The organism is Phycisphaerales bacterium (assembly GCA_040221175.1).
Lineage (GTDB): Bacteria > Planctomycetota > Phycisphaerae > Phycisphaerales > UBA1924 > JAHCJI01.
Genome location: JAVJVK010000004.1, coordinates 284,668 through 400,010 on the forward strand (window position 1 = coordinate 284,668; position 115,343 = coordinate 400,010).

At 67.0% G+C, this 115,343-nt stretch carries 95 protein-coding genes, 2 tRNA genes and 1 pseudogene (2 of these 98 only partly in view); 37 read left to right on the forward strand and 61 right to left on the reverse strand.

What is annotated here, in order from left to right; all coding sequences use genetic code 11:
• The 3 genes in view from RIE32_03415 to RIE32_03425 are tightly spaced (at most 59 nt apart) and all read right to left on the reverse strand, a layout consistent with a single transcriptional unit that may run on beyond the window.
• Positions 1-348, reverse strand: the 5' portion of a protein-coding gene (locus RIE32_03415; GenBank protein MEQ9095293.1) for a SpoIIE family protein phosphatase. 921 nt of this gene lie to the left of the window's left edge; 348 of the gene's 1,269 nt are visible here — the first part of the coding sequence; the start codon lies at positions 346-348; the stop codon falls past the left edge of the window.
• Positions 349-407: 59 nt separating this feature from the next.
• Entirely contained in the window at positions 408-911 is a 504-nt protein-coding gene (locus RIE32_03420) for a DUF192 domain-containing protein (GenBank protein ID MEQ9095294.1), read from the reverse strand.
• Complete coding sequence (locus tag RIE32_03425; protein ID MEQ9095295.1) at positions 890-1,840, reverse strand: glutamate--tRNA ligase family protein; 951 nt, start codon at positions 1,838-1,840, stop codon at positions 890-892. The genes RIE32_03420 and RIE32_03425 overlap by 22 nt, the downstream gene beginning before the upstream one ends.
• Before the next feature lie 130 nt (positions 1,841-1,970).
• On the opposite strand from RIE32_03425, the gene RIE32_03430 reads away from it, so the two are divergent.
• A complete protein-coding gene (locus RIE32_03430; GenBank protein ID MEQ9095296.1) occupies positions 1,971-2,273 on the forward strand; it encodes a 4a-hydroxytetrahydrobiopterin dehydratase in 303 nt (100 codons plus the stop codon).
• A gap of 16 nt (positions 2,274-2,289) precedes the next feature.
• On the opposite strand, the gene RIE32_03435 is transcribed toward RIE32_03430, so the two are convergent.
• The 8 genes from RIE32_03435 to RIE32_03470 all read right to left on the reverse strand — a co-directional run bounded on the left by RIE32_03435 (position 2,290) and on the right by RIE32_03470 (position 12,408).
• Entirely contained in the window at positions 2,290-2,640 is a 351-nt protein-coding gene (locus RIE32_03435) for a 2Fe-2S iron-sulfur cluster-binding protein (GenBank protein MEQ9095297.1), read from the reverse strand.
• A gap of 125 nt (positions 2,641-2,765) precedes the next feature.
• Complete coding sequence (locus tag RIE32_03440) at positions 2,766-3,881, reverse strand: putative sugar nucleotidyl transferase (protein MEQ9095298.1); 1,116 nt, start codon at positions 3,879-3,881, stop codon at positions 2,766-2,768.
• A 28-nt stretch (positions 3,882-3,909) separates the two neighbouring features.
• A complete protein-coding gene (locus tag RIE32_03445) occupies positions 3,910-4,470 on the reverse strand; it encodes a hypothetical protein (protein ID MEQ9095299.1) in 561 nt (186 codons plus the stop codon).
• Positions 4,467-5,330, reverse strand: a complete 864-nt coding sequence (locus tag RIE32_03450; GenBank protein MEQ9095300.1) for a rod shape-determining protein MreC — start codon at positions 5,328-5,330, stop codon at positions 4,467-4,469. The genes RIE32_03445 and RIE32_03450 overlap by 4 nt, the downstream gene beginning before the upstream one ends.
• 79 nt (positions 5,331-5,409) lie before the next feature.
• Positions 5,410-6,471 (reverse strand): rod shape-determining protein, encoded by a 1,062-nt coding sequence (locus RIE32_03455; protein MEQ9095301.1) that lies wholly within the window; start codon positions 6,469-6,471, stop codon positions 5,410-5,412.
• A gap of 367 nt (positions 6,472-6,838) precedes the next feature.
• Positions 6,839-7,669: a DUF4198 domain-containing protein gene (locus RIE32_03460; protein MEQ9095302.1), complete on the reverse strand. Its 831-nt coding sequence runs from the start codon at positions 7,667-7,669 to the stop codon at positions 6,839-6,841.
• Between the two features lie 74 nt (positions 7,670-7,743).
• Positions 7,744-9,354, reverse strand: a complete 1,611-nt coding sequence (locus RIE32_03465; protein MEQ9095303.1) for a DUF4331 domain-containing protein — start codon at positions 9,352-9,354, stop codon at positions 7,744-7,746.
• 216 nt (positions 9,355-9,570) lie between these two features.
• Positions 9,571-12,408 carry a sodium/proton-translocating pyrophosphatase gene (locus tag RIE32_03470; protein MEQ9095304.1) on the reverse strand — a complete coding sequence of 946 codons (2,838 nt, stop codon included), beginning with the start codon at positions 12,406-12,408 and terminating at the stop codon, positions 9,571-9,573.
• Positions 12,409-12,564: 156 nt separating this feature from the next.
• Here RIE32_03470 and RIE32_03475 point away from each other — a divergent pair, with 156 nt between their 5' ends.
• Entirely contained in the window at positions 12,565-12,858 is a 294-nt protein-coding gene (locus RIE32_03475) for a DUF1427 family protein (protein MEQ9095305.1), read from the forward strand.
• A gap of 15 nt (positions 12,859-12,873) precedes the next feature.
• On the opposite strand, the gene RIE32_03480 is transcribed toward RIE32_03475, so the two are convergent.
• Positions 12,874-12,948 (reverse strand) — tRNA-Glu (locus tag RIE32_03480).
• Positions 12,949-13,422: 474 nt separating this feature from the next.
• Between RIE32_03480 and RIE32_03485 the strand changes: the two genes are divergently transcribed.
• Positions 13,423-14,721, forward strand: a complete 1,299-nt coding sequence (locus RIE32_03485) for an FG-GAP-like repeat-containing protein (protein ID MEQ9095306.1) — start codon at positions 13,423-13,425, stop codon at positions 14,719-14,721.
• Between the two features lie 8 nt (positions 14,722-14,729).
• Here RIE32_03485 and RIE32_03490 read toward each other — a convergent pair whose 3' ends face one another.
• Both RIE32_03490 and rpsT read right to left on the reverse strand, forming a co-directional pair.
• Complete coding sequence (locus RIE32_03490) at positions 14,730-15,581, reverse strand: CPBP family glutamic-type intramembrane protease (protein MEQ9095307.1); 852 nt, start codon at positions 15,579-15,581, stop codon at positions 14,730-14,732.
• Between the two features lie 96 nt (positions 15,582-15,677).
• Entirely contained in the window at positions 15,678-15,950 is a 273-nt protein-coding gene (rpsT, locus tag RIE32_03495; GenBank protein MEQ9095308.1) for a 30S ribosomal protein S20, read from the reverse strand.
• Positions 15,951-16,235: 285 nt separating this feature from the next.
• On the opposite strand from rpsT, the gene RIE32_03500 reads away from it, so the two are divergent.
• Together RIE32_03500 and RIE32_03505 are read left to right on the forward strand one after the other, a co-directional pair.
• A tRNA-Arg gene (locus RIE32_03500) sits at positions 16,236-16,309 on the forward strand.
• 110 nt (positions 16,310-16,419) lie between these two features.
• Positions 16,420-19,110 (forward strand): phosphoenolpyruvate carboxylase, encoded by a 2,691-nt coding sequence (locus tag RIE32_03505; protein MEQ9095309.1) that lies wholly within the window; start codon positions 16,420-16,422, stop codon positions 19,108-19,110.
• Positions 19,111-19,119: 9 nt separating this feature from the next.
• Here the strand turns inward: RIE32_03505 and RIE32_03510 are convergent, their stop codons facing one another.
• Positions 19,120-20,346: a hypothetical protein gene (locus RIE32_03510; GenBank protein MEQ9095310.1), complete on the reverse strand. Its 1,227-nt coding sequence runs from the start codon at positions 20,344-20,346 to the stop codon at positions 19,120-19,122.
• A gap of 190 nt (positions 20,347-20,536) precedes the next feature.
• Here RIE32_03510 and RIE32_03515 point away from each other — a divergent pair, with 190 nt between their 5' ends.
• The gene (locus RIE32_03515; GenBank protein ID MEQ9095311.1) at positions 20,537-20,710 is read left to right on the forward strand and encodes a hypothetical protein; all 174 of its coding nucleotides are present in this window, start codon (positions 20,537-20,539) and stop codon (positions 20,708-20,710) included.
• Here RIE32_03515 and RIE32_03520 read toward each other — a convergent pair.
• The 4 genes from RIE32_03520 to RIE32_03535 all read right to left on the reverse strand — a co-directional run bounded on the left by RIE32_03520 (position 20,707) and on the right by RIE32_03535 (position 26,996).
• A complete protein-coding gene (locus RIE32_03520; protein ID MEQ9095312.1) occupies positions 20,707-22,521 on the reverse strand; it encodes a CvpA family protein in 1,815 nt (604 codons plus the stop codon). The two genes, RIE32_03515 and RIE32_03520, sit on opposite strands and share 4 nt — an antisense overlap.
• Positions 22,522-22,547: 26 nt before the next feature.
• Positions 22,548-24,284, reverse strand: a complete 1,737-nt coding sequence (locus RIE32_03525; protein ID MEQ9095313.1) for an ATPase, T2SS/T4P/T4SS family — start codon at positions 24,282-24,284, stop codon at positions 22,548-22,550.
• 85 nt (positions 24,285-24,369) lie between these two features.
• On the reverse strand, positions 24,370-25,554 hold the full coding sequence (locus RIE32_03530) for a PilT/PilU family type 4a pilus ATPase (GenBank protein ID MEQ9095314.1): 1,185 nt from the start codon (positions 25,552-25,554) through the stop codon (positions 24,370-24,372).
• Between the two features lie 371 nt (positions 25,555-25,925).
• Positions 25,926-26,996 (reverse strand): sigma-70 family RNA polymerase sigma factor, encoded by a 1,071-nt coding sequence (locus RIE32_03535; GenBank protein ID MEQ9095315.1) that lies wholly within the window; start codon positions 26,994-26,996, stop codon positions 25,926-25,928.
• A gap of 626 nt (positions 26,997-27,622) precedes the next feature.
• Between RIE32_03535 and RIE32_03540 the strand changes: the two genes are divergently transcribed.
• Positions 27,623-27,799, forward strand: coding sequence for a hypothetical protein (locus RIE32_03540; GenBank protein ID MEQ9095316.1), 177 nt, complete (start codon positions 27,623-27,625; stop codon positions 27,797-27,799).
• On the opposite strand, the gene RIE32_03545 is transcribed toward RIE32_03540, so the two are convergent.
• Both RIE32_03545 and RIE32_03550 read right to left on the reverse strand, forming a co-directional pair.
• Entirely contained in the window at positions 27,778-28,389 is a 612-nt protein-coding gene (locus RIE32_03545; GenBank protein MEQ9095317.1) for a superoxide dismutase, read from the reverse strand. The two genes, RIE32_03540 and RIE32_03545, sit on opposite strands and share 22 nt — an antisense overlap.
• Positions 28,390-28,604: 215 nt before the next feature.
• Entirely contained in the window at positions 28,605-29,333 is a 729-nt protein-coding gene (locus tag RIE32_03550) for an EF-hand domain-containing protein (protein ID MEQ9095318.1), read from the reverse strand.
• 203 nt (positions 29,334-29,536) lie between these two features.
• Here RIE32_03550 and RIE32_03555 point away from each other — a divergent pair, with 203 nt between their 5' ends.
• Genes RIE32_03555 through RIE32_03570 form a run of 4 tightly spaced genes read left to right on the forward strand, consistent with a single transcriptional unit; the run spans position 29,537 to position 34,570 of the window.
• Positions 29,537-30,850: an efflux RND transporter periplasmic adaptor subunit gene (locus RIE32_03555; protein ID MEQ9095319.1), complete on the forward strand. Its 1,314-nt coding sequence runs from the start codon at positions 29,537-29,539 to the stop codon at positions 30,848-30,850.
• A complete protein-coding gene (locus tag RIE32_03560; protein MEQ9095320.1) occupies positions 30,828-31,631 on the forward strand; it encodes an ABC transporter ATP-binding protein in 804 nt (267 codons plus the stop codon). The genes RIE32_03555 and RIE32_03560 overlap by 23 nt, the downstream gene beginning before the upstream one ends.
• Positions 31,628-32,869 (forward strand): ABC transporter permease, encoded by a 1,242-nt coding sequence (locus tag RIE32_03565; protein MEQ9095321.1) that lies wholly within the window; start codon positions 31,628-31,630, stop codon positions 32,867-32,869. The genes RIE32_03560 and RIE32_03565 overlap by 4 nt, the downstream gene beginning before the upstream one ends.
• Before the next feature lie 24 nt (positions 32,870-32,893).
• Positions 32,894-34,570: a TolC family protein gene (locus tag RIE32_03570; protein MEQ9095322.1), complete on the forward strand. Its 1,677-nt coding sequence runs from the start codon at positions 32,894-32,896 to the stop codon at positions 34,568-34,570.
• Here RIE32_03570 and RIE32_03575 read toward each other — a convergent pair.
• The 4 genes from RIE32_03575 to RIE32_03590 all read right to left on the reverse strand — a co-directional run bounded on the left by RIE32_03575 (position 34,567) and on the right by RIE32_03590 (position 38,806).
• On the reverse strand, positions 34,567-34,869 hold the full coding sequence (locus RIE32_03575) for a DUF1294 domain-containing protein (protein ID MEQ9095323.1): 303 nt from the start codon (positions 34,867-34,869) through the stop codon (positions 34,567-34,569). The two genes, RIE32_03570 and RIE32_03575, sit on opposite strands and share 4 nt — an antisense overlap.
• Positions 34,870-36,426 carry a CRTAC1 family protein gene (locus RIE32_03580; protein MEQ9095324.1) on the reverse strand — a complete coding sequence of 519 codons (1,557 nt, stop codon included), beginning with the start codon at positions 36,424-36,426 and terminating at the stop codon, positions 34,870-34,872.
• 100 nt (positions 36,427-36,526) lie between these two features.
• The gene (locus RIE32_03585; protein ID MEQ9095325.1) at positions 36,527-37,681 is read right to left on the reverse strand and encodes a cobalamin-dependent protein; all 1,155 of its coding nucleotides are present in this window, start codon (positions 37,679-37,681) and stop codon (positions 36,527-36,529) included.
• A gap of 210 nt (positions 37,682-37,891) precedes the next feature.
• Entirely contained in the window at positions 37,892-38,806 is a 915-nt protein-coding gene (locus RIE32_03590) for a hypothetical protein (GenBank protein ID MEQ9095326.1), read from the reverse strand.
• Between the two features lie 330 nt (positions 38,807-39,136).
• Between RIE32_03590 and RIE32_03595 the strand changes: the two genes are divergently transcribed.
• On the forward strand, positions 39,137-39,892 hold the full coding sequence (locus RIE32_03595) for a sigma-70 family RNA polymerase sigma factor (protein MEQ9095327.1): 756 nt from the start codon (positions 39,137-39,139) through the stop codon (positions 39,890-39,892).
• Positions 39,893-39,927: 35 nt separating this feature from the next.
• The gene (locus RIE32_03600) at positions 39,928-42,195 is read left to right on the forward strand and encodes a hypothetical protein (protein MEQ9095328.1); all 2,268 of its coding nucleotides are present in this window, start codon (positions 39,928-39,930) and stop codon (positions 42,193-42,195) included.
• A 6-nt stretch (positions 42,196-42,201) separates the two neighbouring features.
• Here RIE32_03600 and RIE32_03605 read toward each other — a convergent pair whose 3' ends face one another.
• The gene (locus RIE32_03605; GenBank protein MEQ9095329.1) at positions 42,202-43,029 is read right to left on the reverse strand and encodes a VTT domain-containing protein; all 828 of its coding nucleotides are present in this window, start codon (positions 43,027-43,029) and stop codon (positions 42,202-42,204) included.
• 131 nt (positions 43,030-43,160) lie between these two features.
• On the opposite strand from RIE32_03605, the gene RIE32_03610 reads away from it, so the two are divergent.
• The 3 genes from RIE32_03610 (at position 43,161) to RIE32_03620 (ending at position 46,997) form a co-directional block, all read left to right on the forward strand.
• The gene (locus RIE32_03610) at positions 43,161-44,087 is read left to right on the forward strand and encodes an MBL fold metallo-hydrolase (protein ID MEQ9095330.1); all 927 of its coding nucleotides are present in this window, start codon (positions 43,161-43,163) and stop codon (positions 44,085-44,087) included.
• Between the two features lie 213 nt (positions 44,088-44,300).
• On the forward strand, positions 44,301-45,659 hold the full coding sequence (gene dnaA, locus RIE32_03615; protein ID MEQ9095331.1) for a chromosomal replication initiator protein DnaA: 1,359 nt from the start codon (positions 44,301-44,303) through the stop codon (positions 45,657-45,659).
• Between the two features lie 204 nt (positions 45,660-45,863).
• Positions 45,864-46,997, forward strand: coding sequence for a hypothetical protein (locus tag RIE32_03620; GenBank protein MEQ9095332.1), 1,134 nt, complete (start codon positions 45,864-45,866; stop codon positions 46,995-46,997).
• A 143-nt stretch (positions 46,998-47,140) separates the two neighbouring features.
• Here RIE32_03620 and RIE32_03625 read toward each other — a convergent pair whose 3' ends face one another.
• The gene (locus RIE32_03625) at positions 47,141-47,773 is read right to left on the reverse strand and encodes an ATP-dependent Clp protease proteolytic subunit (protein ID MEQ9095333.1); all 633 of its coding nucleotides are present in this window, start codon (positions 47,771-47,773) and stop codon (positions 47,141-47,143) included.
• Between the two features lie 69 nt (positions 47,774-47,842).
• Positions 47,843-48,427 (reverse strand): ATP-dependent Clp protease proteolytic subunit, encoded by a 585-nt coding sequence (locus tag RIE32_03630; GenBank protein MEQ9095334.1) that lies wholly within the window; start codon positions 48,425-48,427, stop codon positions 47,843-47,845.
• Between the two features lie 408 nt (positions 48,428-48,835).
• On the opposite strand from RIE32_03630, the gene RIE32_03635 reads away from it, so the two are divergent.
• From RIE32_03635 to RIE32_03650, 4 genes are all read left to right on the forward strand, one after another.
• Positions 48,836-49,612, forward strand: coding sequence for a metallophosphoesterase family protein (locus RIE32_03635; GenBank protein MEQ9095335.1), 777 nt, complete (start codon positions 48,836-48,838; stop codon positions 49,610-49,612).
• 7 nt (positions 49,613-49,619) lie between these two features.
• The gene (gene yidC, locus RIE32_03640) at positions 49,620-51,956 is read left to right on the forward strand and encodes a membrane protein insertase YidC (GenBank protein ID MEQ9095336.1); all 2,337 of its coding nucleotides are present in this window, start codon (positions 49,620-49,622) and stop codon (positions 51,954-51,956) included.
• Between the two features lie 16 nt (positions 51,957-51,972).
• Entirely contained in the window at positions 51,973-53,322 is a 1,350-nt protein-coding gene (locus tag RIE32_03645; protein MEQ9095337.1) for a GTPase, read from the forward strand.
• A gap of 182 nt (positions 53,323-53,504) precedes the next feature.
• Positions 53,505-53,990: a hypothetical protein gene (locus RIE32_03650; protein ID MEQ9095338.1), complete on the forward strand. Its 486-nt coding sequence runs from the start codon at positions 53,505-53,507 to the stop codon at positions 53,988-53,990.
• Here the strand turns inward: RIE32_03650 and aroC are convergent, their stop codons facing one another.
• Together aroC and RIE32_03660 are read right to left on the reverse strand one after the other, a co-directional pair.
• Positions 53,991-55,184, reverse strand: a complete 1,194-nt coding sequence (aroC, locus tag RIE32_03655; protein MEQ9095339.1) for a chorismate synthase — start codon at positions 55,182-55,184, stop codon at positions 53,991-53,993. It lies immediately after the preceding gene.
• Positions 55,185-55,202: 18 nt separating this feature from the next.
• Complete coding sequence (locus tag RIE32_03660; GenBank protein ID MEQ9095340.1) at positions 55,203-57,476, reverse strand: fused MFS/spermidine synthase; 2,274 nt, start codon at positions 57,474-57,476, stop codon at positions 55,203-55,205.
• Between the two features lie 220 nt (positions 57,477-57,696).
• Here RIE32_03660 and RIE32_03665 point away from each other — a divergent pair, with 220 nt between their 5' ends.
• The 3 genes from RIE32_03665 to RIE32_03675 all read left to right on the forward strand — a co-directional run bounded on the left by RIE32_03665 (position 57,697) and on the right by RIE32_03675 (position 60,210).
• Positions 57,697-58,731, forward strand: coding sequence for a hypothetical protein (locus tag RIE32_03665; GenBank protein MEQ9095341.1), 1,035 nt, complete (start codon positions 57,697-57,699; stop codon positions 58,729-58,731).
• A 111-nt stretch (positions 58,732-58,842) separates the two neighbouring features.
• Positions 58,843-59,508 carry an RNA polymerase sigma factor gene (locus RIE32_03670; protein MEQ9095342.1) on the forward strand — a complete coding sequence of 222 codons (666 nt, stop codon included), beginning with the start codon at positions 58,843-58,845 and terminating at the stop codon, positions 59,506-59,508.
• Positions 59,509-59,607: 99 nt separating this feature from the next.
• Positions 59,608-60,210: a hypothetical protein gene (locus RIE32_03675; GenBank protein ID MEQ9095343.1), complete on the forward strand. Its 603-nt coding sequence runs from the start codon at positions 59,608-59,610 to the stop codon at positions 60,208-60,210.
• Positions 60,211-60,252: 42 nt separating this feature from the next.
• Here the strand turns inward: RIE32_03675 and RIE32_03680 are convergent, their stop codons facing one another.
• From RIE32_03680 to RIE32_03705, 6 genes are all read right to left on the reverse strand, one after another.
• Positions 60,253-61,287: a dihydroorotate dehydrogenase gene (locus tag RIE32_03680; protein ID MEQ9095344.1), complete on the reverse strand. Its 1,035-nt coding sequence runs from the start codon at positions 61,285-61,287 to the stop codon at positions 60,253-60,255.
• A 55-nt stretch (positions 61,288-61,342) separates the two neighbouring features.
• Positions 61,343-62,152, reverse strand: coding sequence for a hypothetical protein (locus RIE32_03685; protein ID MEQ9095345.1), 810 nt, complete (start codon positions 62,150-62,152; stop codon positions 61,343-61,345).
• A 137-nt stretch (positions 62,153-62,289) separates the two neighbouring features.
• The gene (locus RIE32_03690; protein MEQ9095346.1) at positions 62,290-63,387 is read right to left on the reverse strand and encodes an NAD-dependent epimerase/dehydratase family protein; all 1,098 of its coding nucleotides are present in this window, start codon (positions 63,385-63,387) and stop codon (positions 62,290-62,292) included.
• Between the two features lie 54 nt (positions 63,388-63,441).
• Complete coding sequence (locus RIE32_03695) at positions 63,442-64,086, reverse strand: hypothetical protein (protein MEQ9095347.1); 645 nt, start codon at positions 64,084-64,086, stop codon at positions 63,442-63,444.
• 153 nt (positions 64,087-64,239) lie between these two features.
• Positions 64,240-65,679 carry a GC-type dockerin domain-anchored protein gene (locus RIE32_03700; GenBank protein ID MEQ9095348.1) on the reverse strand — a complete coding sequence of 480 codons (1,440 nt, stop codon included), beginning with the start codon at positions 65,677-65,679 and terminating at the stop codon, positions 64,240-64,242.
• A 145-nt stretch (positions 65,680-65,824) separates the two neighbouring features.
• On the reverse strand, positions 65,825-66,163 hold the full coding sequence (locus tag RIE32_03705; GenBank protein MEQ9095349.1) for a four-helix bundle copper-binding protein: 339 nt from the start codon (positions 66,161-66,163) through the stop codon (positions 65,825-65,827).
• Positions 66,164-66,342: 179 nt separating this feature from the next.
• On the opposite strand from RIE32_03705, the gene RIE32_03710 reads away from it, so the two are divergent.
• The 4 genes from RIE32_03710 to RIE32_03725 are packed head-to-tail and all read left to right on the forward strand — an operon-like array spanning position 66,343 to position 71,039.
• On the forward strand, positions 66,343-68,283 hold the full coding sequence (locus tag RIE32_03710) for a DNA topoisomerase VI subunit B (GenBank protein ID MEQ9095350.1): 1,941 nt from the start codon (positions 66,343-66,345) through the stop codon (positions 68,281-68,283).
• Between the two features lie 2 nt (positions 68,284-68,285).
• Positions 68,286-68,924, forward strand: a complete 639-nt coding sequence (locus RIE32_03715; GenBank protein ID MEQ9095351.1) for a hypothetical protein — start codon at positions 68,286-68,288, stop codon at positions 68,922-68,924.
• A gap of 9 nt (positions 68,925-68,933) precedes the next feature.
• On the forward strand, positions 68,934-70,103 hold the full coding sequence (locus RIE32_03720; GenBank protein MEQ9095352.1) for a DNA topoisomerase IV subunit A: 1,170 nt from the start codon (positions 68,934-68,936) through the stop codon (positions 70,101-70,103).
• A gap of 27 nt (positions 70,104-70,130) precedes the next feature.
• Positions 70,131-71,039: a hypothetical protein gene (locus tag RIE32_03725; GenBank protein ID MEQ9095353.1), complete on the forward strand. Its 909-nt coding sequence runs from the start codon at positions 70,131-70,133 to the stop codon at positions 71,037-71,039.
• Positions 71,040-71,042: 3 nt separating this feature from the next.
• Here the strand turns inward: RIE32_03725 and RIE32_03730 are convergent, their stop codons facing one another.
• The 7 genes and pseudogenes from RIE32_03730 to RIE32_03760 form a co-directional block, all read right to left on the reverse strand.
• Positions 71,043-72,101 (reverse strand): zinc-binding dehydrogenase, encoded by a 1,059-nt coding sequence (locus RIE32_03730; protein MEQ9095354.1) that lies wholly within the window; start codon positions 72,099-72,101, stop codon positions 71,043-71,045.
• A gap of 67 nt (positions 72,102-72,168) precedes the next feature.
• Positions 72,169-72,579, reverse strand: a complete 411-nt coding sequence (gene rplS / locus RIE32_03735; protein ID MEQ9095355.1) for a 50S ribosomal protein L19 — start codon at positions 72,577-72,579, stop codon at positions 72,169-72,171.
• A gap of 56 nt (positions 72,580-72,635) precedes the next feature.
• Positions 72,636-73,448, reverse strand: coding sequence for a tRNA (guanine(37)-N(1))-methyltransferase (locus RIE32_03740; GenBank protein ID MEQ9095356.1), 813 nt, complete (start codon positions 73,446-73,448; stop codon positions 72,636-72,638).
• Between the two features lie 495 nt (positions 73,449-73,943).
• Positions 73,944-74,186 (reverse strand): annotated as a pseudogene (gene rpsP, locus RIE32_03745) (30S ribosomal protein S16).
• Positions 74,187-74,324: 138 nt separating this feature from the next.
• Positions 74,325-75,656, reverse strand: coding sequence for a hypothetical protein (locus tag RIE32_03750; protein MEQ9095357.1), 1,332 nt, complete (start codon positions 75,654-75,656; stop codon positions 74,325-74,327).
• A 147-nt stretch (positions 75,657-75,803) separates the two neighbouring features.
• The gene (locus RIE32_03755; GenBank protein ID MEQ9095358.1) at positions 75,804-77,531 is read right to left on the reverse strand and encodes a choice-of-anchor I family protein; all 1,728 of its coding nucleotides are present in this window, start codon (positions 77,529-77,531) and stop codon (positions 75,804-75,806) included.
• A gap of 147 nt (positions 77,532-77,678) precedes the next feature.
• Positions 77,679-79,028 (reverse strand): GC-type dockerin domain-anchored protein, encoded by a 1,350-nt coding sequence (locus tag RIE32_03760; protein MEQ9095359.1) that lies wholly within the window; start codon positions 79,026-79,028, stop codon positions 77,679-77,681.
• A gap of 354 nt (positions 79,029-79,382) precedes the next feature.
• Between RIE32_03760 and RIE32_03765 the strand changes: the two genes are divergently transcribed.
• Positions 79,383-80,066, forward strand: coding sequence for a hypothetical protein (locus RIE32_03765; protein MEQ9095360.1), 684 nt, complete (start codon positions 79,383-79,385; stop codon positions 80,064-80,066).
• Here the strand turns inward: RIE32_03765 and RIE32_03770 are convergent.
• Positions 80,063-82,369 carry a VCBS repeat-containing protein gene (locus RIE32_03770; protein MEQ9095361.1) on the reverse strand — a complete coding sequence of 769 codons (2,307 nt, stop codon included), beginning with the start codon at positions 82,367-82,369 and terminating at the stop codon, positions 80,063-80,065. The two genes, RIE32_03765 and RIE32_03770, sit on opposite strands and share 4 nt — an antisense overlap.
• 105 nt (positions 82,370-82,474) lie before the next feature.
• Complete coding sequence (locus tag RIE32_03775) at positions 82,475-84,328, reverse strand: GC-type dockerin domain-anchored protein (protein ID MEQ9095362.1); 1,854 nt, start codon at positions 84,326-84,328, stop codon at positions 82,475-82,477.
• A 113-nt stretch (positions 84,329-84,441) separates the two neighbouring features.
• Here RIE32_03775 and RIE32_03780 point away from each other — a divergent pair, with 113 nt between their 5' ends.
• Positions 84,442-85,131: a hypothetical protein gene (locus RIE32_03780; GenBank protein MEQ9095363.1), complete on the forward strand. Its 690-nt coding sequence runs from the start codon at positions 84,442-84,444 to the stop codon at positions 85,129-85,131.
• A gap of 122 nt (positions 85,132-85,253) precedes the next feature.
• Here the strand turns inward: RIE32_03780 and RIE32_03785 are convergent, their stop codons facing one another.
• The 4 genes from RIE32_03785 to mdh all read right to left on the reverse strand — a co-directional run bounded on the left by RIE32_03785 (position 85,254) and on the right by mdh (position 90,187).
• A complete protein-coding gene (locus RIE32_03785; GenBank protein ID MEQ9095364.1) occupies positions 85,254-86,849 on the reverse strand; it encodes an undecaprenyl-phosphate glucose phosphotransferase in 1,596 nt (531 codons plus the stop codon).
• Between the two features lie 156 nt (positions 86,850-87,005).
• Positions 87,006-87,971, reverse strand: coding sequence for a DnaJ C-terminal domain-containing protein (locus RIE32_03790; GenBank protein ID MEQ9095365.1), 966 nt, complete (start codon positions 87,969-87,971; stop codon positions 87,006-87,008).
• Between the two features lie 30 nt (positions 87,972-88,001).
• Positions 88,002-89,114: a CpcT/CpeT family chromophore lyase gene (locus RIE32_03795; protein ID MEQ9095366.1), complete on the reverse strand. Its 1,113-nt coding sequence runs from the start codon at positions 89,112-89,114 to the stop codon at positions 88,002-88,004.
• Between the two features lie 80 nt (positions 89,115-89,194).
• A complete protein-coding gene (gene mdh, locus RIE32_03800; GenBank protein MEQ9095367.1) occupies positions 89,195-90,187 on the reverse strand; it encodes a malate dehydrogenase in 993 nt (330 codons plus the stop codon).
• A gap of 843 nt (positions 90,188-91,030) precedes the next feature.
• Between mdh and RIE32_03805 the strand changes: the two genes are divergently transcribed.
• Entirely contained in the window at positions 91,031-91,156 is a 126-nt protein-coding gene (locus RIE32_03805; GenBank protein MEQ9095368.1) for a hypothetical protein, read from the forward strand.
• A gap of 91 nt (positions 91,157-91,247) precedes the next feature.
• Positions 91,248-92,549: a hypothetical protein gene (locus RIE32_03810; GenBank protein ID MEQ9095369.1), complete on the forward strand. Its 1,302-nt coding sequence runs from the start codon at positions 91,248-91,250 to the stop codon at positions 92,547-92,549.
• Positions 92,550-92,586: 37 nt separating this feature from the next.
• Here RIE32_03810 and RIE32_03815 read toward each other — a convergent pair whose 3' ends face one another.
• The 7 genes from RIE32_03815 to RIE32_03845 all read right to left on the reverse strand — a co-directional run bounded on the left by RIE32_03815 (position 92,587) and on the right by RIE32_03845 (position 104,529).
• Positions 92,587-93,648: a hypothetical protein gene (locus RIE32_03815; protein MEQ9095370.1), complete on the reverse strand. Its 1,062-nt coding sequence runs from the start codon at positions 93,646-93,648 to the stop codon at positions 92,587-92,589.
• Positions 93,648-95,303, reverse strand: coding sequence for a DUF4041 domain-containing protein (locus RIE32_03820; GenBank protein ID MEQ9095371.1), 1,656 nt, complete (start codon positions 95,301-95,303; stop codon positions 93,648-93,650). The genes RIE32_03815 and RIE32_03820 overlap by 1 nt, the downstream gene beginning before the upstream one ends.
• An 800-nt stretch (positions 95,304-96,103) precedes the next feature.
• Complete coding sequence (locus tag RIE32_03825) at positions 96,104-97,468, reverse strand: hypothetical protein (protein ID MEQ9095372.1); 1,365 nt, start codon at positions 97,466-97,468, stop codon at positions 96,104-96,106.
• Between the two features lie 42 nt (positions 97,469-97,510).
• Positions 97,511-98,851, reverse strand: coding sequence for an MFS transporter (locus RIE32_03830; protein MEQ9095373.1), 1,341 nt, complete (start codon positions 98,849-98,851; stop codon positions 97,511-97,513).
• Between the two features lie 12 nt (positions 98,852-98,863).
• Entirely contained in the window at positions 98,864-102,016 is a 3,153-nt protein-coding gene (locus tag RIE32_03835; protein MEQ9095374.1) for a DNA translocase FtsK, read from the reverse strand.
• A 66-nt stretch (positions 102,017-102,082) separates the two neighbouring features.
• Positions 102,083-103,807: an aldehyde dehydrogenase family protein gene (locus RIE32_03840; protein ID MEQ9095375.1), complete on the reverse strand. Its 1,725-nt coding sequence runs from the start codon at positions 103,805-103,807 to the stop codon at positions 102,083-102,085.
• A 137-nt stretch (positions 103,808-103,944) separates the two neighbouring features.
• Positions 103,945-104,529, reverse strand: a complete 585-nt coding sequence (locus RIE32_03845) for a PEP-CTERM sorting domain-containing protein (GenBank protein ID MEQ9095376.1) — start codon at positions 104,527-104,529, stop codon at positions 103,945-103,947.
• 216 nt (positions 104,530-104,745) lie between these two features.
• Here RIE32_03845 and RIE32_03850 point away from each other — a divergent pair, with 216 nt between their 5' ends.
• The 4 genes from RIE32_03850 to RIE32_03865 all read left to right on the forward strand — a co-directional run bounded on the left by RIE32_03850 (position 104,746) and on the right by RIE32_03865 (position 109,088).
• Positions 104,746-106,278: a YifB family Mg chelatase-like AAA ATPase gene (locus RIE32_03850; GenBank protein ID MEQ9095377.1), complete on the forward strand. Its 1,533-nt coding sequence runs from the start codon at positions 104,746-104,748 to the stop codon at positions 106,276-106,278.
• Positions 106,279-106,415: 137 nt separating this feature from the next.
• Positions 106,416-106,877 (forward strand): acetyl-CoA carboxylase biotin carboxyl carrier protein, encoded by a 462-nt coding sequence (accB, locus tag RIE32_03855; protein ID MEQ9095378.1) that lies wholly within the window; start codon positions 106,416-106,418, stop codon positions 106,875-106,877.
• Between the two features lie 3 nt (positions 106,878-106,880).
• Positions 106,881-108,245 carry an acetyl-CoA carboxylase biotin carboxylase subunit gene (gene accC / locus RIE32_03860; GenBank protein ID MEQ9095379.1) on the forward strand — a complete coding sequence of 455 codons (1,365 nt, stop codon included), beginning with the start codon at positions 106,881-106,883 and terminating at the stop codon, positions 108,243-108,245.
• Positions 108,246-108,470: 225 nt separating this feature from the next.
• Complete coding sequence (locus tag RIE32_03865) at positions 108,471-109,088, forward strand: PEP-CTERM sorting domain-containing protein (protein ID MEQ9095380.1); 618 nt, start codon at positions 108,471-108,473, stop codon at positions 109,086-109,088.
• Positions 109,089-109,181: 93 nt separating this feature from the next.
• On the opposite strand, the gene RIE32_03870 is transcribed toward RIE32_03865, so the two are convergent.
• Positions 109,182-109,760 (reverse strand): PH domain-containing protein, encoded by a 579-nt coding sequence (locus RIE32_03870; protein ID MEQ9095381.1) that lies wholly within the window; start codon positions 109,758-109,760, stop codon positions 109,182-109,184.
• A gap of 34 nt (positions 109,761-109,794) precedes the next feature.
• Complete coding sequence (locus RIE32_03875) at positions 109,795-111,162, reverse strand: complex I subunit 1 family protein (protein MEQ9095382.1); 1,368 nt, start codon at positions 111,160-111,162, stop codon at positions 109,795-109,797.
• Positions 111,163-111,278: 116 nt separating this feature from the next.
• Between RIE32_03875 and RIE32_03880 the strand changes: the two genes are divergently transcribed.
• Positions 111,279-112,121: a sulfotransferase domain-containing protein gene (locus RIE32_03880; protein ID MEQ9095383.1), complete on the forward strand. Its 843-nt coding sequence runs from the start codon at positions 111,279-111,281 to the stop codon at positions 112,119-112,121.
• Between the two features lie 18 nt (positions 112,122-112,139).
• On the opposite strand, the gene RIE32_03885 is transcribed toward RIE32_03880, so the two are convergent.
• The 3 genes from RIE32_03885 to RIE32_03895 form a co-directional block, all read right to left on the reverse strand.
• On the reverse strand, positions 112,140-112,757 hold the full coding sequence (locus tag RIE32_03885) for a sulfotransferase domain-containing protein (GenBank protein ID MEQ9095384.1): 618 nt from the start codon (positions 112,755-112,757) through the stop codon (positions 112,140-112,142).
• A gap of 151 nt (positions 112,758-112,908) precedes the next feature.
• Positions 112,909-113,691, reverse strand: a complete 783-nt coding sequence (locus RIE32_03890; protein ID MEQ9095385.1) for an isoprenyl transferase — start codon at positions 113,689-113,691, stop codon at positions 112,909-112,911.
• Entirely contained in the window at positions 113,688-115,091 is a 1,404-nt protein-coding gene (locus tag RIE32_03895) for an adenylosuccinate synthase (protein MEQ9095386.1), read from the reverse strand. The genes RIE32_03890 and RIE32_03895 overlap by 4 nt, the downstream gene beginning before the upstream one ends.
• Positions 115,092-115,192: 101 nt before the next feature.
• On the opposite strand from RIE32_03895, the gene RIE32_03900 reads away from it, so the two are divergent.
• Positions 115,193-115,343 carry the 5' portion of a hypothetical protein gene (locus tag RIE32_03900; protein MEQ9095387.1) on the forward strand. Its footprint extends 26 nt past the window's final position, so 151 of the gene's 177 nt are visible here — the first part of the coding sequence; its start codon is at positions 115,193-115,195; its stop codon lies beyond the right edge, outside the window.

Below are 115,343 nucleotides of genomic sequence, written 5' to 3' on the forward strand. Positions count from 1 at the left end.
GGCCGTATCGGCCCCGAGCAGCCCGCCACGGGAGATCTGGCTGCGCATGTCCGCCGGCATGCCAGGCATGAGCACGAAGCCAAAGGACGACACGTCGTGGAGCAGATGGGCAAACGCCACGATGGTGGCCTTGGGCGTCCCCTCGTCAAGCAAGACGAGCACGGCGTGCGCCCGAGCGGCATCGCTCGACTCGCTCTGGGCGATGAGCGTGTCGGCCAGATCCCCCACATCCACGAATTCGGCCTGCGGAGCCTCTGCGCCCCAGGCAGCGCGGATCGCCTCCCAATAGGCCAGCGAATCACCGCCCGAAGGGTCGGAACTTGCCACGATGATGCCCGGTGTTGCCAACGCGCGCCCTCCCGAGGCGCGCCAAGGCGGCGTGCCCCTCCTCTGGAAGGGCTATCGGCTCAGCGAGCCATCTTCTGAAGCCGAGCGAACTCCAGTTCGACGGTATCCCCGCGCTCCAGGCCGAGTTCTCGGAGCTTGCCGGCCTGAAACTCCAGGGCAAACTGGGCGGCCGCGTTGCTGGGGTACCTCGTCAGCCGCTGTTCGTAGGCCTGGCGGCTCTCGCCCTCCAACTGCGGCTCAACGGGCATCTCGTGCGTCGCCACGACCGTGCCGAACTGATCGAGAAACGCAATGTCGATGGGCACCAGACAATCACGCATCACGAATTCCAGCCGACGGGGCCTGGGAAACACGAAGATCATGCCACCGTCGGGCTCGATCTGCTCGCGTCCGCCAAGCCCTTTGAGCCGCTTCGCATCGTCGGCCGCGATTTCCAGGAAGAACGTCTGCCCGTTGATCGTGATCGTCTCGACGTCGTTCGAAACGGCTTCGTTTGGCACGCAGGCGCCAAGCAGCACGCAGGCCACGGTGAAAAGGAAAATCAGGATCGTCCGAGAAGCCATGCGTCGTCCTCCGGCGTAAAGCGGGCGGGCCCGCGGGGCATGGTATCGAGGTCAAAGCGCTCGGCGAACTCGGCCGCGTCCATCGCCACCCGTGGCTGCTCGGGCATGCTCCACGAGGCCAGTAACCCCCAGATGCGCTCGATCGGCACGCCCCGCGCCCGATACGCCACCAATCTGCTGTCGCCGTGCCGCTTGGCAAGCCGACGGCCATCGGGCCCGAGCACCAGCGGGAGATGGGTATATATGGGCGTTGGAGAGAGCCCGAGGGCCTGGTACAACAGCGCCTGCCTTCCGGCCGAATCGAGCAGATCATCGCCCCGCACCACCTGGGTCACGCCCTGGCGGGCGTCGTCGACGACCACGGCAAGTTGGTACGCCGGCATGCCCCGCTTGGTCCATATGACGAAGTCACCAGCCTCGGCTGCCGGGTTGATCCGGGAGGGCCCCAGGAACGCGTCGTCGATCTCGACATCGCCCTCTGGCGTGGCAAACCGCCAGTTCGTTTCCCGGGCTGTGAATGGGGCTGGAGCGAGCGGCACGGGTCGGGCGACCGCAGCGGGCGCGCCATCGCCAGCATGCGGCGCCGATGCGGCCGCGGCGATCTCTCCCCTGGTCAATTCGCAGGGATAGGCCATGCCGCCGGCCGCCAGCGCCTGCATCGCGTCAACGTGAGGGTCCAGGTGCTGGCTCTGGATCACGGGCCCCTCGTCCCAGTCAATCCCCAGCCACGCGAGGATGTCGAGGGTCTGGTCGATCGCGCCGGGCTTCACACGCGGGCCGTCCAGGTCTTCGATCCGCATCGCGATAGCCCAACCGTGCCGGCGCGCGAGAATCCAGTTCACCGCGAAGGTCCTCGCATTGCCCAGATGCAGGGCGCCGGTGGGTGACGGGGCCAATCGCGTCTTCTGGGCTGGCAGGGCGGGGTTCACGGGGGCATTTGTAGGGAAGGCGTTGGGGCCGGGTTGGTTGGCCCGCCCCGGGCGCTACCGTTGAGGCCCGGCGGGCGGCACGTGGAGGAGTCGCGGGCCCCCGGATTCCGGCGGGATGGAGTGTGGCACGATGGAGAAGCTCTCCGAAGCCGAGGTGAAGGATCGCCTGGCGAATCACCCCGAGTGGACCGAGGTCGGCGGCGAGATCCAGCGGACCTTCGAGTTCGCAGACTTCAAAGCATCGATCCGGTTCGTCAACGAGGTGGCCGAAGAGGCCGAACGCGTGCAGCACCACCCCGACGTGCTGATCCGCTATTCAAAGGTGACCCTGACGGTCTCCACCCACGACGCCGGAGGGATCACCGTCAAGGACTTCGATCTGGCGAGTTTCGCCGATCAGGCGGCCGACGCAATCACCGCCGCGACCGCCTAAGTATCGCAAGGGGCCGCTAGTGCGGCACTTCCTTGACGGCGTTTCGATTCCAGGCGGGCACCCGGACCACGATGGGTCCATCGCCCTCAACCTCGCATTGACAACTCAGGCGGCTGTTCATCTGGAGCCCGGGAGCCTCCTCGACGCGGTCTTCCTCTGCCTCGGTGGCCTCAGCCACGTCGTCCATGCCCTTCTCGACATAGACGTGGCACGTGGAGCAGGCACACACGCCTCCGCACGCGTGCTCGATATTGATGCCGTTGTCGATGGCGACCTCGAGAAGATGCTCGCCCTTGGCGGCAAGCACTTCCCATTCCTGCCGGTCCGAACCGGTCAGGGCCTCGGGGTCTTCCAGAATAAACTTCACGGGAACCTCCTTGGGCCCGTGATCATGATCGCTATGGCGTAGGTGCATACCTCAGGTTAGGCTCGCTGATTGCGGCTTGGAATCGTTCCAGACAACACCATTCGGGATGTCTGGTATCCGCCTGCTCAGTCGCCCGCGAGCGCCTCGAAACGCTCGATCTCTGCTTCGCTCGGCTCGGCGTCCCGGCGCTGCATGGCTGCTCGCGCCACCTCCAGGAACTTCTCGGTCCGGTAGGCCTTCTCACCGGCGTCGGTGACCCATCGCATCGCACGAACGCGACCGGTGATGGGCTTGGCGGCCGCCCACATCGTCCCCGTGCCGACCACGGCACCGGTCATGATGCGGGTGCCGATCGCGGTCTTGACGTGGTCTGCCAGGATGCAGCCCATGAACGTCTCGCCCGTTCGCTGGCGGTCGATGACGACCTGGCCGTACGTGTTGAGCAGATTGCTGTTGGTGGTGCCCGCGCCCAGGTTGCACCATGCGCCAACGTAGCTGTCGCCGAGAAACCCCTCATGCGCCTTGTTCGCGTAGCCCTGGAAAATCACGCCCGTGATCTCGCCGCCGACCTTGCAGACCGGACCAATCGCCGTGTACGGACGGATGGTGGCGTGCTCGATGATCGTCGACCCCGGGCCGACGTATGCCGGCCCGATGACGACGGCATGGTGGCCGACGCGTGCGTTCTCGTCGATCACGATGGCGCCGTTGCTCGCGTCGAGTACGGCACTCTCGGCAACCCTGGCTCCTTCCCGCACAACGACGCCCTTGGCCGGAGCCATCGATGCGAGATCATTAGAAATGCACGCGTCCCGGTGCGTGCGCACGTGCCAGCATCGCTCGAGCAGGCCGGCCCGGTGCTCGCTGGTCGAGTATGAGGCCGGGTCCAGCGCATCGGCCCCACCACCACCGACACGCGCCGCGAGGAGGGTGTTACCGCTCACCAGCGCCTGGCCCGCCTGCAGGGCGTCGATCGCATCCAGGTCTCGGGCCGCCAGGGGCCATCGGCCGTTGACGACTACGGATTCCTCGGGCGGCGCGTCGTTCACGGTCTGGCGAGGATGAATCACCTTGGCGATCGCCGCCAAAGACTCGGGCACGATGAGCGCACTGGGCTGCATGCCCGCGTTGGTCCACCGCTCGAATGCGGTCCACGCGCCCGTGCGGATATCGAAGGCGGGCCGCAGGTCATTCAGCGGCGCCAGTTCGCCCTTGCCGTCATCGAAGAGGATCAGCTTCACGCCCTGCTCCTTTAGAAGTCCACGAAGCCTATGACCGACGTTGCCAGGGCCGGGGGCTGTTTCCGGTGAAGCCCAGAAGCGGTGCGATGGCGATGAGCAGCAAACCGAGCGGCAGGGCAAGGATCGCGGTGTAGCCGGCGGACCCGAGGCGAACGAGGATCTCGCGCCCGGGTTCAAACGCCAGAGGGGCGCCGGTGAGCTTCTGGATGGTCAGCAGGATGACCACGACGACCTGTGCCGCCAGGACGCCGAAGAGCGTCAAGACCGAGAGCGTGGCCAGGTGATGGCGCACCAGCTTGCCGCGGAGCGTCAGGATGACCTGCGCCATGAGCACGCTGCCCAACGCATACGGCCCGATGAGCGGCTGGGCCGCACCGGCGAGCATGGGCCAGCCGCCGGTCAGGTCGAGCGTGAGCCCAAGCACCAGGCATGCCCACACCGCATGCATCGGCGGCGCGCTCAGGGCGATGTAGGCGCCCATGGCGAGCAGGAAGCTCGGCTGGACCGGGCCGATGGCAAGGGCGTCTCGCAGCCCACGCTCGAGCCCCAAGAGGAGATACGCGATGATGGCAAAGACGGGCCAGTTCACGGCGTGCCATCCTCCGACTCGTCTTCCTGCGGATCGATCGGTACGCGCAGCACGACTTCGCTGACTCGCTCGAGCGGCACCGTGGGCGCGACGGTGATGATGGTTCTCGTCGGTTCGTCGGGCGCCGGCGCCACCTCCACGACCTCGCCCACGATCAGCATCTGAGCGCTGCGCGGCCACGTTTCGTCGCGCAGTCGCACGGTCATGCCGATCGAGATCTCCACTGGTGCGCGGCGGGTCTCATCAAACACCCAGGTCGCAGGGCCTGAGAGCATGCCCCCGCCCGCGGGCTCGAGCCGGCACTGGATGCCGCTTTGCAAGTCCTCTCCGGTCATCACCAGGGCCATCAGTCCACCGGCGGCATCGTCGGTTATGGGGCGCACGACGCACCAGGCCCCCGTCACGCGCTCGACGCGCCCCAGCAACTGGAGCCCCTCCACGACGGCCACCGAGTTCTCGACCACGCCTCGACCGGTGCCGGCGCGTACCTGCAACGCGCTGCTCGAAGCCTCGCTGAAGCGACCGATGACTGGCGCGGCAACCTGCTGCACGCCCAGCTCGGGCGTCAACTCAGCGCCGCGCTGGAGCTCGAAGACCAGCCGCCCGAGTTCGCGGACCTTCAGCTCCAGGTCGAGCGCACGCTGGCGGGCGACTTCGAGTTCCTGCTTGTACTGTTCGGCCAATGCGGGATCGGCCATCCGCCGGAACGGGCGAGTCAGTGGGTCGCTGACCCAGCGGACGGCGTTGCTGACCGGCGCCGACACGGTAACGGCCACGTCGGCAAAGCCCGTCGTCCAGCGCGTGTATCGCATGGGCGTGATTGCGAGCAGGAACAGCACGACCAGGCTGGCACGCAGCAACGTTCGAGCACTGGGTCGTCTGGAGAATGGTCCGGCCATGTCGCCCCGGAAGTCACGGGCTGATCAGTCGACCGGCCCGTTACACGTCGATGTCGTTCTCGAGGGTGGCCTTCCACTCCTCGATGTGCTCCAGGTAGATCGCCGTTCCGCGGGCCACGCAGGTCAGCGGATCGTCTGCCAACTTGCACTCAAGCCCCGTGGCCTTGCGAAGCACCTCGGGCAAGCCACGGAGCAAGGCGCCGCCACCGGCGAGCATGATCCCGTTCTCGACCAAGTCGGCCGCGAGTTCCGGCTCGACCTTTTCGAGCGTGCGCGTCACGGTCTCGATGATCTGGCTGATCGGTTCGCTAAGGGCCTCGCGGATCTCTTCGCTGGTGATGGTTGCCTTTCGCGGCAGGCCACTGATCATGTCTCGACCACGTACCTCGATCGTGCTCTCATCGCTCGACTTGCTGGCCGAGCCAAGCTCGATCTTGATGCGCTCGGCGGTCTGCTCGCCGATCATCAGGTTGTACGTGCGACGCATGTGGTTCATGATCGCCTCGTCCATGTCGTCGCCGGCAACACGCACCGACTCGCACACGGCGATATCAGCCAGCGACATCACGGCTACTTCCGTGGTGCCGCCGCCGATGTCCACGATCATGCTGGCGGTCGGCTCGGCCACCGGAAGCCCGGCCCCGATGGCCGCGGCAACGGGCTCCTCAAGCAGGTACGTCCGCCGGGCGCCGGCGTGCTCGGCGCTGTCGAACACGGCCCGCTTCTCGACGGCCGTGATGCCGCTGGGCACGCTGATCACCACGCGAGGGCCGATGAAGCCCCAGTTGCGTGTGAGTTGGTTCACCTTGCGGATGAAGTAGCCCAGCATGGCCTCGGTGATCTGGAAGTCGCTGATCACGCCATCCTTAAGCGGGCGCACGGCAGCGATCGAGCCGGGCGTCTTGCCCAGCATCTCCTTAGCCATCCAACCGACGGCCTGCCCGTTCTTAAGCACCTCGTTGGTGCCCTTGCGCACCGCGACCACGCTGGGCTCGTTGAGCACGATGCCCTGGCCTCGCACGGCAACCAGCGTGTTACAGGTGCCCAGGTCGATACCCATATCGACACTGAACAAGCTCGTGATACGGTCTAGGTACCGCACTGCCGCGTCGCCCTCCTGGCCAGCCGCCGCGGCGTCATTGCGACGGATACTCCGCATGGGGCGATCCATCGGCCCCGGCGGACGGCAGGCGTGAGATTATAGGAATCGGTCAGCATCCTCAAGCGTGCTTGGGGCCACTTTGGTGCGCACATTCTGCGAACAGCATCGAACTACCGAACAAATACCGTTCTATAGATCGCTCGCAAGAATCGCTGCATTCCGCTCAATCCTCGCCTCTGGTCGACCGATACAACAAGCAAGGCCGGCCCGAAGGCCGACCCGGACAACCAAACGAGGCGACGGAAGCCGCCGGGCGACCATGGGCATGACGCCTACGGTGGCCCGTTGCCATTTGGGCTGGGTGCTATCAGCCTGCCGTGGGCGGAAGTACGACCTGGAAGGTCAAGGACGCCCAGAAGCTCTTCCAATCGGCGTCTTCACGATCATCGGTCCGAATCATGTGGAGGCACGTCAGCATCCACGGACCGGATTCGTCCAGCGGAACATCTGCAAATCCGTCTGCGTCGGTCTGTAGCACGCGACTGGCCGATTCCTCGTGCATCCGCTGCTGCGAGACCGCGACCACCCGAGCATTCGGCAGGGGATCGCCCCGGTACAGCACCCGCACACGAGCCTGCCCGCCGGCAAAGGCCTCGTCGAGCGGCTCGAGCACCAGTTCCAGCGGCAATCCAACGATGCGGTCCCGCAGGCTGGTTGCCCCTGTCGATGGCTCGTCGAAGACGCGTACCAGCGCCTTGGCGCATCGAACGTACACCTCGATCCCGGGCTGGTCAGACTCTCCCCGTGCCTTCCGCTGCTCGACCACGTGGTCAAGCCCCTGCTCGTCCAGGTATGCGGCAAACCGCTCAGCACCTAGTTCGCTGCGCACCTCCTCGCTCTCGTACACGACGATGTTGGTTCCGGCGTCTCCAAAACGCGCCACGTTCGTCGACTGTCCATGGCGTCCCAGGACGGATTGCACTTCGTTCGACGAAATCAACTCGAACCGCTTGACGTACGGGTTGTTTCGCGGCACGAATTCGCCGTCGAAGCGGTGCCCGTGCATCAGGAAGAACTTGCCCAACGCACCGGGTCTGGCCTCGAACGTGCCGGGCCGGATCCAGAACTCGTGGGCGTTGACTTCGCCAACGAGCGAGAGAAGGGCGCAAGCGATCGACAGCATGATTCGCACGGACATGGCCAGATTCCTCCCATTGCAACGATGAAGATCCGCGATGCGTGTGACCGCACCGCGGAACAATGAACGCGTGATTAACGGAAGGCCCCGGCGCGCTCCCAGATGTTGAAGAACTCGAGCACGTCGAAGATCGTGATGGCGCCGTCGCCATCGATATCGGCAAGGTCAAAGTCCGTCGGCGTGCGATCCTTGCTGTTGTTCGTCCCCGCGTGCGGCGTCGCGGCGTACGGGAACACGGCGTGATAGGGCAGGTCGTTCTCGGTGACGTTATCTCCGACGAGCGTGATCTCGCCGTAGGACGGGCCGCTGGCGACGGCGGTCAGCGCGATGTCGACGACGTCGTCTCCGAAGCGGCGCCCGTTCGGCCAGCCGCTAGAGACGCCGTCCACGTCGGCAGTGAGATCGCCGCCGATGAAGCCCAACCGGCTGAAGCCGTCGTCGCCCTCGAGACGAACCGGGCCGGTGGTGGTGGCGACGCGGATCACGTCGGGAATGAACACCGCGAGCAGGTCGGCGCGCCCTTCGGTCGCGAATTCGGTGCCATAGACAAGGTTGATGAGCGAAGCCACCTCGGGGTTCTCGGCGTAGCTTGCAAACTGTGCGTCGTCGATCGGATCGGTCGCGTTGAATCGGTCCTTGTCGGCCAGCGCCACCAGCACCTCGTTGAACAGCGGATTGCCCAGGCGATTGACCTGCACCCACGGCCCGCTGGAGCGGATGTCGTCGCCGGCGACGCGTTCGGTGAACTGACGGCGTGCCACCGATGCATACACCCCCACCCCCTGCTGATCGCCGAAGAAGGCATCGGTGTATGGCAACTGGGGCAACGCATCGAGCGGGATCTGCACGGCCAACGTCAGCACGTTGAAGCCCTTGAAGCCGTCGACGCCGTTGCCGTCCTGGCCCAGCCCATCGCCCAGATCACCATCGCGATCCAGGATCCTGGGATTCAGCAGGTCGAACACCCCCGGCACGTCGGCAAAGAAGCTATCGTCACGCGTGCCAGCGAAGAACACGGTGCCTCCGGTGCCATCCGTAATGGCCTGCTGCGTGTACGCATCCAGTTCGTCGAACGATCCGGCGCCAGACAACGCTGCCCCATCGGCGTCGTTGTACAGCGGCGTCACCCGATTGCCCGGATTGGGTGGCCCGGTCACGGCATCGCTCACCAGCACGGTCGACCCACCATCGTCGACGCGCTCGACCGCGTAGGTCTGGGTGAAGTTCTGCCGCGCGTCGCCGATCTCCATGATCGCCCCCGGCTCGGTGCCCAGGCCATAACTGAGGATGGTGTCGGGATTCTTCAGCCCGCCATCGACGTCGGAGAACGTGAAGTCATAGCGAACGAGCGTTTGCCCGGTCATCGGGTCGGCAACGTGCAGGCTGTACCGCGCGTCGTCGGCGAATCGCTCGTAGTGCGGACCATCGCCCGGCTCGACGAACGGGCGGACGTTGGCCACGATATTGAGCACTTCGACGCTCGGGTCGTCGTACTTGACGCCCACGAACGCGTAGACGTCGGTGAGATTCGCCATGGGATCCTGATCGATCAGCGGAGCATCGCTGTGGCTGGACGCATGGCTCGCAGGCGTGATCATCGCGGCCACGCCTGCCAGGGCGATCATGGACGCGGCGGCGGTGACGCCGGTGGAGGCACGCGCCAGTGTTGCTCGATTCAAAAGCATCGTCATCTCCTTCGCACGTTGGCGTGTGACAGCAGCCGGGGGCAGCGTTGCCCCTCCCCGCATCGATCGCACACCCGGAAGTGGTTCTGATGACCGGTTCGTGGCCCGGCCAATCGGCGATGCACCTCTGGCGAAACGATGTGGCCCCAAACGCAAAACCGGCCCGCAGCGATCTGCGGGCCGGTCGACGTTGGGAGGGATCCGACGCTGGCGGATTCAGCTCAGGCCAAGTGCCGCACCGATGGCCGGGGCAAACTTCACCACCAGGCCAGCGAACACGACCGCCACCGAGCTGAGCAGCTTGATGAGGATGTTCAGCGAAGGACCGCTGGTGTCCTTGAAGGGGTCGCCCACGGTGTCGCCCACGACGGTGGCCTTGTGGTCGTCGCTTCCCTTGCCGTAGACGTACTCGTCCCCGCGGCCGCTCTCGACCATCTCACGGGCACGGGTCAGGATGTCGTCGCGGATCTCGGCGGGAATCTTCTCGCGCTTGGCCGAGTCGTTGAGCGCGGCGGTGGCCGTGATGCGGCCGTAGCTCTCCAGCAACTTCTTGGCGTTGTCCCAGGCGCCGCCGGCGTTGGCCATGAAGACCGCCACCGCGAAGCCCGTAATCAGGCCGCCGGCCAGGAGGCCCATCACGCCGCTGACGCCCAAGATCATGCCGGTGCCCACCGGCACGAGCACGGCCAGGATGCTGGGCAGCACCATCTCCTTCAACGCGCCATTGGTTGCGATCGTCACGCAGCGGGCGTAGTTGGGATAGGTCTCTTCGCCCGAGCCGACCTGGTTCGGCCAGCGCTGCGGGTCGGCGATGTCCGCCTCGCTCATGCCTTCCTTGCGGAACATGCCACGCATGACGCCGAACTGCCGGCGGCACTCCTGCATCATGATATTCGCCGCGCGGCCCACCGCGTCCATGGTCAGGGCGCAGAAGAGGAAGGTCAGCATGACGCCGATGAACAGGCCGCCCAGCAGGCTGGGGTTGGTCATGGTCACGTTGTAGAAGGTCAGAATATCGGAGATCGTGATCTGGCCGGTCGACACCGCGCGGATCGTGATCGCGTGGGCGTGGTCGCCGTGGTTCAGGTCGCCCACGAGCGTGAGGTTGCGCGCCGTCGCCAGGTCGCCCTCCCACATCATCGTGAACTCCATGCCCGGCTGCATCAGGTCCAGTGCGCTGCCGTCGAAGTGGCCGCGCTCGGCGATCTCGTCGAACTGCGTCGGATCGAGGATGATGGCGCCACCGGCGTAGTCGCCGCCATCGCGGCCTTCCTCGGCGGCCATGATGCCAAAGCGGCGATGGCCCTCGTACACCGCCACGGCGCCCTGCAGCGGGGCCGTGCCCTCGGAGGTCACGATCGCGATCTGCTCCTTGGCGAACTTGGTGGTCTGCTTATCGACGTGGTACTGCACCACCTGCACGTACGCGGCCAGCAGCGCCAGCGCGGTCAGGGCGGCCGAGCCGATGGCAAAGCCCTTGCCAGTCGCGGCGGTCGTGTTGCCGATGGAGTCCAGAAGGTCGGTGCGCTCGCGCACCTCGGGGGGCTGGCCGCTCATCTCGGCGTTGCCGCCCGCGTTGTCGGCGATGGGGCCGTACGCGTCGGTCGCCAGCGTGATGCCCAGGGTCGCGAGCATGCCCACGGCCGCGATGCCCACGCCGTATAGGCCCATCAGCAGGTTCTCGTTGCCGCCCGAGATGCCGAAGGCAACCAGGATGGCCACGACGACGGCGAAGATCGAGAGCCAGGTGCTCTTCATGCCCTCGGCGATGCCGGTGATGATGACGGTGGCCGGACCGGTGATGGCCTGCCGGGCGATGCGCTTGGTGGGCGGGTGCTCGTAGCTCGTGCAATACTCGGTCCACCAGGCGATCACCAGGCCGCTGACCAGGCCCGCCGAGATCGAACCGCCGAACTGGTACCACTTCACGCCCAGCAGGCGGGCCGTCTCGGCGTCGCCAAGCAGCAGGAAGGGCACGCCGAAGGCCGCCAGCAGCAGCAGGCCGCTGGCCAGCCACACGCCCATGTGCAGGCTCTTGAGCAGGTCCTTGAAGCCCGCGTCTTCCTTCGTGCGGACGGCGAACACGCCGATGATCGAGGCGATGATGCCCACGCCGGCCAGCACGATGGGCAGCGTGCCCACCTTCATGGCCAGGTCGAAGCCGCCCTCCATGCCCCGGAGCACGGTCACGCTGAAGGCCGCCGACACGCCCAGGGCGATGGCGGCGATGATGCTGGAGTAGTAGCTCTCGTACAGGTCGGCGCCCATGCCCGCCACGTCGCCGACGTTATCACCAACGTTGTCGGCGATGGTCGCCGGGTTGCGCGCGTCGTCCTCGGGGATGCCGGCCTCGACCTTGCCCACCAGGTCGGCGCCCACGTCGGCCGCCTTGGTGAAGATGCCGCCGCCCACGCGGGCGAACAGGGCCTGCAGCGACGCGCCCATCTTGAAGGAGATCAGCACGGTCACCATCGCGGCCAGCAGGCCCTCGCGGTTGCCCTCTTCGGCCAGGCTGAAGGCCCCGAGCTTGTCGCCAAAGCCGATGAAGAAGAAGTACCAGAAGCTCAGGTCCAGGATCGCCACGCCCACGCACGTCAGGCCCATGACGGCGCCCGAGCGGAAGGCGACGGTCAGGCCGTCGTTGAGGCTCGTCTTGCACGCCGTGGCCGTGCGGGCGCTGGCGTTGGTGGCCATCCGCATGCCGAACCAGCCGCACAGACCGCTCAGGAAGCCGGCGATCGGCACGCCCAGCATGGCCCACACCGGCTCGAGCTCGGCCCACACCATCAGGCCCAGCACGGCCACCAGGGCGATGAACACCGCGCCCACGACCTTGTACTGGCTCTTCAGGTAGGCCATCGCGCCCTCGCGGACGGCCTGCGCGATGCGGACGGTCTCGCCCTCGCCCTCGGACTTGCTCATGACGCTGCCGCGGAGGTACACGGCGGTGGCCAGGGCCGCCACGCCGGCGATCGGGGCCACGTAGTAGGGCGCTGGGATATCGCTGATGGCGCCCAGCGTCAGGGGCAGCGATGTCGTCGATGGAACGGGCATGACGGGTCCCTTCTCCAAGGTTCAGGTTTGGTCAATTCTGGCTGAGTTCTGGCGTGGACGAATCCTGAGAAGGGCCGATCATAGATCGGACAACCCCACTTTCCGACCCGCCCGCGCGGGGAATCTGCCCCCATCGCCATCCGGAGCATCCCGCCCATGCCCACGCCCATGCCCACCATGCCCGACACGCTCAAGACCATCGTCGGCGTCGCCCTGGCCTTCGCGCTGGGGGCCGCCTGCCGCTGGATCGACATCCCCGTGCCCGCCCCCAACCGGCTGATCGGGGCCGTCCTGGTGCTCGCCGTCACGCTGGGCTACCTGGCGGCCGACCGGGCCCTGCCCCCGCTGCCCGGCCCGGCCCAGACTGAACCGGCCCAGACAGAACCGGCCCAGGCTGACCCGGCCCAGGCTGACCCGGCGCAGACAGAAAAAACCCGCGACGATCGGTAGACCGCCGCGGGCGAATGACCCCACCGGGATTCGAACCCGGGTTTCCAGGATGAGAACCTGGCGTCCTGGACCAGACTAGACGATGGGGCCAGCCGGCAAAACGAAAACGCCAGAGGCAACCTTAAGACGGATCGCGATCGCGGTCAACTGAGCGGGCGGCCGCGTGCGAACCGCCGCGTGGCGCCCCCCGCGGCGGCCGATACCCCGAGGCGGCCGGGCGAGGCCGAGCCGGCGGGCCCCGGACCGGCCCCGCACGCGTCCGAAAACCCAAAGTGCCGGTCCCCGGCATCGCGATGCCGGCTCCGGGTACCGCGATCCCGAGCCCGGGCACCGCGATGCCAGCCCCGGGCACCGCGATCCCCGCCCCGGGCACCGCGATCCCCCAGTCCGGCACCGCGATCCCCGGCGTAGGGATCGCGATGCCCCGAGCGAGTGACGCGAAGCCGGGAGAGGGCATCGCGACGGGTGCGGCGGGCACGGGTCAGGCGAAAGCCCCCGGCGGCGGGCGAGATTCCGTAGGAGGGGCGGCGGGTTTCGGGTATGCTGGCGGCAAGGAGGATCGATATGCCCTACATCCGCCGCTTCGTGCCCGCCATCCTCGCGATGGCTCCCTCGGTCGTGCTGGCCCAGGCATGCGATCCCTCCGAGATCTTCGCATCTCCCGTGCCTTACGACGCGGGTCCCGGTGGAGCCTTTGTCGCCTTGGGCGACCTGGACGGCGACGGCAGCACCGACCTCGCCGTGGCGAACTTCAGGACCGACGACGTCAGCGTGCTGCTGAACAATGGCGACGGCACGTTTGCTCGGGAGGTGCGATACGCCGGCGGGCGGCTGCCGCGGACGCTGGCGATCGGCGACCTGGACGGCGACGGCGATAACGACGTGGCCGTGGCGTTCCAGTTAAGCAGCGGCATCGTCGTCATGCTCAACAACGGCGACGGGACGCTCGCGCCCGGCGTGCTCTACGGCGCGGGCGAGGACGCCTTCGGCGTGGCGATCGGCGACCTCGATGGGGACGGCGACAACGACATGGCCGTGGCAAATCTCACCACCAATGATATCAGCGTGCTGCTCAACAACGGCGATGGCACGTTCGCGCCCCAGGTTGTTTACGGCGTGGGTGCCGATCCCCAGTCCGTCGCTATCGCCGACCTGGATGGCGACGGCGATAGCGATTTGGCCGTGATCAACTCGGGCGGGTCGGGCGGCGGCGGCGACAACGCCAGCGTCCTGCTCAACAACGGCGATGGCACGTTTGCGCCCGGTGTTTTCTATCCGGTGGGTAACTGGCCCTTGTCCCTGGCAATCGGCGATCTGGACGGCGACGGCGACGCCGACATGGCCGTGGCAAACTACCGGATCGACAGTGTCAGTGTGCTGTTCAACAACGGCGACGGCACCTTCACGCGCCCGGCCTTCTACGACGCGGGCATCGAGCCTTCGTCCGTGGCGATCGGCGATCTGGATGGCGATGGCGACCTGGATGTGGCCGTGGGGCACGCAGACCGGGATGGCAACGACGTGAGCGTGCTGGCCAACAATGGTGATGGCACCTTTGCGGCCCGGGCGGTGTATGGTGTCGGCGACCGGCCGTACGGGGTGGCGATCGGCGACCTGGACGGCGATGGTGATGCGGACGTGGCTTCTGCGAACTTCGAGAGCGGCGACGTCAGCGTGCTGCTCAACCGGTGCGCCTGCCGCGCCGACTTCGACGGCAGCGGCGAGCTGACGTTCATGGACTACCTGGCCTTCCAGACCGCCTTCCTGGCCGGCGACCCGGCGGCGGACTTCGACGGCGATGGCCGCCTCAGCGTGTTCGACTTCCTGTTCTTCCAGAACGAGTTCCTGGCCGGCTGCCCCTAGACCAGCCCCTACGCCGGCCCCAGCAGCACCAGCACCGTCACGTTGTAGCACGCGTGCGCCCCCACCGCCAGGCCGAAGCCGCGCAGCAGGTAGATGGCCCCCAGGTACAGCCCGCCGACCAGATACAACAGCGCGGGGGCGAGCGCCAGGCCGAAGACCGGGCCCGAGCCCGTCCACACGTCGTGGTAGAGCATGAAGGCGATGGCGCTGATCGGCAGCGCGATGGCGACCGTCACGCCGGGCCTCAGGCGGCACAGGTCGGCCAGCACCGCGTGCAGCAGCGCGAGCAGCGCCATGCGGAAGAGCAGTTCTTCGTACAGCCCCGCCCCGATGGCGATGACCAGCCGCGCCTGCCAGCTCAGGTGGCCCAATGCGTCCAGGCTCGCGGGGACCAGCGGCGCGGGCGAGGGGCTCGGGATCGCCTGCACCGGCTCGCTCAGCCGCGTCAGCACGCCGGCGAACAGCAGCAGCGGCACCATCCACGCCACCGCCTCGGCGAACATCAAGGGCACGACGAGGGGTTTCAGCCGCCACCGCCGCTTCTCGAACGCGTGCCACAGCAGCAGCACGACCACGATGACCGCCGCCGGCAGCGAGTAGCCGACGACCGTCGAGGGCGAGACCCCCAGGGTCTCCATCGCCCCGGCGATCATTGCCCACGCCCGCACGCCGCCCGAGGCGGCCAGCTCCTCGTGGTGCAGCGCCAGGCCAACCTCGTAGATCAGGATGAGCGGCAGCAGGAAGGCCAGCACGTGCAGCGGCGTGCGCGAGGCGCGGGCGTACTCGGCCAGCGCCGGGCCCTCGGGCTCGCGATCGTTCGGCCTGGTTTGGTCGCCCCGGGGCGCCGGCGTGCGTGGCATGCGGCCAATCGTAAACGGCGTGCGCCCGAAAACAAAAAAACCCGTCGCGATGCAACGGGCTCGGTCATGGTCTTGCGTGCCGCCGGTGGGCGGGCTTCAGCCGCCGGTGGCCTTGGCCTTCAGGCGGGCGTTCAGGCGGCTCTTGCGGCGGGCGGCCTGGTTGGGGTGGATGACGCCCTTGGAAGCGGTGCGGTCGAGCACCTTCTGCACGGTGAGGAAGGCGGCCTTGGCCTCGTCGACCGAGCCGTGGGCCAGCTTCTCGTTGAAGTCCTTGATGGCTTCGCGCATGGCCTTGAGGCGCCAGCGGTTGCGGGCGCGGTGGCGTTCGTTCTGGCGGATGCGCTTGCGTGCGGAAACCGTGTGGGCCATGTGCGAATCATTCCTCCCTAGAGGGCGCACCCCACATCCGGGGCACGCCAGCCGAGCCTGCGGCAGCGTGTGGGGCCGTTCCCCGCGGTCGCGTGACGCCGGCCTCGTCGCTGGGGCACGCCTCGGGTGAAGGGATTATTGCCGCCCAGCCCCCCGCCGATCAAGCCTGACAGCACGAATCCCGGCCCGATGGGCCCACAAATCGCCCCGGGAATCACGCCCGGCCGCCCCCGGACGTTGCCCCGGGGTGGGGGTCCGTGCTATCATCGCCCCGCGTTCGCGCGAGCGGGTGTAGCTCAACTGGATAGAGCACCTGACTACGGATCAGGAGGTTTGGGGTTCGAATCCCTACACCCGTGTTTGCTTCACGATCGTGCACGGCCCCGGCGGCGACGCCCGGGGCCTTTTTTTTGTGCTCGCCCGGCCGCAGACCGCCCGTTCGCATGCTCCGGCGCCCGAACAATTGCCCATGCCCTCTTCCACGCCCTCCAATTCCCCCTCGCCCCCCACCGTCACGTCGGACCTGGCCCGCGATCAGGCCGCCGTGCTCGACGCCCTGGCCCACGCCTGCCAGCGCGTAGGCATGGGCGCGCACCATGCTGCCGGCCAGGCCCTGGCCGAGCGCTGCGGCTCGACCGCCGGCGAGGCCGACCTGGACCGGGCCGCCGCGGAACTGGCCTCGATGGACCTGGACGCCCTGGCCGGGCTGATCCGCATCGGCGCCGCCCGCTTCCATCTGCTCAACAAGGCCGAGCAACTCAACATCGTCCGCGTCAACCGCCAGCGCGAGCTGGCCTCGGCCGACGGACCGGCCCGGCCCGAATCGATCGAGCAAGCGATGGAGCAACTGGTCGAAAAGGGCATGGACGCCGGCGGCATCGCCCGGCTGCTGTCCAGCCTGGACATCGGCCCCACGCTGACGGCCCACCCCACCGAGGCCCGCCGCCGCACCGTGCTGGACAAGCAGGCCGACGTGGCCGCCAGCGTCGTGCGGCTGGGCCGAGACGACCTGACCGCACGGGAGCGGGCCGAGGTGCACGGCCGGCTGGAACGCGCCATCTCGCTGCTGCTGACCACCGACGACGTGCGCGTGCAGCGGCTGGACGTGCCCGCGGAGGTGCGCAACGGGTTGTATTTCGTCCGCACCACCATCTGGAAGGCCGTGCCCCGGCTCGTCCGTGACGTGGCGTGGGCAGCCCGGCGCACGTTCGGCCACGACCAGCGTGACATCATCACCAACGACCTGCCGGCAATGCTCCGCTACCGCTCGTGGATCGGCGGCGACCGCGACGGCAACCCGAACGTCACCGCTGACGTCACCCGCCGCACGCTCGAGCTGATGCGCCAGACGGCGCTCGAGCTGTGGAAGGGCGAACTCTCACGCCTGCATGATGCGCTCTCGGTCTCCAGCCAGCGTGCAGATCTGGGCGGTGACCTGCCCGCCGACGATGAGGGCCAGCATCGCAACGAGCCACTCCGCGTGAAGATCACCGAGATGATCGGCCGGCTCGACGACGCCCGCTACACCTCCCGCTCACTGCTGGACGACTTGCTCTCGCTGCGTTCGGCCCTGAACCATACCGCCATGCCCGGGCTCGTCCGCGTGGCCGAGGAGGGCCTGCTGGCCGACGCCATCACCCGGGCCCGGGCCTTCGGCCTGCACCTGGCCACGCTGGACATCCGGCAGCATTCGGGCGTGCACGCCGCCGCGGTGGCCGAACTGCTCTCGCTCGCGGGCGTCGAAGACAACTATCAAGAACTCGACGAGGCCGCGAAGCTGGCCGTGCTCCGAAAGGAACTGGCGCACGACCGCCCGCTGGCGCGCGAGGATGCAAGCCTGAGCGAGGACTCCGCCGAACTCATGGCCACCCTGCGCGTCGTCCGCAATGCCGTCCGGCGCGAGCCCGACTCGGTTCGCTGCTGGGTGATCTCGATGACCAGCCACGTGAGCGATCTGCTCGCCCTGCTGCTGCTCATGCGCGAGGTCGGCCTTGCGATCCAGATCGTGCCGCTGTTCGAAACCGTCGACGATCTGGCCAACGCACCTCGCCTGATGGATGAAGCGCTGGCCGACCCGATCTTCCGCGCCCACGTCGAGGCCACCAGCGATGGGCCACCCGAGCAGGAGATCATGCTGGGCTACAGCGACTCGAACAAGGACGGCGGATTCCTGATGGCCAATGCGGCCCTGCACGCCGCCCAGCGGCAGATCGCCGAAGTCTTCGAGAAGCACGACCTGCGGCTGCGGTACTTCCACGGCCGCGGCGGCACCATCGGGCGGGGTGGCGGCCGTGCGGGCCGGGCCATCCTGGCCGCACCACCCGCGGCTCGCAGCGGTCGGCTTCGCTTCACCGAGCAGGGCGAGGTCATCACCTTCCGCTATGCACTTCCGGCGATGGCCCGACGGCATCTGGAGCAAATCGTGCATGCGGCGATGCTGGCCGAGGCCTCGCGTAGCCGCGGGGCCGGCGCCGACGAATTCGAGCGTCTGATGCTCGAGCTGGCCGGCCACGCGCGTCAGACGTATCGCGCGTTGATCGACGACGAGGCCTTCTGGCCGTGGTTCACCGGCGCAAGCCCGGTCGAGCACATTGCCGGCCTGCCCATCGCCTCGCGCCCGGTCTCGCGCGCCACCGGCAGCAAGCTGGTGTTCGACAAGCTCCGCGCCATTCCCTGGGTCTTCTCGTGGGTGCAGATGCGGGCCCTCGCTCCGGGCTGGTACGGACTGGGCTCGGCCATCGAGCACGCCAGCGATGCGCAGATCAACGCGCTCCGCGGCGCCGCCGACCAGCGGGCCTTCCTGGGCACGGTACTGGACAACGCGGCCCAGGAACTCGCCCGGGCGCGAATGCCGATCTTCAGGCGGTACGCCCTCCGTGCTCAGGGCGGCCAGCAGATGTACGACACCATCTCCCAGGAACACCAGCGGACGGCCCGCGCCATCGCCACGCTGACCGGGCGAGGCGATCTCATGGACCATGCCCCCGTCGTCGGCCGGTCGATCCACGAACGCAACGCCTGGACCGACGTGCTGAACCTGGCTCAGATCGAGTTGCTCACTCGCTACAGAGATGCGCCCGAACAAGACCGCCAGCGCCTCGGGGCGGCGCTACAGGCCAGCGTCAACGCCATCGCAGCCGCCATGCAGTCGACCGGCTGAACAAGACCGCTACTCGCTCAGCACGAAGCCGCGGTCGTCCCAGATCTTCTGGAGGCGTTGCTCAATGCCACCGCCGGGCGTGAGTTCGCGGCCGCAGGCAACCAGCAGGTCGACCAGGCCATCAAAGTCGCTCAGCGCGATCTGCTCGCTGCCGATCGCCGGTGGCGTGGTATTCGTGCCGGCCTGCACGGCGGCAAGGTCGGCCATGTTGTGGTAGTTGCCCAGCGGCAGGCACACGCACGTCGCTTCGTACCCGGCCGCGCAGAACACCGTCGCCTCGCACGCGCCGCCGGCCATGAGCTTGCGCTGCCAACGCCACTTGGGCATGTCGGCCTGCTTCTGCGCCGCCGTAGGCGTCGCCGGACCACCGGCAATCGCTTCGGCACGCGCCGCAACCGCCGCCGTCAGCCGCGGCGTGAAGACCGTCAGCCGATCTCCGACCCGCACGATGGGTCCACCGCCGATCGGCGAATCATCGAACGCCCGGCTGTTCTCCAAGGCGATCACGGGCGAGTCTTCGGGGATCGTCTTGCTCCGGCATGCGCCGATAGCTCCGACGAAGCCGATCTCCTCAGCCCGCGTAAAGAACACGCGCGCATCGCGCCCGATGGACTCGCCCTCGGACTTGAGCTTCAACAAGGCATCGAGCGACGCCAGTGCGGCAGCCGCCGCCGCAAGATCATCGCACGCCGGAGCGTGCAGGATGCCCTCGGTAACGAACGCATCCGGCAACGCCCACGTTGCGATATCTTCGGTGGACAGGCCCTCCGTCGTGTGGCCCTCGTCCAGCCTCGCTCGATATCGGCTGAACAACTCGTTGTCCGCGGACTGCGGCACGACCCGTTCCACGATGGTGGCGGGCATGCACTCGCCCTGCGCCGGGTGGACGTGCACCCGAGCATCCTTGAAGTAGTCCTCCATCACGCCACCGCGGAACGCGAGCACCAGTTCCTGCTCACCCTCGATCGCATCGACTGCAAACCCAGGATGATCCAGGTGGGCTGTGATGTAGACCGGGTCGCCCGGGGCGAACGGCTCGGTCCGCCGGATCGTCATGTTGCCGTGGACGTCGGTCGAGATCGTCAGTTCGGGCCGCTGCGAAACCCAGTCCCGGATCCACCGGATCACGCGGCCCTCTCGGCCGGCCACCGTGGGGATGCTGGTCAACGTGGCCAGCCAGTCGTGATGCACCTGGCGAGCCTCGGCGGACAGTTCGGGTGTCTGCGTTGTCGTCATAGATCAGCATAGGTCGGCAGGCCCCGGGCCTTCGCCGAACCTCGGAACCGCAGCATTGGTATCGCCTGGCCATGGCGTGGCGGTCGCGACGCAAACACCGGTGTGAAGCCGTGGCGACAGCGAGCCACGTGATTTAGCGAGATCGGGTTCCTCGACTCGCGTTCGGTTGGCGCCGTCCTGGAGCGTGGGCGTGCAGGTCATTCGCCGGCGGGCGCTCGATCCGGGAGATCTGCTGCTCTTCGGAACGAGACAGGGCGCCGGCCGCGTCGTTCGCGGTGGCGCCCTGCTGGTGCTTCTCACCCTGGCATCGCTCGCCTGGGGCCTGACCCGGCGGCGTATCGACACGTCGTCGCGCCCCGATTAGCGTGTGCCGACGGCGACCTCGACGCCGGGTTCCCAGGTCGCCACGACCATATTGCCGGCGACCATCGCCTGGATGTTCACCCCACCACTCACGCGGTAGATGAAGTACGTCTCCTGCACGGCCCGGCTCTGGCTCACCGTGAAGGGCAGTCGGCTGAGGTCGGTGATGGGCTGACCGGGCGTAAACCCGATGTACGTGTTCGCATCCTCGATGCAGATGTAGCCCACCGGCGGATAGAGCTGGCCCTGATCATCCACCAGCATGGGCGCCTGGTTGCCGTCGAGGTTCTGGAACACAGGACCATTCAACGCCAGCGGCGAGTCGCGACCGACATCGACCTGGACGATCCGCACGTCGCGCGACTGGGCAAAGCCGCCCACCCGAAGGGCCGGGTCGATGAACTGGCCCCGCAGCGAGTTGGAAGTGTACTGCTCGATGCCACCCACGATGGTGTAGTAGCGATCGCTGTCGCCCTTGAACACTTCCAGCCCGCGCTCGGTGCCCTTCTTGATCAGCAGCCGACCGGGCAGCGTGTTCTGGAGGTACATGTAGTACTCGGACGGATCCAGTTCCTCACGGCCACGCATGGTCTCCAGTCGCACCGCCATGCTGGCGTCCATGTCGGCCAGATCGACGCCACCGTACTCGAACGTCGGCACCGCGTCATCGCGCGCCGTCGTGGTCGAGAAGGTCATATCCGGCTGCTTCTCGAGCTGCTGGCGAGCACCGCGGATGTAGATGGCAATCGGCCGATACCCGCGAGGCAGCGCGAAATCAAACGCCATGATGGCCTTGGCCCCACCGCCGACCGACGCGATGAACGTCTCGTCGGCATCGAAGCGGAACCGTGCCAGCGTCGGCTCTTCGGCATCGGCCTGGCTGATGACCGCCGAGGGATGGAACGCCCGGGTGTACCCGGTATCCCCCTGCTCGGCCACGAGCCGCACCTGCGCGTTGCCCAGCACGATCTTGGCGCCACCACCCAGTTCGCGGGCCAGCGCGTCGAACTCAACGACCACGCCGGCGACGTAGCCGTTGGAGATCTCCTCGCCATCCAGGCCTATTACGCGCTGCTGCACGTTCTGCCAGCGGTCTCGCATGAGCTCCTGGATGCTTCCACCGCGATCGATGTCGCCCAGCGCGTACCACTGGATGACCTTAAACTCCTCGGGCCGAGACGCATTGCGGCTTTGGCCGGCGAACGTCGTCCTCATGGCCGAACCCATCTCGTGGAAACCAGGATGCCACTTGGCCAGCGGCTGGCTCGTCGCCAGTGAACCGCGCGACATCCACGAATACAGCTCCGCGGTCCATTCGTCGACGTAGGGGCGGAATGGCGAGGAGTTGCGCACCACGCTACCGCGAGCGCCGCCGCCTTCCTGCGTGAACACCAGGCCCTGGACGGGCTTGTCGGGCCCGAAGCGCATCATGCTCAGCGACATCAGGATGAAGCCCACCGTGATAACGCCCGTGCCCAGGCCGCACACGCCCGCGCCAACGTACTCAACGTTCTCGTGGAACTTAAGGTTATTGGGCACGATCTTGTCGACCACGACCCGGAACAACGCCAGCGAGATCGCAAAAGACAATCCCAGCGACACGCCGTGGGCCGTATCACGAAGGATCGTCCCGATGCCGCGGCTGGGAGCCTGGCTGAGCACCAGCATCGTCAGCGGCTCGTAGACCGCAAAGGCCACCGCACCCGCGGCAAGCACGCACAGCAGGTGCAGGAACGCACTGAAGAATCCGCGGATTACCCATACCCACGTGAAGATGAGCACGGCAGCCAAGGCAAAGACGGTAAAAAGCATCGCAAAACTCCTTGCGGGCAGGCTGTTCAGGCGCCGGCGGCTGCGGCGGGCTTGGGCGACGAGGCAGACTTGCTCTTGGAAGAACCAACCGTCACGCGGATCACCTCGTCCACGCTGGTCTCGCCTTCCACGGCCCGGATGATGGCGGCCTGCTGAATCGTGGGCACGCCCTGCTTGCGGAATGCAGTGGCCAGGGCGTTCATGTCGCCCTGCTCAATCGCTGCCTTCTCTTCCGATCCGATCTCGAACAACTCGAAGACGCCGATCTGGCCCACGAAGCCCGTGCCGCCGCTCTCTGGGCACGGCACCATCTTCTTGTTGACTTCCACGTGCGTCCGATGGCGGTACAAAGTCTTCACCTTCTCGGGCGACAGTCCCAGCTTCTTCAGCATGTCCGGACTGGGCACGTACGCCTCGCGGCTCGACTTGGCCAGGGCCCGCACCAGTTTGCCCGCCAGCACGCCGCGCAGGGCTTTCGCGGCCAGCGCATTGTCGTGCAACGCCCGGCGATAGATCTCCACGGCCTGAAGTGCGTTCTCGGCGGGAATCGAGAGATACACGCGTGTGTGATCCAGGTCGCCCTTGGCCGACTCAACCGCGGTGGCCTCATCGACCAGTTCGGCAACACCGACGACGCTGGGGTCACGACGAAGGATCGAACGGAGCAGCGTCGCGTGATCCGGTCCGCCGCCGGTGGGGCTCCAGTCGTTCTGGCGGATGCCTTCCAGCGTGTCCTGCTGTTCGAGCTCGATCGTCTGGATGTTCGACGTGTACGCGTCGTGCATCTTCAGAACGCTGTAAAGAAGCGTGGTTCGGCCCATGCCCTTGGGCGCGGCCAATAGAACGACGCCGGTGCCATCGTCCACGAGCTTCTGGAGCAGCTCGCGCTGCTGGGGCAGCAGCCCGAGGTTCTCGCCCTTGCGGCGAACGGACTTGGCGGGGTCGACCACCATCGTCAGCTTCAGGCCCTGCTGGCCGCCACTGGTGATGATGCGAAGATGGTGCCGCTCGCCACCCTTGGAGATGTCCGGCTCGCCCACCTGCCGACGACGCTCGCCCGGCTCGAGGCCGGACGCACTCTGCCAGAACGCGATGACGCGCATGGCGTCCTGCGGCGCCATCGGCTCGCCCACGACCGAGCGCAGACCGTCCACCGTGTGAGCGACCACGTATCCCTTGTCGCCGGCCGGCAGCAACTCGATCTTGTGGGCCCGCGCCGCCACGCCGTCGATGTAGAGCTTCTCCGCCGCCGCTCGCACGACCATCTCGTTGGTGCCCTCTTCGGGCGCCTCCATCGAAACGCCGTCCGGCTTGACGATCGAAAGCTGCACGCCGGTGACCTTGCGCGCCTCGCGGGCCTCCTTGCGCGCCTCCATCCAGCTGGCGATGTTCATCGTCAGCTTGTGCTCTTCGGGCACGCGTTCGTCCTTGTTGGCCGATTGCACGTACATGAAGGGCGGCACGGCGAGCAGCAGGGCCACGACCGGCACCGCCGCGAGGAACGCCACGATGCCCGTCAGCGGATTGAGCACGATGACGGCGATTGCCAGCAACGCCGTCACCATGTATGCCAGGTTCCACTTCTCGCGTGGCAGATAGAACCTCGCCGCGTGCTTGTCGGCAACGCTGGAGACGAACCATCCCCAGACCGCAAACATCGCCACGAAGATCAACGCCTTCCACCACGAGGCGAGCACGAACGCGGTGGCATCGGCAAGAACCGCCGATGGCGCGGGGGTGAGCAAGAGCTGGGTCAGATCCACGAGTGGCGTTCCTTTATCGTGTCAAGGGCCAGTCGGCTGAAAAGCCCAGCCGTCCAACGACGCCGGGCGGATTGGATAAACTGCATCAGCGCTTCTGCGACGCGCCGCCGAACTTCTTCAGACGCATCTGGAGGTCGTCCTTGTTGGGGCTGCTCTCCATGGCGATACGCTGGTGGATGTACTCTTCCTCGATCAGCTTCACGAGCCAGGCGTTGAAGTCCACCATGCCCTGCTGCTGGGCTTCGATCGAGTTGAGGTACTCGCGAAGCTCGCCCTCACGCTCTTCCAGGATGTGCTTCTGCACGACAGTGTCGTTGATCAGGATCTCGATCGCAGGGATACGCGGGATGTTCTCGTGCAACGTGGGCAGCAGCTTCTGGTACACGAACGCGCGCATCTGGTAAGCCAGCATCCGCCGGATGCCCTCGACCTCTTCGGTCTCGAACAGGCCGTAGATACGGCTGAACGTCTGCGTCGTGCTCGAGGCGTGGATGGTTCCGTACACCAGGTGGCCCGTCTCGGCGGCGTTGAGCGCGGCCTCGAACGTGTCCTTATCGCGCATCTCGCCGATGAGCACGGTGTCGGGGTTCTCGCGTACAAGCGCCTTGAGGGCGATCTTGAAGTCCAGCACGTCGATGCCAATCTCGCGCTGGTTGATGGTCGCCTTCTTGTCGTGGAAGATGTACTCGATCGGATCCTCGATCGTCACGATGTGGATCGGCTTGCGCTGGTTCACGTAGTCGATCATCGAGGCGATCGTGGTCGACTTACCCGAACCGGTCACGCCGCTGAGCAGCACGATGCCCTGGGGCTGCAGGGCGATCTGGCCCATGACCTCGGGTAGGTGCAGCTTCTCGAAAGGCAGGATGTTGCTGGTGATCAGGCGGGCCGCCAGGGAGATGTGACCGCGGGCCTTGAACAGGTTCATGCGGAAGCGGGCGCTCTCGTCGTAGTCATACGCGAAGTCGACGCTGCCGTAGTGGGCGAGGTCCTTGAGCTGGTCTTCATCCAGCGTCACCTTGATGATCTCCGCCCAGTCCTCGGCCGTCACCGGCTTGGTGTCCAGAGGCTTCAGGGCGCCGCGCATCCGCAGCTTGGGCGGTTGGTCGGTCTTGATGATCAGGTCCGATGCGCCGAACTTGATACACGCCTTGAGGAACTCGCCAAGCCGGGTCGCGTGCGGGTCGCGCTGCCCGCCGAAGATGTCCGCGATCGGGGCCGTATGGCCCTCGGTTTCATCGCCCTGGACCGCCGTGTGTGCACTGCTCATGCTCTGCCAACTCCCGTCGCCGCCGGGCGACGCAAAAACCGAAGCATCGTTTCCGGCCTCCAGAAGAGGCCTACCAGATCCGACACGGGCAGGTTGCCCGACCGCCACGAGGGCTGGGGTTCGCCCCTACGGCATACGCAGGATCGAGCCCTAAATGTAGCGCCACTCACCCCCCCGACCGTTACCGACGATGGCCCATTCTTTGCTCTGAAGAGTCAGATTCCGGGTTCTCGTCGACGATGGCAGCCGGTCGGGGCCTTTCGTGGACCCTGTTCGTAGGCGCGCGGGGGCGAGTTCCCCAGCCGCGCGCCCCCGTTGGGCGCACGAAAAGGGGCCCGCGCGGGCCCCTCAAGTCGTCGGCGTCCTGGGCGTCAGGCGGTCGGTGCGACCTCGCCCGCCTCGGCGTTCTGCTCTTCCTCTTCCTGGTTGACGCCCAGGAAGTTGGCCTCGAGCTCGACGCGCAGCTTCTCCATCGCCTTGTTCTGGATCTGGCGGACACGCTCCTTGGTGACGCCGATGATCTGCCCGACCTGCTCAAGGGTCATGGGCTTCTCTTCGCCGCTCTCCAGCCCGAAGCGGTGCTCGATCACGGTCCGCTCCACGTCGGTCAGGTCGGCACGGTTATCCATGACGATCCGCTTGACCTCCTCGGCCGCGTCACGCTCGAAGTCGGCCCGCTTGGTCTCCAGGAAGTTGGACTTCTCCAGCTTCGGATCGAAGTCGGTCGGGAAGCGCTGGCGGTACTTGCTCAGCTTCATGCCCTGGCGGCTGAAGGCCTTCAGGATCGCACGACAGGCGTACGTGCTGAACTTGTAGCCGCGACCAGCGTCGAACTTGTCCACCGCGCGGAGCAGGGCCATGTTGCCCTCGCTCACCAGGTCGGCAAAGTCGACTTCGCTCATGCGGGTCCGCTTGGCCATCGCCAGCACGAGAGCCAAGTTGGTCTCGGCGATCTGCTCGCGGATCAGGTCGGCCCGACGGTACCACCACAGGATCTTCTCGGCCTGCTCGGGGTTCGGCTTGCGGTTGGGGTTCTCCCAGACCTCCTGCTGGAGCATCCACACGCGATGCCGCGCGTAGTTGAACTGGTGGAACAGCACCTTTTCCTCGGCCGCCGTCAGGATGACCTGCTGGCTGCTCTTGACGGTACGGGTCCGCGTGGCCGACAGGTCGTCCATCACCGGGTGATACCACGCGGTATCGGGCTTCTGGATCTCGGGCGCCTCCTCGTAGATCTTGCCCTCGGCGCCGTCCTCGTAGAAGGCCGGGCTGTCGATGTAGTCCATCTCCTGGGCCATGATCTGGTCGAGCAGCCGCTCATCGTCGGGGCTCAGGCGACGGCGGGCGCCGCGCGCTACGACACCCTGACCGGCAATGCCGGCGTGCTGCCTGCGCCGAGCCTGCTCCAGCGGGCTCGGTCCTTTGCCACGATTCTGCCTCATCGGTCACTTCCCTTCGCACTGGCCGGAACCCTTCAGGGTCCGGGCCGTGCGGCGACCCGCCAAGGGTCTTGCCATGCCGCACGTCATGCTGCCTTGCACTCGGGACGGATCACACCGGCCCGCGCGAATAACCCAACACCACTGGGTACGGCCTTGTTCGCCCGAGTGATACCAAAACCCGAGCGGCCGAACCACAATCACCACCCCGCCTCCCTCAAACGAGGGATTCGGGCCCCATCAAGACTCGTACGGTCCTCCTACCGCCGAGACACGCAAAACACGGGTTTGCCCGTATACGAAAACACGGTTGAACCCTTGCTCGGTTGTCTTCGGCTCCGTCAGCGGCCTTCGCTTCGCCCTGGCTCGCTGCCCGTCGGAGACGCACCCATGATATACGACATGCGCAAAGAAAAAGTTTCCTCGCGGGCCGCGATCACAACCGAATTCGCCGACGAGTTGACTTTCGGACCCCACGACCTCGGCAGCGGATCGTGTCATCGCGTTCCCTGCGACGACCCGCGCGAGCACTCACGTCAAGATAACGGCAAATTTCGGTTCTGTCTATGCGTTTTGTCCAGATTTGTTTGGCGGTTATCCCTAATCGGCTCCCTTCGCTATGATCTGAAATGGCCAGCCCCAACCGCCGCACTGGCTGGAAAAAAAATGCGATCGTGACAGGGGTCGTCCTGTCGCCGATCGCGGTTTTGATCGTGTTGTTCTGGCTTTTGAACCGGGCGTACCAGGCCGAACTCGAATCCGGCGCGACCTCCCGGCCGGCGGATCAGCCCCGCGCCTTGCCGTAGAGCTCGCCCACCTTGTTCCAGTTAACGACGTTCCACCACGACTTCACATAGTCGGGGCGGCGGTTCTGGTAGTTCAGGTAGTAGGCGTGCTCCCAGACGTCGATGCCCAGGATCGGGGTGTGGCCGTCCATCAACGGGCTGTCCTGGTTGGGGGTGCTGGTCACCTGGAGCTTGCCGCCCCCGTCGACGACCAGCCAGGCCCAGCCCGAGCCGAAGCGGCCCGCCGCGGCATCGGCAAAGTCCTGCTTGAACTTGTCGAAACCCCCCAGGTCGCTCTCGATGGCCTTGGCGAGATCGCCCTGGGGCGATCCCCCGCCGTCGGGGCTCATGACCTGCCAGAACAGGCTGTGGTTGGCGTGGCCGCCGCCGTTGTTGATCACGGCCTGCCGCTTTTCCTGCGGCACGTCGTTGATATTGCGAAGCACTTCTTCGATGGGCTTGCTGGCCATCGGCGAGCCCTCAAGGGCCTTGTTGACCTTGTCGACGTATCCCTGGTGGTGCTTGCCGTGATGGATCTCCATCGTCTTCGCGTCGATGTGCGGTTCGAGCGCGTTCTTGGGATAGGGCAAATCGGGCAGTGTATATGCCATGATGAACTCTCCTTCATATCCGGGCCCATGCGGCCGGTCCGGGCTCGTCGCGCTGCATGAGGCGCGACCGCCATGTATGGGCCATGATACGGGCTGACGCCGGGCTCGTGCGTTGCACCCCGAAGTTGCTGGTTGTCTGCAGTCGGGGAACGGAAAACCCCCCGCCGTCGAGGCGAGGGGCATGGTCGAATCAAAACGTGTGCGACGCGCCAGGCTTACTCGCAGCCGGCGTCGAACTCGTTCTGGAATGCGAGGAAGTCGAAGAGCGTCAGCGAACCATCGCCATCGAAGTCCGCGAGCGGATCACCGGCATCGAAGGCGTTCTGGAACGCCAGGAAGTCGAAGATGGTCAACTGGCCATCGCCGTCGAAGTCGGCGCGGCAAGGCTCGCCACCGGCGAACACCATGTCGTCGGCATCGAAGATCTCACCCACCGCCGTCCCGCCGTAGCTGGGCGACGCGATGATGCGCACTTCGCTCACCGGCTCGCTGCTGGTGAAGCCCAGGAACGTGTCGTCGAAGCCCGTGGCGTAGTCAAACACATCGGCCACGCCCTGATCGGTCTCGATCGCGATGCCGATGCCCGACGCGGCGCCGAAGGTCTCCCAGCCGAACGCCTGGATGGGGCTGTCGAACGTGAAGACGTACTCGACGTGACCGGTGGCCGGAAAAATGGATCCCTGGAAGGTGCCATCGGCGATGGCGGGCGAGCCGGTGGTGCTGTCGACGCCGATCACTTCGATGCTGCCCCAGTCGGTCGCAATGACGCCCGAGGAGGGCTGGAGCGGATCGACCAGCAAGCCGCCGAAATCTTCGGTCAGGAAGTCGCCGCTGACGATTGGGTCGCTCTCCCACAGGGCCCGGTCGCCGTAGTCAGTAAACTGCGCTTGGGCGGCCGCCGTCACGCCGGCCAGGGCCAGAACGCTCGTGATACCATACTTCATCTCTGATCCCCCTTCATTGGGTTGCATGCGTCTTGGAACTGCATGAATTCGAGTTTGTCCGAGGCTCGTACCGGACCTCAAAGTCTATTCGAGGACCCCACGAATTCACAACCAATTTCATCGCAACGATGGGAAAATCACCCCCGGGACATCCCAAGAAGCGGTATCACAACGCCCGATAGAGCCCATCGCGGGAGCCCCGCATGCTGAAGTCCGTCGTCATCGTCCTGGTAGTTCTGATAACCTTGGGCGTCGTCAGTGCCATCGGTTTGATGCAGGTCGGCGGCGTGGAAGGGTTGCGCACGCGTCTGACGCCTGCGGAAGAGCCCACGCGTGTCATCGTCGAGTCGGCCAGGCGCAGCGACCTGCGGCGCACCATCAACGCCCCGGGCGCCATCGAGCCCAAGCAACTCGTGCAGATTTCTGCTGAGGTCAGCGCGCGCATCGTGGCGTTGCCATTTGGCGAGGGCGACCCGGTGCGCGAGGGCGACATCATCTGCCGGCTCGACTCGATCGACCTGCAGGCCCGCCTGGACGCCGCCGAATCGAGGGTTCGTTCGCAGGAGAGCCAACTCGACGGCGCCCGAGCCGAGCTCGAACTGGCCCAGCTCGAGCTGGGGCGCTTGCAGGAACTGCTGGACACAAAGGACATCGCCAAAGCGGAGTTCGACGCCGCGAACACGCGCGTGCTTCAGGCGCGCAGCAGCGTGGCGGTGATCGAGGCGGGCATCGAAGCCGCCCGGGCCGACGTGCGCGCCGCCAAGCGCGACCTGGAGAACGCCGTCATCGCCAGCCCGATCTCGGGCCGCATCGTCAACCTCCCTGTCGAGGTGGGCGAGACCGTGCTGGGCACGTTCCAGAACCAAGGCTCGCTCATCATGGAAATCGCCGACCTGGGCACGATGCTCATGCAGGCGCGCATCGACGAAACCAGCGTCGGCCTCGTCGCCGAGGGACAGAGCGCCGATGTGCGGCTGCTGGCGTACGGCGATCGAGTCTTCGAGGGCGTGGTCGAGCGTGTGGGCCTGCAGCGTCGCGTGTTCACCGACGGCACCAGCTACGTGCAGGCGGAAATCCTGGTCGAACAGGCCGAGGGCGATCTGCTGCGGACCGGCCTGACCGCCAACGCCGATATTCACGTCGAGACCGTGCGTGACGCGATCGTGGTGCCCAGCCAGTCGGTGCTCGATCGCCGCGTGGAGAACCTTCCCGACAATGTCAGGGCCTCGCCGCTGGTCGATCGCCTTCGGACCTTCACGACCGTCGTGTACGTTTTGGATGGCGGGGTTGCCCGGGCCCGCCCGGTTCGCACGGGCGTGAGCGACCTGACCGACACGGTGGTGCTCGAGGGTCTGCAAGCCGGGGATCCCGTCATCACCGGCCCGTTCCGCGTGCTACGCGACCTCGAAGACGGCGATGCGGTCACCCGCGATGACGCCGATGCGCAAGACGTTGCCGAGACACCGGGGTCCACGCCCGAACAAGGAGCCGGCGATGCCCCGACGAGGACGGGCTGATCCCGAAGCCCCGGCCATCCGGGTCACGGGGCTCGAGAAGGTCTACAAGATGGGCGTCGAACGCGTCCGCGCGCTCGACGGCGTCGACCTGACCATCAACGCCGGTGAGTTCGTCGCCATCATGGGCGCGTCGGGCTCGGGCAAGAGCACGCTGATGAACATGCTCGGTTGCCTGGACCGCCCCACTGCCGGCGAGTACGAGCTGGCCGGCATTCCGACGCGAAAGATGAGCGCGACGCGGCTGGCCAAGGTTCGCAACGAGCGCATCGGATTCATCTTCCAGACGTTCGAGCTCCTGCCGCGTGCCTCGGCCATCCAGAACGTCATGTTGCCGATGATCTACAGCAAGAAGCACGCCTTCGGCGCCCGCGGGCGCGCCAAGGCGGCGCTGCGAAAGGTCGGACTGGGCGACCGCATGCGGCATCGACCCAATCAGCTCTCGGGCGGGCAGCGTCAGCGCGTCGCCGTGGCCCGCGCCCTGGTGAATGATCCGGCGATCCTGCTGGCCGACGAGCCGACCGGCAATCTCGACTCGCACACGACGACCGAAATCATCCGACTGTTCACCGACCTTCACAAGGAAGGGCAGACCATCGTCATCGTGACGCACGAAGAAGAGGTCGCCGGATATGCCGATCGGATCGTTCGGCTCCGCGATGGCCGCGTGTTCAGCGACATGTCAACGGCCGATGATCCGCTCCACACGGCCTACCTGCAGTCCATCGCGACGACGGCGGCCCGTCGGGCCCAGACCAGCGAAGCACAGGGAGCCCCGGCATGATCATCGTGCGTTTGCTCATGCAGACCGTGGTGCTGGCCATGGGCCAGATCTGGGCCAACAAGGTGCGGTCGTTGCTGACCACGCTGGGCATCGTCATCGGCGTGGCGGCCGTGGTGGCGACCGTCGCGGCCATCGAGGGCTTGCGCGGGTTCGTTCTGGCCGAGTTCGAGACTTTTGGCGCCACGAAGGTCTACATCGACGGCGACGTTCCCCAGAGCAAGCGGGCGGTCATGAGCTGGCGAGACGCCGCCCTCACGACCGACGAACTCGATGCCATCGTCGAACATGCGCCCTCCATCACCGCCATCACGCCGCACTGGTTTGCCTCGGCCCGCGTCGAGTACGGACAGTCGGCGATCGAGAGCGGCCGCGTCGTCGGCATCCGACCTCCATGGCATGAAATCGAGAATCGCCAGGTGCTTGAGGGCCGACCGTTCAATCAATTAGATGAAGAGCAGCGGCGGTACGCCCTGCTCATCAACGAGCGGGCAATCGAAGAACTCAACCTGCCGCTGAACCCCGTGGGCCAGCACGTGCTGCTCGCCGGTCGACGGTTCCGAATCGTGGGCGTGGTGGAGACACCGGAGCTCAGCGGTATGTTTGGTGGTGGCGACAGCCGCGCTGAGTTCTTCGTGCCATTCACCACGGCAATGATCCTGAACCCCAACACCGTGATTGCCTATGCCGTGGCCACCATGCGTGAGCCCGAGGCCGCCGAAGAAGCGCGGGCCGAAGTCGATTTCGTGTTGCGTTCCATGCGCGGGCTCGACCCGGACGAAGACGCCACGTTCGACGTCGAGATTCCCCAGGAGTACGTTGAGCAATTCAAGACGCTGTCGGCCGGCCTGATCGCAGGCGCGACAGGCATCGTCGGCATCAGCCTGCTCGTGGGCGGCATCGGCATCATGAACATCATGCTCGTATCGGTCTCCGAACGCACGCGAGAGATCGGGCTGCGAAAGGCCGTGGGCGCCCGCCCGATGGTGGTCCTCATCCAGTTCCTCACCGAGGCCGTTGTGCTGTGCCTCATGGGCGGCGCCGTGGGCATCGTGATCGGCCAGGGCATCATCCTCCTGCTCAAGCAGATTCCCAACGCGCCCCTGGAACACGCCGACATGCCCCTCTGGGCAGTCGCCCTGGCCGTGGGCTTCTGCGCCGTGACCGGCGTGGTGTTCGGCGTGTTTCCCGCGATCAAGGCGGCACGGCTCGACCCCATCGTCGCCTTGCGTCACGATTGACACCCCCTTCTCGTGGAGCCTTCCATGCCGATGTTGCGTCGCGCCGCCCTTGCCTTGCCGCTGTTGCTCGCTGCTGGCTGTGTTACGCCCCTCGATCGAGCGCCCAAGAGCGAGTCGCTGCTGGGCCCGGACGGCCGGCTGAAGCACATCAAGCCGCTCGAGTTGCCCCGTGCCGCATCGCTCGAAGGCCCGGTCGAGCCCGCGCCGGAGTTGCCCCGCGCCGTCGTGGTGGATGCCAAGGCCGGCGCGGTTCCCCTGACGATCGAGGCCGCCCGGGCGGCGGCTATCGAGAACAACCTGAACGTGCGCGTGTCGCTCATCGCCCCCACCATCGCCGCCACCCGCGTGTCCGAGGAGGAAGCCGCGTTTGAAGCGACCTTCCGCGTCACGGGCGTGGCCCAGCAGACCGACAGGCCGACCTTCAGCGAATTGCAAGACGCTCAGCAGGAGTTCCAGTCGCTCAATCCTTCGCTGAGCATTCCGACTCGGCTGGGTGGCGAAGCGACCATCGCGGCGCCGTTCACGCGGAACCAGACCAATAACCCCTTTGCGACCGTCGACCCCGCCTTCACCCAGGACCTGGAGTTCAGCATCAGCCAGCCGCTACTGCGCGGCGCGGGTCGGCGCGCAACGACCGCTGCGCTTCGCATCGCCGCGCTCGACCGCGACCTGGCCGCGGCACGCACGAAGCTGGAGGTCATCGCCCAACTGGCCGCGGTCGACCGCGCCTACTGGCAGCTGTACTCGGCCCGCCAGGAGATCGAGGTGCGGATCCAGCAGCGAGATCTTGCGATCGCCCAGCTCGAGCGGGCCCAACGACAGCTCGAAGCCCAACGCATCGCCGAGATCGAGGTGTTGCGGGCCGAGAGCGGCGTGGCGGATCGAGCCGAAGCGATCATCGTGGCCGAGAACCTGGCCGCCGCACGCCAACGCGAGTTGAAGCGTCTGCTCAACCTGCCCGAGCTCCCGGTCCAAAGCGACACGGCCATCGACCTGGCCAGCGTGCCCGATCCGGCGCTCTACGAGGCCAACACCACTACGCTCATCGACAACGCCCTGGCCTCACGCATGGAACTGCTGGAGGTGGAGCTCCAGCTCGCCCAGGACCTGGTGCGCATCGAACTGAGCGAGAATCAGGCCCTGCCCCAGCTTGACCTCAGCGCGCTCTACCGCATCAACGGGCTGGGCGGCAATCACGGCGGGGCCACCGAGGTGCTCGTCGAGAACGACTTCGAAGACTGGCGCGTCGCGCTCACCGCGGCCATTCCCATCGGCAACGAGTCGGCACTTTCCCGCCTGCGCGGCCTGGTGCTCAGCCGGCTGCAACGCATCGCCACGAAGCAGTCGCGCGAACAGACCATTCGCCAGGACGTACTCAATGCGCTCGACGACATGGCCACGAGCTGGCAACGCGTCATCGCCGCCCGCGAGCGCGTCCGCCTGGCCACACGCACCCTGCGCGCCGAGGAACGGCAGTTTGGCGTGGGCCGCAGCACCAGCACCGACGTGCTCGACGCCAGCGCACGCCTGGCCGACGCCCAGCTCAGCGAGCTCTCGGCCATCGTCGACTACCAGATCTCGCAGGTCAACCTTGCCGTCGCGACCGGCACGCTGCTGGGCCAGGCTCGCGTCGATCTCGAGTTCGCGCCCAAACCCGAGCTCGACGGATTCCGCTACGCCCCCGACGCCAACACGCCCTAGGCCGCGAACGCCCACCACCCCAGCCCGCAGACGATGGCCCCGTGCACCGCCGTGATGAGCAGCGTGAGCGCCCGGAACCCCGGTTTGCTGGTCTTGTGCCGCAGCACTTTCTGGGCCAACGCCGCGCCGAACGCTCCGCCGAGCAACTCGATGCTCCGCAGCTTTGCCTCGGCCGTCCGCCGATGACTGCGCTGGGCGGCTCGCTTATCGCGGGCATAGACCGCGAACGCGATCACGCCCCACACGAGATACCAAGCGAGGACGACGAGTAGCAACGAGACCCGCGAGTTCTCCGGCACTCAGCGAGGCTCGGTGATGGTCAGGATCTGGTTCGCCGCGACGTCTTCAAGCACCACCTCGCGACCGCTGGGGAACAGCACCCGCAGCAGATCGATCGTGTCGGTCTGGCCCAGCCCGAAGTGGGCCTCCAGCGGCGGGGCGCTGTAAAAGCTGCCGCCCACGAAGATGTCGCTGCGCCACGTGCGGTCGCCCACGGTCACCCAGATCTTGCTGCCAACGCCGTTGCGGTTGCTCACGGTGCCGCGAGCCTCGACGCGCAGCCACGCGTTGCCGTTGCGTTCCGTGTCGTTGCGGAGGATGACCGCCTTGCCGTACACGTCGCTGAGGACGAAATCGATGTCGCCATCGTTCTCCAGATCGATGGGCGCCAGGCCGCGCGTATCGCCACGGTGGTCGAGCCCGCTGCCCAGCCCGGCATCCTGAAATCGCCCGTCACCCAGCCCGCGGAAGAAGACCGCACGCGTATGCCACTCGGGCTGCACCCAGCCATTGACGGCCATCAGGTCGAGGTTGCCGTCCAGGTCGGCGTCCCACAACCATGTGCCCCACGCGAAGAACGTGTTGTCCACGCCCATCTCGGTGGCGAGTTGCTCGAACCGCCCGGTCCCGTCGTTCATGTAGAGCGCGTTCGGTCCGGGCTCGTCGTTGGTGTTAAAGGGGCTGAAGGACATGTTGGTGGTGTACAGATCAAGCCCGCCGTTGCCGTCGACGTCGCCTACCGCCACGCCCATGTCGTTGGCGTGGTGGATCATGTTCCACTCGTGGCTCACGTCGGTGAACGTGCCGTCGCCGTTGTTGCGCAGGGCGTAGTCCTCGTCGAAATCGACCGCAGCGTAGAGGTCCAGTAGCCCATCGTCGTTGAGGTCGAGCATGACCGGCTGCCAGTGGAAACGATCATCGGCCGGGAAACCGCCCACCGCATCGGTAATGTCGGTGAAGCGGAAGTTGCCGTCATTGCGCAGCAGGTGGTGCGTCTGCTCGAACCAGCCCCCGATGAACAGGTCCAGATCACCATCGCCATCGATGTCGCCAGCCGTGGCGCCGCCGTGTGTTGCCTCGTAGTGCACGACGCCACTGGCGGCGGTCATGTCGGTGAAGGTGCCGTCGCCATCGTTGCGGTAGATACGGCTGGTCGGGAAGCTGTCGTCGAATATCGAAGAATCGTTGAACACGATCAGGTCGTCGAAGCCGTCGTTGTTCAGGTCGAGCCAGAGCGCCTGCTTGCTGAAGCCAGCGACGTGATCGACCCCAGCAGCCGCGGCTACTTCGGTGAAGGTGCCGTCGCCGTTGTTGCGGTACAGGTGGTTGGCGTAGCCAGCGGAGTTTGGGATGTAGATGTCCAGCAGTCCGTCGTTGTCGTAGTCGCCGATGGCGGCGCCCACGCCGAACCGCTCGTTCTGCCCGGGAAAGAGCGGCGGCACCGGCCACACCGCCTGCCGGTGCGTGAAGTCGATGCCGCTCCCGTCGGTCATGTCGGCGTAGTGCACGCCCTGTGCCAAGGCCGGTGCGGCGCCGACAAGCGCAGCAATACCCAACAACTTCCTCACCTTGCGCATCGTCTCGTCCCTCCGATGCAAGCTATACGCCCAGGGCTAGACCAGCGTTTTCCACTGATCCCACGAGGGTTATCGGGAACATCCGTTCCCGGCTTGAACCTCAAGCCAGCGCGTCGAGCAACTCGGCGATGCCCTGGCCGTGCGTCGCGACGGTCTCGAGGATCGGCCGGCGGCCGGCGATGTCCCGAAGGTCGCGCACCAGCTCGTTCTCGCCGGGATGATCGGCCTTATTGCACACGAACAGGTCGGCGATCTCCAGGATGCCGGCCTTGTCCATCTGCACGGCGTCGCCCATGCCCGGCGTGAGCACCACGATGGTCTTGTCGACGTGGTCGCTGATTCGAGTCTCGTTCTGACCGGCGCCCACGGTCTCGATGAACAGCGTGTCGTACGCGTCGGCTCCTTCGCATGCGCCACCGATGAGGTCGGTCACGTCTTCCAGGGCGTGGTAGTCCTCGCCGCGGATCGCCAGCGAGCGGTAGTAGGCCGCCTCGCCCAGTCGGTTGAAGTCCACGCGCAGGCGATCGCCAAGCAGGGCTCCACCCGTGATCGGGCTCATCGGGTCGAACGCCACCACCGCACACCGGCCCAGGCTCGAGTCTTCCTCGGCCCGGCGGGCATGCTCGGCCACGAGCTGTGCCACCAGCGTGCTCTTGCCCGCGCCGGGCGAGCCGGTGATGCCGATGACGCGCTTGGGCCTGCGGCGAACCGCGTTCTTCCGCACGGGCCGCTCAAGGTGCGCCAGCGAGATGTCCCTGGCAAGCTGCGCCGTGGGGTGCCCGCCGGGCACTTCCTGGTCGTACGCCGACACGGTCGAAGCGGCCGCCTCGACGATGTCGAGCAGCCCAACCCCCGTGGTAAAGCAGCGCGCGATGCCGGCTTCCTTGAGCGCCGGCAGGTCTTCCTGGGGCAGGATGCCGCCCATGTGCACGGGAATGTCGCCGCGGCCGACGCTCTTGAGCGCCTTGAGCAGGTTCGGGCCAAGCGTCAGGTGGCTGTTGCTCATCATGCTGGCGGCGATGACGTCCACGTCTTCGTCGCGGGCGCTGATGGCCAGACTCTTGGGCGTCTGCCAGAGACCGCTGTAGATCACGTGCACGCCCGAGTCGCGCATGGCCCGGGCGATGACTTTTACGCCCCGATCGTGGCCGTCCAGGCCCATCTTGCCGAGAAGCACCCGGGGGCGGTGGTCCAGCTCGCCGCAACGGTCGGCCTTCTCGAACTCGGTAGTGGCAGCGCCAAGGGGCTGGGCCATGGAAGCTCCTGGAAGCAGTTGCGCTCGAACGGGCCTGCGAGGCAGGCCAAACAAAAACCCATCGAACCGTCGCCGATTCGGTCGGTGCAGAGGATATGCCCCCCGCTCCCACCATTCGCCGGAAACACATCAGGCAGGTGGCGGCACGAAAAAACCCCGCCGGAGCGGGGCTGGCATGGATTCACTTGGTTTGGGGGCGAACCCCGCGGATCAATACACGCGGCTGTTCTTGGTCTCGATCTCGGGCACCTCGATGATGGTCGGGGCAACCTCGATCACGCGGTCCTCGCGGCTGACGGCGTCCTGGCCGCCGATGCTCAGCTTGGCGCGGTCCTCGTAGCTGAGTTCCTTCTCGCCGGTCGCCAGGCTCTCCAGCTTGGCCTCCTGCTCGGCGCGAACCTGGGCAAGGCGGTCCTTCACCTGATCGATGCTGTGAGCCTTATAGGGGCCAAGCTCGTCAAGCGTCTGCTGGCGGGCCTCCATCATGTCGATCATCCGCTCGTTGCGGGCGATCGCGTCGATCTGCTGGTTGAGCCTCCACAGCTCGCTCTGGAACTGGGCCCGCTCGCTCTCGAGCTTGGCCAGCAGGTCGTGCAGGCGGTCGCGCTGCTTGCTCAGCAAATCGATGTCACGCGAGATCGACTGGGCCTCGAGTTCGTAGGCGTCGCGGGTCTTGGCGATCTGCGCCGCCTTGGCCTGCGCCTCGCTCAGGTCCATCTTGCTGCCGTTGAAGCTCACACGCACGATGGCGCTGTGGCCGGCCTGGGCCCGGGCGTGCTCGGCACGCTCAAACAAACCGTTCATGGCGTCCAGATCCGCCTCGGCCAGTTCAACGACGCGCTGGGCGACGGCAAGTTCGCGCTCGTACTCAGCGGTCTGGGTGTCAAGCGTCGCCAGGTCGTGGCGGACGCGGGTGATGCGCTCGGGATACTGGCTCTCGAGCTTGCGAAGCTGGGCCCGCATCTTCACCGGGTCATCGATGCTGCGATCGATGGTGTCGTTCACGGTGTCGCGGGCCTGGGTCAGTGCGGCGCCGACGCGCTCGGGGCCGGCCACGGCGATCAGCCCGCCGCCCACGAGGGTCCCGATGACGCCGACGCGAATGATGGTCTTGACGAGTGGCATGTGCCGACCTCCTTAGGCGTTCGTGTCTCCGGCTCATCGCGGGACGCTGGCCCCTGTCCGAGTCCGCCGGCGGGCGTCGGCCCCTCCCTTCCGGAGCCGCTCGCCCTGTCACCGGGGTTGTTGGGAAGCAAGGCCGTGAGATTTCACGCGCCGCCACCCTCGCCACGGATTTCGACGCCATCGGGGGTAACCGGACTTTCCCCTTTCCCAAGAGAACTGGTGTGGTCGCCCCGAAGGGCCTTTTTGCAACGCAGGGCCTGTTGGCGCGTCATAATGAAGGGGGCACGCGTTCCATCGCCCCCACGAATCGAGGACTGAGGGGACCTGTGGATGCTGCATTCTGTCACCACGAGCTTTATCGGGCGATTGAGAAACAACGACGAAGCCGCGTGGTTCGAGCTGTGGGAAACCTTCGGCCCGGTCGTTCGCACCCAGCTCACACGCTGGGGCAAGGGCCGCATCGGCGTGGAAACCGTCCGTGATCTCTCTCAGGAGACCCTCGCGGCCCTCAGCGACTCGATCGACCGCTACGACCCCAGCCGCGGGGCCCGCTTCAGCACTTGGTTGCTGGCGATCGCCAAGCACGTGTTGGGCGACGAGATCGACCGCCGCATGGCCCAGAAACGCGGCTCGGGCAAGAAGGCCGTCGCCCTGGACGAACGGTGGGCCACCGTGCCCACCAGCATCGGCGCCGACGCCGAGTACGAGGCGGCCGTCTTCCGGGCCAAGATCGAGGCCGCCCTCCGGGCCGTCGAGCACGAGGCCGAGTTCGTGGACTTCTCGATCTACCGGATGCGCGTGCTGGACGGCATGACCGGCCGGGACGTGGCCGCCCAGATCGGGGTCAGCGAGCCCACCGTCAGCCGCCGGCTGAGCAAGATCCGCGACATGGTTCGCGAGCGCTCGCGGGCGATGATCCAGCAGTTCAGCTTCACCGAGGACGAATTGGCCGAGGCGGCGCGAAACGGCCTCGACCTGAATCCGACCAAAGCTGACGACGACCTGTTCGATGAGGCCATCGCCGAGATCTACCACCGGCAGGCCGAACTCCGCAGGAGGGACGAACAGGCCGCATTGGACGGCTGACCGATTACCTCCCCCCGGTCAGCCAGGAGGCTCCGATGACAACCCCGCTGCTGCTGATCCTTGCCGTCCTGCTCCTGCTGCCCGCAGCCGTGGTCATCATCGTGTACGCCATCAAGGCGTTCTCGTTCATCGTCAAGCGCGTGTTCGGGTTCATCTTCGGCATGGTCGGCGACGCGCTGCGCCTCATCGGCACGCTCATCGTCGTCCCCATCCTCAGCCTGCTGGTCGTGGCCAACATCATCATCGGGCGGTGGTCGGCCGCCAGTCACTTCGGAAAGGGCGTGGCCGACGAGGTCCGCACGTTCGGCGCGGCCCTGTACCGTCTGGTCATCGGCCACCCGGCCCGCCTGCTGTGCCTGACGCCGCTGACCGAGGGGCTCGAGCGTCGCCTGCCGCAGATCGTGGCCGACGCGCCCGGACCGGACAAGCCCACGCGCCGCACGGGCGCCTTCGAGGGCTACGAGGTCACCGGCTCGCTGCCCGGCGGTGGTTCGGGGGGCAAGCTCTACCTCGCCAAGCCCGATGAGCGCAAGCGCGGGTCATTCCTGCGACAGAACCTGGGCGAGGTCGACCAGGTCGTCATCAAGTCGTTCCACCTGCGCGAGGGCTCAAGCCTGCCGCAGATCGTCCGCGAGAGCCGAAGCCTGGACGCCGCCCGCAAGATGGGTCTGGTGCTCGAGCATGAACTGACCGACGAACGGTTCTTCTACGTCATGCGCTACGCCCCGGGCGAGTCGCTGGCCCGCGTCACGCAGCAGATGCACGCCATGACGGGCGGCAAGGGGCTGAGCAAGCGCGACCTGCGCACCGTGCTGAACTACCAGCGAGACCTGCTGGATACGTTGGCCGCCTACCACGTCGGCGGGCTCTGGCACAAGGACGTCAAGCCCGACAACATCATCGTCGACGGAGACAAGGCCCGCTTGGTGGACTTCGGGCTCATCACCCACCTCCGCTCGGCCATGACCCTGACCACCCACGGCACCGAGTACTTCCGTGACCCCGAGATGGTCCGCATGGCGCTGCGGGGCGTGAAGGTCAACGAGGTCGACGGCGAGCGCTTCGACGTGTACGCCGCCGGAGCCGTGCTGTACTCGATGATCGAGAACAGCTTCCCGGCCCACGGCGGGCTCAGCCGCGTCAGCCAGCCGTGCCCCGAGGCCGTGCGATGGATCATCCGTCGCGCCATGACCGACTACGACAAGCGGTACCGCTCGGCCAAGGAGATGCTCGACGACGTGCAGTATGTGCTGACGTCGCAGGACATGTTTGCCATCAAGCCCGCCGAGCTTCCCAGCATGGGCGGTGGCGCCGCCGTTGCATCTGCGATCGACGCCGACGAGGTCGACGCCCCCCGTGTGGCCTCCCACGCCGCCCATCACGCACCGCCGCCGCCATTGCCCGAAGGCGACCAGGCCGACGCGGCGCCCTCGCGTCGCATCCGAGTCTTGAACTGGTGGTCGGGCAGCTTCACCGTGGGCGGCGAGGACGCGAAGCCCAAGGCGGACGTGCCCGTGGAGGTCGGTGCGCCCAAGCCGGCGTTCATCCGGGCTGGTGCGCCGCTGCCCGGGGCCAAGAAGCATCGCGCCGCGGCCGAGCAGCGAGCCGCCGCACGCCAGCGCGCTCACGACCGGCGCACGCGGGCGCACGAGCGCCGCCGCGCCATCACGGGCCGGGGCGCCAAGCCCGGCAGCGGCGCACGCTTCGGCGTGGGCCTGGCCATCATCCTGGTCGTCATGCCCGCCATCGCCGCGGGCCTCATCACGCTGCGGTACGCCGGCCCGGACAGCAACTACTACGAGGGCGGCGCCCACATCAGCGCGCCCGACGCCCCCGATGCGCCGTGGAAGCCCCGGCGCTTCGAGTCTCCCGAGGACCTGGCCGAGGAAATCCGCCACGCCGTCCGCCTGACCGCCGAGCATAAGGACGACGTGGATGGCACGCTGCTGGTGGTCCGCGACGCCACGGGTTTGAGCCTCGAGCAGCGGGCGGTGCTCGAGCATCGCCTGGCCGCCTTGCGTGCCGCGGGCGTCCGCGTGCTGGATGCCCAGAACGCCGATCAGGACGAACTGGCCCACGTCACAGAGTTGCTGGCCAAGCTCCGCAGCTACGTTGGCATGAACGATCCGCGGACCAGTTCGGGCAGCAAGCTGCTGGGCGAGTGGATCCGCGAGGCCGACGACGTCGACGCGATCTACTGGATCGCCGCGGACGAGCGCGACGCTACGAACGCGACGACCATCACCGGCGCGCGAGGCGACGCGGGCGAGTCGATCATCAACGCCCTGCGCCGATTGCCCTGATGCGGGTCAGTCCGCGTCCACCGGCTTGGGCTGGGCGCCCGATACCTTCTCCAGCGCACGCTTGGCAATGTAGCCGATCACGCCCAGCACGACGAACGTCACGGCCAGGGCGATGAAGATCTCCAGCTTGTCCCGCTTGAACAAGTCAACGAGGTTGTCCCCACGCTTGGCGCCTTCCGAGGCAAGCCACACCGCCGCGAACGTGCGCGGCGCCATGCCCAGGGCCGTCCCGATGACGTAGGGCACCAGCCGAACGCCCGAAGCCGCCATCGCCAGGTTCGTCAGCGCAAAGGGCGAATTGGGCGGCACACGGATGAGCCCGACGATGGCCGTCGTACGCAGCATGCCATGGCCGATGAGCGCGTCGCGGACGGCCCGAGCTTTGGCGTTCTCGTCGATCATCTTTTCCACGCGACGCTTGGAGATCGTCCGTGCGATGGTGTAGCCGATGAGCGAGGCGCCGACGAAGCCGGCCCACGCCGCCAGGAAGCCCACCACCGGCCCGAACGCCCACCCGCCCAGCAGGGCTTGGGAGTACGTCGGCAACGCACCAAAACCCGCACTGAACATGAACAGCACGGCATAGAGCACCACGCCCATGATCTTGTGGGTCTCGAGCCAAGCCGAGATGTCGCCGATGAACGCAAGCAGCAGGAAGCCGCCCAGCGGCGGCATGGCCGTCCACGCGATCGCCAGGAAGCCCGCTGGCCCCAGACGCTTGAAGAAGGCAACGAACCCTTCCTTCTGCGGAACCTCGCCCGCCACGGTCGGTGGGGTGCTCGGGCTCTCGTTGGGCTGACCAGCTTGGCTCTCGGGCGGCTGCGGCGTCGTCATGGCCCCAGCGTACGCGGGGCAGCCCCACCGCGAGCCCGCCTACGCTCATCGGCATCCGAGAAACCCGCGCCCGACGGCCCACCGGCCGCCCCAGCGCCTTTCAGCCCACCGGGCCGAGGTCCCCCACCCCCATGCTGCCCAAGCCGCCACCGCGTGAGCCCTCGCTGGGCTTTATCTACTCGGCCCCGTACCGCATCCAGGGCATCTCCATCGCCGGCGAGGCCACGGCCATCCAGGTGCCCGAGCTCGACGTGTGCTTCGACATGGGCGCCTGCCCCAGGCCCATGCTCGCAAGCCCCATTTGCGCCCTCAGCCACGGCCACATGGATCACGTGGGCGGCCTGGCGTACTACCTGAGCCAGCGGCAGTTTCAGGGCATGGGCACGGGCGCCATCGCCTGCGACGCGCGCATCGAGGGCGACCTCCGCCGCATGCTGGAGGGCTACGTGGGCCTGGAACGCCAGCGGACCCCCTACGAGCTCTTCCCGCTCGAAGACGGCCAGAGCCACCCCCTGAAGCCCAACCACTACCTCCGGGGCTTCCATACCGAGCATACGGCCCCCTCCATGGGCTATGTCGTCTACGAGAAGCGGACCAAGCTCAAGGACGAGTTCGTGGGACTGCCCCAGGAGAAGCTCGTCGAGCTCAAGAAGCGGGGCGAAGAGATCACACGCAGCTTCGAGGTGCCCCTGGTGGCCTACACGGGCGACACCCTGCCCGGGGCCCACCTGCTGCGCAGCGACGTGCGGGAAGCCCGCGTGGTCATCGCCGAGTGCACGTTCTTCGAGAAGGGCCACCACAAGCGTTCACGCATCGGCATGCACATGCACGTGGACGACATCGCCCAGTGGCTGCCGCTGCTGGAATGCCAGACGCTGATCCTGGGCCACATCTCCCGCCGCACGCAACTGGGGGATGTCCGACAGGCGTTGGAAGAGCGCTTGCCCCCCGACCAGCTCAGCCGCGTTCGGGTGCTGATGGATCATCGCGCGAACCGCCAGGAGTACGAGCGGCTCGTCGCTCGCACGGCCGAGGCAGACGGCGATGGTGAAAAGTGACGCCCTGATCCGCACCAACGCCCGTTGCGAGCGATCAGAGCGGCAGGAGCGGTTGACACGCGCGGCGAGTTGTGGTATCTTGATCCCCGCGTCTGTTCGAGCGGTGGGAAAGTGGGCCACCCGTTACCGTCTTGGCTGAGCAGGCCGCGGAAGCGGCGATGGTCTCCTGCGCTCAGCGGCAAGTCAGGTAGCTACGCGCTTTTGGGGGCGTCCATGGGACAGTTTGCCAGCGAAGGCTCACGAAACGGTTCGCCCAACGGACGGCACGAGGCCATGGCGCTCTGGGCCGACGCGCTCTCGACCGTTCGATCCGAGCAGCCAACGCTGGTTCGCGTGTGGTTCGAAGAACTCGAGCCGATCTCCCTCGACTCGGGCCTGCTGACCGTGCGCTGCGCCAGCGAGGTGCAACGCGACCACATGGACCGCAACTGCGGGCGGGTCTTCACCCAGGCCGCCCGCGTGGCATCGGGCCAGTTCGTCAACGTCCGATTCGTCGGGCCCGCGGGCCAGACTGCCGGTCCGGTGCGAAACGCACGGCAGCTGGCCATCAACGCCGACAACACCTTCCAGAATTTCATCGTTGGTCCGGGCAACCGGCTCGCCCATGCCGCCGCACAAGCCGTGGCCGAGGAGCCCGGCCTGCGATACAACCCGCTGTTCATCCACGGCGACGTCGGGCTGGGCAAGACCCACCTCCTCCAATCGATCTGCATCCGCATCAAGGAGCAGCACCCCGACTGGGTCATCGAGTACGTTTCGTGCGACGAGTTCACCAGCCAGTTCATGGAGGCGGTGCAGGCGGGCCGCATGAGCGACTTCCGCAACGAGTTTCGTCAGGTGAACATGCTCGTCATCGACGACGTGCACTTCCTGGCAAAGCGTGACCGCACGCAGGAAGAGTTCTTCCACACCTTCAACGCACTCTACCAGACCAATCGGCAGATCGTGTTGAGTTCCGATGCCCCGCCCGAAGACATTCCGGACCTGGAAGACCGCCTGGTCAGCCGGTTCAAGTGGGGCCTGGTCACGGCGGTCGAAGCGCCCGACTACGAGACCCGGATCGCCATCGTCCAGACCAAGGCACGGCTGCGCGGCCTCGAACTGGGCGACGGCGTGGCCGAGCACGTGGCCGCCTCCATCGACTCGAACATCCGCGAGCTCGAAGGGGCCATCACCAACCTTCAGATCCGGGCATCGGTCGATGGCCGCGATATCGACCTCGACCTGGCACGCAAGACCATCGTCGCCCAGGAACCGGACCGCACCGCGACAAGCGCGACCATGCAGGCCGTGCTCGACGCGGCGATCAGCTTCTACGGCGTCAAGCTCAGCGACTTGCAGGCCAAGAAGAAGACCCGCTCGATCGCCCGACCCCGGCAGGTCGTCATGTATCTGGCCCGAAAGCACACCCGCCACTCGCTCGAAGAGATCGGCGGCTATCTGGGCGGACGCGACCACACCACCGTCATGCACGGCGCCAGCAAGGTTGCAGACCTCTGCAAGGCCGACCCGCAGTTCGCCAGCGAACTCGAGCGGTTGGAAGCCCGCATCGTGGGGAACAACCCCGGCTGAGGACGGCTGGAAGTCGCCAACAACGCGCGCTTGCGCAGGGTCACCCCAGAATAAATACAAAATCACCCTTGCTTCAGCGGGGCTCCACGCTGGCCGGGGAAGCTTCTCTCATGCAACCGTCCGATCGGTGATCGGCACGGCGTGACAGAAGACCACACGGTCGCGACCACGGCGTCGCTCGACCGCCCACACAGGAGCCTCTCCATGCATGCCAGGAAACTCGTTCTCTTGAGCGGCCTTGCCCTGACCATCTCCGCGGGTACCGCAATCGGCCAGAATCGTGGCACGACCGCGCCCAGGGAAGGCCAGGAAACCCAGCAGGATCGACAGGACAGGCTGGAGCGCGCCAGCCAGGCTGCTCGCGATCGCGAGAGCCGTTACGGCGCCTCCAGTAACATACTCACGTCGCTCGAGGGCATCTGGAACGTCAAGGTCCAGGTGAATCGCACCAACTGGGACGCGATGAACGCGCCAACCGGTGATCGAGGCTCGCAGGGGCGTCGCGATGAAACCAACCCACAGCGCAATGAAACCGAACGCCGCGAACGGGCCGAACGTCAGGCCGAGAGGGGCGAGCGCCAGGGCGCAAATCCCCAGCGCGAGCAGGACATGCGTGCGGCCAGCGTCGATGGCATGGCGCGATCGCACACCATTCTGGGCGGCGACATCCTCCGCACCACCGTGCTCTTCGGCCAGGGCGTGACCCAGTCGGATGGCACTGGCAACGACGGTCGCGAGCAGGACGCCGATCGCATGCGTGATCGCGCCGCGGGCGGCCAACTCGACCACAACAGTCTGCAGAGCGTGTCCTTCCTTGGCTATAACGATCGTGCGGACGAGTACCAGCTTGCTCTCATGTCCGGCCAAGGCGGCGCGATCCACTACTTCACGGGCAAGTACGATCCGGGCGCTCGTCGCATCGTCTTCACCAGCACCGATCGCACGCCCCAGTCGAGCCTCCGCGATGAGCAGGACGGCGCAAACCCCAACGATGATGCGACCAGTTCCATCGCCCAGACGGGCACGACCGAGGGCATGAGCGTCGTGCTGCAGTTGGAAGGCGACGACCGCTACACGGTTACGGCCTATCGCGGCCCGACATCCGTCGAAACGGTCACGCAGCGCGGCACCGATCTGGGCGGCCAGCCCGCCCAGCGTCGCGAAGACGGGCGCGAGGCCGACCAGCGGCAGGACCGCTATGACGGTCGGGCCACCATCGCCCCCAACGTCATCTACAAGGCAACGTACACCAAGGCCGATGCGGGCATGCGTTCGCAGCACGATCGCTTGTTCGACGAGCACGATCGCAACGAGCGTTCGACCTCTCGCAGCCGCTAGAAACACGAACGCCCGGGCCTGGTGTGGACCCGGGCGAAGCGGTTCGTGGTGCTCTGGAGTCGAGCCACGGGGTCGGCTCTTCTCCTACATCCCCGACGGTCACGCGCGTGCGTGGCGTCGGGGATTTTTTGCTGGGCAGAGGCTCAGTCGTCCTTCTCATGGTGGGTCGATCGCGGCATGTTCTCGAGCACCTTGTCGACCAGACCGTACTTGAGCATCTCCTGGTCATCCAGCCACAGGTTGCGATCACAGTCGCGTTCGATCTTGTCCTTGTTCTGGCCGGTCGCATCGGCATAGATCTGGTAGAGCCGCTCGCGCAAGCGGATGATTTCCTTGGCCTCGATCTCTAGGTCGGTGGCCTGGCCCTCCATCACGCCGCCGATCAGCGGCTGGTGCATCAGGTTGCGGCTGTTGCGCAGGCAATACCGCTTGCCCTTGGCCCCGCAGGCGGCAATGACCGAGCCCATGCTCGACGCCTGGCCGATGATGTAGGTGCACACGTCGGCCTGGATGAAGTTCATCGTGTCGATGATGCCAAGCCCGCTGGTCACGCTGCCACCGGGCGAGTTCACGTACAGGTGCACGTCGCTCTCGGGGTCCTCGTTGGCAAGGAACAGCAGCTGGGCCACGATCAGGTTGGCCATGTCGTCCATGACCGGCCCGCCCAGGAAGATGATCCTGTCCTTGAGCAGGCGAGAGTAGATGTCGTACGACCGCTCGCCGCGGCCGGTCTTCTCGATGACGATGGGCACGAGGTAGTTCGATTCAACGCTCATGGGCGGGTGTCTCCGGCTTGGGGTGGTCTTCTACGGTCAGTGGGTTGACGAGGAAACGAAGGGTGCGGCTCAGCCACCGGTCTTCTTCGTGTGCTGGAGCACCTCGTCGACGATGCCGTAGGACTTGGCCTCTTCGGCGCTGAAATAACGGTCACGCTCGCTGTCGCGCTGGATGGTCTCGGCGTCCTGGCCCGTGTGATTGGCCAGGATCTCGTTCAGGGCGCGCTTGCTCTTGATGATCTGTTCGGCCTGAAGGCGGATGTCCTCGGCCTGGCCGGTGATGCCGCCGTAGGGCTGATGGATCATGACCTTGGCGTGCGGCAGGATGTACCGCTTGCCCTTCTCTCCGGCGGTCAGCAGAACGGCGCCGCCCGAGTATGCCCGGCCGATGCAGTACGTAGCTACCGGGCTGGAGAGGAACTGCATGGTGTCGTAGATGGCCAGCGTGTCGTCGACGGCGCCGCCGGGGCTGTTGATGTAGAAGTTGATCTGCTGGCCCCGCTTCTGGTCTTCGAGGTACAGCATCTGCATCATGACCCGGGCCGCCGAAGCGAAGTTGATCTCGCCGATCAGGAAGACCACCCGATTTTCGAGCAACAGCTCGTCGATGGTCATCTCACGCGTGCGCTGGTAGGAAACTGCCGATGCGGGCATGGGCGGACCTTCTCCTCTCTGAAGCCGACTCGCAGGCCGACCCGAATCCGTGTAAATACCGACCAGATCGGACCGCGTCCGCCGGCCGGGGTGGGAGCTTTCCGACAAGCCGTTCATCGGCTCGCCGGAGGCGGGGCTGCAACCGGCAGGCCAGATCGCCCACCGTTCCCAGCCGCCCAAGGTTACCCCGGACCGCCGCCCGAGCCCATATCGGCTGGAACAGCCTGCCTGGTTCGCCCAATCAGCCGCCGTTCCGGCAGACGGCCCGCGGTGCGGACCCGATCATCGGCCTGCGGGGGTCGATGGCCTTGGGCCCATCGGTTCCGTACACTCCCGCCCACTGCCGTCCCGGCGGGGATTTCGTGGGGTTGAGGTTGCCAGCGGGCACGCCCGCGGAGGATTTGTTCATTGCCGACCGCCGTGATCAGCGACATGCACGGGAACGCCACGGCCCTTCGCGCGGTCCTGGCGGATATCGAGAGCCGGGGCGTCGATCGCATCGTCTGCCTGGGCGACATCGTGGGCTACGGGCCCGAGCCGCTGGCGTGCGTCGATCTGGTCCGAGAACGCTGCGCCTGGTCGCTCATGGGCAACCACGACTTCGCCGTGCTCTACGAGCCCACCAACTTCAACCCCATGGCCGCCGGCTCTGCTTACTGGACGCGCGAGCAGTTCGACGCCGAGCCCGACGAGGCCAAGCGCACCGAGCGGTACAACTTCCTCGGCCGCCTCCGCGTTCGCGTCGCCGACGCCGATTCGCCCTTCAAGGTGTCCCTCCTTGCCGTCCACGGCTCACCGCGGCGCCCCATCAACGAGTACATCTTCGATAAGGACGTCCGCGATGCGCCCGAGAAACTCGAGGCCATCTTCGAGCGTTTCGAAGGCGCCTGCATGGTCGGGCACACCCACGTGCCGGGCGTCTTTACCGACGAGCCGGACTTCTACCCGCCCGACGAACTGGGCGACTCGGGCTTCAAGCTCCGCGAGGGCGAGAAGATCATCATCAACGTGGGCTCGGTCGGCCAACCGCGCGACGGGGACCCACGGGCCTGCTATGCGATGCTGCACGAAGATCGCGTGGAGTTCCATCGCGTCGAGTACGACATCCAGGATACCGCCGACAAGATCAAGGCCATCGCCGAGTTGGACGACTACCTGGGCGATCGCCTCTTTGGCGGACAGTAAGAGACCCATGGCAGCACCTACCAAGAGCCTCGCTCGAATCCTCGTCCCGTTGGCCATCCTGGCCGCACTCGGGATTCTCATTGCCCTTCCGGTCATCAACAACAGTGGCGCGCCCAATACGCCCGCCCAGCAGCAAACGCCCGATCCGGTTCAGGGCGAGCCACCCGTTGCGGGAGGCTCCAGCGAGTCTGCGGACCAGCAAGGGCCTGACCAGCCGACCAGCACCGAACCAACGGACTCGGCACCGGATTCGGGCGAGTCCGCCGCTGAGCCCCCACAGGCAACTCCCCCAGCCTCTGAGCCCACGACCGAGGCGCCATCGCCCGGCCAAGCCGACACGACCACCGGCTTGCGCGTGCTTCCGGCCGTCGATCCTTCGGCCTCACTCTCACCAACGCGGATCGGCGGCGTCGATCCCGACGCGTACGCCCTCGAGTTGATCTTCTCTCCGCTGGGCGCGGGCGTGCAGCGAATCGAGCTGGCCGGCTACACCCGCAAGCTCGGCTCGGCCGATCCGGTCCATGTCCAGCAGGCATGGGACCTGCCCACGGCTTCGGGTGGCCGCGTCCGCATCGTGCCCTTCGCCGCCATCGCGGTTGACGTCAATGGCGAGCGCGTCTCCATCTACACCGCCGTGGACGCAGACGGAAACGTGCAGCCGGCATGGAACCAGGTGGCACCCGGACGCTTCCAGGCCACGATCGCCAATGCCCTGGGCGAGCCCGTGCTCACGCTCGAACGCCACTACCAGGCCGATGGCACGAGCCACGACTTCTCGCTCCAGCAGAGCGCCACGAATCTCACCGACGAGCCCATCGACGTTCGCTGGATCACCTTCGGCCCGGCGCAGCTCTACCAGGAAAGCCAGGGCTATGGCGGAGACAAGCGACGCGTGCGCTTCGGCTACGTCGAGCCGGGCAACCCGGAATTCGTCGTCGGCGGCGACTTCATGGAGAATATCGGCGGGGTCTCGGGAAAGCGCGATAAGCAGTCCGGCCTCTACCAGCCCACGCTCCAGCTCTGGCCGACGCCCAAGGCCGAAAACACCGGCGACAAGCTCGCTTGGGCCGGGCTGACCAATCGATACTTCGGCGTCGCGGTGCATGGCGTTGCCAACGGCGATCCCAAGCCCGGCGTGGCGCCAGTGCTCACCCCAGTCGAGACCGTGTCGCGCGTGCTGCTCGATCCGGCCGCGCGACCGAGCGAGCCGAACTACGTGCTGGGCCTGGAACTCGCAAGCCCCGCGTACGGCATCGCCGCTGGCGAGCAATCGGAGCACCTCATCGGCATCTACGCGGGACCGCTCTCGCGTTCGCTCATCTCGTCAAACCCATCGGCCAACGCCGTCATGCTCCGGCAACTGGTGCAGTACACGTTTGGCGGGCCGTGCGGCTTCTGCACGTTTCCATGGCTGGCCCACATCCTGGTGTGGCTGCTGAACCTCATCCACGACTACGTGACGCTCGACTGGGCCTTTGCAATCATCGTGCTGGTCCTCATCGTCCGCACGGTGTTGCATCCGGTGACCAAGTGGAGCCAGATCCGCGTGCAGCGATTCAGCCATCAGATGCAGCAGATGGCGCCCAAGCAGAAGAAGATCCAGGAAAAGTACAAGAGCGATCCCAAGCGCATGCAGGCCGAGATGGCCAAGCTCTGGCGCGAAGAAGGCATCAACCCCGCCGGCATGCTGGGCTGCCTGCCCATGTTCCTCCAGACGCCCGTCTGGATCGCCCTGTACGCGTCGCTCTACTTCGCCATCGAATTGCGCCACGAGGCGGCCTTCTTCGGCGTGTTCCAGCACCTGGGCGGCTGGCCGTTCCTCGCTGACCTGGCCCAGCCCGACAGCGCGATCCCGCTTCCCCAGGCAATGCACTTTGCCCTGCCGCTCATGGGCACGATCACGGCGATCAACATTCTTCCGCTGCTGCTGGGGGTGGTGTTCTTCATCCAGCAGAAGTACATGATGCCTCCGCCCTCGGCCACCATGACACCCGAGCAGCAGGCCCAGCAGCGCATGATGAAGGTCATGATGGTGGTCATGTTCCCGGTCTTCATGTACAACGCGCCAAGCGGCCTGGCGATTTACTTCATTGCCAACTCCACGCTGGGCATCCTCGAAATGCGGTACATCCGCGCCCACATCAATAAGAACGACCTGCTGACCCCCAAGCAGCGCGACCCCAACAAGAAGACCTACATGCAGCGCCTCATGGAACGCGCCCAGCAACGCCAGGAGATGATGCAGGCAGCCCGCGGTCAAGGGCCGGCCAAGGGCCCCACCAGCGGCGCCTTGGGCGCACGCCGCAAGAAGACCGAGAACCGCCGAAAGGGTCGGCGTCCCTAGAACTCCGACTCCCCCGATGGACACCGCCTCGATCATCGTTGCGCCGGCCACCCCCATGGCCCCCGGCCGGCGCGCGGTCGTGCGTCTTTCGGGCATCGGCGTATTCGACGCCGTCGATGCGCTGGCGACCAGCCCGATCGATCGCAGCCGCGGCGTCGGACCCGTTCGACTGCGACTGCCCGTGGGAGAACTGCCTACCCTGGCCGTACGGCTGCCCGGTCCTTACTCCTACACCGGTGAGGACACCATCGAAATCTTCTTACCTGGCTCGCCCACGTTGGTGACCGCATTGGTCCGCGCCATGATCGCCCAGCCCGACGTCCGGCACGCCGAAGCTGGTGAGTTCAGCGCTCGCGCCTACCTCAACGGTCGCCTGTCGCTCGAGCAAGCCGAGGGCGTGGCCGCGACCATCGCCGCGAGCACGGACGCGCAGCTCGAGGCATCCCATCGGTTGCTCTCGGGCCAATCCGGTCGTCGCTACGCCGCCATGGTCGATCAACTGGCCTCCCTTCTTGCCCTGGTCGAAGCGGCGGCCGACTTCAGCGAGGAGGAACACGTCGTCCCCATCGCCGCGGGCACGCTGCACGCTCGGCTCCAGACGCTTCACGACGCGCTACACCGCGAAATGACGGGCCGCAGCGGCAAGGAAAGCCTCTCGGCCCGGCCGCTCGTCGTCCTCGCGGGCGCACCCAATGCGGGCAAGACGAGCCTGTTCAACGCCTTGCTCGGGCGCACGCGATCGGTGGTCTCCTCGATCGAGCACGCCACGCGAGACGCGGTCGTCGAGCCGCTTCGCCTCGAACACCCAGACCTGGGCGCGATCGAGTGCGAACTTGCCGACCTCCCGGGCTTGCAGGACCAATCCATCGCGGCGCTGGCCGACGATGAGCAGGCCAGCGTGCAGTCGGTCATTGATGCCGCGATGGAGCAGGCCGACCTTGTGCTGCTGTGCGATCCAGAAGCGCGCTATGACAGCGTTGGCACCGGCCACGCCACGATCCGGCTGCGGACCAAGTCGGACGCGATCGACGCCGACGGCGCAGGCACCATGGCCGTCAGCGTGCGCACCGGGCTGAACCTGGATTCGCTTCGGCTTGTGATCGCCGAGGCCCTTGACCAGGCGCGCCAGGACGTCAACGCCGGGCTGCTCCCCCGCCACCACGCGCTGGCCACGACGGCCCTGCATTCGCTGCATCGCGCCATCGAGTCGGTCTCGGAAGACCCCCCCGAGGGACTGCCCGCCGAGGGAGAACTCGTGGCCGCCGAGATGCGATTGGCCCTCGACGCCCTTGGCGAGTTGGGCGGCAAGGTCTCGCCCGACGAGGTGCTCGGCCGCATCTTCGCGAGCTTCTGCGTCGGTAAGTAAGCTCTGGCGTCGAGTCCGGATAATCCGTCGACCCTGTCGATTGCACGGGCGCCGACGATTGCACCGCCATTGGCGTCGCTGGACTGACGTCCGGCCCGCATTGTCGCTTTCGGTCCTGCGTTCAACGCCCGATGCCACTGCCGACGCGGCTCTACGAACCGGCCGCGCCGGAGGGTTGCGGCATGTCCAAGCCGATGGGCGAGATCCTGGTCGATCGAGGCATCCTGAGTGAAACGCAGCGGGACCAGGTTCTCCGTGCCCAACGCGGGACCAACAGGCCCTTCGGCGAGCTGGCCGAGAAGATGTTCGAGGTCAGCCAGCAGGAAATCGAGGCTGTTTGGGCCGAGCAGTACGGCGCCATTGCCGAGTGGATCGACCCTGGAAACCTGCAGATTCCCGACCACGTGCTGTGCGTGCTCTCGGGGCGGCAGGCGGCGCAGTTTGCGATGATCCCGATCCGTTACGACGGTCGTTCGCTCGTACTCGTCACGACGCGCGAGCAACTGCCCCGGGCGCTCCGGTTCGCGTCTTCGACCTTCGGCGCCGAGTGCACCTTGGCGCTGTGCGACATCGACCAACTCGGTGAAGGCCTGCGCCGCCACTACGGCGTGGACGCACAGGCCTGGAAGTCACTCATGCGCCCCGACCAGTCCGGCGAGGCCGCCTGATCAGGCGATCGTCGTCATCGGCGGATCGAGCGGCAGGATCTTCACCAGGTCCATGTACGATTCATGGTGGGCCTGCACCTCGGTCAATGAATCGCCGCCGGTCTTCTCAAGGAACGCCCGGGCGATCTCGAACGCAATGACGTTCTCCATCACCACGCTGGCGGCCGACACCGCGCACACGTCGCTGCGCTCATAGTCGCTCTGCTGGGCTTCCTTGGTGTTCAGGTCGATCGAAGGCATGCCGCGCAAGAGGGTGGAGATCGGCTTCATCGCGCCCGTCACCACCACGGGCTGGCCGTTGGTCATGCCACCCTCGACCCCGCCGGCGTTGTTGGTGTCTCGCACGAATCCCATGGAGGGACCGTCGGCCTTGGACCGGTCATAGCGGATCGGGTCGTGCACCTGCGAGCCGGGCAGTTCGCTCACGCGGCGGCCCATGCCCATCTCCACGCTCTTGAACGCCTGGATGCCCATGACGGCAAAGGCGATCCGCGCATCGAGCTTCAATCGCCAGTCGACGCAACTGCCCAGCCCGGGCGGCACGCCGAAAACGTGCACCTCGCACAACCCCCCGGCGGTGTCCTTGTCGACCTTTGCCTGGCGGATGACGTCGATTTGCTTCTTCGTCGCTTCGGCGTCGGGGCAGTAAGTCTGGCTGGCGTCTCGGGCTTTGAGCAGGGCTTGGTAGTCCTCGGGCCTGACCACCGCATCCGTGCGCGCGGCGCCCGCGCTGCGAACGAAGCCGAAGACATGGATGCCGAAGAACTCCAGCAGGCTTCGCGTCAGCGCCCCCGCCGCCACGCGTGCCGCCGTCTCGCGAGCGCTGGCTCGCTCGAGCGTGCCGCGGCAGTCGGTGGTGAGCCACTTAAGCGAGCCGGCCAGGTCGGCGTGGCCCGGCCGGGGACGATATACCGGCGGCGTGCGTTCCAGGTCGCCCATGCGCGAGTCCTTGTTGGCCACGCGCATGGCGATGGGCGAACCCAGCGTCTTGCCCAGGCGCACGCCGCTGAGGAACTCGACCACGTCGGTCTCGATGCGCTGCCGCCCGCCGCGCCCATAGCCGCCCTGCCGGCGCGCCAGTTCGCGATTCATGCCGTCTTCGTCGATCGGCACGCCCGCGGGCATCCCCGTCACGATCGTGAGCATGCCCGGGCCGTGGCTCTCTCCGGCTGTCTGATAGTCAAGGGTCGGCATCGGCGATGGTATGGAGCCCTAGCCCTGCGGCGGGGCGCCCAGCACCGAGAGGATGTTGCTGCGGTCGTCGGTCCAGGGCCGGAAACCCTCGGGAGCCCGCGGCGGGCGCCACAAAGATCGGCGGGCCAGGGGCGCCAAGTCCTCGGGCTTGCGCGACAGCATGACCCACGTGCTGGTGTACCGCCCGGTCTGCAAGCTCTCTTCCGCGTCTCGCAGGTCAAAACGCATGGTGGCGAACAGGCCCAGCCGCTCGGCCACTTTGGCCACGACCGGCTCAAGATTCAGGTAGACGTTGGAGATATGGACCGCCAGAACGCCGCCCTGGGCGAGATGATCGAGATAGACCTCGAACGCCTCGATCGTCAGGAGGTGCACGGGTATGGCATCCGAACTGAACGCATCGAGCACGATCAGGTCGTACGGCTCGCCCTCATGGGCTTCCATCAGCAGCCGACCGTCTCCGACGAAGTAGTCGATCTCGTCCGCCCGGCTCTCGCTCAGGAAGGTGAAGTACCGTGGATCGGTCGCGATGCGCACGACCGCGGGATCGATCTCGTATGCGTGCATCGTCATGCCCGGCCTGCCATATGCGGCGATAGCTCCGGTCCCCAGACCCACAAGCGCCACGCGATCGAGCCGGTTGTGCGGCTGGGGCACGCCCTGGCCGTCGATGAGGGCGAACACTTCAGCGATCGGGCTGCGGTCGTGGTAGTAGGCAAGCGGAACCGGCACGCCGCCCTGGTCTACCCGCTGCAAGCCGTGGGCCGTCGAACCATGCCTGAGCTGGTGGAGCGTTGCGATCGAGCCATCACGCCATCGCGTACGGACCTCTTCCACCGTGTGCACGCCGAAGAACGTGCGCTCGATGTGGATCACCTCGGCCGGTCCCCTCCAGAACGTGGCGGTCAGCAGCACGCCACCAACGGCCAGCGCAAACGCCAGGGCCCGGGCGTTGATTAGATACAACACCACCGCCGGCGCTCCGACGGCAATCGCGCGCTCCCACCATGTTGCCGAACTGGAGAGGGGCTGGTAGCCAAACGATCCGAGGGTGATCAGGATCGCGATGAAGCCGGCGATGACCCCGAACCCCAGCACCACGTGTCCGGCAAGTTTGTCCAGGCTGCTCGCGTCTTCGGACTTGCGAACCGGCAGTCCGGGCAATGCGAGCATCGCAAGGGCGATCGCGATCGGATACTCCAGCACGCGATCGAAGATCATGGGGGCCAGGAGCGCGTTGAACGCGCCACCGAGGACGCCACCGAGCGCCACGAGCAGGTAGAACTCGGTCAGATGGCCGGCATGCGGTCGCAACGACGCCAGCCGCTGATGACACAAGAGCGCCGCCAAGGCGAACGCGGCGATGTGGGCTCCCGCGACGGCCAGGAGCGGCTGTCGCGCATGCAGCAGTATGGCAACCACCACCCCCACCACCGCGATGGGCGTGAGCCGCTGCACCCACCGATCGACGCCAGGCTTGGTCACGCCGAACGCGACGATAAAGGTCAGCAGGTACAGCGCGAGCGGCACGACCCACAGCAGCGGAGCGGCCGCGACGTCCGTGGTCAGGTGCTGGGTAACCCCGAGCATCAGGCTTGATGGAACGAACGCGAGCCCGACCCAGGCCAGCCTTCGGGGCCAATGGACCGGTTCGCAACGGACCGGCTCGGACTTTGCGGCGTCATTCGGTGCTCGCGATGCTCTGGCTCGACGTACCACCGCGGCTCCGCCCATCGCCAGCACCACGACCAGCGCGACATAGCCCGCCGACCACCAGGTGCGTTGCTGATCAAGGCTCAGCATCGGTTCAACCAGGAATGGGTAGGCGAGCAGGCCCAGGAGGCTCCCGGCGTTGCTCGCGGCATAAAGCGGGTAGGGATCCGCGGCCAACGCGTGGTCGGTCGTCGAGATCCACCGTTGCAGCAGGGGCGAAACCGAGGACAGCACGAGGTATGGCGCCCCAACGGCCCCGGCGAGGGCCACCATCACCCACAGTGCTGGCGATTCCCCCGGCGTGCCCATCGGCAGCGCCAGCGGCAGCGTGAGCACGGCGCCCGCCGCCAGCACGACGTGAGCGCCGATGGCCACGCGCGGCGCTCGACGCCCGAGCAGACCCAGCAGGTGTGCCGCAAGGTATCCCAGCAGCAGTCCCGACTGGAAGAACAGCATCGCCGCCGTCCAGACCGCGGGGCTTCCGCCCAGCCTGGGGAGGAGCATCCGCGCCAACATCGGCTGCACGCAGAACAGCAGAGCGGCGGCCAGAAAAATGGCAATGGTGTACAGCGCGAGCATGCTGGTGCAACCCCCCTCGGGGGCTCATGGTACCGCCCGGGTGCGTTCGGGCCGTGGTTCGGGCCGGACGGAGCGTTTCGGAGGGATTGCCCGCCCGTCTGAAACGCCCCATACGCACCAGCCCTATGCAGGCGTGGGGAGCCCTGCGGTGGTCAGACCATGCTTGAGAATTCCGAGGTCACCGTGGACCGCGTGGCTGACATTGCCGTTGATCATTTGGATGCTCCCGGCGTCACACACGGCCGCCGAGACCGGCCCCATTCCCGAAGAGTGGGTCGCCGAGGGCAGTGATTGGGTGGTGCACGTCGATGCGGAGCGTCTGAGGGCCGCCGACGCCCTTCGGCCGGTCTTCGACGCCTTGGTGGCCTCGGCGTGGGGTTCGAGCCTCAGCGACATGGGCATCGACGCCCGCATGGACTTGACCGACATCACCATGTTCGGCACCATCACCCGCGGTCCGGAGGCCAAGGGTCAGACCACCACGATGCTGCGAGGCGGGTCGGCTTTACGTGACGCCATCCAGCGCCACGTCGCGATGCATAAGGGCTATCCCCTACTTCTCCGGCCCGCACGTCGGACGGACGGCCGCGGCATTACTGCGTGGACCATCGAGCAACTCTCCGTGCACGTGGCCTTGGTCCCTGTGGGCGCGAGGGGTGAAGGCGAGGCGAACGAACTCGTCGCCGTGCTGTCGGATCATTCCGATCAGCTCCAGGCGTGCATCGGCCTGCTGGTCGAAAGCCAGACCGAGTTTGAGCCCGAGAACAGCGACCAGAGGCTCTCCAACGGTTCCAAATCGCCCTCCGATCGCGAGGAAGCATGCCCGCCGGGTTGCGTCATCGTCGTGCGAGCAAAGGACCTGAACCGCGCACATCCGCCATTGCGGTCGGCGTTGCTCGCATCGGCCAGCGACATGGAGGGATACCTCGGCTTTCGGGAGGAGGTCGATCGCACCGTGGTCTTTGCACGTCTTCGCGTCGATGGCGGGGACGAGTCCAACGGCGATCGGATGGTCTCTTCACTCGACAGCATGGTCACCTACTGGAACCACGCCGCTCAAGAAATGGCGCAGGCCACGCCCGCCCTCCAACCGTTGGTTGATCTGATTGCCTCCGGCTCGGTATCTCGAGAAGGCCAGGTCGTCGAGTTGACGATGGAGGACTCGATTGCGAAGGCTGTCCCGGACGAGTCCGTAGGTTCCGGCGGCCGGACAGCCACACAACCCGACGAGACTCGGCCTGGCGAAAGGGAGTGACCGATAACAGTTGCTTCTGCGTGTTATCCGACAGTGTGAATCCAAATTTATGGATAACCCCAAGCGTGCAACCGCATCGGATTTTGCTACGGATGCGTTAACCTAATGGCAATGTCTGCGTCCGTTGCTGGCCCCATTCCGTTTGAAGTCCCCATCCAGGGGCGCCCCGGCCAGCCGGTCGACACCCTGAGCGATCAGGAACTGTCCGAATTGGCCAAGGAAGGGTCGGTCGCGGCGTACAACGTCCTCGTCACCCGCTACCAGGATCGCGTGTATCGCTTCCTGCTCCGGCGGACGGGCTCGTCGGCCGAGGCCGAAGACGTCGCCCAGGACACGTTCCTGCGGGCTTGGCAGAAGCTCCACACGTACGAGCCCGAGCGTCCGCTTGCACCGTGGTTGCTGACCATTGCCGCCCGCCTGGCGGCGTCGGCTGCCCGTCGACGTGCCCGCGTCCGCGTCGCCCCGGAGTCGGCCATCGGGTACGTCGATGCGGCCGCACCCAGCTTGGAGCCGGCCAACCCCGACGCGAGCCATGACCGCCGCCGCATCTGGCAGATCGCCGAATCGGTGCTGAATCGCGACCAGCTGACCGCCGTTTGGCTGCGTTACGTTGAAGGCCTGAGCCCTGCTCAGATCGCCCGCGTGATGGACAAGTCCGGCGTGGCCGTGCGAGTCATGCTGCTGCGGTCGCGAAACGTCCTGGGCGAAGCCCTGCGGGAGCGGGCCGGCGACATCGCCTCGCCGAATCAGGACATTCCCTCAAGCACGCAAGACTGAAGGGCGTTGTCAAGGGCGGCGCACAAAACGGTGGGACCCTGCGTTACGCTCGGTTCCGGCGGAGCGAATACATAGCAGGACGGACGTAGGATCAAGAACGTGAACCGCTCGAACCGCCAACCCGCTCGCCAGAACCAACGCCGGCACAGGGCCATGCGCCGCCGGCTAGAGACGCTGCTGCGCGATCCGAAGGGCTGGCCGAACGAGAATGCCCCGCTGCGGGTGCGTGCCGGCGTGATGTCGAACCTGGCCGCACAGCGCCAGGCCGCGGCGCACGGCGAGCGGATCACGATGTATCGCGACAGCCGCTGGTCGAACCGCCGGCTCGAGTTCTCGCTGAGGCCGCCGCTGGTCGCCGCGGCGATCATCGCGATGATCGTGTCCGCCGCGGTGCACTTCATGGGCGGCGTTGAAGCGTGGCAGCCCTGGGCCGATGGTCTGGCGAATCGCTTCTACGACGTCGATCAGGGCAACGCCCGGTTCAACGGTTCGGCCATCGTCGATGCCGGGCCCGAGCAGCGTCCGATTGTGCCCGGCCAGGACGAGGCCGCCGCGCTTCGCTCCGACGTCGCACGCTTCCGCGCTCACCTGAACGGACGGATTCCGATGGGCGAGCCCGAGGCCACGCCCTCTCGCAACGCGCCGCGCGAGCAGAGCCCCGCCCCGCGCCGATCGAACAAAGCGGATCCCGCCTCGTCGTAGGCTGCTTCGCTCGCGTCCGGCCGTCGTGGGCGGCTCCTGAATTCAGTCCAGTGCCACGCTGCCGACCAGTTCGGTCAGCTTGATCGCGCCCATGCTCTCGGTCCAGCGCTTCAGGCCCTTGTGGATGCGTGCCGGGCAACTCGGATCGGCCAACGCCCCCGTCCCGATACCCACGGCTGACGCGCCGGCCAGGATGAACTCGGCTGCATCCCGCCATGTGGTGACCCCGCCCAGCCCGATGATCGGCACGCCCTGATCGCGGCCCACCGCGCGGTACGTGTCATGGATGAGCTTCACGACGATCGCATGTACGGCTGGCCCGGACAAACCGCCGGTGATGTTCGTAATCCTCGGTTTGCGCGTATGCACGTCGATGGCCATGGCCGGCGTGGTATTCGCCAGGCAGAGGATATCGGCCCCCGGCCGCTGGTTCGGCCCGGCGGATCGACCTTGCCCTTCGATGGCCGAGCGGGCGACTTCGACGATGCCGGGCATGCCCGTGGCGATGGGCGGGAGCTTCACGATGAGCGGCTTGCTTGGCAGCGCCGCTCGACACTCGGCGACGAGTTGCGAAAGAGCCGCGGGATCGACGCCGAAGTCGGCGCCGCCGTGCACGTTCGGGCACGAGACGTTGAGCTCGACCGCATCGACGCCCTCGAGGCCGTCCATCTCGGACACCACGCGGACGTAGCCCTCGATGGTGTCTCCGGCGACCGAGCCAATCAGCCGTACGTCGTGGGCGTGCAGCCTGTGGGTGGGCGCCACGTGCTCGGCAAAGCGGTCGATGCCGGTGTTGGCCAGGCCGATCGCGTTGAGCATGGCTCCACGCAAGGGCACCATGCGCCACGTGGGATGGCCCTCCCGCGGTTGCGCCGTGATGGACTTGCTGGTGACGGCGCCCAGCACGCGCGGCGGCAGCACGTCGAGGATCTCGTCGGCATACCCGGCCGTGCCTGCGGCGAGGATGATGGGGCTCTGCAGTTCAAGCCCGGCAAGATCGACCGCCATGGGGCCCTTGGGCGGCGGGCCCGGAGCGTCAGGCTGCGACGGTGGCGTCGAGTGGGTTGCGTCGGGCACGGTCAAGTGTTCGCACCAACGACCCCCGGGGCCACCGCGCGTGCTTCAGCAGATCTCAGGAGCGATCAACCCCGGTGCGGCGGAACCCCGTGAGCAATCCGGGACGAGCCGGACGCTGAGCCTCGGGCTCACGGTCGAAGCTTGCGCTGGGCAGGGCCTCGATCGCCTGCGCGGCCGTATCGAAGCCCTTGATGGGATCCAACCCCTGGACAAAGAAAGCATCCCAAGCCGGATCGAGACGGCGCACGAGCTTGCTCGCCGGCAGGCCGACCGTGCTGGCATCGTGGCCCGTCAGGCAGGTAAACCCGAGTTCGACGACGCTGCGGATCTCGTCGCGCTGCACTTCGGTGGAGAACCCCCGGAGGCCCTCGAGCGTGCGGGCCACGCCCAGCATCTCGATCGTGGCGCTGCCTCGACGATCGACCAGGACGTCACGGGTCCGCACGGTGCCATGGTGCAAGAGCTTCTCGTGGGCGGCTTCGAGCCCGTCGAGGATCTGACGCAGCAGGCGATCGGTCTCGCCGGGTTCCATGTGGCCGCCCTTTTCGGCGAGCAGGGACTCAAGATCGATCAGGCCGTCCTGGTGTCCGGTGTAGGGCGTGACGGCGCAGGGCTGGTGGACAATACCCAACAGCAGCTTTTCGACCGGCAGCACGTGCCGGTTGTCGATCATTCGGATGTTGTCGACCGCGCGACGCAGCACCGCGACCTGAGCGTCGTCAGGCCGGATCGGAAACAGGTGCAAGACCTTGGCATCGCGGCCGCCGGGCTCCATCGCCAGCAGCCTGCGCGCGATCGGTGATTCGGGGAGTTCGCGTGTGATGGTGTAGTCACCAAAGCGCACACGAGGGTGGGTTTCGCCCATCAGCGGGGATCCTTTTGGGCCCGACTGCGCCATGAAGGGCGATCGGACCCGGACTTCGAGCTAGTCTCAATACTAGCTCGCCGCCTAGGTCGGCATATTCCGCGCGGGATCACCACAAACCGTCCGCATAACCATTATCACGTACCGTACATTTCCTGTACGGCAGGAATCAGCTGCTCGGCGAGCACGGATCCGAACTCGCGATGCGTCTGGAGTCCAAGATCCGCGGCGGCGGCGGCCCGATCGACGTCGCCGGGCCAACTGGAAACGATTGCCGCCCGACCGGGATGGATCTCGTAGCGAGGCTTGAACCGCGGGAAGTGGATTGCAATGGCCTTGGCGATCTCGCCGGCCGTGGGCGCGAAGCTGGCCACGTTGTACACGCGGCGGGTCAGGTTCTCTGCCTTGGCCAGTGCCAGGGTGGCGTCGATGGCGTCGGCCATCAGCATGAAGGGCAGCCGCGCATCTTCCTCAACGAAACACACCGCTTCCTCGCCCTTGGCGGCAGCGTGCAGCATCAGGGGGCCGTAGTCGCTGGTGCCGCCGCTGGGCGCGGTGTGGGGGCTGATCAGGCCGGGGTACCGCACGCAGCGGAAATCGATGGGGGCTGGTGCGTCGCCGCGATCGAGCAACTGGTAGTGCTCGGCGTAGTACCGACCCAGGTGCTCGCAGCACAGCTTGTTCACGCCGTACATCGTGATCGGATTGAGGTATTCGTCTTCGGAGACGGCGCCCGCGCGGCGCTTCTCGGCCTCGCTGGGAAGGCCGTAGACGGCGATGGAACTGGGGTAGATGAACTTTACGGGCCGGCCGGTGGCGCCCGCCTGCTCGGTGAGCAGGCGCAGCAGGTTCATCGTGCCCTGGGTGTTGACCTCGTGGGCGAGCGATGGGTTTCGCTCGCCGGTGGAACTCAGCAGCGCGGCGAGGTGGTAGACCTCGGTGATCTCGTAGCGAGACAGGATCGGAGCCAACGCGAAGGGGTCGCGGACGTCGCCGGTAAACACGGCGTGGCAGCGGCTGGCCAGGTCCTCGTCGAGGCGGCGCAGATCGAGGGCAACGATGGGCGTGCTGGCGTGTTCGCTCAAGCGATGGATGAGCCCGTGCCCCACCTCGCCGCCGGCGCCGGTGAGCAGGATTGCCTGGCGGCGCGGGGTCGACGCCGGCGCGGAAGCGTCGGGGCGCGAGGAGGGCTCCAGAGCCGTTGGAAACAGACGCATTGCAGGATTCGTGGTCACGAACGAGGATAGGTTGGGCGTTGCAGCGTTGCGACGAGCGAGCCGACTAGATCGCTACTCGTCCTTGCCGCCCTGGCCCAGTCCGAAGGCCGAGCCGACGGCCAGGAGGATCCAGATGGCGTCGAAGCCGCTGAGGAAGTTCTCGCCGCTCAGGCCGGCGTATTCGGCCTCGACCAGCGCGACGTTTGCCTCGTGCTGCTCGCGGAAGGCCTTGCGCGCGGCGGCCTGGTGTTCGGGGGTCTGCTCGTCCCAGTACTCCAGGGTGGCGGCCCAGAGGTCCGGCGGATAGTCGGCTTCTCGCCAGCGAAACCACTGGTTGTCGGGCAGTTCGGGCCAGTCGATGGCGTAGCCCTCTTCCTCCCAAAACTTCACGACCTCGTCGGCCACGTAGCACATGAGGATCTCGTTGTTGAATTCCGATGCCAGGGCCAGGTCGGCGTCGTTCTGGTAGAGCAACTCGACGACGGTGAGTTTGCCCACGCCGACCGCGGCAAGCGCGACGACCGCTGCCAGGACACCCGTGCCCGTACTCGGCCCGCCACCGAGCAGATTCGCACCGACCATGGCCCCCGCGCCGGCGAGTACGCCCACGGCCCAGGCGATCCAACCCACTTCGTAGCCTGTGTAGAAGCCGACCGCAGCCCAGATGGCCGCACCAGCCGCTCCCCCAATGGCGGATCCGATCAATGCCCCAAACATGTCGCCCACTCCTGCACGAGCGCCGGGTGGGCGCTTCCCCGTTGAGACCCGGTGCGGCGGACTCCCGCCGTCGAGGATCAGAATACCTGAAACGGGCCTGCCATGCAAGCCCATTTTCATGGTTTACCAGAATGGGGCGAGGGAGGTTGCAGGTCAGCCGCCGCAGCCAGCGTCGAAGGCGTTCTGGTAGGCCAGGAAATCGAAGATGGTCAGCGAGCCATCGCCGTCGAAGTCGGCCGCCAGGTCGCCCGCGTCGAAGAGGTTCTGGAAGCCCAGGAAGTCGAAGATCGTCAGCAGGCAGTCGCCGTCGATGTCCGGGCGGCACACATCGATGCTCAAGGCATGGAGGGCCCCCACGTCCGGGTTGCCAGCGATCGGGTCGCCCGCATCGTCGGCCGGAGCCCCGGCGAACAGGCGGAGGCCCGTGGGGCTCTCGTAGAGGGCCACGGTTGCCCCGAACTGTGCAAACGTCACCGGGTTGCTCGGACGGATGATGGAGGTCTGGACCGGATTGGCCGGGTCGGAGATGTCGAAGCTGTAGGCGGTGCCGGCCAGGGTGGTCTCGCCCGAGAGGGCGCCCACAAGCAGGACGTCGGGCGTGAGCGATACAGAAACACCAAAGTCGCTCGCGCTGAGCGTGTCCGTCGCGGTGACCTTGGACAATTGGACGGGGTTGGCGCGATCCGAGATGTCGAAGAGGTAGACCGAGCCGTCGCTGCCGTCGGGGTTGTTGGTCTTCGCGCTCACGGCCGCGAGCGCCACGTCGCCTTCGATCAGCAGTTCGACCTGGTAGCCGAACTGCACGCCCGCGGAAGCGTCGGCGGCGACGAGCTTGGCGACTTCCTGGCCGGTCTCGATGTTGAAGAGGTACGCCGAACCCGAACTGGCGCCGGCGTCGTCGTTGCCCGGCGCGCCGATGAGGGCGTAGCCGGTTTCGCCCGCGCCGCCGCCTCCGCCGTCGATCGAAACCGACCGGCCGAAACGGTCGACGGCCGACGCGTCCGAGGCCGTGAGCTTGAACCGTTCCACGGCATCCAGGCCCACGATCTCGAAGACGTACACGGCCCCGGTCGAGCTGGCTTTGTCCGAAGCGCCGATCACGGCGCGATCGAAGTCGATGTCGACCGAACCGCCAAACAGGTCCAGGCCCCGGCCGTCGCTGGCGGTGAGCTTGTCGATCTGCATGCCCGTCGACCGCAGGTACAGGTAGGCGGCGCCGGCGGCGGGCCCCAGGGAGCTCTCGGCAGGCGCCCCGACGAGTGCCAGGGCGTTGTCGGCGGCCACGGAGCGGCCGAAGTCGATGCCGTCCGCGCCGTCATCGGCCGCGAGCTCGAAGAGCAACTGTGGCACGGTGGTGTTGAGGGTGTAGAGGTACGCCCGGCCGGCCCCGCTGCCCTCGTCGCCGGCCTCGGGGGCTCCGACGATACCGAAGCCGGCGGCCGCGGCGTCGAGCGAGGCTCCGAAGAGGTCCCCCGCTTGACCGGTTGACGGCGAGACCTTGGCGTCCTCGCTGCCGCACAAGGTCTGGGCGTGGGCCGTCGCGGCCAGGCCGGTGATGGCGCAGAAACACGTCGTGATTACCGTTCGATGCACGTCTCTCTCCCTTGCGGTGGTCTTCCTCTGGGGCGTTTTATGCTTATGCGGGAAGTCCGGCAAGTGAACGCATCGAGACGTAAGAGTTGTGATCTCTGAGCAAATCGCCTGTGTTGCCCCGTTTACCAAACTGGAGCGTGGTGGCTCAACTCGCCATCGCCAAGCAGGATTTCTCACAGGCCCGGCAGGACTCGGCACACTGCTGGCAATGGTCGTGGTCGTGGGCCCCGCACTGCTCGGCACACCAGGCGCACAGGTCGGCGCAGAGGCGGCAGATCTCCGCTTGCTTGGGGCTGCGGCGGGCCATGGCGTTGGAGCAGGCGATGCAGATGGCTGCACAGTCGGCACAGCACAGCGGGCAGTCGTTGTCGCTGCCCGAGCCGATCATGGCCGAGAGGCATGCCTGGCACTCGGCGGCACACCGCTGGCACCGCTCGATGCACTGGCGGGTCTGTTCGTCGAGGTCGTTGATGGTCATGGTCATGGTGGATCCCCTTTCGTTCGCACTGTCGGTTGCGTCATGCTGCCAATGAGGGAGTGTGGCCCTGGGCCCTAATCGGCCGCTGAACGCTCCGTGAAATGGGGATCATGTTCGGGCCTATGCTGGGAAGCACGACCCCGCCAGCCCGTTTCCAGAGGCCCACAGCACCACGGAGGGTGACCTTGGCCGCCAGAAAGCCCGCAAGCAAGAGCCGCGCGACCGCCGAGACCATGGCGGGCAAGCAGCGGGACATCTCCGTCAGCGAGTTCTTCTCGAAGAACCGCCACCTGCTGGGCTTCGACAACCCCCGCAAGGCCCTGTTGACCACGGTCAAGGAGGCGGTCGACAACGCCCTGGACGCGTGCGAAGAGGCGGGCATCCTGCCGGACATCGAGGTGCTGATCGAGGAACTGGTGGCCCCGCCCAGCCCCAGCAAGCCCGGGCGGTATGCGGTGACCATTACCGACAACGGGCCGGGCATCGTCCGCAAGCAGGTCGAGAACATCTTCGGGCGACTGCTCTACGGCAGCAAGTTCCACCGCATGAAGATGAGCCGCGGCCAGCAGGGCATCGGCATTTCCGCCGCGGGCATGTACGGCTTGATGACCACCGGCAAGCCCATGGTCATCACCACCAAGCCCAGCAAGACCAAGCCGGCCCACCACCTCGAGCTGGCGATGGACACAACGAAGAACAAGCCCGAGGTGACCATCGACGTCGAGACCGACGACTTCCCCCCCACCTCCAACGGCACGGGCACGCGCGTGCGCATCGAGATGGAAGCCCGCTACCAGCGGGGCAAGACCAGCGTAGAGGCGTACCTCGAGCAGACCGCCATCGCCAACCCGCACGCGCAGATCACGTTCATCCCGCCCGAGAAGGCGGCGGGCGGGCCGGCGCTGGAGACCGAGGACACGTCGGTCGAGCTCTCGCACACCACCGAACTGGCCGATCGGTACATCTTCCCGCGAGCCGTCGAGGAACTGCCCCCCGAGACCGAGGAGATCAAGCCCCACCCCTACGGCGTCGAGCTTGGCAACTTCCTGCGGATGCTCAAGAGCACGAACGAGAAGCAGCTCACTGGTTTCTTCAAGAACGAGTTCAGCCGCGTGCCGCCGGCGATCGTCAAGGACATCACGTCCAAGGCGTCGGTCAAGGGTGGCAAGACGCTGACGGGGCAGACGTACGTCAGCACCGTCGATCACGACGCGGCCGAGCGCCTGTACCGGGCGCTGCAGGACAGCAAGCTGCGGGCGCCGCCGACGGACTGCCTGGCGCCCATCGGCGTGCGGCAGATGCTCAGCGGGTTGCTCAAGGGCGTGAAGGCCGAGTTCTACGCCGCGAGCACGCGCGACCCGGCGGTCTATCGCGGCAACCCCTTCCAGATCGAGGCGGCGATCGCCTTCGGCGGCGAACTCTCGGGCGATGAGCCGGCGCGGGTGATCCGCTTTGCCAACCGCGTGCCTTTGCTGTATCAGCAGAGCGCGTGCTCGTCGTTCAAGGCGGTGGTCGAGACGGGCTGGAAGAACTACGGCCTCAGCCAACCCCGCGGCTCGCTCCCCGTTGGACCGCTGGTGATCATGGTGCACATGGCCAGCGTGTGGGTGCCGTTCACCTCTGAGTCGAAAGAGGCGATCGCCGACTACGACGAGATCCGCAAGGAGATGCGGCTGGCGCTCCAGGAGTGCGGCCGTAAGCTGGGCACGTATCTGCGCCGCCGCCAGAAGATGAAGCGCGAGGGCCAACGCCGCGACATCTTCAGCCGCTACATCGCCGAGATCGCGCGCTCGACGGCGGCGCTGACGGGCGAGGACGAGGGTAAGTTGCTGGACGCGCTGCTCGAGCAGGCCCAGGCCCGCACGGCCATCGCCGACGCCGAACTCGACGAGGACGGCAACTTCGTGAAGAAGGAGAAGACACCGGCGGACGACGACGGTGTGATCATTGTCGACAGCGACGCGCGGCCGTCGCAGGTGGAGGCGAAGTCGAACGGGGCTGTGGCGAAGGGGGAATCGGAGGATTCGGGCCGCGGGCTGTTTGGGGATGATGAGGAAAGCGTGCCGGTGCGGCGGAAGAAGAGTGGCAAGAAGGTCGGAAAAAAGAAGCGCGTGAGCCGGAAGTAGCGATGGACGCGCCCGTCCCCAAGACCGTGACGTCCGCCGACCGCTGGGGTCAGTTCGCCGCCGAGCATCGGCTGAACCCCGAGCGCGCAGCATTGGTGTACGCCCTCCTCGATCACTTGTACGAGACGCCCAGGCGGGCGTATCACAACATCGAGCACGTGACGCAGTGCCTCGATGCACTGGTTGAGCTTGAGGCACTCAGCACCGAGTCGCAGTTGGCGCTGTGGTTCCATGACGCGGTGTACGTTGCCGGGAGTGATGGGAACGAGCGCGCCTCAGCGGAGCTCTGTCGTACTTACGGCACGTGGCTGGGCTTCGAGAAGGCAATCCTCGACTCGGCGGCCGACGCCGTCTTTGCGACCACGCACGATGGAATGCCACGATCCGAAGTTGCCTCGAGCGTCGCGGATGCGGATCTATCAATTCTGGGAGCTGCAACCGACCGGTATCGTTCCTACGCCCGATCGATCCGTATCGAATGGTCGCACGTACCCGATTCGGACTTTAACACCGGGCGTGCGAGCCTGCTGAGAGGGTTCCTGGATCGGTCGAGCATCTATCACACCGCGCGGGGCCAAGAGTTGTACGAGGACGCCGCCCGCGAGAACCTGACCAACGAGATCGAAACACTCACCCAGTGAGCGAGCACCATGGCCAAGAAAACCACCAAGAAAGTCCGCTCCGCCCCTCGCAAGCGCTCGGCCGAGGCCAAGGAACGCGACGCGAAGACACAGGAGTCGTTGAAGGCTCTGGCCGGCAGCGTGGCCAAGAGCGCGCTCTCGGGTGTCGAACCCACGTTCGACGTTCCCACTCGCTCGTCCAGCAACACGAGCTGGAACAAGAAGCGCGGCATCCTGCAGATGGGCGACGCCACCAGCACGCGGCAGATCTTCAACCTGGGCCAGGCGCGCAAGTTCATGCAGAGCCTGCGGCATGCCCACGGCATCAGCCGCCTCATCGACCAGGACAAGACAACGAGCCTCCGCGGCATGTTCTATACCGGGCTGGGCGACGTGCACGACGCCAAGGGCAAGAAGACCGGCGAGAAGACGTTCGACGACCAGACCGAGAGCGACGCGATCCTCGAGGATCTCGAAGTCACGCTGGGCGCGCTCCGGGAAGAACTGCACATCTTCGCCAAGAAGCGCGGCGCGATGGTGGGCAACATCACCATCGAGGACAGCGGCGACACCATCGACTGCCGCAAGATGGGCAGCGGAGGCTACGCCATCCCGAGCATCTGCGAGCCCGACCGCGTGAAGTTCGGCAAGTGCGAGGCCGACTTCGTGCTGCACGTCGAGAAGGACACCGTGTGGCAGCGCTTCAACGAGGACCGCTTCTGGAAGACGCACAACTGCATCCTGACCGAGGGCAGCGGCCAGCCCCCGCGCGGCGTGCGCCGCCTGCTGCACCGGCTGAACAAGGAACTCGGCCTGCCCATCATCTGCCTGCTCGATTGCGACCCCTGGGGGCATTACATCTACAGCGTTATCAAACAGGGCAGCATCTCGCTGGCCTTCGAGAGCGAGCGGCTGGCCATCCCCGAGGCGAAGTTTCTGGGCATCCGCTCGAACGACTTCGAGCGCTGCAACCTGAGCGATAGCGTGCAGATCAGCCTCAACGACCGCGACATCGCGAGAGCGAAGCAGATCGCCGCCTACCCGTGGTTCCAGGACCACAAGGGCTGGCAGAAGGAGATCAGCAAGCTCTTGAAGAACGGCTTCAAGCTGGAGGTGGAAGCATTGATCAACATCGATATCAGCTATGTGACCGAGACGTACGTGCCGGAGCGGTTGGAGGCGGAGGATTGGTTGGATTGATCGCCGACTTATTCGGAGGCTGATGCGATGGACGAGTTGGCCGCCGCTTTCGCCGACTTCGAAGCCCTTCTTGACGATCTGCCTTCGGTTGCGACCGACGAGCGGATCAAGTCAGAGTGGCGTGAGGCGATGGTGGTATACGGCCCGGCAGCCATCGCGGCGATCGCGAACAGCCGGGCGATCGTCGTCGACAACTCTGTCGCGACACCGTCGATGATGGCTCCCATCATCTGGTGTTGCGGCAGGCCTGACAAGGAACGCGACACGCGTTGGGTTGGCCACTCACTGCTCGGCGTACTCGTGCATCACGATCCGTTGGCATTGGACACACTACGGTGGATGCTCGACCGACCCGAGTGGATCCTCCGAGCGACCGCACTCGAATCACTGCGGAGCGATCATCCCGCTGCGCTCATCAGAGAGTTGGTGGATCGAGGGCTCAATGATCGGCACCGCTTCGTACGCAGCATGGCCAGCCACATGATTTACGCCTGCGAGCAGCGGCCATTACTCCCACGCCTGCGTGAGGCGGCTTCGCGAGAAAGGCTTGATTGGTTGCGCGAGGGAATGGAAGACCTCGCCATGTTGGGCGAACGCGGGTTCAACCTGAAGCCGGATAACGAACATTGGATCAAGGTTCAGCTTCGAGAAAACCTCGATGGACGAGTCCGCAAGGTCTGGTGGAGTGTGAAACGCGAGGTGTATGAAGAGGGCGGTATCGACCGTATCCTGCGCGAGCACTACGGCCGGCGCAATCCGAGCCCGCAACCACAGCCACTGCCACCAAAACCACCGCAGCCGATTGCGCCGTGGCTATTGTTTAGCGACCGACCGATGGGCTACCTCTTCATGAACCGCCTCGAAGGCCCCGACGTCGTGCAAGTCCTCAAAGCACGGCATGGTGTGGAAGGCGATGGCAAATGGCCGCCTCTTTAATGACTACCGCCAGTCAATCACAATCTTCCCCAACTGCTCCTGCGCCTCCAGCCGCTCATATGCCGCGCGGCCGTCGCTCGCCTTGAAGACCTGATCGACGACGGGCTTGAGCGCGCCGGCCTTGAAGAGGCTGGCGACCTCGCGGAACTCGGCGGGCGTACCCATGGTCGAGCCCAGGATGCGGAGCTGGTTCCAGAAGATGCGGGCCAGGTCGGTGGTGGCGTCGGGGCCGGTGGTGCAGCCGGGGGTGACGTAGGCGCCGCCGCGGGCGAGGCTCTTGATGCAGGGCAGGTGCGTGGCCTTGCCGATGCTGTCGACGGCCATGTCGACGCCGCGCTTGCCGGTCCAGCTCCGCACGTCACGTGACCAGTCTTCGCCAGTATCCAAGACGCCGTGGTCGGCGCCCATCTCGATGGCCTTGTCGATCTTCCACTGGTGACGGCTGGTGACGACCACGGGGCAGCCGAAGTGCTTGGCGATCTGCATCGCGCTCGTCGCCACGCCGCCGCCGATGCCGGTGACCAGCACGGATTGGCCTGCGCGCAGCCCGCCCTTGGTGACCATCATGCTCCACGCCGTAAGCGCCGTGAGGCCAAACGCGGCGGCTTGGATCGGGTCGATCTGACTTGACGTGTCATCGCCGAGATCCGCCAGGTGTGTCGCTGGCGCGTGGAAGAACTGGCGGTGCATGCCGTTGTGGTGCTCGCCGATGAGCTCGTAGTCGGGCGCGAGCGTGCTGCCGGGCGGGTCGGTCGGTCGCTCCTTCGGCGGCACCTCGACGGCGGCGTTGATGATCACGCGCCGGCCGACCCAAGACGCGTCGACACCCTCCCCCACTTCCTCGACGACGGCGCACGCGTCGCACCCGCTGACGCGGGGCCAGGTGAGGTCGACGCCTGGGATGCCCATGCCCACCCACAGGTCCATGTGGTTGAGCGCGCTGCAGAGTGTTCTGAGCTTTGCGTGGCCGGGCGGCGTAGGTTCCAGGTCGGGCCAGTCGGTCTGGTATTCGATGTTGGGAGCGACGGTCTTGGACTGTTTGGTGCAGACGAGGGCGTTCATGGGGCAGGGTAGCGCCCACGAAAAAGCCGCCCAACCGGGCGGCTCAACGATCTTGCTCGTGCGTGCCTTACTTCTGCACGGTCGCCAGACCCTCAACGTGCTTCATGCCGCGGCGGCGGTCGCGGAGGCGGCGCTTCTTGCCCACGCGGTCGCGCAGGAAGTAGAGCTTGGCCCGGCGGGCGTCGGCCCGGCGGACGACCTCGAACTTGGCGATCAGCGGGCTGTTCAGGGGCCAGGTGCGCTCGATGCCGATGTCGTCGACCACGCGGCGGACGGTGATGCTCTCGTTGATGCCCCGGCCCTTGCGGCCGATGAGTACGCCGGTGAACATCTGGGTCCGCTCGCGCTCGCCCTCGACGATGCGGACGTGCACCTGGATGGTGTCGCCGATGTCCATGCGGGGGACTTCGGTCTTGATGTGGTCCTGGGCAACCGAGTCCAGGATGGCCTGTTGGCTCTTGGGGTTGGAAAGCGACATCGAGTGCACTCCAGCGTTCAATAGGCAAGCCGCCCGAAACGGGGCGGGTCGAGATGTTAGGCCCCAGGACCCTCGCCTGCAAGGGCGTCCGGCGCATCCGCAGGGGGCTCGAGGAGGTCGGGCCGACGCTCGCGGGTGCGGGCCAGGCGTTGCTCCAGCCGCCAGCGGGCCACTGCGGCATGGTCGCCGCCCAGCAGCACGTCGGGCACGGCCATGCCCATCCACTCCCGTGGCCGGGTGTAGTGCGGGCAGTCCAGCAGCCTGGCGTCGGGCGGGATGCCCATCTTCGCGGCCAGCCTGGCATCGAGCGGATCGCCGTTCGGGTCCTTGTCGGGCGTGGGGCCGAAGCTGTCCTGGCCGGCGGATTCTTCGCTCCCCAGCACGCCGGGGAGCTGGCGGATGACGGCGTCCATGAGCACCATCGCCCCCAGCTCGCCGCCGCTGAGGACGTAGTCGCCCAGGCTGATCTCTTCGGGCTCGAGCTTCTCGATGACGCGTTCGTCGAGCCCCTCGTAGTGGCCGCAGATCAGCAGCAGGCGGGGCAGGTTCGCCAGCCGCTCGACCGTCGGCTGGGTCAGCGGCCGGCCCTGGGGCGTCAGCAGCACGCGGTGGGCCGGGCGGGTGTCCATCGCCTCGGCCGCCATGACGGCGTCATAGATCGGCTGGCAGGTCATGACCATGCCCGGACCACCGCCGAAGGGCCGGTCGTCGGTCTTGTTGTGCTTGTTGCCGGCGTAGTTGCGGATGTCGGTGGCGTGCCAGTTGACCAGCCCCGCCGCCCGCGCCCGGCCCGGGATGCTGACGGCCATCGCCGCGGGCGGCTCCGCAGCGAACATCTCGGGGAAGGTTGTGAGGACGTCGATGCGCATGGCGGGGCCTCGGATGACTCGCAAGCCTATGAAAAACCCACACCTTGCGATGTGGGTCGGCGTGATTGCGATGGTCGAGCCTGGTTACTCGCTCTTCTCTTCGCCACCCTCGCTGGACTCCTCGGCGGGAGCCTCGGCAGCAGCGGCGGCCTCTTCTTCGGCCTTCTTCTTGGCTTCGGCTTCCTCGGCGGCCTTCTTGGCGACCTGGGCGTCCTGGACGGACTTCTTGGCGTCGCTCAGGGCGCTCTCGGCCTTGGCCTTGGCGGCGTCGGCGGCCGTGGGGTCGGCGGCGGAGACCGCGGCCTTGGCCTCGTTGACGGCCTCGCTGATGGTCGACGCATAGCCGGCAAGATCAACGCCCTCGGCATCATCGCTGCTGGCCAGTTCGCCGATCTCGGTCTGGGCCTTCTCGGCGGTCGCCAGGCCCACCTTGCAGCCCACGCGGTTGCGGTCGGCCTCGCGCTTGGCCTCCCACTTGTCCTTGAGCTTGGGAGTCAGCAAATCCTGCTTGCCCAGGATGTCCATGACGGTATCGCTGGGCTGGGCGCCGACGCTCAGCCAGTACTTGATGCGCTCGGCCTCGAGCTTGAGCTGCTTCTCGGGGTCCTTTTCGACGGGGTTGTACCACCCCAGGTTCTCGAGGACCTTGCCATCGCGCTTGACCCGCTTCTCGGCGGCGGCGATGCGGTAGAAGGGACGGTGGGTGCGCCCGAGGCGCTGCATGCGGATCCGGACCACTGGATGCTCCTTTGGGTCTGGTTTTCTGAGCCTGCCTGCTGGTCGGGGGCTTCGTCCGGCACGGGCCGGGCCCGCAGGCGGGTCGAGATGGTAGGCGGGAAGGCCCGGCAGGGACCGATGGACCGCCCGCCGGGGCCGCTAGTCGGCCCTGGGCACGATCGGGTAGTCGACGCCCTGGGCATCCAGCGATGTGGCTTGGGCCCGCTTGCCCTGCTCATAGTTGCCCCCGTCGTCCCGGCCGTCGGCCCCGAGTGCGTACAGCCGATAGCCGTCAGGCGTGTCCGGGTCGACCACGTAGACGAGCGGTTGCCCAGAGAACGGATCCACGGGCACCGCTGGCAGAACATCGGGCACGAGTACCTCGAGCGAAGCCGGCAGCATGCCCTGGGTCGCCCGGTGCAACTCGATGGCCAGTACCGTGCGCTCTGCGATTCGCAGGAGCTCGAGTTGCGTGACGGCGGCAAGGTACCGTTCGGTTGATGGCAGAAGGATGTCTGCGAGCAGGCCGGATCGCCCGTCGTCTGCGGTCCGCTCTCGGAGCGCACGCAAGCCCGCGACCGGACCCTGCGGATGGCCGCTCCACAGATCGACGGCGGTCTGGTAGTTCTCCGACATCACCCCGATCTGGTATGCTGGGTTCATGGTCTTCAGCGGGGGGTTGCCGAGCTGCGAAGTCATGTGCTTCGCGACGATGAGTTCGCCCTCAAGCACTACCGAGATCTCGGGCCACTGATCCTCGATCGAAGAAACGGCCCATACGGCATCGAGAAACGCCCGATCGTGCTCACGCTCGCAGACCGCGTCCAACAGAGCCTCGATGCCGTGCGATCGGAGCGCGATCGCGATGAGGTGCACCAGGACGCCGCCGCCGCTTGAGGCCGCCAGGTCGGCGAGCCGCGCGATGCGCTCGTATGCCTCGACCACGCCCTGGGAGTCGCCCGCCCGGGCCGCGAGCACGAGAAAATCCGACTCGATCTTGCCCAGTCGCCTCAAAGTGGCAATGTGCGGCGGCCCCATCTGGTCCCGGCCCTCGACCTTGATGATGTTGGGATCGACGAACACGCCGATGTCGATGAGCTCATCCGTGAGCCTCCGGATGCCCAACCGCTCGACCGCTTGCAGCGACGAGCGCACGATCGGCTCGGTGTCTTGCCAGTCTTCCTCGTGTTCGGCCTCGCTGTTCAGCATGCCGAAGTGCGCATCCGCGTCGTGCAGTTGCGGCAAGATCTCGCCTCGCAGGATCTCCTCGATCTCGATGAGCTTGGCGGTCGCGGCTTCGGCCGCTTCGAAGGACTTTCCGGAGGCGCGTACGCCGTGTTGCGTGTAGTCGGCGATGTAATCGCGCTGGGGCAGGCCCGGGCCGAAGTACAAGAACCGCTGGGCGAGGAAGACGACGCCGGCGACCACCATCGCTGCCACCGTGAGCACAACCACGACTCTCTTCGAGACGACGCCGTTCGCATGGGTCATGCTCGTATCCTCATCCCGGTTCGCGTGTCCCTGCCACATACATGCCGCATGAGAACGGAACGCCCGCGCGCCGGAGAGTCTATCCCATGCGCGCGGGCGTCTGATGTATGCGGGTGATTGGCTCAACCTCCGACGGTGATCGCGCGCTTACCGATCCCGGATCGCCCGGACCACCAGCAGCACGTCGATGATGTCGACGCGGCCGTCGCCGTTGAGGTCCTCGGGGCAGCCGACGCAGGGGCCCAGGGCGTGCAGGACGGCCAGCAGGTCGTGGATGTTGACCTCGCAGTCGCCGGTGACGTCGCCGAAGACGCTGCAGCCGCCGCCCGTGACGCGGAAGATGGCCGTGGTGCCCGAGACCTCGTGGGCCGCCAGCAGCAGGGCCTCGCCCGTGGGGCTGTCATCGGCCGAGATAAACACCAGGCCCTCGGGAGCCAGATCGCCCGCGGTGCCCAGTGCCGGGTCGCCCGAGAAGTCGCGGGTGTTGATGTAGCTCTCGAAGGCTGGCTCGTTCGGGTTGGTGATGTCGTAGACGAAGATGCCGCCGACGCGCTCGGCGCCGATGAAGGCGTAGGTGTTGCCACCGATGGCGCCCAGCGTCAGCGCCTCGGGCTCGGGGCCCTTGTCGTCGCTGCGGTTGTCGAAGCTGTCGTTCTCGTCGTTGGTGCTGTTGAAGTCGTCGGGCAGCAGCATGGCGGTAATCTCTTCCAAGTCGCTGCCCGAGTCGAAGACCAGGCTGCCATCGGTCGAGTAGATGCTGAAGCTGCGGGCGCCGTAGCTGAACAGGCGGTCGTAGTCGCCGTCGCCGTCGGTGTCGCCGGCCGTTGTCGTGATGTTCAGGCGGCCGAGGTTCTCGTCGAGCTGCAAGGTCGCCGCATCGGGGAAGGCGTCCGGATCGAGGGTCAGGTCGCCCACGCGGGCCTCCTCGCTGAAGCCGTCGTAGTCACGGGCGTCGCCCTCGTTGGCGGTGACGATGAACGTGCGGCCGCCGGTCTCGTACGTTGCGATCGAATCGGGCAGCGGGAAGCCGAAGACCGGCCACGTCGTGATGTTGATCTCGCCGTCGCGGTTGCTCACGTCCATTGCGTTGGCCGCCAGGCCGTGGTTCTTGACGCCAAGGCCCCAGATGTCGCTCACGCGGGCGGCGCGGATGTTCACCTCGACGATCGCGTTGTTCTCCTGGCACACGACGTAGGCCGTGCGGCTATCGGCGTCGACGGCGATGTACTCGGGTTCGAGGTCCTGGGCGATGGTCGCGCCCGGGCCGAAGATGCGGACGCTCTCGTTCAGGTCGCCCGGGCGGATGCGGCCGAAGTCCGCCGTGCGCACATCGCGCTGGCGAACGGTGCGGCCCGGGCGGATGCGGATGACGCTGACGCTGCCCTCGGGGTCGACGGCGTAGTCGGCGCTCGGCTCGCCCTCGTTGGCGACGAGGAGGTAGCGGCCATCGGGCGTGAAGGTCAGCATGTCGGGCAGTGCGCCCACCTCGACGGCCGACTCGAAGGCGCCATCGGTTCCAAAGAAGGCGACGGTGCCGTTGTCCTGGGCGACGTCGGCCTCGACGGCGACCGCGACCCGGCCGTTGCTCACCGCCACGGAGTTCACGCCCGCGCCGTAGGGCGCCAGGTCGATGGTGAAGGCGAGCACGGGGTTGCTGGGGTCGGCGATGTCCAGCGCGTCGACGGTGTTGGCGTTGGCGTTGGTGACGAAGGCCAGGCCGCTCTGGGCGTCGTAGGCCACGATCTCGGCGGCGCCCTCGTCGAAGGCCCCGGTCTCGTAGCGGCCGAGGAACTCGAGTTCCACGGTCTGGGCGATGGCGGGTGCGGCGGTGGTCGCCACGGCGAGTCCGCAGACGGCAAGCACGCTCTTGAACATATTCGGGCTCTCCTCATCGATGCCAGCGAGCGCCGCGCGGCATCCGTTGCCGCGCCGGCGTGGCCCGAAGATAGAGAGCACGCGCGCTCCCCTCACGCACGCTGCGCATTGCTTGCCAAGTCTTCACGATTCCTGAACGCCCGGGCGTCAGGGGCAGCCGGCGTCGAAGGCGTTCTGGAAGGCCAGGAAGTCGAAGAGCGTGAACTGGCCATCAGCGTCGAAGTCGGCCCGGGGGTCCATGGCGTCGAAGAGGTTCTGGAAGCACAGGAAATCGAACACCAGCAGCAGCCCATCGCCGTCGCAGTCGGCTCGGCAGTCGGGCAGCGGGCAACCCCATCGCGCCACGCTCCGAGCACTGGTCGAGCCGGCGAGGGTGAAGTCGCCGCCGGCGTATGCCTCGGCACGGCCGGGCGGGCCAGCCCCTGGGTGAACCGCGAGCACGGTCCCGTTCACGCCCTCGCCGAGGGTTCGCCAGGCGATCCCGTCCCATCGAGCGATGTTCACGAACGCCTCGCCACCGATCCGAGAGAACTGCCCCGCCGCGATGAGCCCGCTCGGGGTGCTGGCCAGCGCGCGCACGGCGTCGTTCATGCCGGCGCCGACGGCCGCCCAGCGGTCGCCATCCCATCGCGCGATCGAGCCGGTGAAGACGCCGCCAGCCATGGTGAATCGACCGCCAGCGAACAGGGCCGGGCCGCTGCCGTCGTCATGGACGGCCAGGTCGTACACGGCGGCCCGGAAGCCGGACAATCCCTCGCCCAGGCCGGACCAACGCCGACCGTCCCATCGCGCGATATACGGAAGCGGGTCGCCCCCGGCACGAAGGAAATCGCCCGCAGCGTACAGCGCCGGCCCATCGCCGTCATCGAAGACCGCCAGCGCTTCGACGGCTCCGGGCGTCCCCCCGCCGATACCGCCGCCTAACGCCGACCACGTCGCGCCGTCCCATGCTGCGACGGACGCGGCGTCGACGCCGCCCGCGCGATCGAAGAGGCCACCGGCAACCAGCCTCGGGCCGTCGCCAAGGTCGACGACCTGCAATGCCAGCACCCGTCCTTCGATGCCACCGCCGACGCCGGACCACGACTGGCCGTCCCACCGCGCAATCGACGCGGCGTCGACGATGCCGGCGCGCGTGAACAGCCCGCCCGCGTAGAGAGCCGGGCCGGTTCCGTCGTCGTATACGGCCAGCGCCTCGACGTCGCCGTCCAGGCCAGGCTCCAGCCGCGGCTCGAGCGAACTCCAGCACTCGCCATCCCACTGGGCGATGTTGCCGGCCGGTTGCCCGCCGGCCAGCGTGAAAGAGCCCCCGGCCACGAGCACGCGGCCGCCATCGCCGTCGTAGTCGGCCAGCACCCGCACGATGCCGCTGATCCCCGGCCGGCCGATGGGCCCGTCCCAGGTCGGCTTGCAGTGCTGCGCCGCCGCGGACGTGCCCGCCGCGAGGGCGATGAGCGCGGCGGCCGCACGGGAGGCACGAAGCATCGGCGATCGCATCGGTGGACTCCTTCCGTGCCCAGCATACCAGAAAGCGCGGCGGCACGCAAGGGCGGTGATGGCAACCTTGACGCCCCCGTTGCCCGCGCGGGCCGCTGATGCGGTCCCACCGGCCCCCGATCGGGCCGGACGAGCCCCCGGCGCGGCCGGACCAGAGCCCGATCCGGCCGAACCGAGCCTCGGCACGGCCAAACCAACCCCCAGCGCGGCCGAACCAACCCCCGGCGCGGGCCCACCGGCCGCTCGTCCGGCCCGACAGGAACTTCCGCTGGGCAACCGGATTCCAATCAAGCCGCCCCCGAACCCCGCCGATAGCCACGCTGGAGACCGTTCGAGCACCCAGGAGACCCGGCCATGGCACGCTACCCCCGCCCCCAGCAGGAACTGGCCCAGTGGGCCACGCAGAAGGCCGCCGTGTGGGCGAGCGCCGAGAACATCGGGCTCACCGAGGGCCAGACCGCCCTGCTGACCCAGCGGGCGGCGGCGTTCGCGCTCGCCCTCAAGCAGCACCTGGCCGCCGAGGCGGCGGCGCGCAGCGCCCGGCAGAAGAAGGACACCACGCGCGACGAGCTGCGCCACCTGCTGACCGGGTGCATCGGCGCCATCGACAACCACGCGGCCCTGACGCACGATCCGAGCGTCTATTCGCGGGCGTTGCTCGAGGCCCCCGGCACGCCAAGCAGCAGGCCAACCCCAGCGCCGCCCCGGATCGCCGAGCTGCGGATGAACCGCGGCGGGCGCATCGAGATCACGATTGAAGCCACCACCGGCGGCTCGGCGATCTTCGAGATCGAGCGGTCGTCCCAGGGCCTCGACGGCCAGGAGGGCCCCTTCGAGTTCGTGGCCGCCACGGCGAGCAAGACGCACGTGGACGCCGACACCCCCCGCGGCATCGCCATGGCCTGGTACCGCGTGCGCACGCGGCTGACCAACGGCAAGGTGAGCCAGTGGACGCTGCCCCACGGCCTGCCCTACGGCCCGCTGCGCACGGCCGAGCCGGGGGCGGGCCACGACGCCGCCCCGCGCGCGGCCGGCTAGCAGCCCGCGTCGAAGGCCGTCTGGAACGCGAGGAAGTCGAAGATCGTCAGCACGCCGTCGCCGTCGAAGTCGGCGACGGGGTCGCCCGCGTCGAAGCTGGTCTGGAAGGCCAGGAAGTCGAAGAGCGTCAGCGCGCCGTCGCCGTCGACGTCGACGCGGCAGATGCGCGGCAGGCGGGTGAGGAAGGACTGCCCCCGATCGGAAGCCTCGTAGGCCATGGCCACGTCGGGCACGCCGTCGCCGTCGATGTCGCCCAGGTCCGCGTCGGCGGGCACGCGGTTGGCGACCTGCCGGTACAGCGTGCCCGGGGCCGGCTCGCCACGCACGCCAACGTGCAGGCCCAGGGTGTTCTCCTCGCGTCCCACGACCACGGCCTCGGGCAGGCCGTCGCCGTTGAGGTCGGCGACCCGCAGGCGCTGGGGCCGCGGCACGGTGGGCGTGGGGCTTGGCTCGCCGAAGACGCCCCCGCCCAGGTTCTTCAGGATGGCGATCGTCCCGTCGGCCTCGTTGACGGCGTAGAGATCGGGCCGCCCATCCCCGTCGGCGTCGGCCAGGGCGACGCCGTGGGGCCGATCGCCCACGGGGTACCGCCCGGCTTCGGCGAACGCGCCCGCGCCGTCGTTGAGCAGGATGCTCGCGTCGTCGTTGAACTCGTTGACGACGGCGGCGTCCAGGTCGCCGTCGCCGTCCAGGTCGGCCAGGGCGATGTCCCACGGCCGGATGCCCACGGCAACCGGCGGCAGTTCCTCGAACCGGCGGTCGCCCAGGTTGACCAGCACGCGCACGTCGTTGCTGCTGACGCACGCGACGGCGAGGTCGCCCAGCCCGTCGCCGGTCAGGTCGCCGATCGCCACGCCCCGGGGCCCGTTGCCAAGGGGCAGGCGGACCTCGTCCAGCAGCGTGCCCCCGCCGCGGACAAAGACCACGCTGACGTCGTCGGAGATCTCGTTGGCCACGGCGATGTCGCCCCGACCGTCGCCGTCGAGGTCGCCGATGGCGATGCCGGCCGCGCCGCGTCCGATGTCCACGGCCCGGGCGACGGCGAAGTTCGCATCGCCCAGGTTGCGCGAGACAAGCAGGCGATCGAGATGGTCGGCCACGACGATGTCGGCCAGCCCGTTGCCGCTGATGTCCCCGGCGGCGACCGCCCGGCCGACCTCTACCTGGCCGCCGTTGAGCGACTCGAAGCCCGCCAGGTGCGCGCCGCCCCGGGCGTCGAACACGAGCACCTCGCTCTGCTCGGTGTTGGTCGCCACGGCGACCTCGGCGACGCCGTCGCCATCGAAGTCTTCGGTCAGCACGGCGACCGGGCGGCTGCCCGTGGCGTAGCGGCCGCCGACGACAAAGTCGCCGTCGCCGGTGGCCAGCAGCGTGCCGACCTCGTCGGAGAAGAAGTTGGCGGTCACCAGATCGGCTCGGCCGTCGCCATCGACGTCGCCCGCGGCCACGGCGTGCGAATCGAGGATGTAGACCGAGTATCCGGTGCGCGTGCCCAGCCCGCCCGCGCGGTCGTTCTCGAAGATTGCGACCGTGCCCGAACCGCACGAGGGATGGACGATGTAGCCGGAAGTCGCCACGACGTCGGGCCACCCGTCGCCCGTCACGTCGGCGACGGCCATCTCTTCGATCTCGCACTCGGTCGCCAGGATCGTCTCGGGCCCCATCACGCCCGCGCCCTGGTTTGGCACCAGCACGATGCGCCCCCGCGCGGGCGCGAGGCGGATGCAGTCGAGGTCGCCATCGCCGTCGAAGTCGGCAAGTTCGATCTGCGTGGAATCGAACTCGATGGGGTATCGCGTGATGCTCGAAAAATTGCCCTCGCCGTCGTTGAGCATCACCGCGAGTTCGCCCCGCTCGAGGCTGGCGACGATGTCCAGGTCGCCGTCGCCGTCCATGTCTCCCAGGCGGATCGCCTGGGCCTCCTTGAGGAAGAATTCGTATCGCACGGGCGCGGCCAGCAGCCCGTCGCCGAGGTTCCGCATCACCGAGACGGCGTCGTCGTATGGCCTGCCGGTCACCACGTCGGCCAGGCCGTCGCCGTTCAGGTCGCCGGCGTCGCCCAGGGTGCCGATGCCGGTGGTGTCGATTGGCGCACCGAAGCCGTCTGGCCCATTGGCGATGACCAGCAGTCGCTGGCTACCCGCGAACACGAGCAGGTCCTGCCGGCCGTCGCCGTTGAAATCGGCCGCCCGCAGCCCGGAGCAGCCGCGACCGATGGCGATGCGCTCGGGCGCGGGCAGGTCCTGGCCCGCTCGGGCAACGCAGGCAAGCAGCATGATGGTGAGCGGAACGAGTCGGGTCATGGCGTCTCCCCCGGTGTGTGCGGTTGCACCCTGCCCGCGGGCGTGTATACGCCCGCACGCTCGGACCGGTTGCCCCGCACACCCGCGCTCGGCAACGCTGGCCGCCTACGCGCACCCCGCGTCGAAGGCGTTCTGAAAAGCAAGGAAGTCGAAGATCGTGAACGCGCCGTCGCCGTCGAAGTCGGCACGGGGGTCCATCGCGTCGAAGAGGTTCTGGAAAGCGAGGAAGTCGAAGATGGTCAATTCGCCGTCGCCATCCAGGTCGGCCGGGCAATCGTCGCACTCGGTGGCGATGGGGTCGAAGGCGACGACGCCCTTGGTCGGGTCGTCGCTGGCATCGAAGATGCGCCCGGCGATGGCGGCGAGGTCATCGGTGCCCCAGCAGTTTCCGGTGGCGTCGACGCCGGCGCGGGCGTTGTTGTAGATGTCGGCGCCCTGGTCGGCCGTGTTGCCCGTGAAGCGGTTGCGCAGGTCGCCCTCGGCGGCCAGGGTCGCGAGCTGGGTGGTTCCCGAGCCGATGTGCACGGCCCCGCCCAGGCGCGCGGCGTTGGCCTCGAACGTGTTGCCGGCGATCTCGATCCCGAAGTTGGTGAACGCGCCGCCGATGGCCCCGCCCAGGTCGGCCGCGTTGCCGCGGAACGTGTTGGACTCGATGCGCAGGCGGTCGCCGAAGAACCCCGACGCGTCGATGGCGCCGCCGGCGGCCTCGGTCGTGTTCTCGATGAACGCGTTGTCGCGCAGCACCACCTCGTTGATGCCCGAGCCGCGGAAGATCCGCACCGCGCCGCCGCTGCGGACGGCCGTGTTGCGCTCGAAGGTGTTGCGCGCGACCACCGCGTCCCACACGCCCAGCGCGAGGCCGCCGTTGAGGTCGCCGTGGTTGTCCTGGAACGTGCAGTCCAGGACCTCGACCAGCGACGGGGCGACGGGGACCTCCACGAGCAGCCCCGCGCCCGAGGAGGTCGCCGACGTGTTGCCGATGAAGCGGCACCGCTCGAACCGCACGGTCCTGGACGCGCCCAGGGGCGACTCGACACGCACGTCGGCCCCGCCGCCGGACCGCGCGCTCGTGTTGGAGAGGAAGTCGCAGTCGATGACCGCCGAGGAGAGCCTGGGGTTCAGCAGGAGCCCGCCGCCGCCGCGCGTGGCGTCGTTGGACTCGTTCATCTCGAACACGCACTGGCGGATGGTCCAGCCGCCCGACAGGACGGCCCCACCACCGAAGATGCTCGCGCCGCCGACGCCGTTGCGCCGGAACACGCAGCGGAGCACCTCGCCCCGGGCCGAGTCGAAGATGCCCATGCGCAGGCCCCCGCCGGCGTTGTCCTCGAAGACGCAGTCGTGCAGCATCAGGCGGGCGGCCGAGCCCCCGCGAAACTGCACGCCGACGTTGGCATGGCGGATCGAGACCCGCTTGATCCACATGGCGGGCTCTTCCAGGAAGGCCGCGAAGTGCACGCCCGACTCGGAGCAATGCTCGATCTCGACGCCCTCGAAGTACACCGGCGTGGGACCGATCTCGACCGCTCGCACGGCCTCGCTCATTGCCACGTTGCGAAAGATCGGCCCGCGGATGTAGTCGCCCTCGGGCGTGGTGACCGCCGGCGTGTCGAGGCTGGAGAGAACCCCCTGCCACCCGCCGACGGCGCCCGAGGCCGACCGCAGCACGATCTCGCCCCCGCCCTGCCCGTCGGCGATGAGGACGCCGAGGCTCGCGTCCAGGGCCGTGCCGCCCTCGAAGGCGACCTCGACGCCCGGCTCGATGGTCAGCACCGCCCCGCCGATGAGTGCCACCGTCTCGGTTGCGAGGTACGGGCTCTGGGCGAGCGTCCAGGTCGTGTCCTGGTCGATGAGCCCGCCCACCGTGGTCTGCCCGAAGGCCACGCCGCCGCCCGGGCCCGCGGTGATGCCCACCACGGCCGCCACGATCGCCCAGCACGCACGAATTCCGCTCCGCATCGCTCGCCCTCCCCGCGACCGATGCCGCGTTGGGCCCAGCATACCGCAAACGCCGCCGCGACGCAAGCCGATCTGGCCCCACGGCCCCGCCGGGCCGCTAGCGTCCACGCGAGATGCCCGAGCCGCTGCCCGCAACCACCGGCCCCGCCGTCCCCGCCGACCACGCCTGCGCCGCGTGCGGCTACCTCATGGGACCGGCGGGCGGCCGGACGTGCTCCGAGTGCGGGCGCGTGGCGACGGATGAGGATCAGACGCAGCCGCTGCGCCGCCGCGTGTATGTTGAGGCAACATTGGTGCCCACGGTCGCCGCGTGGCTCGTCGCGACGGTCGGCGCGATGTCGCTGCTGGGATACGCGCCGATTACCATCGGATACGCGATCTTTGCGTTGCTGCACGCTGGCGTCATGGCGGCCGTCGTCGGTCACTGGGGCAGCCGTATGACGGCCGATCGCGTCATGCACATCGCCACCCTCCGCAGCGGCTGGGTGCTGCACGTGCCTTTGCTCGCCGGCATCGCTGCGCTCGAGTTCATGGAAGCAAACCGATGGCGGTTCATGCTCGGCAGCCCGAGGCAGGGCAACCTCGCGATGCCCGACGCCATCGGCATCGGCGCGCCGCTGCTCGTGCTGCTGGGCATCGTGCTGCACCGCGCCATGGCCCGCCGGGCGCACCGCATCGCGGGCATCACCGAGTTCGCGCGCGAGCGCACGACGCCGTTCGTGCAACGCGGCTGGCTCTACCCCCCGCTCTTCGCCTCGGCCCTCATCGCCATCGGCTACGTGCTGCACGTGCTGACGCGTTGAGGCCCGGGGAGGCCCGCCCCCGCGTACGAGCCCGCGGCCCCGCCGGCAAGGCGATAAGACCAAAGTCGCCCGCTCGCCGGCGCAAGCCCGAAGGGCGCGGCTCCGCCGACGAGGCGACAAGCTCAGTGCGCGTTGCGGTGCACGAAGCCGCGGAGCGGCGTCATCGCCAGGATGCGCAGGTCGAACAAGAGCGACCAGTGGCGGACGTAGTAGAGGTCGTAGCGCAGGCGGCGGCGCAGGCTCGTGTCGCCGCGCAGGCCGTTGACCTGGGCCCAGCCGGTCATGCCCGCCTTGACGTGCTGGCGGAGCATGTAGCCGCGCCAGTCTTCGCGGAACTTCTCGATCAACTCGGGCCGCTCGGGCCTGGGGCCCACCAGGCTCATCTCGCCGCGCAGCACGTTGAACAGCTGGGGCAGCTCGTCCAGGCTCGTGCTGCGAAGGAAGCGGCCGATGGGCGTGATGCGGGGGTCGTTGCGCCGTGTCCACCCCGGCTCGCCATCGCCGGCGCCCTCGGCGTCCGAGCGCTGGGCGGACTGCTCGAGCTCTTCGGCCTCGTCGCTGGCCTGCATCATCGTGCGGAACTTGTACATCCAGAACACCTCGCCGCCCAGGCCCACGCGGCGCTGGCGGAAGATGATCGGCCCGGGCCCGCTGAGCGCGACCGCAAGGGCGCACGCCAGCATGGCCGGGCTGAGCAACAGAAGGGCCACCAGTGCGCCGGCCAGGTCGAGCCCGCGCTTGAGCGCCCCGCCCACGCCGTGGGCCGGGCTTTCTCGATAACTCAGGACGGGCATGCCGTCCAGCTCGTGCACGGCCATCGACTGCTGCACGTAGCGGGGGTTGACGTCGGGGATGATGCGCACGTCGACGGGGAAGCGCTCCAGCCGGCGCAGGATGCGCCCGGTGATGGGCGTCTCGCGGCTGGGCAGGGCCAGGTACACCGCGTCGACCTTGCACGCGCCCATGGTCTGCTCAAGGTCTCGAAGCCCGCCGAACACCGGCTTGCCCATGCACTCGGGCAGGCGATTCTCGTGCTTGTGGCTGATGAAGTAGGCCACGCGCAGGCCCGTCCAGCTGTTGCGGTCCAGCGTCTGGGCGGCGATGCGGCCCGTGCGTCCCACGCCGATGATCGCCACGTGCCGCAGGTTGTAGCCGCGGCGGCGCAGCCACCGCAGGAACATGCGGAATCCCGTCCGGTGGGCGGTCATCATGCCCAGCAGGAGGATGCCAAAGAGGATGATCTGCACGCGGCTGGCGTCCAGCTCGAAGCCCAGCAGCATCAGGTGGCGGCTGGGGATGTCGCCGCCGGCCAACTGGCTGCTGCCCACGCCCCAGAGCACGACGACCATCGCCACCACCGAGACGGCCGTCGCCTTGGCCACCTGCGTGAGCTCGCCGGCCAGCGAGCGGTCTCGCCGCGGGCGATAGAGCTTGAACGCATAAAAGCTGATCATGCAGCACAGGAGCGCGGCGAGGAGCAGCGGCTGCTTGAAGTAGTCTTCCCAGGCCTGGGGCCAGAAGGGGTAATCACGCTGGTAGGCGCTCCACGGATCGAGCAACACCTGCGAGAGCGTGCGGGGCGACTCGAGGTCGCCCTGGGAGATCGGCACGACCAGCACCTTGCGGCCCAGCCACGCCAGGAACGCCGCCCCCAGCACGACCGCGGCGTCGGCGGCGGCCAGCATGACCAGCAGGTATTGATGCTGTTGCTTCAGCACGCGCCCGTGCTCCCCTTCCGTGGGCCCCTGCCGGGGGCCGTCGATGTCCGGGCTCTCCGCGGGGGCTGGCCCGGGGTCCCGCTGCTGAGTTTATCGGCTCCGATCCGTCGCTTCGCTCCAGCGGACCCCCTGGCCGCCAGATTGTGCCCGCCGTCGTCAGCCCTGCGGCTCGGGCCAGGGCGGATTGGGCCGCGGCGCGGGCGTGCGGTCGCTCAGCCGTTCCAGCGCGGCTCGATCCTCGTCGGTCAGGGCGTCGGCTGGGGGCGGCACGATTTGGATGACGGCGTACAAGTCTCCACTCGTGCCCTTCGCGTCGGTCAGCCCCCGGCCGCGAAGGCGCAGCCGCTTGCCGCTGCGCGTGCCCGCCGGCACCGTGATGTAGACCTCGCCCTCGAGCGTCGGGACGGCGATCTCCTTGCCCAGCGTTGCCTCTGCGATGGTCAGGGGCAGGTCGATGGCCAGGTCCAGCACGCCCTCGCGCCGGTACAAGGGGTGCTTGCCGACACGGATGGTCAGGATCAGGTCGGGCTCGCCCCGCCCGCCGGCCACGCGCAGCTTCGCCCCGTCGGCGATGCCCTTGGGAATGCTCACCTCGATCGTCGTCGCCTTGCCGCCCCGCCGCACCGGCACGCGCTCGGTGCCGCCGCGGGCCATGGTCATAAAGGACACATCGAGCTCGGCCTGGGCCGCCGGCTGGGTGCGCTCCCGGACGCGGCCGCGCTGGGCCCGGGCGCCCCGTGGCGTGGGCCCGGCTCCGCCGCCGGCTGCACCCCCGCCGCCGAAGAACGCGTCGAACATCGAGCCCAGGTCGTCCAGGTCGAAGTCGGACGCCGCACCGCCCCGGCCACCGCCCACGTTGCTCCACGAGTAGTGCGCCCCCCCGCCGGCGCCCGCCGCGGCCGCGGCGCCGGCCCGGCCGAAGCGATCGTACTGGGCGCGCTTCTCCGGCTCGCCGAGCACGTCGTAGGCGGTCTGCACCTCGGCGAACTTCTCGGCCGCATCGGGCGCCTTGTTGACGTCCGGGTGCAGCTCGCGCGCAAGCTTGCGGTAGGCGGCGCGGATCTCCTCCTGCGTGGCCGAACGCTTCACGCCGAGCACGTCGTAGTAGTCACGCTCGGCCATGACGCTCCCCGGATTGGGCGGGCACTTGTCTCAGGGCTGCCTCTTGTCTTGCTCGGGGCGCTTCACGCGCTCTTCCATCGGGATGGGGTCGGTCTGCTCCACGCGGATGATGTGGATGTGGAAGATGAGCGTGGAGTTGGCCGGCAGGTTCTGCATCACCACGTCGCCGAACCCCAGCTCGGGCGGGATGACGAGCTTGCGCCGCACGCCCTCGAACAGCGGCTCGATGCCCTGCTTGAAGCCCCCCACCACGCGCAGCGGGTAAGCCACGCGCATGGCCAGCCCGCGCTCCCACGTCGAATCGAAGATCGTGCCGTCGGTGCGCCACGCCTCGTAGTTGAGGAAGACGATGTCGCCCTCGTCCGTGGGCGGGTCGTCGGTCTGGCCCTGGTCGTAGGTGATGGCGACCAGGCCGTCCTCGCCCACGTCGACCGAGACCGGGAGCGTGCCGCGCTCCCAGGTGATCGGCCCCGTGCCGGGGATGGGCGTGGCGTCGATGCCGTAGAAGGTGTCTTCGGACACGATGCGGTCGGGCCGCACGCGCATGGAGCTGGCCACCTCGACCGATCCCGAATCGGGCGTAGGGTAGGGCTGGATCGTCTCGCCCGCGTAGCCCCCGCTGGCGCGCTCGAAGCGCAGGTCGCGCGTGGCCAGCAGCTCTTCGAGCCGGATCTCGTCCAGCGACATGTGGTCGGGCGCCAGCCACAGCGTGGTGAGCATCCGGGCCCGCTGGGGATCGCGGAACTCGTAGGTCCGCAGCCGCAGCGCGTCGCCGTAGCGGTACACGCGGAAGATCGCCTGGCGCACCGGCTCCCACGGCGTGCCGTCGGCGTGCACCTCGACGTAGATCGCCCGGCCCAGCAGGTCGGTCTCGAAGGGCAGCATGTGCATCCACAGCACCGCCGCCTCCTCGCCCTGGCCCACGGGCTGGGTGGTCTTCCAGCTTCCCTCGAGCATCGAGGTCAGGCGGCTGATGTCCGCGTCGATGGGCTGGCCCACGAACAGGCTGGGCTGGGGCCCGGGGCCGTCTTCGGTCTCGTCGGGGTTGTTGTGCGGGGTCGGCGCCGGCTGGGCGCACGCGAGCCACGCCGGGGCCAGCAGGGCCGCCAGCGTGGCGATCGTCAGGACGCGGAATGGGGACATGCGGGCACTCCTTGGCGGGCAACGGGCCATTCTACGGGCCGCCGCCGCCGACCGCCAAGGAGCCGCCCCCCCGGGCTGGCTTACGTGAGCTCGGGGAACATCTTCTGCACGATGCCCACCAGGTCCTGCACGTGGCTGACGCTCTCGTCGAACAGGGCCTTCTCGCCGCCCTGGAACTCGAAGTCGACCACCTTCTCCACGCCGCCCTTGCCCAGCAGCGCCGGCACGCCCACGAAGTAGCCCTTGGCCGCCCCGCCGAACTCGTCGTTGCAGTAGACGGCGCTGGGGATGATGCGCTTCTTGTCCTTGATGATCGCCTCGACCATCTGGATGGTGCCGCTGGCGGGCGCGTAGTACGCGCTGGTGCCCATGAGCTTGACGACCTCGCCGCCGCCCACCTTGGCGCGCTCGACGCACGCGGTGATCTTCTCTTCGCTCAAGAGGCTGGTCACCGGGATGCCGTGCACGCTGGTCAGGCGCGGCAGGGGCACCATGTCGTCGCCGTGGCCGCCCAGCAGCAACGCCTGCACGTCCTCGACCGAGCAGCCGATCTCCCAGGCGATGAACGTGCGGAAGCGCGCCACGTCGAGCGCGCCGGCCTGGCCCATGATGCGGTTGGTCGGAAAGCCCGTGGCCTTCCACGCCGTGTAGACCATGGCGTCCAGCGGATTGCTCACGACGATGACGATCGAGTCGGGCGCGTGCTGCTTGATGTTCTCGCTGACGCTCTTGACGATCTTGACGTTGGTCTCGATCAAATCGTCGCGGCTCATGCCCGGCTTGCGCGGCAGGCCCGCCGTCACCACCACCACGTCGCTGCCGGCGATGTCGGCGTAGTCGCTGGTGCCGATGATGTTGCTGTCGAAGCGCTCGATGGGCCCGCAGCACGCCAGGTCGAGCATCTTGCCCTGGGCCACGCCTTCCTTATCGGGAATGTCGAGCACGACGATGTCGCCCAGTTCCTTGGCCGCCGCCCAGTGGGCGCAGGTCGCGCCGACGTTGCCCGCCCCGATGATGCTGATCTTGGGGCGGCTGGTGTTCATCCTGGGGGTGGGGCTGGTGCTGGGGGGCATGCTGGGTCTCCATCCGTTGTGGGTTGGGGGGTGGCTGGGGTGTGGTTGATCGGAAGGGCGAGAGGGTAGGAAGGGCATCGCGGCCAGACGCCCCGCCCCATGCCAGCCGCCCGCAGCCCATCGCCGGGCCACCCGGCCCCACGCCTGCCCGACCCCGGGGGCCGTTCCCGCGGCCGAGAGCGCCGCCCTCGCCGCGTGGCGAGCCAATTCCGCGGCCGCGTGCCCCGTCCTCGCCCAGCGGCGGAGCGTTTCCGCGGCCGCGAGCGCATTCCTCGCCCCGTGGATCGCCGTCCCCTCGGCCGCGAGCGCCGTTCTCGCCCCGTGGGGGTTCGCTCCCGCGGCCGCGAGCGCCGTTCCCACCCTGCGGAGGGCCAATCCCGCAGGTGCGAAACTCGTTCTCGCATAGGCGAGAATGATGCTCGCGCGTGTCCCAATAGATGGGCGCTATTAGATTCCCCGCTCACGGGCTCTCAGGCCCGTTGACCGTGATCGGACCGGCCCCGCACCCCGCGGATCGTTGCAGCCATTGCGGAGATCCCCGATCACCCGGTCTCGGCTCAGCCGGGGCCCGCTGCCGCGCCTCGTCGCGGCCCGGCGAGCGCGACAGGCGCCGGGCCCGCCTCCCGACACGCACACCCCCACCACCCATTACCCACCACCCACCTCCCACCCGACTTCGGGGCGCGACGACTGGGTCGAGCTCCAGGGGCCGCGTTGCCGGCCCCGCGCAACGCCGCTGCGCCCGCGACCCGCCCGTGCCGCATCTCGTACAGAAGCAGCACGGCCTCCGCCCACCACGCTCGTGGCGCGGCGGGCGGCGGGGCCAGGCATAAGGAGCCAGCGATGGCACAAGGCAAGAACGGCGGCGGCGGAGGGAACAAGGGCGGCGGCAAGGGCCCGGGCGGCAAGCCCAGCACCACGGGCAAGCCCTCGGGCGGCGGCCGCGACAACAACCCGCCGAAGAAGTAAATCCCCGACCCATCGATGAACGGCCCGCCGGTTCCAGGCGGGCCGTTGTACATCTGTGGGCAACGAAAGATCGCGACCGTAGCATCGCGACATGGCACACCATACACAACACGCTCGTGCTCGGCTGAGCCTTCCAACGAGGCAATGGCTCTCCAGATTGCTCGCAATGTTGCTGCTGGGCTTGCCGGCCTCTGCGTCGAACGCCCAGACGGCCGACGCGGGCCTGCTCGACGCCATCGGGCAGGACCGAGCCATCGTGCTCAAGATGCACGGCGCATATGGCAATGAAGTGACCGCTCTGGGCGTGCGACGCGTGCTCGACTATGCCAAGCGGCAGAACGTCCGCCATGCCGTGCTGTGGCTCGACTCGGCCGGCGGTCTGGACGTCTCCGGCCGGGCCATCGCCGGCCAGATGGCCGAACTGGACGGCGACTTCGAGTTCCACGTGGTCATCGACCGGGCCGAGGGCCCCGCGGTCTTCACGGTGGCGGCGGCCGACACCCTCTGGACGCTGCCCGGCGGGCACGCGGGCACGGTGCTGTCGTACAACGCCGAACTGCCCCAAGCCGCGCCGACCCTGCCGGGCCTGCCGGTGCAGCCGCCGCCCGATGTGGTCCAGCTCGCGAGCGACCTGGGCGCGGTCGCGGCGGCCAAGGGACGACCTGGCGATCTCTTTCGCGCCATGGTCGACCCGTCGCTGGAACTCTGGATGTGGACCGAGGACGCCGATCGCCGCGCGTTCGGGCTCGACCAGCCGATCGGCCGTTCGGGCGTGCGTGACCTGCAACAGGTCGACACCGACCAGACGGTCGTCGCCCTGGGCGACGACGAGTTGCACGACCTTGGACTGGCCCGCGCCGCCTCGCGTGGCGACGTGCAGCACCTGCTGGCCAACCAGCCCTTCGAGGTCGACCGCATGCTCGAAGCCGCATCGCGCACGGTGGCCGGGCTCGTCGGCCGGCGCGACAGCGCCATCGAGCGGTCGCGGGGGCCGATCGAGAAGATCGACGGCCTGTGGGCCCGCGCCGCCGCGGCCCGGCAGGCGGCCGAGGGCGCCGAGCCCAACCCGCTGCTCATCCGCATCGACTACCGCACGAACAAGATGACCGACGAGAGCGCCCGAGCCTGGCGGGCCGCCGTGGACCAGTGCACGGGGCACTGGAAGGCCTACCAGTCGATCCTCAAGTCCATCGGCGACGCCGAGAAGGACCACGTGCGCCTGACGCGTGCCGCCAACACCCAGGCCGCCCGCTTCCACGCCGACCTGCTGTGGCCAGCCCCCGACGAACTCACCCCCGGCGACATCGCCGACGAGGCCGAGCTCGACGTGCTGTGGCGCGAGGCGGAAGCGGAGATCCGGAGGTTGCGGGTGGAGCGGGGGAGGGTGAGGTAGAGCTAAACGAGCCCAGAGAAGCAGCAGCAACCTGCGCCTATACACGCCAAATTCTTGGGTCGGCAGCAACAAACTCACTCAAGTAATCAAAGCTGACTACTCGAGTCGACGGTTGCATAGAGCGTTTGAAGACTTCTCTGCAACGGCGACGAGCGGTACGATCCGGATTCACAACGACAAGTGACTTAAGTTTCTTGCTGACACTTGTTCGAAATAAAGCGGTGGCATGCATGTCCGTCACCGGAAGCGAATAGCCGATCAAGACTATTTGCTCGGCCTTGTTGAGAGCGTGAGCCGCGCCTTGCCATAGTCCACGAAAGACTCCTGTGTCATAAGCTTTTTGTGACTCAGGAGGCAGGATAGTAAATCGCATATTTTCGCCCGCTTGTCGAGTGTAGGGACGTTGCTTTAGATTCATCTTGCTCCTGCTCTTGCGCCCACGCCCCTCCACTAGTTGAAAGTGGAGCGAGCCATGGAGCTTGTACACCTTGATCGTGTCGGCTTCGTCGGCCCTGGTCGTCGGTTGCCAATACTCATCACCCGTGATGGCGCTGCCACGTGGGCCAAGGTTCAACCCGTAGCCATAATGGGCGTTCCATTTGCCGTCGCCGTACCGCTTCAAAGCAAAATCTAGCAAACAATCATAATTGAACGAGATCACCGTGTCCTGCTTCAACATGGACTTAGCAACCAGCATCGCGTGATGAGAGCAGTCATTTGATTCCTGGCTCGAATGGCCATCTGTATTCCATGTAAGCGAATCTTCAAGCGAAGCCGCAATCGCCTGAACAAGTCTGTTCCGCTTCTCTTTAAGCTCATCGAGCTTGAATGCCCGGGCCCCTTTGCCGGTTGTAGTCAGCATCTTGATCGTGTGTTCTAGTGTCGCAAAGACAGTTTCCATCGTGGCACTATGGTTGTGGCCAAACAGCTCGACCACATCGGCGTTCACGCTCGTGATGAGTTTCTGATGCTTGGGATTGGTGATGCGTTGGAGCTGGAGAAAGAAGTCTGTGTCCAACGGCGGCAAGCAAGCGTGTTTGTTGGAGTCGGCAAACGAACAGCCTCGCGTTGCGCCGGCGCCTAGTACGATGACCGCCATTACTCCTCCTCCGCCCCCACCAACTCCCCATCCTCCGCCCACTCCACCGGATCCAGCGTCAACTGCCGGTTGAGCCACTGCTCGCGGGCCTCTGGATCATTCTCGATCGCCCGCTCGATGGCCAGCGTCTCGCGGTACTGCTGGGCCTCGCTGGCCATGGTCCACTTGGCCTCGATGCCCAGGGCCTCGATCTCCTGGCGGATGTCGGCGAGCTGGGCGAGGAAGAACTCCTTGCGGTGGTTGACCTTGTTGACCTGGTGCAGCAGGAAGTGCTTGTGGAGTTGGGTCTCGAGCGCGGGGGCGTCCTCGGCCCAGATGACCGCGTGCACGTCGAAGTCGAACGGCACGCTCGCGTCGCCAAGTTCCTTCACGCGGTCGAGCGGTTCGAGCCGCCGGGTCAGGCCGATCTTGTAGATGTTCTCGCCGAAGCTGCCCACGTTCGAGATGATGTAGACGTGCCCGCGCTTGGTCTGCTGGGCCATCGAGATCGCCCGCTGGTTCTTCTCCTCGGCCTCGGCCAGCTTGGCGTTCAACTCGGCGAGCTGGGCCTCGTACAGGGCCCGCTGCTCGGCCGTCGCCTTGTCGATCTGCTGCTGGGCCCTGGCCATCGCCTTGCGGAGCGTGGACTCCTCCTTCTCGGCGTCGCGCATGGCCTTGGCGTACTCGCGCATGGCCTTCTGTTCTTCGCGGATCTGCTCGCGGATGCGCCGCTGCTCCTCGCGGTCGATCTTCTTGAGCTCCTGCACGATCACCGCCCAGCGCAGCTCGGCCAGACGCGCGTTGAGGTACGGCATCGTGAGCCGCGCATTGCGGAAGGCCTGGCCGCCGTGGTTGACGATGGTGAAGGCGTCCTTGATCTCCTGCTCGAGCGTGCCCATGTTGTCGTGCTTCACGCGTGAGAGGATCGAGTCGACCTTGCCGTTGAAGGCGTCCAGCACGAAGGCGATGGCCATGTCGCGCCGGCCGGGGTCCTTGTAATCGCACTCGGCGGCGATCTGCCCCTTGACCATGCTCTTCGTTGTGTCGCGGGCCAGCTTCAACTGCTTGCCGCCGTCCTTGTGCGAGAACTCCTCGGCGAGGTCGTCCAGCAGGCTGTCGGCGGGCTTGAGGTACGCGTCGCCGTAGCCGTCGATGATGTTCTTCATCGCCTTGGCCGTCTTCTCGTAGTGCTCGGCGTTGCGCACGGCGTCGTAGGCCTTTCCGGCGATCTGCTCGGCGCGCTCGTTGGCGCTGGCGATGATGCGGGCCGCCTGCTCGCGCGCGGTGGCCAGTTCGGTCCGGGCGCGCTCCGTCGCTTCCCTGGCGGCCGCGCGGGCCTCGGCGGTCTGCTGCGCCGCCTCGTCGTCGGCGTTGGCGAGCGCCTGGTCGTAGTCGTGCTGGGCGCGCTCGACGAGGATGCGCGCGTCGTCCTCGGCCTCGGCCAGTTTCTTCTTCGCATCCTCGATCAGTTGCCGCGCCATGTCGTCGGCGTCGGCCACCGACGTCCACTTGGCCAGACGCTGATTCGCGGCGGAGAGCTTCGCGTTCTCATCCTCGACCCGCCCGGCGTGCTCGCGGGCCTTCGTCGCTTCACGCCTGGCCAGGATCAGCAGCACCCCCAGCCACACCAGTGCCGGCACGGCGGCGGCCAGTAACACTCCAAGCAGCAACGTCATACGAGGATCCCCCAGGCCAGCAAGGGCAGTGTACCCGATCGTGGCGCTCTACGCAATCCCCCTATTTCGAGGGGGTGGTCCCGGCATCGGCCCCCTGCCCCCGCGTCACCGCGGGGGCTCGTCAAGACCCGCGGAGCGGAACCAAGACCCCTCACCCCAACCCTCTCCCCGCGGACGGGGAGAGGGAGCCGGACGCCTGAGCCCGAGAAGACCCCCTCAGTCTCGGAAGACCTCGACGAACCCCCCACGGAGTGGCCCCCGCTGGGAGCGGGGGAGCGGGCCGATCGGCCCTCAGACGCTCCCAGAGCCGCTTCGACCCGGACAGAAACATTCCACGAGGCCGTCGGGAAGCCTTCCCGGGCTCGCCCGGAGGCTTCCGGCTCGAGCCCGGAGGCGTTCTGGGCTTGATCGGAGCCTTTCCGTTCAAGCCTGGAAGCCTTCCGGCCTTGATCGGAGCCTTCCCGTTCAAGCTCGGAAGCCTTCCGTTCAAGCCCGGAAGCCTTCCGATCAAGGCCGGAAGCCCTCCGTTCAAGTCCGGAGCCTTCCCGATCAAGGCCGGAAGCCTTCCGTTCAAGGTCGGAGCCTTTCCGGGCTTGCATCGGAAGGCCCCAAACGCGCATCGATACGGTTCCGGTTGGGGTCGGGTTGGCGGAAGTTTCGCCTCGTCGGGCGGAGCCCTCCTCGGCGAGGTAGAAGAACCTGTAGGGCGGGTAGTTTGAAGGAATGGAAGAAGGGAGAGATGCAAGGGGCGCTTCCCACGGCCCCGCTGGCGAAACGACAGAATGACTGAGGCCAGGTGCTTACGCCACCGGCTCGGAAGGAGGGGGGCCCGGCAACGAGGGATTAAATTCGATGCCGCGGATCGTTTCGATCACGGCTCCGAAGAACTCGGTCAGGCCGTCCCAGCCCACCCGGTACCACACCACCGCCAGGAACCAGAGGATGAGCCCAACGGTGAGCACGCCGCGCGTGAAGACCATGAGGCGGACGCTGTGATCGGCGACACCCATGAACCGTGGACGGCGGACCGCGAGCCGGGCGACCGGCAGCGTGAGCACGGCCAACGCGGCGTTGGCCAATTGCATCAGATTCCACCAGCCGATCGTCGGATGCACGGTGAAAAAGTCGACGATGAAGGCAAAGCGCTCGGGGATTGCGGGGAGGCCTGCGCGGACCGTGCGAACAAGGGCGATCACGCCAATGGGTAGCACGATCACGCTACCGAACGTGATGAGGCCAAACACGAGTGATACGCGGTCTTGGCTCGCAAGAGCGAGCCGCTCTTTTGCCGGAGCCTCGCCAAAGACGCGGTACTTGCCATAGAGCACGCCGATGATGCCGAGCAGAAGCACGTAGAGGTAGCTGGTGGACTTGAGGCTGAAGCGGTAAAGGAGGGCGGGAACATAAAGGCATACAACGGTAACAGGCAGTCCGACCAGCAAAAAGACATCGCCTTCGTCAAAGGTCATGCCGTGCTCCCGAAGCTGCTTCAACTCATCTGACTCGGGGAAGTAGTGCGATCTCTGCGCCCAGAATAGATCGGTGAGTGCTGTGGCCGAAAGTCTGCCGTGCAATACTCGATGCTCTCGAAGTCCTGGCAGCAACTCAGGGATGACTGCGGCGCTGTCGCACAAAGCGACCCTTTTCCAGTTCAGTGGAATCGCACAAATTGCCTGGATCGGATGCCGGAGTGAAGTGGCAATCGTGACCATGACCCTGAGTGCAGTCACAAAAAGAAGGACAGCTACAAATAGCAACACCATAGCCAGCATTGTAAAAATTCCCATGCCCGCTACGCAGAACGCACCCACAACAATACACAAGGCCAAACAAACATCGCCGTTGCTGAGCAGGATGATGCCAACCGCCAGAGATCCGATGATCATCAGCGCAGAAAAACAATGCCCAATTGATTTGGTACTTTTGAGAATGTTCCGGGAGCTCAGGCGTCTCGCCCCCTTCGCAAAGATATGTAGTGCCCACCGAGTCGACCGCGCGGTGCGCAGCAGAAGCAACGGCGCGAGCGTGACCCCGATCACGAGCGGCGCGAGCCCGACGTGCCACACCACCCAGAACGAGACCCCCACCGCCGCGACCGTCTCAACAATCGCTAGGGCGTTCACCGTTGGCTTGCCGTCCTCGTCACGGGCCTGGATCCATCGCATCCAGCGATCTTTGGCCGCCCGCTCGGCACGGGGTGGATCGCGTCAGGCTGCCGCGACACCCTGGGCCACTGGACGCTTCAGCGTCAAACTCGCGCCAGCGAGAAAAACCGCCAGCGCCGCGCACGCGGCGAGGCCGATGGTGAACGAGCCGGAATAGTCCAAACTGACCCCCAACACGACCGGGCCCAAGCCCGTGCCGGCGACGCCCAGAAAAGTCAGGAAGCCGCGGATGCTGCCGTGGTGGCGGCGGCCGAAGTAGCGGGCGACCGTTGGCACCCCCACCGCCGTGCCGATGGCCATCGCCATGCCGTACAGCGCCATCGCCGCGCACAAGAGCACGGCCGTGTCGGCGACGATGACCAGCCCCGGGCTGGCGGCCATGAGCAGCGCGGCGACCGCCAGCAGGCCGCGCGGGGGCACGCGGTCGGCCAGGTAGCCAACGGGCAGCACGAGCGCGGCGACGGCCAGGGCCCAGCTCATGCTCATCGCCGCCGAGAGGGCCGGGTCCAGGCCGCGGGCAATCAGGATCGGCTGGGCGTGGAACAGGAGCGCCGTGCCGGTGAAGCCGCTGAGGACCATCGCACCCGCGAGGATCCAGAAGGCGCGCGTCGAGATGGTCTGCTTCAGCGTGAACGCCGGATCGGGGTGCTTCGGCTTCTCGGGAGTTGCAGACTCATCGGGCTCGTGCGGCGCGGCGTCGCCGTCGATTTGCTGGCCCTTCTCTTCGGGGCGGTCGCGCAGCACGAACGCCGCCAGCGGCAGGACGATGAGCCAGACCAGGACGCCCAGCGCCGCGTAAGCCCAGCGCCAGCCGACCCATTGGATCAGCCCGATGGCGATGAGCGGCGTGAGGGCGAAGCCGCCCTGGGCGAAGACCATCTTCAGCCCGTTGATCGTGCCGAGCTTGCGCTCATACCACAAGGCCAATATGTGCCCGCTGAGCATGCTGAGCGAGCCCTGACCTAAGAACCGCAGCCCGAAGAAGCACAGCGTCAGCACGGGCAGCGAGCGGGCCTGGCCCGCGGCGATGCACGCGCCGCCGAAGAGAAGCGCGATGACGAACATCACGCGGCGCGGGCCGAACTTGTCGGCGATCGCCCCCACGAAGGTCAGCGGCATGGCGGCCGTGACGGTGCCGATGAGGTACGCCGCGCTGAGCTGGGTGGCGCTCAGGCCCAGGGTGGTGGTGAACGACTCGTTGAACTGGCTGACGACGACCGTCTGCCCGGGCGCGGTGGCGACCAGGGCGATGGTGCACGCGGCGGCGATGATGGGGCCGTAGAAGGGGCTCGGCCCGTCGGGCCGGGCCGGCAGCAGGTCCGGGGCGTCGGGCGCGGGCTTGGTTGCGTGCTCGACGGTGGACTCTGGCGGAGAAACTGGCATGAAGCGGGGAGTTTAGCGCCGCCGGCGCTTGGCCGCCCCGGCCCGGGACGCGCCCGATCGCTTGCTCACCACGCGCGGGGGGTCGGGCTCGAAGGGGGGCTGGTCATCGGCTTCGCCGTCTTCTTCCTCGTATTCCTCGTCTTCTTCTTCGTCGTCGTCTTCTTCCTCTTCGTACTCACCCTCGTCCTCTTCGGCGCCTTCCTCGTCGTCTTCTTCGTACTCGTCGTCTTCCTCGTCCGCGTCGTCTTCGTAGTCGTCTTCTTCGTCGGCGCCGTCTTCGTCCTCTTCGCCTTCCTCGTCCGCTTCCTCGTCGTCGAACTCGTCCTCGCCCTCGTCGAGCTCGTCGTCGTCGGCTTCTTCCTCGACGTCCTCGTCTTCGGTTTGGTCTTCGTCTTCCTGATCGTCCTCGGTTTCGTCCTCGCCGAGGTCGTCGCCCACGTCGTCGACGTTGCCCACCACCTCAACCTGGGCGCTGGCGTCCTCGTCGAAGGGGGCCTCGTCGAAGGCCTCGTCCTCGAAGCCCTCCAGGTCCTTGTCGTCGGGGTCCTTCGCCGCGTCCTTCGCGGCCAGGTCCTTCATGGCCGCCCATTCCTCGGGCGAGATCTTGACGTCGCGCGCGACGCTGCCCTTGTGGTCGCTGATGACCCCGGCGATGCCCATGAGGTCGATCAGCCGGCTCGCCCGCGTGTAGCCGATGGCCAGGCGCCGCTGCAACAGGCTCACGCTGCCGCGCTTGGTCTCCAGCACGATCTCGACGGCGCGGTCGAACAGCGGGTCCTTGAGGGCTCGGCGCAGGCTGGCGGAATTGTTGTTGGCGCTCTGGAGCAACCGATCGTCGTCGCTCAGGCCGCCCTCGGGCTGGCCGAGCTGCATGATCTGCCGCTCGAAGCTCGGCCCGGCGACCTCGCGCACGAACTTCACGACGCGGCGGATCTCGATGTCGTCCACCAGCGTGCCCTGGCTGCGCATCAGCTTGTGGTTGCTGGGGCTCAGGAACAGCATGTCACCCTGGCCAAGCAGCAGCTCGCCGCCCTTCTGGTCGAGGATGATGCGGCTGTCGAGCCCGCTGGCGACCTTGAACGTAATCCGGCAGGGCATGTTGCCCTTGATAAGCCCCGTGACGACGTTGGCCTGCGGGCGCTGCGTCGCCAGGATGAGGTGGATGCCCACCGCGCGGGCCTTCTGCGCGATGCGGACGATGGCGCCCTCGACCTCCTTGTTGGTCATCATCAGGTCGGCCAGCTCGTCGATGATAAAGACCATGTACGGCAGCTTGCGCGGCACGCGCGCCGCCTGCTCGTCGGTCTCGTGGCCCAGGCGCTCCTTGATCTCTTCCCAGTCCAGGTCGTTGTAGCTCGAGATGTCGCGGCAGCCGGCTTCGGCAAGCAGCTCGTAGCGCTCGTCCATCTTGGTGACGGCCCATTCGAGGATCGCCGCGGCCTTGGACATCTCGGTGACCACCGGGCACATCAGGTGCGGAATGTCCTTGAACTGGCTCATCTCGACCATCTTGGGATCGACCAGGACCAAGCGCAGTTCATTGGGCTTCTTGGTGTACAGGAAGCTCATGATGATCGTGTTCATGCACACGCTTTTACCACTACCCGTGGTACCGGCGATCAGCACGTGCGGCATCTTGGTTAGGTCGGCGATGAGCGGCTCGCCGCTGGCGTCCTTGCCCAGGAACATCGGCAGCTTCATGCCCTGGAACTTCTCGGGCCGGCCCATGAGCTCCTTGAGGCGCACCTTCTCCTTGGTGGGGTTGGGCACCTCGATGCCCACCGTGTCGCGGCCGACCTGGTTGGCGACGATGCGCACGTTGACGGCCTTGAGCGCCCGCGCGATGTCGCTGCTCACGGCGTTGACCTGGCTCACCTTCGTGCCCGGGGCCAGCCGCACGTCGTAGAGCGTGATGACCGGCCCGCTCTCGATGCCCACGACCTCGCCCTTGATGCGGTACTGGTGCAGGGCCCGCTCGAGCGCCTCGGCCCCCTCGCGCACCATCTCGTCGAGCTTGTCGTTGAAGTCTTCCTCGGGATCCTCCAGCAGGTTCAGCCCCGGGAAGCGGTAGCCCTCGACCGACACGCCCTGCAGGTCGCGCAGGTCCTCTTCCTTGGCCACCGAGCGGTTCTGGTTGGCGAACAGCACCGGCATCTTCTGGATCTTCTCGCGCAGCCGGTCCTCGCTGAACACCTGGGGCGCGCCGACCTCGTCGTCCTCTTCCTCCTCGACCTCCTCTTCGTGCTCTTCGTCCTCTTCGTCTTCCTCGTACTCCCCGTCGTCCTCGTCGAGTTCTTCCTCGTATTCCTCTTCGTCGGGGTCGATCTCGTCGTAGTCCTCGTCGTATTCCTCTTCGAGCTCGTCCTCGTCCAGCTCGCCCTCGTCGGTGGCGATGTCCTTCTCGATCCTCTTCGCCCGCGCCTCGGCCTTCTTGCGCTTCTGCACCCTGGGCTTCAGCCGCTCGTCGTCGTCGATGTCATTCGCCCGCGCCGGCACGCGCTTGACGGGCTTAAGCCTCTCGCCCACCTCGGCCAGCCATGCACCCACCGACGCCAGCACGCCGCGGAAGCTCAGCGCCCCACCGCCGGCCGTCCGCCCCAGCCATCCAGCCTGCCGCAGCAGACCCCCGCCCGCGGGCACCAGCCACCGGTCGTACGCCACGATCACGCCGATGACGCAGGCCACCAGCATCCAGAGCAGCGTGCCCGCCACGTTAAAGTGCTCGCGCAGCTCGGCCGAGCCGACGAAGCCAACCACCCCACCGGGCAGGTCGGGCAGCCGGGCCGTCGAGGGCAGCAGCAACGCCTGGACGCCCGCCCCCGCCACGGCGATGACCACCAGGCCCACGATGCGGATCAAGGGATGGTCGACCCTCGCCCCGCCGAAGTGCAGCCCGATGAGCAATGCCAGCCCGGCCAGGAACACCCACGCCCCGAGCCCGAGCGTGTAGTACGACCAGTAGGCCACCAGGGCCCCGATGCCGCCCATCCAGTTGGCCGCCGGGTCGTTGGGCGGCCAGGCCGCGAAGCCCGGCGCGTCGGCCGGATCGAACCCGATCAGGCTGGCGGCGATGAACAGCCACAGCGCGCTGACCACCAGCCATGCGATCCAACGCAGCACGGGCGCCAGAGACGCCCCTTCGTCATCCGTGACCCGAGATGCCATAGGACCAACGGTATCGGCTTGAGGGGCCTCAGCGCGGCAGTAAAGCCGCACGAGCCGCGCACCGACTCAGGCGGCCTTGGGAGGCGTGCCCGTGTCGGCTTCGTCCGCGGGCGCCCCATCCGCTTCGTCTTGCCCGCCGGTGACCAGCACGCCGTCTTCCAGGCGGGCAACGCCCAGGGGGTTCCCCGAGCGAAGTTCCTTGGGCAGCACGGCCTCGGGCGCGTTCTGGTACGACACGTCGCGGAGCCAGCGCAGTGCCGCGTCGGGGCCGACCGACGTGGCGGGCACGCCCCGGCTGGCGGGGTAGGGCCCGCCGTGCACGAGCGAAGGGCACAGCTCGAGCCCGGTGGGCGTGGCATTGAAGACCAGCCTGCCGACCCGATGCTCGAGGGCCGCCGCCAGCCGACGTCCGACGTTGCCATCGGTCGCCCCCATCCAGATCGAGCCGGTCAGCGCCCCCCCAACGGCGCTGGCCGCCGAGAGCACTCCGGCCGCATCGTCGGCGATCACCAGCAGCATGGCCGGGCCGAACACTTCTTCCCGCGCAAGCGGCTCGCGCTCGAAGATCGCGCCCGAGCACCGCATGAGGCACCCGTTGACGATGGCGGCCTTGCCGTCTTCCTGCTCGGACGAGTGAAACGAACCACCCTCAAGCCGGATGCCCTTGGTGTCCAGCAGCGCCGCGACGTCGCCCATGAATCGGGCCCGCAACCGCGGCCCGCGCATCTTCGCCGCCGGCATCTGGTCGAACATCGAGGCAAGCTGCTTGGCGAAGACCTCTGCCTCAGCGCCGCGCTGGAGCACGACCACGCTCGGACGCGTACACGTCTGGCCCGCCACGTTCACGCATGACTGGAACAGGCGTTCGGCGATCGTCGGGCCATTGGTCTCCAGGGCGCCCGGCAACACGAACACCGGATTGATCGTGCCGATCGAGGCCGACAGCATCATGCCCGGCGAACGCTGGGCGATCGAATCAGCCAGCGCGTCGGCCCCGTCCTTCGAGCCGACGAACGCCATGCCACGGATGCACGGATGCTCGACCAGGGTGTCGATCAGGGCGCCCTCTCCAGCCGAATCCGCGTGCACGAGCGTGACCAGCCCGGGCGGAGCGCCAAGCCGAACGCACGCCTCCATCGCCACGCGCGCGACCATCGCATCGGTCAACGGGTGCTCGGGGTGGCTCTTGCACAGGATCGGGCACCCCGCGGCAAGGGCCGACACCGCATCGGCACCCAGTGCACCACCCGTCAGCGGCTGATTGGCCGGCCCCAGGATCGCGACCGGACCGATCCCTCGTCGAAAGCGACGCAGGTCGGGCTTGGGCAGTGGCCGCCTGCTGGGTTCGGCCGTGTCGATGCTCGAATGGTCGAACGCACGCTCTCGCACCGCACGCGCAAACATCCGCAGCACGAGCATCAAACGCTCTCGCTCGGCCACGATGCGCACCGCACTGAACCCGGTCTCATTGGCGGCCAGTTTCACAAGGTCATCGCCCAGGCCGTGGACGGCGTCGGCGATGCCTTCGAGCAGCGCGGCGCGCTCATCGGCATCGAGTTCCATCATGCCGTGATACGCCGCCCAGGCCGCCATGGCGGCGCCGCTGATCTCCTCGGGCGTTGAGACCTCAACCTTCGGCCCCGCCGGCGTACCTGTTGCCGGACTGACGGCCTGGAAGGTCCGTCGCCCCGAGACTGATTTGGGCGCAAAGGCGGCCGGAATCATCGCCTTGGTCAGGGCGGCGAGATTCGCCTTTGAGGAATCCGGGCTGGTGGGTGTCGACAGGGCCACGCTTGTTCATCGACCGAACTGCGACTGCAATTCAGTGGCAGTCCGATATCTCATGACAAATCCGGACCGCGCAGCGAAATGCCGCCCGGGGCACCCCCCGAACGGCACACGTCAGGTCAGTTCCAAGCCAATCAGGCTCAGCGGCGGCGGCGGACCGCAGCCAGACCACCCAGGCCCAGCAGCGCCAGCGACGCAGGAGCGGGGATCACTTCGATCTGCCCGGCGCCCTCGAGGACCGTGGCGGTCACGTCGCTGCTCAGACCGGTGTCGTCCAGGTACAGGCTGTACCGGGTGGTCTCGGTCGAGAGGTCGACGGTGCGGGTGGTGAAGTCGGTCGTGCTCCAGGTGCCAGTCCAGATCAGGATCGGGTCGCTGGTATCAGCGAAGATGCTGCCAGCGGGGAACTGCAGCTGGCCCGTGACGATGTCGATCACGTCGCCGCCCGAAATGGTGCCGTCGTCTTGGCCGGGGTCGGTGAACGCCGAGGCCGGGCCCGAGAAGGCGCCGGTCGCGTCGCCGCGCAGGTTCCACTCGGCCGCCGCAAACGCGTAGAACAGGTCCGAGTCCCAATCGGCCCAGACTTCGATCGTGGCCGAAGGCTGGCTGGGGCTCACCACGTTGCTCACGCGGATGTCGTAGGTGTTGGGCTGCACGGTGGCGCTGGCCATGGCGGCCAGACCCAAAGCAGCGCCCGCGAAGGCGGCAATCTTGGTCGCAGTCATGTCTCGTCTCTCCTGACGTTGCAGTACAGAGAATGTCTCTTCCTGTGCAAAAGATACCACAAAACCGCCCGTTCGATCAACCCTTTTCCTGGATTGCAAGGAAAATTGACAAAAAAACTCGCATTATCGGGATGTTCCGAATAACCCGTATAAACCCTGCAATCGGCCGGCTCTGCCCGGTTGCCTCCACCCGCGACGAGACTACGCTCATCCCCGATGCCGTCCAAGACCCGATCATTCCTGCTCCAGGGCGTCGACGCCATGCCATGCGAGGTCGAAGTCGACCTCGATGACGCCGCCCTGGCCAAAGAGACCATCGTGGGGCTGCCCGATGCCGCCATCCGCGAGTCCATCGAGCGCGTTCGGGCCGCCATGGCAAATTCAGGCTATCAATTCCCGAACGGGCGTCTGGTCATTAATCTCGCGCCCGCCCACGTCCGAAAAGAAGGCCCGATCTACGACCTGCCCATCGCGGTAGCCCTGCTCCACGCCACCGGCGTCCTGCGAAGCCATGCACCGGACGACAGTCCGCCGCGGATGCATCGCTGCATGATCGCTGGCGAACTCGCGCTGGACGGCCGCGTCAGGCCCATCCGCGGCGTCATCGCCATGGCCGATCTCGCCAGACAGGAGGAACTCGACGCCGTCATCGTGCCAGCCGAGAACGCCGCCGAAGCGGCCGTAGCGGGGCCCACCACCTACGGCGTGCGCACGCTGGCGGAGATTGTCGGCTTGCTCAACGGCGTGCTCGACATCGAGCCGCAGTCGCCGCCCGATCTCGACTCCATGCTCCATGCTGCACGCGCACCGATCGACTTCGGCGAGGTTCGCGGCCAGGAAGCCGTCAAGCGAGCCATCGTCATCGCCGCCGCAGGGGGGCACAACGTGGTCATGCTGGGGCCCGCGGGCACGGGCAAGACCATGATGGCCCGCGCCCTGCCGGGTGTGCTCCCGCCCATGAACGCCACCGAGGCAATCGAGATCACACGAATCCACTCGGCCGCCGGAGAGTTGCCTCCCGGGCAGGGGCTCGTTGCCAGCCGGCCCGTCCGTACGCCCCACCACACCGCCTCGGCCGCGTCGATCGTCGGCGGGGGCGTCGTCCCCCGGCCCGGCGAGGTGTCGCTTGCGACTTATGGCATCCTGTTCATGGATGAACTGCCCGAGTTTCCCCGGACGGTCCTCGAAACGCTCCGCCAGCCTCTGGAAGACCACCAGGTCACCATCTCGAGATCCCGCGGCACGGTCCGGTTTCCGGCCGACTTCCTCTTCGTCGCTGCTATGAACCCGGCCCCGGGCGGGTCGGCGGGCAAGTCCGCCGCGAGCCAGAAGGCCGCCGAGCGATACCGCGCCCGCATCAGCGGCCCCTTGCTCGATCGCATCGACATCCACGTCGAAGCGCCAGCCGTTCCCTGGAAGGAACTCTCGGCAACCGGGAAGAACGAAAGCACCGATTCGGCCACCATGCGCAGCCGTGTGCTGAAGGCCCGGGGCGTGCAGGCCCAACGGCAAGGCGAAGCCACGCTCAACGGACGACTGCGGGGCAAGCAGTTGGACTCTCTGGCGCCGATGAGCGAGGCCGCCCGGGCGCTGCTGGGCCAGGCCATCGCTGAACTGGGCCTCTCGGCCCGAGCGTACGACAAGGTTCGCCGCGTCGCCCGAACCGTCGCCGACTTGGAAGGGGCCGAGGGCCTGGACGTCCAGCACGTGGCCGAGGCCGTGCAATATCGCCTGCTCGATCGCGCGTGAAGAGGGCTCCAGACGCCCTGAATTGGCCTCAGGCAGCGCCCAGTCGGTCGCCGGTCGGTATCATCGGACCTTGATGCTTCGGGCTGCGGCCGCGCTGTCGGCCGCCCCATTCGCTTCCGATTTGGAGACGTGCGCCCATGATCGATATCGACCGGCTTCGCCAACTCGTGGACCTGATGGTGGAGCACGACCTGACCGAGGTCGACGTGAGCGACGAGGATCAGTCCATCACCATCAAGCGTGGCGCCGGCGGCGCCTTCCAGGTCTCGCCCCAGCCGCAGGCGTACGCAGCGCCGCCCAGTCAGCCCCAGGCCAGCGAGAGCGCTCCCTCCAAGCCGGCGGCCCCTGCCGACGATGGGCTGGTGGCGATCGAGTCGCCCATGGTCGGAACGTTCTACTCGGCGCCCGATCCCGACTCTCCCGAGTTCGTCAGTTCGGGCGCCTCGATCTCGCCGGACAGCGTGGTGTGCCTGGTCGAAGCCATGAAGGTCTTCAACGAGATCAAGGCCGAGATGGCCGGCACGATCGAGCGCGTGTGCGTAAAGAATGGCGACGCCGTCGAGTTCGGCCAGCCCCTCTTCATGGTGAGGCCGGCCTGACCCATGTTCAAGCGAATCCTGATCGCGAATCGTGGTGAGATCGCCCTGCGCATCATCCGGGCCTGCCGGGAGTTGGGCATCGAGGCCGTCTGCGTGTACTCGCAGGCCGACAAGGACGCGCCCTATCTGCGGCTGGCCGACCGGGCCATCTGCATCGGCGCGGGCCCCTCAAAGGACAGCTACCTGAACATTCCGCGGATCATCGCCGCGGCCGAGGTCAGCGACGCGGACGCCATCCATCCCGGCTATGGCTTCCTCTCCGAGCGTGCCGACTTCTCCCAGATCTGCCGGGACTGCAACATCGAGTTCATCGGCCCAAGCCCCGAGGCCATGGGCCAACTGGGCGACAAGGTCCAGGCCAAGCGCGCCGCCAAGGCCGCCAAGGTGCCAATCTTCCCCGGCTCCGAGGGCGCCATCGAGGAAGAAGACGAGGCCGTCGAGATCGCCCGCGAGATCGGCTTCCCGGTCATCATCAAGGCCGCCGCCGGCGGCGGCGGGCGCGGCATGCGCGTCTGCCACAACGAGGCCACGCTCCGCGCCAACATCAAGAAGGCCCAGCAGGAAGCCAAGGCCGCATTCGGCGACGGCAGCGTGTTTATCGAGAAGTTCCTCGAGCACGCGCGCCACGTCGAGGTCCAGGTGCTGGGCGACAAGCACGGCCATTCGATCCACCTGTTCGAGCGCGACTGCTCCATGCAGCGACGCCACCAGAAGCTCATCGAGGAAGCGCCCGCCCCGGGCGTCGATCGCAAGAAGATCGCCTCGGTCTGCGAAAACGCAGCCAAGCTCATCCGCAACACCGGATACGCCGGTGCCGCGACGGTCGAGTTCCTGATGGACGACGAGCAGAACTTCTACATGCTCGAGGTCAACACCCGCGTCCAGGTCGAGCATCCGGTCACCGAGATGATTACCGGGGTGGACATCGTCAAGAACTCCATCCTCATCGCCGCGGGTGAAAAGCTCGGCCTGCGACAGAAAGACATCTCGGTCAACGGCCATGCCATGGAGTGCCGCATCAATGCCGAGGATCCGGCGCGGAACTTCATGCCCAGCCCCGGCCGCGTCGACACATGGGAAATGCCCGGCGGCCCGGGCATCCGCATGGATACCCACGTCGTGCCGGGATACATGGTTCCCCCCACCTACGACTCGATGGTCGGCAAGCTCATCGCGCACGCGCACGACCGCGACGCCTGCATTACCCGCATGGCCCGCGCCCTCCGCGAATTCCGGGTCGGGCCCATCAAGACGGTCATCCCGCTTCATCTGCGGCTGCTCGAGCACAGCACGTTCAAGGACGAGGCCGTGGACATCCACTACCTCGAACGGGCACTCAAGCAGGATCTCCTCGGCCCTGTCGGATGACGCGCGAGACCACGTCTCATAACCATCCAAACAGAACGCAAAAACGGACCTTGGCCAGTCCGAGATCCAAAGAGTCCGCCCATTCTTAGAAAAAAAGCTCGCATTGAGTGAACATTCCCGTTACCGTAATGCGAGTGTGGGGCCGGCTCTGCCGGCTCCGAAGTTGTTCCTCGTGTGGGCGAGCCATCGCGGGCTCGCACAACTCCTAGGAAGAGGGTAGAAGACATGCGCAACGTGATGACCGTGATCGCTCTGGCCGGTGCCGCTTCGGTGGCCGCCGCCCAGTCGACCGTGTATTTCTCGGACTTCGAGGCCGACGGTGGCGGCTGGACCGCCAGCGGCGTCAACGGCGACTGGGAGCGTGGCTCCCCGACCGGCGTGACCGGCACCAGCCTCGGCGGCTCCGGCGGCGCCGAGCCCACCGGCGGCTTCAGCGGTGACTTCGTCTGGGGCACCGTCATCGGTGGTCTCCACGGCGTCGGCAGCGACGAGCAGCTCAGCCAGAACTTCGACTTCAGCGGCCTGACCGACGTCAGCCTCTCCTTCCAGGAGTGGATCCTGACCGGTAGCTCGGCGTTCGACATGGCTTCGGTCATCGTCAACGGCGACGAGCTCTACCTGAGCGACGGCAACTCGGGCGAAGCCTGGCGTGAGGTCGTCCTCGACCTGAGCGCCTATGACGGCCAGAGCAGCGTCGACATCACCTTCAACTTCACCTCGACCACCGTCGTCGAGCGCATGGGTTGGTACGTCGATGACGTCGCCATCACCGCCATCCCGGCTCCGGCCAGCCTGGCCCTGCTGGGCCTCGGTGGCATCGCTGCCGTCCGTCGCCGCCGCTAGTCCGGCTTCCGGCAATCACGCCGGCAACAAGGCAATTGCAAAGCCCGGCCGATCTGGCCGGGCCTTTTCATGCGCCACACTCGTTCGTCCGGCTCAGATGTCGTCGCGATGCTCCAGCAACTTCTCGATGCGGTGAAGCGAGGCGCGGATGTCGGTGAGCACCGCCGTCGACTCGGCGGGCATCGTCGCGGCCGGCATCTCAGAATCAGCATTCGATCGCCGCGAGCGCCCCTCCGAAAGCTCATCGCGCTGATCGAGCACGGCCTCGCGGAAGCCCGGCGCATCGACGATACCGATCAGGCTCACCAGGTGCCCCCCCGGCCCCGCACTCTGGCCCGCTGTCTCGACCTTGAAGCCGTGCAAGCCCATGGCTCGCATGATGGGCCCCTGGATCATCTGAAGATCGGTGATCTTCTCAAGCGGGACGGTGCTCTCCACGCGGTTGAGCCAGCCCTTGCGGATCTCGAGCGTGCGCTCGGTCAGGGTGCAGCTCAGCCGTTCGATGTACTTGTCGATCAGGAGCTTCCCGACGAAGAAGTACACGACCGCTAGCGGGATGGTGACGATGCACACCACCAGCACGATGACGCCGCTGATCAAGTAATAGCTCGAGAGCTTCGGATCGAAGCTGGCCTCGCGAAGGACCCGGTGCCGGCGTGATGGCTCGCTCATGCCCGAGCATAGGCCATACCGCCCAGCGAGCGATTCAGCTTGGCTGCACGGTCCCCTGGACGGGACGGTCCTCTCGGGCCATCGGATCACTCGGGGCGTGATCGACTCGCTCACCGGGCAACGGGTTGAACCTTGAGCCCAGCATCTGGATCTTGCGATTGGGGTTGTACGCCGGCAGGCGACCCACCACGAACCACAGCACCGCGGCCAGCACCAGGTTGCCCCCAAACATCATAACCGGGTGGGCCAAGCCCTGGGGGATGCCGAAGAAGACCGCCACCGACGTCAGCACCAGCACCACCAGCGCGAGCGGGATCATGCCCTGCCAGGCCGAGCTCATGACCTGGTCGTACCGCAGACGAGGCACCGTCCACCGCACCAGCATGATCAGGAACACCAGCGCCCCGACCTTGGCAAAGTACACGCCCAGCTTGGCCAGCACCGCCAGCAGACCCGTCGCACCGGTCGCCGTCAGGGGATCGCTCAGGCCGGGCACGGGCGAGAGCGTGAAGCCACCCAGGAACAACAGGGCGAAGAACGCCGCGCTCACCGCCACGTGGCTGTACTCGGCCAGGAAGAACAGAGCGAACCGCATGGAGTTGTACTCGGTGTGGTAGCCGCCCACCAGCTCGCTCTCCGCCTCGGCGTTGTCAAACGGGGTCCGGTTCGACTCGGCCAGCATGGCGATGAAGAAGATCAGGGCCGCAATGGGCTGGCTGGCGATCAACCACCCGTTGGTTTCCTGGTAGGCGATGATGTCCATCGGCAGCAGGCTGCCCACCATCACCAGCACGCACAGAAGGCTGATGCCCAGCGGCAGCTCATAGGCCAGCATCTGGGCCGTCGCCCGCAGGCCGCCCAGGAACGAGTACTTGTTGTTGCTGGCCCAGCCGCCCAGGGTGATGCCGTACACGCCCAGCGACGCGATGGCGATCATGTAGATCACCCCCACGTTCACCGGCAGGGCGGCGATCTGCACCACCCCACCCTCGACCGGCAGGTTCAGGAAGGGAATCGTGAAGCTCGGGCACTCCCACAGCCCACCCCACGGGATGATGGCGAAGCCGATCAGGGCAGGGATTACCACGATGCCCGGGGCCAGCGTGAACAGCACCTTGTCCACCTTGCCGGGCGTGTAGTCCTCCTTCAGCATGAACTTGATGCCGTCGGCCAGCGGCTGGCCCAGCCCCAGCAGCCGGGGCCCCTTAAGGAACTTCAGGAACGGCAGCCCCAGATCGAAGCCCGTGCGGTTGGGCCCGATGCGGTCCTGGATGTACGCCGAGATCTTCCGCTCGGCGTACGTGAAGTACCCCGCCCCGGCCAGCAGCACGTGGACCATGACGGCATACACCGTGACGCTGACGATGAGCTGGGCGGATATGAAGGAGAGCAGGTCGGTCATGGGAGGCGATGATAGACGGGATCTCGCCGGTGGATTGGCCCGGCGTCGCCACCGATCCGGGGCCTCGCATAACCTCTCCTCATCGCCGCAGTCCAGGACAGCATCGGAGGCTGAACATGCCGACCCAAGGCAATGACCGCATGACGTGGATCAGTTCCTACCCGAGATCCGGCAATACCTGGGTCCGGTTCCTGATCGTCAACTGCCTGGTCGACCACGAGTTTGATTGGGACACGGCGATGAATGCCTTCGCATTCGAGCTCTACTACTACCTCGAGCGGATGCGAGACGATGGCTGGTCGAAGCAGGACGTCATCGACAAGCTCAAGAGCGTGGTCAAGGACCAACCCACCGCTGGCATGTTTGGCGACACCGTCTACATGAAGTCTCATAATCGCTGGAGCGATGATCACCCATTTGCGGAGTACACCGACAGAGCGATCCTCATCGTTCGGAACCCGCGCGACGTGCTCCTGAGCGGCGCCAACTACCACAACCTGATGGTCGATCCGGACACGCCCGCGGTGGAGTATGCACGCGAGTTTATCGAACACGGCGGCGACCCGCGGTGGATCCGAAATGGCTATGGCACGTGGTTCGAGCACTATCAGTCGTGGACGAACGCGAGCTTTCCTGTACACGTTGTGCGATACGAGGATCTGAAGTCCGATCCCATCCAGCCACTCATGGCGATGTGCAAGTTCCTCGGTTTCGAAGTCTCAAAGGAAGACGCCGCCAGAGCAGCCGAGCGTACGAAGATCGCCAAGCTTCGGGACGTGGAGCACAAGGCGCGCCAGGCCGGTCGAATCACCGACTTCAACGCCGGCTTCAACTTCTTCAACAAGGGCAAGAGCGGCCAATCGCTCGATGATCTCGAGCCCGGCCTGGACGAGAAGTTCGATCGGGCCTTTGCCGAGCAGATGGGGGCAACGGGCTATTCGCCGCGAGCTCGCGTCTGATCCGCTGACGCCGCTTCGCTACCAGTTCAGGTCGCTCTCGTACCCGGTCTCGATGAGCGTCTGACCGTACATCGACTTGAAGGCGTCCTTCACGCGGTCGGTGAAGTGGTTCTGCCAATCCCCGGCTACACCCTTGCGATGGTGCTCGCGCACGCTCTCGACGCCGCGTGCCCGACCCGTTCGTGCCTGGAAGCTCTCCGCTTCGATCGCCACCCGCCGCACAACAATGTCTGAATCGAATCCGGCGAAGTCGAAGATTTGATTGAACTGGCCGACCTCGTCGGCCACGAGATCTTCGTATCGAATGATGAGCTTGCGACATTCCGGCTTATGCAGCCAACTCCGCTGGATGTCGGCCATGCCACGCAGGCGCTCGCGAATTACGAACAGCAGCCCTTCTTCCATGCTCAAGTCGTCGAGCGTCCTGCGGCTCTCTGCGACCGCGTCATTGATGACGCCGTGGCTGTACTTCATGCTGAAGTACCACGAGACGGCGGCATCACGCAGATCTCGGATGACGACCAGGTGACGATGATGGGGGCGGGGCGTGACCTGCTGATCAAACCACTGTGCGGCCATATATACCGGCGTATACACCGCGCCCTGCCGGAGCACGTCGTCGCGTACGTTCGCCATGTCACCATCCGCAACGACGATGCGATCGGAAACGAGTCGGTTGAGAACGCCACGAACCCACTGGCTTCCGGATTTCCAGTGCGTGATGTGGAAGACGATGTCGTCAGGGGGCGCCTTCGGCAGCGTTGGTGCAGTACGAGCAGTACGCGACCTACGAAGTGGAAATTTCGGAATCCAACTGCGCATCCGTCTTCCCAAACCTCCGCACCCGCCCAGCATAGTCCCTGACCGCTTCATCGAATCGGTCCGCCCCAAACTCGGGCCACGACGCGTCGCTGATGTACAACTCGGCGTAGCTCACCTGCCACAGCAGGTAGTTGCTCAGCCGCCGCTCGCCCGCGGTGCGGATGAGCAGGTCGGGGTCGGGCAGGTCGGCCGTGTACAGGTGCCGGGCGATCGTCTCCTGGTCGATGTCCAGGTGGCGAATCTCGCCCGCGGCGGCCTTGGCCGCGATGGCACGCGTGGCGTCGACGATCTCGTCGCGGCCGCCGTAGTTGAGCGCCAGGGTCAGGTTGGCCCGCGTGCCGCCGGCGGTGATGGCCTCGACCTTCTCGATGGCAGATCGCACCTCGTCGGGCAGCCCCGCGCGGCGGCCGATCACGCGAAGGCGGATGCCCTCCTCGGCCAGCCGCTCCGCCTCGCCGTCCAGATACGCCACGCACAGCAGCATGAGCTGGGACACCTCGTCGGCCGGCCGCTTCCAGTTCTCGCTCGAAAAGGCGTACAGCGTCAAGTGGGTCACGCCAAGCTCGCCCGCACGCTCGACGACCTCTCGCACGCGGACGGCTCCCTCGCGGTGCCCCCAGATGCGCGGCAGCCCCTGGGCCTGGGCCCACCGGCCGTTGCCGTCCATGATGATCGCCACGTGCCTGGGCACGCGAGCCGGGTCCAGGCCCAGCGGGTGCTCGCTCGCCTTGGTCGCCGTCGCGCTCATGCCTGCGGTACGCCCCGCTGGAGGTTCAGGATCGTCTGCTCGCGGTCGGGCCCCACGCCCACGAACGCCACCGGCACGCCCAAAGCCGTCTCCACGCGCTCGATCAATGCCTGCGCCTGGGCCGGCAGGTCCGACACGCTCCGGCAGCCGCTGACGTCCTGCGAGAAGCCGGGCAGATTCTCGTACAAGGGCGTGGCCCTCGCCAGGTCGGCCGCATCGGGCAAGAAGCGGTCGGTCTTGACGCCATCGACGTCGTACGCGGTGCACACCTTGATCTCGTCCAGCCCGCTCAGCACGTCGAGCATGGTCATCGCCACGTGCGTTACGCCGTTGACCATGGCCGAGTACCGCAACGCCACCAGGTCGAGCCAGCCGATGCGGCGTGGGCGGCCGGTGGTGGTGCCATACTCGCCGCCGCGATCGCGGATGGTCTGGGCCAGCTCGCCCTCGATCTCGGTGGGCATGGGCCCGAGCCCGACGCGGGTGGTGTAGGCCTTCATCACGCCGATCACGCCCGAGAGCATCCGACCGGGCACGCCGCTGCCAGTCGCGATGCCCAATGCCGAGCAGTTCGAGCTGGTGACGTAGGGATACGTGCCGTGGTCGATGTCCAGCAGCGTGGCGTTGCCGCCCTCGAACAGCACGCGGCCGCCCGCGCCGAGCGTCTCGTGCAACAAGTAGGTCGTGTCGGCCACGTTGGGGCGCAGCCGCTCGGCAATGGGAACCAGTTCGGCCAGGATGGCGTGGGGATCCATCGGCGCTTCGCCCGCTGCCACGCTGGCGCGGTTGTGCAGGCTCGTGGCGAGCTTCACGCGGTCGGCCAGGATCGGGCCGCCTCGGATGACGTCGCCCATGCGCACCGCCGACATCCGCATGGCCTTCTCGGCATAGGTGGGCCCGATGCCACGCTTGGTCGTGCCGATGGCGGTGGTGCTGGCGCCCTCGGCCCGTGCCAGTTCCTCCATCGCGGTTTCCAGGCGCGCATCCATGGCCTTGTGGTAGGGCATGACCACGTGTGCGCGGCTGCTGACCACCAGGGCCGAGGTATCGATGCCACGGGCCTGGAGGGCGTCGAGTTCCTTGACCAGTTGGTGCGGATCGACGACGGCGCCGTTGCCGATCACGGCCTTGGTACCCGGATGCAGGATGCCCGAGGGGACCAGGTGCAGCGCGTACTTCTGCCCGCCCACGACGATGGTGTGGCCAGCATTGGCGCCGCCGTTGTAGCGTGCCACCGCGTCGAAGCCCGGGGCCAGCAGGTCGACGTACTTGCCCTTGCCCTCGTCACCCCACTGCAGCCCCACCACTGCCGCCGCCCGTCCCGTGGGGCACAGCGCGTGGGCCACGGCGGATTGGGAGCCCGACTGGACGTCAGAGGCAATAGGGGATTGTCCTGGCATGGTGCTCCTGTCGGGCAAAATCACCGGATCACGCCGATTGAAGCGAGTCGGCCAACGGGCCGATGGATCCGTAACCAAACCATATGGATGGGCGGGCACCAATGGCAGATAAAAAAGACGGCATCCGCATCATGTGCCCGAACCTGACGTGCCGCAAGATCCTGGCGGTCCCGTCCACCGCGCGCGGCAAGACCGTTCGGTGCAAGGCCTGCGGCATCGCGATCCGGGTTCCCGTGAAGAAGGAAGAGGGCG

Coding starts and splice junctions, on each gene's coding strand:
- RIE32_03865 (MEQ9095380.1), top strand. CDS start 108,471: ATGCGCAACGTGATGACCGTGATCGCTCTGGCCGGTGCCGCTTCGGTG.
- RIE32_03565 (MEQ9095321.1), top strand. CDS start 31,628: ATGATCATCGTGCGTTTGCTCATGCAGACCGTGGTGCTGGCCATGGGC.
- RIE32_03475 (MEQ9095305.1), top strand. CDS start 12,565: ATGCCCACGCCCATGCCCACCATGCCCGACACGCTCAAGACCATCGTC.
- RIE32_03705 (MEQ9095349.1), bottom strand. CDS start 66,163: ATGACCATGACCATCAACGACCTCGACGAACAGACCCGCCAGTGCATC.
- yidC (MEQ9095336.1), top strand. CDS start 49,620: ATGGCAGCACCTACCAAGAGCCTCGCTCGAATCCTCGTCCCGTTGGCC.
- RIE32_03430 (MEQ9095296.1), top strand. CDS start 1,971: ATGGAGAAGCTCTCCGAAGCCGAGGTGAAGGATCGCCTGGCGAATCAC.
- RIE32_03580 (MEQ9095324.1), bottom strand. CDS start 36,426: ATGCGCAAGGTGAGGAAGTTGTTGGGTATTGCTGCGCTTGTCGGCGCC.
- RIE32_03775 (MEQ9095362.1), bottom strand. CDS start 84,328: ATGCGGAGCGGAATTCGTGCGTGCTGGGCGATCGTGGCGGCCGTGGTG.
- RIE32_03750 (MEQ9095357.1), bottom strand. CDS start 75,656: ATGACCCATGCGAACGGCGTCGTCTCGAAGAGAGTCGTGGTTGTGCTC.
- RIE32_03645 (MEQ9095337.1), top strand. CDS start 51,973: ATGGACACCGCCTCGATCATCGTTGCGCCGGCCACCCCCATGGCCCCC.
- RIE32_03625 (MEQ9095333.1), bottom strand. CDS start 47,773: ATGAGCGTTGAATCGAACTACCTCGTGCCCATCGTCATCGAGAAGACC.
- RIE32_03665 (MEQ9095341.1), top strand. CDS start 57,697: ATGCTCCCGGCGTCACACACGGCCGCCGAGACCGGCCCCATTCCCGAA.
- RIE32_03520 (MEQ9095312.1), bottom strand. CDS start 22,521: ATGCTTTTTACCGTCTTTGCCTTGGCTGCCGTGCTCATCTTCACGTGG.
- RIE32_03550 (MEQ9095318.1), bottom strand. CDS start 29,333: ATGAAGTATGGTATCACGAGCGTTCTGGCCCTGGCCGGCGTGACGGCG.
- RIE32_03460 (MEQ9095302.1), bottom strand. CDS start 7,669: ATGTCCGTGCGAATCATGCTGTCGATCGCTTGCGCCCTTCTCTCGCTC.
- accB (MEQ9095378.1), top strand. CDS start 106,416: ATGATCGATATCGACCGGCTTCGCCAACTCGTGGACCTGATGGTGGAG.
- RIE32_03740 (MEQ9095356.1), bottom strand. CDS start 73,448: ATGCGCATCGACGTCCTCACAACCTTCCCCGAGATGTTCGCTGCGGAG.
- RIE32_03835 (MEQ9095374.1), bottom strand. CDS start 102,016: ATGGCATCTCGGGTCACGGATGACGAAGGGGCGTCTCTGGCGCCCGTG.
- RIE32_03470 (MEQ9095304.1), bottom strand. CDS start 12,408: ATGCCCGTTCCATCGACGACATCGCTGCCCCTGACGCTGGGCGCCATC.
- RIE32_03650 (MEQ9095338.1), top strand. CDS start 53,505: ATGTCCAAGCCGATGGGCGAGATCCTGGTCGATCGAGGCATCCTGAGT.
- RIE32_03805 (MEQ9095368.1), top strand. CDS start 91,031: ATGGCACAAGGCAAGAACGGCGGCGGCGGAGGGAACAAGGGCGGCGGC.
- RIE32_03505 (MEQ9095309.1), top strand. CDS start 16,420: ATGCCCTCTTCCACGCCCTCCAATTCCCCCTCGCCCCCCACCGTCACG.
- RIE32_03595 (MEQ9095327.1), top strand. CDS start 39,137: ATGCTGCATTCTGTCACCACGAGCTTTATCGGGCGATTGAGAAACAAC.
- RIE32_03560 (MEQ9095320.1), top strand. CDS start 30,828: ATGCCCCGACGAGGACGGGCTGATCCCGAAGCCCCGGCCATCCGGGTC.
- RIE32_03850 (MEQ9095377.1), top strand. CDS start 104,746: ATGCCGTCCAAGACCCGATCATTCCTGCTCCAGGGCGTCGACGCCATG.
- RIE32_03845 (MEQ9095376.1), bottom strand. CDS start 104,529: ATGACTGCGACCAAGATTGCCGCCTTCGCGGGCGCTGCTTTGGGTCTG.
- RIE32_03605 (MEQ9095329.1), bottom strand. CDS start 43,029: ATGACGACGCCGCAGCCGCCCGAGAGCCAAGCTGGTCAGCCCAACGAG.
- RIE32_03685 (MEQ9095345.1), bottom strand. CDS start 62,152: ATGGGCGAAACCCACCCTCGTGTGCGCTTTGGTGACTACACCATCACA.
- RIE32_03570 (MEQ9095322.1), top strand. CDS start 32,894: ATGCCGATGTTGCGTCGCGCCGCCCTTGCCTTGCCGCTGTTGCTCGCT.
- RIE32_03610 (MEQ9095330.1), top strand. CDS start 43,161: ATGCTGCCCAAGCCGCCACCGCGTGAGCCCTCGCTGGGCTTTATCTAC.
- RIE32_03870 (MEQ9095381.1), bottom strand. CDS start 109,760: ATGAGCGAGCCATCACGCCGGCACCGGGTCCTTCGCGAGGCCAGCTTC.
- RIE32_03890 (MEQ9095385.1), bottom strand. CDS start 113,691: ATGAGCGCGACGGCGACCAAGGCGAGCGAGCACCCGCTGGGCCTGGAC.
- RIE32_03875 (MEQ9095382.1), bottom strand. CDS start 111,162: ATGACCGACCTGCTCTCCTTCATATCCGCCCAGCTCATCGTCAGCGTC.
- RIE32_03765 (MEQ9095360.1), top strand. CDS start 79,383: ATGGCACGCTACCCCCGCCCCCAGCAGGAACTGGCCCAGTGGGCCACG.
- mdh (MEQ9095367.1), bottom strand. CDS start 90,187: ATGCCCCCCAGCACCAGCCCCACCCCCAGGATGAACACCAGCCGCCCC.
- RIE32_03730 (MEQ9095354.1), bottom strand. CDS start 72,101: ATGAACGCCCTCGTCTGCACCAAACAGTCCAAGACCGTCGCTCCCAAC.
- aroC (MEQ9095339.1), bottom strand. CDS start 55,184: ATGCCGACCCTTGACTATCAGACAGCCGGAGAGAGCCACGGCCCGGGC.
- RIE32_03885 (MEQ9095384.1), bottom strand. CDS start 112,757: ATGGCGAACGTACGCGACGACGTGCTCCGGCAGGGCGCGGTGTATACG.
- RIE32_03620 (MEQ9095332.1), top strand. CDS start 45,864: ATGCATGCCAGGAAACTCGTTCTCTTGAGCGGCCTTGCCCTGACCATC.
- RIE32_03715 (MEQ9095351.1), top strand. CDS start 68,286: ATGGACGCGCCCGTCCCCAAGACCGTGACGTCCGCCGACCGCTGGGGT.
- RIE32_03540 (MEQ9095316.1), top strand. CDS start 27,623: ATGGCCAGCCCCAACCGCCGCACTGGCTGGAAAAAAAATGCGATCGTG.
- RIE32_03535 (MEQ9095315.1), bottom strand. CDS start 26,996: ATGAGGCAGAATCGTGGCAAAGGACCGAGCCCGCTGGAGCAGGCTCGG.
- RIE32_03660 (MEQ9095340.1), bottom strand. CDS start 57,476: ATGCTCGCGCTGTACACCATTGCCATTTTTCTGGCCGCCGCTCTGCTG.
- RIE32_03830 (MEQ9095373.1), bottom strand. CDS start 98,851: ATGCCAGTTTCTCCGCCAGAGTCCACCGTCGAGCACGCAACCAAGCCC.
- RIE32_03530 (MEQ9095314.1), bottom strand. CDS start 25,554: ATGAGCAGTGCACACACGGCGGTCCAGGGCGATGAAACCGAGGGCCAT.
- RIE32_03490 (MEQ9095307.1), bottom strand. CDS start 15,581: ATGCCACGCACGCCGGCGCCCCGGGGCGACCAAACCAGGCCGAACGAT.
- rpsT (MEQ9095308.1), bottom strand. CDS start 15,950: ATGGCCCACACGGTTTCCGCACGCAAGCGCATCCGCCAGAACGAACGC.
- RIE32_03810 (MEQ9095369.1), top strand. CDS start 91,248: ATGGCACACCATACACAACACGCTCGTGCTCGGCTGAGCCTTCCAACG.
- RIE32_03795 (MEQ9095366.1), bottom strand. CDS start 89,114: ATGTCCCCATTCCGCGTCCTGACGATCGCCACGCTGGCGGCCCTGCTG.
- RIE32_03725 (MEQ9095353.1), top strand. CDS start 70,131: ATGGACGAGTTGGCCGCCGCTTTCGCCGACTTCGAAGCCCTTCTTGAC.
- dnaA (MEQ9095331.1), top strand. CDS start 44,301: ATGGGACAGTTTGCCAGCGAAGGCTCACGAAACGGTTCGCCCAACGGA.
- rplS (MEQ9095355.1), bottom strand. CDS start 72,579: ATGTCGCTTTCCAACCCCAAGAGCCAACAGGCCATCCTGGACTCGGTT.
- RIE32_03510 (MEQ9095310.1), bottom strand. CDS start 20,346: ATGACGACAACGCAGACACCCGAACTGTCCGCCGAGGCTCGCCAGGTG.
- RIE32_03485 (MEQ9095306.1), top strand. CDS start 13,423: ATGCCCTACATCCGCCGCTTCGTGCCCGCCATCCTCGCGATGGCTCCC.
- accC (MEQ9095379.1), top strand. CDS start 106,881: ATGTTCAAGCGAATCCTGATCGCGAATCGTGGTGAGATCGCCCTGCGC.
- RIE32_03585 (MEQ9095325.1), bottom strand. CDS start 37,681: ATGGCCCAGCCCCTTGGCGCTGCCACTACCGAGTTCGAGAAGGCCGAC.
- RIE32_03825 (MEQ9095372.1), bottom strand. CDS start 97,468: ATGCGATGGATCCAGGCCCGTGACGAGGACGGCAAGCCAACGGTGAAC.
- RIE32_03420 (MEQ9095294.1), bottom strand. CDS start 911: ATGGCTTCTCGGACGATCCTGATTTTCCTTTTCACCGTGGCCTGCGTG.
- RIE32_03720 (MEQ9095352.1), top strand. CDS start 68,934: ATGGCCAAGAAAACCACCAAGAAAGTCCGCTCCGCCCCTCGCAAGCGC.
- RIE32_03760 (MEQ9095359.1), bottom strand. CDS start 79,028: ATGCGATCGCCGATGCTTCGTGCCTCCCGTGCGGCCGCCGCGCTCATC.
- RIE32_03820 (MEQ9095371.1), bottom strand. CDS start 95,303: ATGACGTTGCTGCTTGGAGTGTTACTGGCCGCCGCCGTGCCGGCACTG.
- RIE32_03465 (MEQ9095303.1), bottom strand. CDS start 9,354: ATGCTTTTGAATCGAGCAACACTGGCGCGTGCCTCCACCGGCGTCACC.
- RIE32_03770 (MEQ9095361.1), bottom strand. CDS start 82,369: ATGACCCGACTCGTTCCGCTCACCATCATGCTGCTTGCCTGCGTTGCC.
- RIE32_03895 (MEQ9095386.1), bottom strand. CDS start 115,091: ATGCCAGGACAATCCCCTATTGCCTCTGACGTCCAGTCGGGCTCCCAA.
- RIE32_03590 (MEQ9095326.1), bottom strand. CDS start 38,806: ATGCCACTCGTCAAGACCATCATTCGCGTCGGCGTCATCGGGACCCTC.
- RIE32_03755 (MEQ9095358.1), bottom strand. CDS start 77,531: ATGTTCAAGAGCGTGCTTGCCGTCTGCGGACTCGCCGTGGCGACCACC.
- RIE32_03555 (MEQ9095319.1), top strand. CDS start 29,537: ATGCTGAAGTCCGTCGTCATCGTCCTGGTAGTTCTGATAACCTTGGGC.
- RIE32_03545 (MEQ9095317.1), bottom strand. CDS start 28,389: ATGGCATATACACTGCCCGATTTGCCCTATCCCAAGAACGCGCTCGAA.
- RIE32_03815 (MEQ9095370.1), bottom strand. CDS start 93,648: ATGGCGGTCATCGTACTAGGCGCCGGCGCAACGCGAGGCTGTTCGTTT.
- RIE32_03630 (MEQ9095334.1), bottom strand. CDS start 48,427: ATGCCCGCATCGGCAGTTTCCTACCAGCGCACGCGTGAGATGACCATC.
- RIE32_03600 (MEQ9095328.1), top strand. CDS start 39,928: ATGACAACCCCGCTGCTGCTGATCCTTGCCGTCCTGCTCCTGCTGCCC.
- RIE32_03780 (MEQ9095363.1), top strand. CDS start 84,442: ATGCCCGAGCCGCTGCCCGCAACCACCGGCCCCGCCGTCCCCGCCGAC.
- RIE32_03695 (MEQ9095347.1), bottom strand. CDS start 64,086: ATGTTTGGGGCATTGATCGGATCCGCCATTGGGGGAGCGGCTGGTGCG.
- RIE32_03670 (MEQ9095342.1), top strand. CDS start 58,843: ATGTCTGCGTCCGTTGCTGGCCCCATTCCGTTTGAAGTCCCCATCCAG.
- RIE32_03880 (MEQ9095383.1), top strand. CDS start 111,279: ATGCCGACCCAAGGCAATGACCGCATGACGTGGATCAGTTCCTACCCG.
- RIE32_03790 (MEQ9095365.1), bottom strand. CDS start 87,971: ATGGCCGAGCGTGACTACTACGACGTGCTCGGCGTGAAGCGTTCGGCC.